The sequence below is a fragment of the Polaromonas sp. P1_G1 genome, assembly GCF_056405595.1.
Window position 1 is genome coordinate 1 of record NZ_JBFUBU010000009.1, and the last position, 115,343, is coordinate 115,343.

Genomic DNA, 115,343 nt, shown 5'->3' on the forward strand with positions numbered 1-115,343 from the left:
CATCCCAACCTTCCCCCAGCGGGAGAAGGAGCGAGAGCACCAGGCCCCACCAGCCTCATGACCCCAGCCACAAACGCATGACAGGCCAACACGATTCCGAAAGCAAATCCAACTATTTGCAAGAAATCGTCACAACAATGCCCGCGAAAAGACAAAGTGAACTCGATGTTTTTGCAGGCCTTGCCTAAGCTCGGATTCAAGGCGTGTACCACTTAGAGATTACTAATTGATGCACGCCCAGGGGCTTATTAATGTTAAAGGCGTCTCTTGCTTCGAAAAAAATACAACTTAAGTAAAAAGTTGAAGCAAAGACAGGTACAGACAGCACGGTGGGTTTAGGGCACCAGGTTTGTATCGCGAGACGCCAGTCGATGAAGCAGCGAGAACCGGCATGAACGCTTTGGCATCTCTCTCCCCGCGGGGCGGCTCCCGCCCCGCAAGCCCGGCAAAGGCCGCGCGGCTTCTTGCCGACGGCAGCGCTTTCGGCGCAGCCACGCACCCAGCCCACCAAGGGCCGACACCCCAAACCACAAGGAAACCCGCCATGACGCAGGACCGCACTCCCATGCCCGCCGACAAAAGTTCACCGGGCCCTGGCCTGGCCGGCCGGCTGGCCAAGGCTTGCTGCCGGCGACACAGCGCGGCATGGCTTCAATCGCCGGATGCGCGCAAGGCGCGTCGTGAATTCAGGCCTTCGGTCCCGAAGGCATCGATCAACCCATCGGCCTGAGCGCCCAAACACCCTCAACCAAGGAGCCCAGCATGAGCGAAATCAAAAACTTCACCAGCGGCAAAACCAAGCTTGAAACCCAGCTCTACGCGAAGCTTATTGCGGACGCGGTGAATCCGTACTCGATGTACAACAATTCGGATCGCTTGGGGAATGTGCCGTACCGGTATTTCACGCTCGGGGGGACCGCAAAAGCTCTCCGTTGGGAACTACCTCCTATCGTTCCTGTAGGCAGCGGGCAGCCGCAAGCGCAATTAGCCGAAGAGGTAGTGCGTGACGAGGCACTGCGTGCACACGAGATCAAAACGCGTGAGTTCAAATATGAGGTCAAGCACAACGTCATAACCCAATACTTGTGGACGTATTTCTCGGCTGCCGGCGTGGGGCAGGCCATCAATAACAACCCCAATCTCTATTCGTCGGATACTGAAAAGCAGCAACTGGGCTCGCTCGTTCTCGCGCGCTCGATCATCATCATGGCCACGGAGACAGTACTCTCGTTCGCGAATGCCGTCCGATATTCGCACATGCTGATGATGCCCAAGCTGGCCCCCACTCCTCCGGCGGGGGCAGCAGCAGCGGCCGATCCCGCTGCCGGGTCAGCGGCGCCAGCGAATCCTCCGGCGGGGGCAGCAGCAGCGGCCGATCCCCCTGCCGGGTCAGCAGCGCCAGCGAATCCTCCGGCGGGGGCAGCAGAAGCGGCCGATCCCGCTGCCGGGGGGGGAGGCGCGAATCCTCCTGAAGCAGCGAATGCCTCCGGGGGGGCACAGAGCCCAAGGATGTGGCTCATGCAGCGCTTAGGTAACGCAAGTCCGCGCTGGTTCAGGCGCAACCCATCACCGTCCTCGTCCTCGTCCTCAGACTTTGATCCAAATAGACCCAATTTGGGGATGTCTGGAAAAATGCCTCAAGTGATGCTTGACCAAGTTGACTCAGGCATAGAGATGTCTCCTCGTGCTGGTCAGTCAGTCCCTGCGAATCCTCGCGGGCCGAATCCAATGATTTATCCAACAGGGCAAACACAGTCAAAGCATGTACCGCAGACGTACATCCTTCCTGTTGAGCCCTGGCTTGATTCTGTCGACAGCTCTTCTCGCTCAGCTGCTGTTTCGACCTTGCCTGTGGCGAAACGGCCTGCAGTGCCGCGACTTAATCTGGCTCCTCTTAATCAAAGTCCTGCAGCCTCCAGCGGTCCCGACGCCGCCAGTCCATCTTTTTCTCAACGATCACTCCCTCCGGTGTCCGCCGAAACAGGGCCAATGCCTCCTGGTAGTCCCAAGTCTCCTGGGGGTTCCGGACCTGCGGCTCCGGTGGGTCCTCAGGATCCTCTGCAGTCCGTGAGTCCTGTAAGCCCGGCAGGAGCAGACGCAGACGCAGGAGCAGGAGCAGGAGCAGGAGCAGGAGCAGGAGCAGGAGCAGGGGGAGCCGACGCAGGGGCAAGTCCCCCAGCAGCGGTAGCCGCCGCAGGGACGGGGGGAGGAGTAGCGGCAGAGAACGTAGATGACTACGCCAAGTGGCAAGCCTGGGAAACCAAGATCAAGATGTACCGAAGCTACATTGGCGGAGCCACGTCTGCGGTGTTTACCTTGAACGCGGTGATCGGGCTTGGCGTCGCCTCCAGGCAACTGGAACGGGCCCGCTATGCCGACTACAAGGGAAATGAGAACGCCGAAAGAATCGCGAAGTCGGCGGCAAGCATTTCGGTGATTTCCAATTCTCTCAACATATTGGTCAACGGCGCGAAAAGCATTAACTCCTTTGGCAATGCCGTGCCGCAGACCTGGCTTGACAAGCATGGCTTTAGCGCGGACGGCCGGACGAAGTGGGGAAAATTCTGGGGCAAGACCGGCACCGGTCTGGGCGTGGTGCAGGCAACGGCAAGTATTGCCGCACTGGCGCCCTATTTGTTCAGTGATTCGTTGACGGGCGCAGACAAAACCGCAGTTGGTTTCGAAATGGGCCAGCAAGCGGTAGGCGGCGGGCTGATGATTGCCTCCACCATCCTGATGCAGCGTTATGCGGTCCAAAGTCTGACCAGAACGGCGACCGGCAGTTTGACGTTGGCCAGCAAGCTGAAGTTGGCCTCCGGCCCGGCGGCGGCTATCGCTGCGGCTGTGACGCTGTCGTTCAGCTCGATCGAACTCGCCAACATTGCCAAAGAGTACAAGTTTGTCCATGAGCTCGATAAGCTGGGGATTGCGGGCGGCACCGCCAATGCACAACTCGCGGGGCTGTATCGCAGAAAGGCCGACATGGAGCTCGGCATCGCATTGGGCACGGCGGCGGCCACGATCGTCGCCGCGATTGTTGTCGTCGCATCGTCGGTGGCGGCGGGTCCGGCTAGCATCGCTTTGGGAACGGATTTGATTGCCGGCACCTTCACCCTCGTCATGAGGAGCATCCAGCAAAAACTGATTGAAAACATCGCCGATGACTATGCCGCGGGCATCAGGGCCGACCTTGATTTTTACGGAAAAGACCTGCTGGCGCAGTTCAAGCGCCTGTTCGATCCGATCGCCAACCCGGACAACAAGGAGTACCTGCAGAACTTGCAGGACGCCGCCAACGTTGGCAGCATCATCGCCTTCGCCTCGCCCCAGCAGACGGCACAGGCGCTGGAGCTGGCCGGAATTACCCGAACGCAAGACATGATGCAAACCACGGCGACGTTCTTCCGACGCTTCCAGGATGGTGAGGCCAAGGGCGATGTGATAAAGATTGATTTCAAAGGCGGTTACACGGCGGAGCTGGGCGGTGACGCGGGCACCACACAACTTGCCGCGTTTATGGGGCCCCTCTTTATACCCGGAACGGAAGTTCTCACTGAAGGAACACGGCCTGGGGAAGAAACTCAATGGGACGGCGCTGGAAAGGAGATACAAGTACCCATAGCCCGTCTCCATGTGAATTACCTGGACCAGGGTTTCACCATCAAGGACGGCGCGGCGTCAACCACGTTTGACGTGCGAAACACGATTGGAGTTTTTAACGGCAAGAAACAACCGGGGGTCAGCGGCACCGGTAACGAGGACATGTCGGTTGCCGGCGCAAAACTCACGATCAGGGGCGGCGGGGGGGATGACGTGGTGATTGCCGGAGCCTCTCCACTGGACTTCGACGGAGGGGATGGAAGCGATATGGTCATTTACGACGGTATGGATATCCGCACGACGATCAAGGTGGAGGCCGGCCCTACGGGGACGTTGAAGGTAACAAAACGCCTGGTAGGCACCCTCAACGTGGAAACAGTGGGCAAGCATGCTTCCCTCTACGGTAACCGTGAAATTGAAGTGGAGTACCGCAGCTTCAGTCAACAGAAGGTCGATGGAGAGCTTTCCGACAGGCTCGAGGGTGTGGAAAGGATTCGCGCCGGAGATGGTAACGACACCATTGAGGGCAACGACCTCGACAACCTGTTTGAGGGCGGATCGGGTAACGACACGCTGCGGGGTCAAGAGGGCAATGACGTCCTGGACGGCGGCTCGGGCAATGACATTCTGTATGGAGAGAATGGCAACGACAGGCTGTACGGCGGGGCCGGCACCGACGTGCTGGATGGCGGGGCGGACGTCGACACCGCGGACTATAGCGCCGGCATCGACGGCCTGGCCGAAGGCATCAACGCCAGCCTGGCCGGCCGCACGGTGGCCAAGAAGATCGGCGTGAACGGCACCGTCACGATGTTCAACGACACGCTGGTGGGCATAGAGAATCTGGTGGGCACGGCTATGGCCGACACGCTCACGGGTGACGGCAGCGCCAACGTCTTGTTTGGCGAGGCCGGCAACGATACCTTAAGCGGTGGGGCGGGCTCGGATACCTACAGTTTCGGCGCCGGCGGCGGCGCGGACGTGGTGCAGGAAAACGATGCCACGGCCGGTAATGCGGACGTGCTGCAATTTACCGGCGGGCAGTACGACCAGCTGTGGTTGCGCAAAGTCTCCAACGACCTGGAAGTCAGCGTCATAGGCAGCGGCGACAAGGTCACGGTGAGCAACTGGTACCTGGGCAATGCCTACCACGTCGAGCAGATCAAGTCCGGTGAGGGCAAGACCTTGCTGGATACGGATGTGGACAAACTGGTGCAGGCCATGTCAAGCTTCGCGCCGCCGCCCATGGGCCAGACGACGTTGACGAGCCAGCAGCAATCGGCGCTCGCGCCTGCGCTGGCGGCCAACTGGCATTGAGGGTGGTTGGGCCGCGGCGCAAGCGTCGTGATGGACGCAGCAAGCGGAGGCCGGGCTGAAGCGCCCAGCCTCCGCTTGCCGGGCGCCGCGGTCCTCTTTTTCCTTTATTTCTTCATCTCATCCTTGCCCATGGCATCTTTCGCCATGGCATCTTTTTTCATGCCGTCCTTGGCCATGTGATCCTTCTTCATCTTGTCTTTTTTGGCCATGGCCATCTTGTCGTCGTGTTTCATGCCGTCCTTTGCCATCGCGTCCTTGGCCATGGTGTCCTTGCCCATCGCGTCTTTCTTCATGCCGTCCTTGGCCATGGCGTCCTTGCTGCTCATGGCATCTTTTCCCATGGCGTCTTTTTTCATGGCGTCCTGCGCCAGGGCGCTGCCGCCGGCGGCGAGCAGGCAGGCGCTGAGGAGGGCGGCGGTCAAAGTCTTGGTGTTGATGTTCATGATGGTGTTGTCCTTGGTGATTAAAAGAATGTTGGAAAGTGCTTGAAGAAAAAACGGCAAGGCGGGTAGGGGTGCATGCCTTGCCGGCGTTGCGGGGTGTCTGAGCGAGCGTGCTCAGCTACCTCCGAACCAGTTGTAGCCCTGGTCTTCCCAGTAGCCGCCAGGGTAGGTGTTGGTGACAAAAATCGCCTGGATGTGTTTGGGGTTTTTGTAGCCGAGCTTGGTGGGCATGCGCAGCTTCATGGGGAAACCGTATTTGGGCGGCAGCACCTGGCCGTCGTAGGTCAGCGCCAGCAGGGTCTGCGGGTGCAGGGCGGTGGCCATGTCTATGCTGGTGAAGTAGTCGTCGGCGCATTTGAAGCCGACGTACTTCGCGCTTGTGTCGGCGCCGACCTTGCGTAAAAAGTGGAAGAAGGGAACGCCACCCCATTTGCCGATGGCGCTCCAGCCTTCGACGCAGATGTGGCGCGTGACCTGGTCGGCCTGGGGCATGGCGCGCAGTTCGGGCAGCGACCATTTGCGCCTGTCGGCGACCAGGCCGGCGACTTCAAGGCGGTAACTTTCTTCCTCGACTTCGCGCACTTCGTCTTCACCGTAGTAGGCGTTGAAGGGAAAGGGCCGGGTGATCATGGAATCCGGGTAAGTGGGTGCCAGGCGGTTCGGGTCGAAAAGCAAGCCTTGCACGTCGTCATTGAGGTGCGAGATGCGGGTGAGCGCGGTGTTGACGGATTCGCTGTCGTCCAGCATGCAACCGCTCAGCATGGCCAGGCCACCGAGGGTGAGCGAGCCGCGCAGGAAGTTGCGGCGGGCTGTTGAGAGCTTGTTGGCCGTGGCGATGCGGTCCACGGCTTCCTGGAGGACGGCGTCGCCGTCCAGGTGGTGAAGGCGCCTGGGGTGTTGGATGTTCATGTTTGTTCCTTGTGGCTTGCGGGTATTGGTCAGCGGCCGCGCAGCATATAGACCAGGGTCTTGGGCACCAGGGCCACCATGACCAGATGCACGGCAATAAAACCGGCCAGTGCGGCCATGGCGAAAAAGTGGACGAGGCGAGCGCCTTCATAACCACCCATGAGTTCACGCAGGATGGGGAACTGCACCGACTTCCACAGCACCAGGCCGGACACGACGATGAGCACGCTGTCGAGCATCACAAAAAGGTAGGCCAGGCGTTGCACCATGTTGTAGTGGCGCGGGTCAGCGTGGGCCAGCTTGCCTTTGAGGGCCGCCAGCAGGTCGGCTGCGATGCCTTTGATGGAGAGTGGAAAGAATTTGTGGAACAGCCGCCGCGTGAAGAGGTTGAAGGCGAGGTAAAGGATGCCGTTGAAGAACAGCAACCACATGGCGGCGAAATGCCACTGCAGCGCGCCGCCCAGCCAGCCGCCCAGTGTGAGGTCTTTGGGAATCGTGAAGCCCAGGAAGGCGGTGGCGTTGTAGATGCGCCAGCCGCTCATCATCAGCACCACCACGGCCAGTGCGTTGAGCCAGTGCATGGCGCGCAGCCAGCCGGGGTGTATGGCTTGTTGTTTGCCTGTGTTCATTCAATGCTCCTCAGGGTTGCCCGTCAGCGGGATTTCCGGCGCGGTCTTGCCGCGTGTTGGGGTTTGGTCGGGCGGTGAGCGCGTTTCTTACAGTCGTCCCGGAATTTATTTATTTGTCGGCGGGATGGGCAAGGCGGGACTGCTTCAACGTTCGCGTTGCACGGGGAAATCCGCGGATTGGTTCTGGCGGACCCGGACCATGGTTTTGAAAGGGTCGCGAAGGGTCGGGCTCCAGGGCAGGGGAATGTTGTCGGGGGAGACTTCGACCAGGTGTTCTCCGGCGGCGACCGAGGGGAATTCGTAGCGGCCCTGGGCGTCTGTTTGCGTCACATAGCGCCGGTCAAGCATGACGGTGATGTTGGGCACACCGCCTTCGGAAGCTTCACGCCGGCCGTTGGCGTCGGTGTCAAAAAACACGGTGCCCGTCAGGCTGCCGGCCCCGGTCCCGGGCAGGCCGCCCAGCGGCGCGGTTGCCATGCCGGCATGGTCCTGGTAGCGCAGCAGCAGCTGGAGGCTGCGATTGGCCTGGGTGTTGACCGGCGGCTGCAGCGTCGCCGCGGTCAGGGCCGAGACGACCAGGGCCTGCGGGGTTTCGCGGCCGCGCGACTCGGTGTAGCGCAAGGCCAGCGACCAGCCGGCGGAGGCCTGCCAGTTCAGGCCGATGTTGGCGTTGAGCGACTCGCCGCCATTGCCGCGTGTGCCGCGCAGGGATGCGTCCAACGACCATTGGGGCCAGGGCGACACGGTGCCGAGCACACCCCAGACCAGGCTACTGGTGGAATTGGCGCTTCCCCGCATGCGCTCCAGGGCCAGTGAGGTGCTGAGAAGGGCCGTCCACAGCACGGGCCAGCTGTGGTCGACGCCCAGGCGCAGGGTGCGCGCGCCGGAGGCCTTGGCGAGGTCTGCCCGCCATTGCGTCTGGCCCCGGTCGCCGGCGCGGTTCCACGACAGCTGGACGGCCTGGCCCGGGCTGGTGATGGTGCGAAAACTCAAAGCGGCCCCGAGGGTGTTGCTGATGTCCAGCAGGTAGCGGCCGTTCAGGTTGACGAATGCGCTGCCTCCGGACGCGACGCTGCCCGTCTGGCCGCCGCTGACGGTGTCGCTCAATTCGGCGGCAAAACCCGCCTGCCACTGGCGGGTGGCGGTGTCGCCTTGCCAGTAGAGGCCCTGCAGGTTGCCGGCCAGGCCTGTGGTGCCCCAACGCAGGTTGGGCTCGAAGCGGAAAATACCGGCGGCCTGGCGCCAGCGTTCGGTGCGCCAGGCGGCGTCCAGCCAGAGGCCCATTGCGCCACCGCTCTGTGTGGCCATGCTTTGCACCACGTTGGCTTGCAGGCGCAAGCCGCCCACACGTTCGTTGGCTGCGCCATAGCCGGCGGCCAGGCCGGCCCCCCAGGGGGACGGGCCTTCCCAGGATGCGGCGGCGAACCAGGCGCTTGTGTTTTGCGTGATGCCGGTGTCGGCGCTGTCCGGAATGTCCTTGCCGGTGATCAGCTGGAATGCCACGTCGCTGCGTTCACCTGCTTTGACTGCCTTGCCGGCGGGCAGGCGAAATTGCGCGCCGGCCGACGTGATGTTGCTTGCCGAACTTTCAAACCCGGTGCTGTTGAAGCCGGTGAAGAGGCCGGTGCGGCCGGTTGCCGCGTTGAGGGCGATGGAATCGGGGAGGTACCACTGGCCGCCCACGCCGTGGATGGGCGTTGCCGGTAGGGACACCCGGCCGGTGCCGCGCGCCAGCCGGGTGCCGGTGGTGTTGATGTTGCCGGCGTTGTGGTTGGCAAACCATCCACCGTCGAGAGGCAATGCGCGCTGGTCTATGCGCCAATCGCTGTCGCCGCCCTGTGCCCGGCCACTCGATGCGCCTGAGCCTTGCCGGGACAGGCTGGCATGGACGGACAGGGCGCCGTGGTTGGGGGTCTCCATGAAGCCGCCGAGATCCAGTGCGCGGGTCGCGGTGTTTCCATTGCCTGTTTGCTTGAAGACGGCGTAGTCCGCGTGCCAGCTTCGCGGCCAGCCGGTTTCGTTGTACTCGCTGGCTTTGAGTTGGAGGCCGCCGTCCAGTCCCGGCTGGCCGTCCATGACGCGGTCAAGGTAAGAGCCTGCAGCCTGCGTATTTGCCGTCTGGCCCAGCGCCGCGGCGCTTGTGAAGAGCATGCCCAGGCCCGCGAGGCCGCGGCGGCACCATGGCGTGAAAAGAAGCAGGAGGGCGGCGAGCGAATGCGCCTGCCCTTTCATGGCGCGAAAAGCTGTTCGATGTTTTGTGTCTTGCCCTTGCCCCATTCGAGCTTTCCGCGCACCGTCACGGGAAAGCGGATTGCCGCGGCGCTGTCCGGGTCGCCGGGGCGCGTCGCGTTGAGCGTAACGCCGCGTGTTTCGCCGGGCAGTATCGGGGTATTGGCGGGTGAAAATTCAAGTGCGGTGTTGGACGCGTCCGTACCGCTCAGGAAGCCACCGACGCGGCCATGGGCCGTGCCGTTGTTGCGTATCTGCAGGATGGGTGTGGGCTGGCCATTCACGGCCTGGACTCCGGCCCCGGCGAGGCTCAATTCCGGTGCGGCGCCGCCGACGGCTACATAGACCACGATGCCCAGGCGGGCTGAAAAGGGAATGGGCGGGCCGGACTCCATGCGGGTGAGCTGCTCCTGGCCTTCGAGCATGATGGCGAAACGGCACTCTCCGCTTGGAGCGTCTGGGGGAACCGTGACTTCGAAACGGAAACGGTAGGGCCGTCCGCCCGCCATGATGAGCTCGCGCCGCTCGATGGCGACCCAGGGCCGGCAACTGCCGGGTTGTAGTTCGTCGAAGAAGGTGGCCGCGTTGTCCGCGCCCAGGCGCCAGTCGGCCGTCTTGATGCCGAAGCTGGCCGATGCCGGCGACGCATTGGTGATTTCGATGACTTGCCGGCTTCGCTCGCCGGGTTTGAGTTCGAGTTCAAAGCGCGGGGGAGATACCGCGAGCGCGAACTCGCCGGCCGCGGCGTTGGGTGCGATCAATGTCATCGCAAGGAAAAAAAGGCCCATCGCGCAGCGCCGGGCGGGCGCCAGCCGGGGATTGGTCATGGGGTATCCACCTCAAAATAAAACTGCAGGGTCTGCGGGGACACCAATGCCCTGCCGTCGGTCCTGAGCGTCAGCTCGAGGGTCTCCTCGAGTGACGCCACGCCGGCTCCTTCAAAAACCAGCGTGCGCGCGCCCGAGCGGACGGTTCCCGGCAGCAGGCGGCCTTGGGTACGCCATGTGGCATGGACGGGCTCGCCTGCCGCCGGTGCCAGCCCCATATAAAGTTTGACGGGCTGGTTCAGCCAGCGCGACAGGTTCAGGCGCAGGGCCACACGCACGCCGGCCTCGACCGAGTTGTCGGCCCCGCGGCCTGGAACCAGTTGCCGCCAGCGCATGGGGACAACGCCCTGGCTGACGACGGTGCCGCTGTCGTCCACGCGCGTTGTGCCGGCTGGCGCGCATTCCTGGGTGAGCAAGCCTGCCACCAGCAGGTATATCGCGAGGATGATTCGCGCCAGGCGCGACGGCTTGCTCGTCACGGCGCCGTCAGGGTGTAGCTGACCCTGCCCGTGAAGCTGCCTGAGCCCACGAACTGGGCATTGGCGTAGCTGAACTGCAGGCAGCTTTCAAACCAGGTGTTGCGTGCGATGCTCAACAGGGTTTGTGATGCGCCTCCAACAAATGTGCCGTTGGAAATGGTCGGCGCCGCGTCGGATGTGCCGGCCGAAACCCATGAAACCGTGCTGAAAGGAATAGTGCTGCCGCTGGTGCTGGTCAGGGAGGCCGGCGCCGTCGCGCTGAGGGTGGCATTGCTTGCCGAACCCGGCGCGCGGTAGAAGCCGCCGACATAGACCTGCGCGGGTATCGTGCAAAATGCGCGGCCATCGTAGCGACTTGTCGCCACGGTGCTATCGCTGGTCATGGCGAGTGAGCCGGCTCCCAGGCTGGCGGCCGGAACGGTGACGCTGACAAGGTTGATGGTTGCATTGTTGCCGGGGGTGCCTCCGGCATTGAAATTGCCCCCGGTCATGGTGCCGGAACCCACTTGCAGGAACAGTGAGCGCGTGCCCGGCGTGATGCTGACGGAGAAAGCCTGGACGCCGCCGCACAGCAAGGCGCTGCCGATGGCGATGGCGATGGCGATGACCCCGCTGCGCACGCCCGGTTTAGCGCAGCGAAAAGACGATGCGAAGACAAGCAGGGCACGCATGGGCGTCGCTTTACGCAGTGAGGAAGGGGTCAGGGAATCAAGGGAATGGCCTCGCGGGTGAGGCCATTTTTTAGAGGAAGAGGGTGAAAGATCAGAGCTGGGTGGCGGTGTAGGTCACGCGGCCGTTTTTGGCGATCGTGCCGCCATAGGTGCCGGCAGCGGGGATGTTTGCATTGAGATAGCTGTAGGTCCATTTGCCTTCGAGGCGGACCAGGCGATTGGTGGCCGTCAGGGTGGCGGCCGTGCCCGTGCCGCCGGAAGCGCCGGTGTTGAAGGCGGGGTGGGTGATAGAGGCGTTGGTGAAGCCGGATGTGGTGGCCGCCAGGGCCGCGCCCGCGACACTGATCTGGCTCCAGGGAATGGTTTCGCCGGCGGTGCCGGTCGTGAGCGGGCCGGTGGTGGTCGAGTTCAGGCTGATGTTGCCGCCGTTGCCGTAAACGCGCACTGTCACGGCGCCCAAGGTCAGGTCGCCGCCTGTGCCGGCAATAACGCTGGCATCGCCCACATTGGCGGCCGGCACAGTGAAGGTGGTGGAGTCTATGGTGCCGTCGGTGGCCGTATTGCCGGAGCTRGTGCCGACACGCAGGAACAGCACCTGCGGGATGACGATCGTCACGTCCACGCGCGCAGCGGCGGTGGAGCCGACGATTGCCGGGGCGGTATAGGTGGATTCAGCGTGAGCGGGTGCGGCCAGCAAGCCGGCGAGGCTCATAAGGCTGGCAAGAAGTATTTTTTTCATCATGATTTCCCCGTTCAAGAAGTTAGAGTTGAGTGGCTGTGTAGGTGACGCGGCCGTTTTTGGCGATCGTGCCGCCATAGGAGCCGGCAGCGGGAATGTTTGCATTGAGGTAGCTGTAAGTCCACTTGCCCTCGACGCGGACCAGGCGGTTGGTGGCCGTCAAGGTGGCGGCCGTGCCGGTGCCGCCGGAAGCGCCGGTGTTGAAGGCCGGGTGGGTGATAGCGGCATTGGTGAAGCCGGACGTGGTGGCGGCCAGGGCCGCGCCCGCGACGCTGATCTGGCTCCAGGCAATGGTTTCGCCGGCGGTGCCGGTCGTCAGGGGGCCGGTGGTGGTGGAGTTCAGGCTGATGTTGCCGCCGTTGCCGTAAACGCGCACCGTCACGGCGCCCAAGGTCAGGTCGCCGCCGACACCGGCAATGACGCTGGCATCGCCCACATTGGCGGCGGGCACCGTGAAGGTGGTGGCGTCAACAGTGGCCGTCGTCGAGGTGTTGCCGGCGCTGGTGCCGACCCGCAAAAACAGGACTTGTGGAATGACAATGGTGAAGTCCAGGCGTGCCGTCGCCGTCGAGCCGGTCGTGGCGGGGGACGTGAAGGTGGACTCGGCGTTGGCTGGCATGGCCAGCAAGCCGGCGAGGCTCATGGCGCTGAGTGCAATGATTTTTTTCACAAAACTCCTCAGTTGAAATTGAAAGCCTGCAAACAATTTGTGAGGGCTGATGTGAGGTTAGTGAAATTTGTTGCGAAGTTGTAAGCAATAGTCCACCCAAAGACAATCTTTGCTTTTTTTTGATGCCGAATTAAGGAGTGCGCAAGTGTTGAGGCCGGATGCCTAGAATCGGCAGCAACTTCCGGCAACGCCAAAACCACTCCATCCCAGATGCACCGCTACAAGCACAAACGCCTCTTCGCCGTGCTGGCCTTTCTGGGCCTGCTACTGGCGGTGTTCCAGCTTTCGGGCCTGCGCGACAACTTCAGCCTGGCGTTTCTGCACCAGAAGTTCCTGGACAACGAGGCCAGCGGGCTGCTGATTTTTATCGCGCTGTTCGCGCTGGGCAACCTGATCCAGATCCCGGGCTGGATATTCCTGGCGGCCGCGGTGCTGGCGCTGGGCGAAATGTGGGGCGGCGTGGCGACCTACCTCGCGGCGGTGGTTTCATGCGCCTTTACCTTCTGGCTGATACGCCTGCTGGGCGGCGATGCCTTGCGGCAGATCAAGGGAAGCTGGGCGCAGCGGGTGCTCGCGCAGTTGGATGCGCGGCCGGTGGCCAGCATCGTGGTGCTGCGCATGCTGCTGCAGACCGTGCCGGCGTTGAACTACGCGCTGGCGATGTCGGGTGTGAAGTTTCGCGACTATCTATTAGGGACCCTGCTGGGCCTGCCGCTGCCGATCGCGCTGTACTGCGTGTTTTTTGATTACCTGGCGCGGATGCTCAAGGTGCCGGGGTATTGAGCACGCGCTCGTAAACCGCCAGGTCTTGCGCCGAAAAGCAGCAGAACACTACTTCCGTCACGGAAGAGGGCTGCTGCAAGGCTTTGCGCACGCTGTCTACTGCGACCTGAGCCGCCAGTTCAATGGGATAGCCGTAGATGCCGGTGCTGATGCTCGGGAAGGCCAGAGACGTGATGCCTTTGGCGGCTGCGATTTCCATTGAGCACCGGTAGCAGGACGCCAGCAGTTCGGGCTCACCGTTATTGCCGCCGCGCCAGACCGGGCCCACGGTGTGGATGATGAATCTGGCGGGAAGCTTGTAGCCCTTGGTCGCCTTGGCTTCACCCGTTTTGCAACCGCCCAGCAACCGGCATTCATGGACCAGCTCGGGGCCGGCGGCGCGGTGGATTGCGCCGTCGACACCGCCACCGCCCAGCAGCGATGAATTGGCGGCGTTGACGATGGCATCAACCTGCAATTTGGTGATGTCGGCCTGGACGGCCCTGAGGGTGGCGGCCATGGTGAAGTCTCCAAGGGAAGAAGAGGCCCGCAGCGCATGCGGGCCCCGGCTCACAAGACCTTGCTCAGGAAGCGCCGGGTGCGCTCTTCCTTGGGGTTGTCGAAGATCTCCGAGGGCGAGCCTTCTTCGATCACCAGGCCTTCATCGATGAACATCACGCGATCGGCCACCTGGCGGGCAAAACCCATCTCGTGGGTTACGACCACCATGGTCATGCCTTCCTCGGCCAGCGCCTGCATGACGGCCAGCACCTCGCCGACCATTTCGGGGTCGAGCGCGGAGGTGGGTTCGTCGAACAGCATGATGCGCGGCTGCATGGCCAGCGCGCGGGCAATCGCCACGCGCTGCTGTTGCCCGCCGGAGAGCTGGTTGGGGTAGGCATCAATCTTGTCGAGCAGGCCGACCTTGACCAGCAGTTCGCTGGCGCGGTTGCGTGCTTCGAGCGCCGTGAGCTTGCGCACCTTGGTGGGCGCCAGCGTGATGTTTTCCAGCACGGTCTTGTGCGGGAACAGGTTGAAGCGCTGGAACACCATGCCGATTTCGGAGCGCAGGGCGTCGACGTCGGTCTTGGGTTCGTGCACCGACACGCCGTGCACCAGCACCTCGCCGCCGCTGGCATCTTCCAGGCCGTTGAGGCAGCGCAAAAACGTGCTTTTGCCGGAGCCGGAAGGGCCGATGACGCAGACGACTTCGGTGGCCTTGATGGCGCAGTCGATGCCGCGCAGCACCGGGGTGTGACCAAACTGCTTGGTCAGCCGGTTAACGCGAATCACCTCGTCCATAACGAGCCTCCAGTTTCTTGACAAGGTAAGCCAGGCCCAGCGTCAGCACCCAGTACATGACGGAGATGGTGAGGTAAGGCTCCCAGTAGCGTGAATAGGCGCCGGCGACGGTGCGCGCGGCGTAGGCGAGTTCGGCCAGGCCGATCGCCGAGATCAGCGACGAATCCTTGAGCAGCGAAATCGCGTTGTTGCCCAGCGGCGGCAGCATGCGGCGGAAGGCCTGCGGCAGCACGACGTGGTACATGGTGCGCGGGAAGGACATGCCCAGCGAGCGGGACGCCTCGACCTGACCCTTGTCGATGGACTGGATGCCGGCGCGGAAGATCTCGGAGATGTAGGCGCCGGCATTGAGCGTGAGGGCCACGATGCCGGACAGGAAGGCCCCGTAGTTCTGCTTGATGTTGCGCGCGGTTTCACCCGAGATGACCAGGCCGTCGGCCGGGTTGATGAACAGCGGCAGCACGGCGAAGTGGATCAGCAGGATCTGCACGAACAGCGGCRTGCCGCGGAAAAAGCTCACGTAGACGGTGGACGGCCAGCGCAGAGCGTATTTGCAGATCTCGCGCGCGGGCGAGTGGCGGGACTCCGCCACGCGCGCCATGCCGATGGCCAGGCCCAGCAGGGTGCCTTGCACGATGCAGATCAGCGTGACCGTGATGGTCATCTGCAGGCCGCGCCAGAACAGCACGCTGTACTCGGCGATGATGTCGGCCCTGAACCAGCCGAACCAGAGGACTTGCTCCATAGCGGGAAAGTCTCAGCGGTTTATTGCGCAGGCAACGCGGGTGCGTCGGCCTGGAACCACTTCTTGTAGATGGCGGCATAGCTGCCGTCGGCCTTGACGGCGGCGAGGCCGGCGTTGAGCTTGTCCAGCAGCGCCTTGTTGCCCTGCTTCACGACGATGCCGAAGTATTCCTTGGGGAAGCTGGCGTCGGACACGGTCTTGAGCTGCTTGTGTTCCTGGGTGCGGAAGGCGATCACGCCGTTGTCGCCGATGGCGGCGTCCAGGCCGTTGTTGGCGAGCTCGGAGATCACCACGGGGGTGCTTTCAAAGCGGCGGATGTCGGGGTTGGTCTTGCCGAATTCGCGCGAAGCCATGTCGTCGCCGGTGCTGCCGGTGACCACGCCGATCTTCTTGCCGGCCAGGTCTTTCAGGCCCTTGGCCGTGCTGTTGCTGTGCACGGCGATCAGCTGGCGCGCCTCGAAGTAGGGGGTGGTGAAGTCGTAGGACTGCTTGCGCTTGTCGTTGATGGTGACGCCGGAGATGACCAGGTCCACGTCGCCGTTGTTGAGGGCCGCGAAGATGCCGGTCCAGGGCGTGTTGACGATCTTGATCTGCAGGCCGGCCTTCTGGGCGATGGCCTTGATCATGTCGACGTCGTAGCCGACGATTTCCTTGGTCGGGCTTTCATAGGCAAAAGGGCGGTAGGTGGCGCTGGAGCCGACGACCAGCTCCTTGTTCTGGGCGTGGGCGGCGCCGAAGGCGAGGGTCAGCAGGCCGGCGGTGGCGGCGATCTTGTGCAGGAGGTTCATGGTGGTTGTCCGGAAAGGAGAGGGTAAAAATGCTTGCCGGCCCCGCACGGGGGGCGAAAAAGCGAAAGTAGCCAATGGTAACGCCTGCAAAAGCCGTGCCCGCCGGCCGGCGGGCAGGGTTTTCGCGCAGAGGGGATGGGCGACGGGGAAAACGGGGCCAAAGAAGCCCAAAGGACCAAAGGAGGGCCCCCTAAAAGGGCCTCGGGGCGGTCAAGCCCTGAGTTTTTGGTTGAAAAACGCCACGGTGCGTTCCCAGGCCAGTTTGGCGGCGGTGGCGTCGTAGCGCGGCGTGGTGTCGTTGTTGAAGCCGTGCTGGGTGCCGGGGTACTGGTAGGCGGTGTAATTGGCGCCGGCCCCCTTCAGGGCGGCCTCGTAGGCGGGCCAGGAGGCGTTGATGCGCTCGTCGACCGCCGCGAAATGGATCAGCAGCGGGGTTTTGACTTTGGCGGCGTCTTCCACCGGGGGCTGGTTGCCGTAGAAGGGCACGGCCGCATTGAGTTCGGGCAGCCGGGTGGTCAGGGTGTGTGTCATGCCGCCGCCGTAGCAGAAGCCGACCACGCCGAGTTTGCCGCTGCAGTCGTCGCGGGCCTTGAGCCAGGTGACGGCGGCCACGAAGTCCTCGGTGCACTTGCGCTGGTCGAGTTTGGCGAACAATTCGCGCGCCTTGTCCTCGTCGCCGGGGTAGCCGCCCAGGGGCGTGAGGGCGTCCGGCGCGAAGGCGAGGAAGTTGTCCAGCGCCAGCCGGCGCGTGATGTCTTCTATATGAGGGTTGAGGCCCCGGTTCTCGTGGATGACCAGCACGCCGGGCAGCTTGCCGGTGGCATTGGCCGGTTTCGCGAGGTAGCCCTTGACGGTGCCGGTGCCGGCGGACGACGGGTAGCTGACCATCTCGGTCTTCAGGCGCTTGTCGTCCTTGGGGATTTGCTGCCCCGCGGCGAAGTTCGGGCTCAAGGCCGCCAGCAGGGCGGTGGCCGTCATGCCGGCGGTGGCGAATTTCTGGGCGCGTTCCAGGAAGCCGCGCCGGTCCAGGGTGCCGTGCACATAGGCGTCAAACAGAATCAGCAGTTCCTGGTCAAAGTCCTGGGCAGTCTTGAGTGGCATGGCGGCTCCTGCAAAAAGTCCAGCATAACGATTCAGGCGCCGCCTTGCAAAGAGTGCCTTGCCCGCCACACGACGGCGGGGCGGCCGATGCTGGCCTGCTATGAAACAAGTAGCTGCTGGCGCCCATGCCGGCTGGGCTGGGAGCCTTGTTATGCCTGCGGCGGGCGGAAAACCGGCAAAAACCTGTTTTAATAATGCCTTGGCCGCCGGCCGCTCAAATTGACACGGCGGGCTTTCTGTGACTCACTGGCTCACCGGGCCTGCCGGACGCACCGCCTCCGGCAGCGGCGCCCCACAACGAGGAGAACCGCATCTTGAACCTGATTTCATGGCTGATGGCATTGCTGGGCGTGGCCGTGGGCGCGCTGGCCGGGATCCTGTTGTACGCCCGCGCCTTGCGAAAAAAGGCCAGCGAAAATCTGCGCGTTCCCAAAAAATGGCCGCTGACCGCGCGCGGCGTCGTGACCAACGATGAATATGAAGTCTGGAAATGGATGCGCAGCACCTTCCACGACCACGTGGTGATGCTCAAGCTGCCGGTGCTGCGCTTCACCATTCCTGTCGAAAAAGACAAGGACAAGGAAAAAAACAAGGAAAAGAACGAGCGCCTGCTCGAACTGCTCAACGGCGTCTATACGACCTTCACCGTCTGCACGCTGGACGGCAAGGTGGTGGGCTGTGTCGACCTGCGCGGCAAGCGCGACGTGAGCCGGGCCAGCCGCGAGCTCAAGGAAAACCTGCTGTCCGATTGCGGCATCGCCTACACCACGGTGAAGGCCAGCCGCCCGCCCAGCGTCAGCGCCATGCGCGCGGCTTTCCTGGGTGAAATCCCCGAAGAGCTGATCCAGGAAGACCAGGAAACGCGCGGCGGCGACAGCAGCTTCCATGCCGACCTGGAGTCCTTCACGCGGGAGCGCATGAAGGCCGCCAAGGACGCCGCGCTCAAGGAGCTCAACAAGGAAACCAAGCAGGAGGCCGCCCAGGCCGCCGCCAACCGCAACATCGGCTTCAACCCCGACGGCACTGGCGGCCTTCGCATCGACAAGGGAGACCGTTTTGCCATGCAGTGGGAGGACTCCTTCATCGAACCCGCGGATGCGCGGCCCGCCAAGCTCGAATAAGGGCCGGCCTATGAGCGCGGGCCCCCAGCAGGTGTTTGCCCCGGCACACCTCCAGCCTTTCAGTCTTGTCCCCCTCGCCATGAAAAAGCCATCGTGAGCAGGCTGGGCCACACCCGCGACAAGATCTACAAGACCGTGGCGCGGCAGCTTCACGGCGTGGTGCCGTGCTGGGTTTGCGGCGAACACGTCACGCCCGAGGCGGCGACCCTGGAGCACATCCAGCCGCTCAGCGAGGGCGGCAACAGCCACGCGGAAAACCTCGCCATCAGCCATGAAGTCTGCAACGGCCAGCGGCATGCCGCGGGCACGGTGCCGGCCTCGGCCGCCGCACCCGGGCGCGTGCTTAGGCGCGCGGCGGCGGACCCCGGCGTTCCCGCATGAGGCCGGGCTGGTTGCGGGGAGTGTGGCTGCTGCCGGCCGTGTTGCTGGCCGGCCTGGCCTTTTCGGCCCCCGCGCAGAAGCCGGGCCCAGCCAGGGCGCAGCCGCCCGCCGCCGCTGTGGCGGAGGYCGATGCGGGCCCCGGGCTCGCCATCAGCAACGAAGGCCGCTACGCGCTGTCGCGTTCTTTTACCTACCTGGAGGACACCGGCGGCGAACTGGCGCTGGCCGATATCCTGAAACCCGAGGCCCAGGCGCGTTTCCAGCCGGTGCCGCAAACCGGCCCGGCCACCAATTTCGGGCTGACCCGTTCGGCCATCTGGCTGCGTGTGACCTTGCGCGCCGCCCGCGACGCGCCCGCCGACTGGATGCTGGAGCTGGCCTATCCACCGCTGGACCGGCTGGAGCTGTACGCGCCGGACGGCAAGGGCGGCTTCAGCCGCCAGGTGGGCGGCGACCTGTCTCCTTTTGCCGAGCGGGCCGTGGTGCACCGCAACCACGTGATGCCGGTACGCCTCAAGCCCGGTGCCGCCAGCACCTTGTACCTGCGGGTCAGTTCGGGCGGCACGGTGTCGGCGCCGGTGAACCTGTGGCAGCCCGCCGCGCTGTGGCGGCACGACCAGGCCGAGTACGCCACCATCAGCCTGTATTTCGGGCTGCTGATCGGCTTGCTGCTGTACAACCTGCTGCTGTTTTTCTCGGTGCGCGACCGGGCCTATGTGATTTATGTGGCCTTCGTGGCCTGCATGGCCCTCGCGCAGGCGGCCCTGACCGGCTTCGGCGCGCAGTTTCTCTGGCCGGGCCTGCTCTGGTGGAACAGCGTCTCGCCGCCTGCCGGCATGGCCTCGACCGCAGTCTTCGGGCTGCTGTTCGCGCGCAGCTTTTTGTCCAGCGCGCTCAGGATGCCGCGCCTGGACCGGCTCATGCTGGCGCTGGTGGCGGGCTGGCTGCTGACCTTGCTGGCGGCGCTCACCCTGCCTTATGTGGTGTCGTCCCTGATGGTGACGGTGCTGGCGGTCTTCAGCGTCGTCACGCTGGTGGTGGTGGGCGTGCTGAGCGTGCGCTCAGGCCACCCGGGCGCGAAATACTTCCTGGCGGCCTGGGCGCTGCTGCTGGTGGGTGTGGTGACGCTGGCGCTGCACAACACCGGCATGCTGCCATCGCATGCGCTGACGGCCAATTCGCTGCTCATAGGTTCGGCGCTGGAGATGGTGGTGCTGTCCTTCGCGCTGGCCGACCGCATCAACGTCACGCGACGCGAAAAGGAGCAGGCGCAGGCGCGCACCCTGGCCGAGCACGCCATGGTGGAGGCGCTGAGTGTTTCCCAGGAGAATTTCCGCACGCAGCTCAAGGAGCGCGAGATGATCCTGGAAAACTCCATCGTCGGGATCGCCTTCCTGACGCCGGACGGGCGCTTTCGTTGGGCCAACCAGGCCATGCTGGAAGTCTTCGGCGCCGGCAGCCATGAGTTGACCTCGATGGAGCCCTTTTACCTTTCGCGCGAGGAATACATCCGGGTGGGCGGCGAGGTGGCGGCCTGCGTCGGCCGAGGCGAGAACTACGAGGCCGAGATCCAGGTGAAACAGTTCGACGGCACGCTGATCTGGGTGTCGCTGTCGGGCAAGGCGGTCAGCGAGCGCGACCTGAGCCAGGGCACGGTCTGGGTCATCATCAACATCACGCGCCGCAAGGAACTGGAAGCACAGCTGGTGCGCACCTCGTCGGAGCGCGGCGCCATCCTCAACAGCGCGCTGGTGGGCATCGTGCTGTCGGTGAACCGCCGCCACGAGTGGGTCAACGAGAAGTTCGCGCAGATGATGGGCAGCCGGCGCGAAGACCTCATGGGCCAGCCCTCGAGCTACATCCACCCCGACCTGGCGACCTGGGAACAGTTCGGCAAGGAGGCGCGCGAAACCCTGATCGCCACCGGCAGCTACATCAGCGAACGCCAGCTCAAGCGCCGCGACGGGCAGCTCTTCTGGGTGCAGATGGCCGGCAGCTGCGTGCAGCCGAAAGACCCCGATTCAGGTGTGATCTGGGCCTTTCTCGACATCACCGAGCGCAAGAAGTCGGAAGAGGACACGCGCGAGGCGCTGGAGCAGCAGCGCGCGCTCAACGAGCTTCGCACCCGTTTCGTGGCCATGACCAGCCATGAGTTCCGCACGCCGCTTTCGGGCATTCTTTCGGCCGAGGAGTTGCTGCGGCACTACGGCAACCGGTTGCCCGAATCCGAGAAGCTCGAGATCCTCGACAGCATCGCCGCGGGCGTGAAACGCATGACGCGCATGCTGGACCGCGTGCTGCTGCTGGGCAAGGCCGATGCGCAGATGCTGGAGTTCGAACCGCATCCGCTGGACTTGCAGGCGCTGTGCCACCAATTGGTCGAGGAAGCGCGCACGCAGCAACCCGACAGCCTGTGCGAGCTGCGCCTGGACTACGAGGCCGGGACAGGGCAGGGCCTTTACGACGAGAAGCTGTTGCGCCACATCTTCAGCAACCTGCTGTCCAACGCGGTCAAGTACTCGCCGCTGGGCGGCCTGGTGCTGTTCCGCGTGCGCACCGAAGAGGACACGGTCATCCTGGAAGTCGCGGACGAAGGCATAGGCATTCCGGAGGACGAGCTGCCGCACCTTTTCGAGTCATTCCACCGTGCCAGCAACGTGGGCACCATCCAGGGAACGGGCCTGGGCCTGGCGATCGTGCGCAACGCGGTCGACATCCATGGCGGCAGCATAGACGTGCGCAGCAGCGCGGGCTCGGGGACCACGTTTACCGTGCGCCTGCCGGTGCGGCATTGACCGGGCCAGCATGACCTCGCCGCTCATGATCCAGAGGCGCAGGCTGCTGCAGTCGCTGGCGCTGGCGGGCGCCGGCTGCTACCTGCCGGGCAGGGCGGCCGCGCAAGCGCGGCTCTCCGGCAATCCCTTCACGCTGGGCGTCGCCAGCGGTTCACCCACCCATGGCTCGGTCGTGCTCTGGACCCGGCTGGCCCTGGAAGGTGAAGATGCCCTGCGGCTGCTGTCCGCGCCAGTGGCCGTGCGCTGGGAACTCGCGCATGACGAAGCTTTCACCCGCATCGTGCAGGCCGGCCAGGCGCAGGCCGTGGCGGAACTGGCGCATTCGGTGCATGTGGAGGTACAGGGACTGGAGCCCGACCGCTGGTATTTCTACCGTTTCGCCGTGGGCGGCGCCCTCAGCGCCACCGGCCGCACGCGCACCTTTCCCGCGCCCGATGCGGTGGTGGCGCGGCTGCGGCTGGCCTATGCGTCCTGCCAGCGCTGGGAGCACGGCTATTACAGCGCCTACCGGCACATGCGGGATGAGAACCTCGACCTGGTGATGTTCCTGGGCGACTACATCTATGAATACCCCAACGCCGGCCAGGCCGTGCGCGTGCCCAGCGGCGGCTGGGTGCTGACGCTGGACGACTATCGCCGGCGCTATGCGCTGCACAAAAGCGATGCCGACCTGCAGGCCATGCACGCGGCCTGCCCCTGGCTGGTGACCTGGGACGACCACGAGGTGCAGAACGACTACGCGGGCGCATCGCCCGGCAACAGCGGGCCGCCGGTGGCCGATTTTGCGGCCCGGCGCGCCGCGGCCTACCAGGCCTTTTACGAGCACATGCCGGTGCGCGCCTCGGTGCTCACGCGCGCGGTGGCCGGGCTGGCCGGCGGCGCCGAGATGCGCATTTACCAGCGCTTGCCCTACGGCCGGCTGGCTTCGCTCTACATGCTGGACGCACGGCAGTACAAGGACGCGCAGGTTTGCACGCGTGACGGGCGGGCCGGCTCCAGCACGCTGAACCCGGCCGGCTGCGCCGCGTGGAACGACCCGGCGCGCAGCATGTTGGGCGCGCAGCAGGAAGGCTGGCTCGATGCCGAATGGGGCGCCGCCGCCGGCAAGGCGGCAGGCTGGAACCTTGTGGGCCAGCAGTCGCTTTTCGGCCGGCGCGATTTCCGCCCCGGTCCCGGCCAGGTGCTCTGGAACGACGGCTGGGACGGTTATACGGCGGCGCGGACGCGCTTCACGGACTCGCTGCGCAAACATGCCCTGGCCAACCCGGTGCTGCTGGGCGGCGATGTGCACGAGAACTGGGTGGGCCATCTCAAGGCCGACTATGAGGACACGGCCAGCGCGGCCGTGGGCACCGAATTTTGCGGCACCAGCATCACCTCGCGCTCGTCCAGCGGCGCCAAAACCCCCGACACCCTGGCCGAGAACCCGCACTTCGTGTTCGCCGATTCGGAACGCAGGGGCTATGGCGTGGTGGAGTTGACGCCGGGCATGCTGACGACCACGCTGCGCGCGGTGGACGATGTGACACGCGCCGACAGCGGGGTGCAGACGCTGGCGCGCTTCGTGGTGCAGGCCGGGCGGCCGGTGGTCGAAAAAGCCTGAGTCCGGCGGCAGTCGGCAGTCGTGCCGCCTAGGCCTTGTAGTCCGCCGAAAGGCCTTTGTCCAGGAAGGCCTTGTTGGCCTCGCGCACCTTCGCGGCCTCGTCGTCATAAAGGAAAGGCAGGAAGGCATAACGCCGTCCCCGCGTCACTGTCGACACGGCATGCAGCAAGGAGCAGGAGAACACCACCGCGCCACCCACGGGGGGTTTGTAAGACCGGGGGCCGTATTCCGGGAAGCAGACCTCGCCGCCCTCGAAATCATGGTTGAGGTTGATGGACACGGCGAAGCGCCTGTGGGCCGTGCCGCGGGTGGTGTTGTCGCGGTGGGCGCGGAAATGCGCTTCCTGGTCGGCCCTGTAGCAGCCGATGATGTAACGCTCCATCCGCGTGGCCTTGAACTGGTGCACTTTGGCGATTTCGGGAACCACCCGGCGGTGGATCCAGGCTTGCGCCGCTTGCATGGTGGCGGGATCGGTGATGTCGTAGTCTTCGCGTCGCTTGTGTTCGTGGTCGTGGGCCAGGACGGTTTTTCCGTTCTCCTCGCGCATAAAACCCGACTCCCGGCCTCCATGGATTTCGTAAAGTGCGATGAGCTCGCGGCAAAACTCCGGTGGGAAAACGTTGGGCAGCACGAGAATGGGCGCCTGCGATTCGATGCCCGCGAAGCGCGAGGGCGGCGCTAGCCCGGCGAGGTATGACAAAAGCGCGGTGATATCGCCGATATCACCGAGAGGCAACACCCTCAGCACTCTGAGCGTTGGGTCCAGGACAAAACACAGGCGACGCAGTCCGGCGCGTTTTTGTTCCAGGTCCTCGTCTACCGGGACCGCCCCATAAAGCTCACTGACCTGCGCGTCAAAGTCCCAGAGAAAGCGGTAGCCGGGGTAGCGGTCGGCGACGCGCTGCTCGCTTTCGTCATCGGGGTCCAGGCTGACGCCGAAAAAAGAGCAGTGCACGTCATTGAAGATATCCGGCCGCTTCAAGGCCATGTCGACAGCGGCCCGGGCCAGGGGATGCGCGGCACTCCCTAAAAAGCACAGCACGAGATAACGGCCGGCCGCGGCATGAATCGCATAGCGTGGGTTCGCAAAAGACCTTTGCACGAACCAGGGCGCCGGATCGCCCGCGAGAAGATTGGAGTACCTGGCCATTTGCTGACTTGAACTTCAGAGCGGGCCGGTTTCCAGCATGCCGTTGATGACGCTTAGATCGGCCTCGTCTAGCGTGGCGTTCGCGGCTTTGAGGCGCAGTCCCTGGAGCAGGGTTTCAGCCCGCGCCTTGTACCAGTCGCGCTGGGCCGCGTACAGCTGCTGCTCGGCGTTGAGCACGTCCATGTTGATGCGCGTGCCGACGAGGTAGCCGATCTTGTTGGCGTCCAGTGAGCTTTTGCTGGACGTGATGGCCGAAGCCAGCGCCTGGACCTGCGCCGTGCCGTTGACGACGCCGGCGAAGGCCTGGCGCGCCTGGGTTGCCGCCTGCCGGCGCGCCGCTTCCAGGTCTTCCCCGGCCTTGCCCTTGAGCGCCACGGCTTCGCGAACGCGCGCCTGTACGCCTCCGCCGGCGTAGAGGGGAATGGTCAGGCTCATGCCGACCTGGCCGGAGCGTGAACGCACCGAAATATCGGCCGGAGAGGTGATGCTGCCTGAGGTGTAGTTGTTGCCGTAAGAGGCGGTCAAGTCCAGGGTCGGCGAATGCGCCGCCTGGCTTTTGGCGATCTCGCGGTCGGCGACTTCCAGTGTGGCCTGGGCGATGCGCACCTGGATGGATTGTTCGCGGGCGCTGTCCAGCCAGGGCTGGACGCCTTCGGGCTGGATCCGCGGCAGAGGGCTGTCGGCGCGCAAAGCCGCCAGGCGGGCATGGGAAATCCCCAGGATGCGTGTCAGCTCGGCCAGCTTGTTCTGCAACTCGTTGCCCGCCACCACTGCCTGGGCGCGCGACAGGTCCAGCCGCGACTGGGCCTCGTATACATCGGTCACCGTGCCGGTCCCGCCTTCGAAGGTGCGCCGGGCCAGGCTGCGTTGCTGCTCCATGGCGCCTGTCTGCAGGTGGGCCACCTGCTCGGCTTCCTGGGCCACCAGCACGTCAAGGTAGGCCTGCGCGGTGCGCAGGATCAGGTCCTGCTCGGCCAGACGGAACTGCGCCTCGGCCAGCAACTCCTGCTGTCCCACCTGGTCCAGGACCGCCCGGCTGGTCGCGCGCCACAGGGGCTGGGTCAGTTGCAGGTTCCAGCTGCGGTTGTGCACGTCGCGCGACACCGGTGCCAGTTCGTTGAAAGAGGCCTGCCCGGACTGGCGGCTGGCGGCGCCGACCAGGTTGACCGCAGGCAGCAGGGCAGCTCGCGCCTGAGGCAGCCGTTCGCGTGCCGCCTGCAGCGCGTAGACGGCGCCCCGGTAAACGGGATCGCGCGCTTGGGCCTGGCGGTATACCTCCAGCAGGTCGGCGGCCGGCGCGTTGAAGGCTGCGAACAACAGCGGCAGGCCGGCCAGCCACAAGCTGCCGTGCACTGCATGTGGCGGCCTCTGCTTGTTCGATGTTTTACGTTTGAAGTGCGCCGGATGCACCGGCCCAGGTTCGGGGTGATGCACCTCGACCTCCCTGCAGTAGTGTTCAAATTTGAACCATACGGGAGGCCATGGGCGCTTCTCGGACCAATTGTCCGCAGCCGGACTTTCATTGCGGGAAATACCGGGACGATCAATGGACTCGTCGCTCAGCGCCTGTCGCTATTTCTCGTTGATATCTTCCGCGTGCGGACAATTGGCCTGCGTTCGCGTGATGAAGTCGTCTATGGTCTGGCGCGCCACCACTGCTGTTAACCGGACCAACATCATGGGGCATTCCATCCATCGACAACAAGGAACTCCTCATGAAACCGTATGCAAAATTCCTGGCCGCATGTGTGATCACGCTGGCGGCATCCACTGCTGTGGCCGTCGGCAGCGCTGGCGTAGAACACACCATTCAGGTCTTTCTCAACAAGCTTGCGGCTGCCGACGGTAAACCATTGGAGCAACTGGCACCCGTTGAAGCACGCGCAGTTCTCTCCGGCCTGCAGGGCAGCTCGGCATCGGCCTTGCCTGATGCCGCTATCAGCAACAAGACAATCCGCTTCGAGGACCGCGAGATCAAGCTCACCGTCGTGCGGCCCGCGGGCGCCAGCGGCACGCTGCCGGCATTCATGTTTTTTCATGGTGGCGGTTGGGTTTTGGGGGATTTCCCGACACACGCGCGCCTGGTGCGTGATCTGGTCGCCAGCTCCGGCGCGGTCGCCGTGTTCGTGAACTACACCCCTTCGCCCGAAGCCCGCTACCCCGTGGCGATCAATGAAGCGTATGCCGCCACCCAATGGGTCGCCGAGCACGGCGCGGAGATAGGTGTCGACGGCAAGCGCCTGGCGGTCGCGGGCAACAGCGTAGGCGGCAACATGACGGCCGTGGTTGCGCTGATGGCCAAGAACAAAGGCGGTCCTGCCCTGCGTGTGCAGGTTCTGTTGTGGCCCGTGACCGATGCCAATTTTGAGAGCGGCTCGTACGAGGAGTTTGCCGAAGGGCATTTTTTGACGAGGAACATGATGAGGTGGTTCTGGGATAACTACACTCCGGACGCAAAGCAACGCCAGGAAATCTATGCCTCGCCCTTGCAGGCCACACTCGAACAACTCAAAGGCCTTCCCCCGGCGCTGGTGCAGACGGCAGGCAATGATGTCTTACGGGATGAGGGTGAATCCTATGCCCGCAAGCTCAATGCCGCCGGTGTCGATGTCGTTGCCACCCGCTACAGCAACTTGATCCACGACTACGGTTTGCTGAACCCGATCAGCCAGGTGCCCGCAACCCGTGCTGCTTTGCTGCAAGCGGGTGAAGAACTCAAAAAACGTCTGAAATAAGACGTCCGCTAGACCCAGGATGCGGCCAAGTTGATTTCGGCTGCTTCGAGTGCCCGACGCTTGGTGATAACCTTGGTTCGAACGAAACTTCGATGAACAAATCACCTATGCCAAACATCGCAACCCTTCTTAAAAATGAAATCGCCCGCGTAGCCCGCAAGGAAGTGCGTGCGGAAACCCAAAGCCTGAAAAAGACGATCAACATTCACCGCGGAGAAATAGCCGCGCTCAAGCGCAATGTCCGCGCTTTGGAGCAGAAGGTGCGGCAATTGGGAAAATCTCGCTCCGGGAATTTGCAGGCAGCCGCTGCGCGAGACGAATCCGCGAGTACTTCAAGGTTCAGCCCCAAGAGCCTGGCCAGCCAGCGGCGCCGGCTTGGCCTGACGGCCCACGATTGCGGCCTTCTGGTGGGCGCGTCGGGCCTATCGGTCTATAGATGGGAGTCTGGCAAGGCCAAGCCTCGTGCCGCGAACCTGCGCAGGATTGCTGATCTCCGGGCTATGAAGAAGAAGGACGTGGCCGATCTGTTGGCGGCAATGGTTTGAATTTCGTCGATCGCTCGGTTTGGCCCGAGACTTTGGTGCCGTCAAAAATAAACGTCAAGGTGTCAAGGTAGTATTTTTTGTTGCTTCCAGCACATGATCGGCTAACCACAGTGTGAGGTGGCCATTTGAGGCCGTTAATTTAGCGTTCGGACTTTCGCCAGGTTGCGCAATGAATCGCTTTGCCGTGCATTTTGAGTGTCGTGTCTGGACCATCACTCTCACACGGCTGACGTCTACAGGCGAAGGAAACAGAATCTGCATCGTCTTGGTATTGAGTCGACTGGAGAGTCTCTTCTGTGAGAGTGCATCGTCGGGAGAATCATAGACGTCAAGCATTAACGGGATCAATGTTCCCCAGCACTCGTCAAGTTCAATGGAAACGCCTGACTTGGAAGGCGTATTTTGAAAAGGTATTACATAGGGGTCAAGTATCAGGTTTACTACGGAAAGAAAGTACCGCTGCGTGGGCAATGGATTTTGATTGGGATATCTCTTCTGCATCTGTTCTGCGAAATAAGCCCTTGTGATGATCAGTTGGTCCTTTTCGAGGGTCACATGAAGGTCAAGCCGGGGCCGCATGGGCCGAATCCCTTCCGGTTGTATCCCGTACCACTCATAAAAACCTCCGCAGTAGGCGGTGATGGGCGTGCCGGGAGTTACGCCATTCCTGTGGTCGCTTTCCGTATGGAGCATGGCCGCGGATATATGCTCCGCAAGGTCTTCGGTTGCCGATATTGGGTAAGCAAGGGGCCATTGATAGCCAGCGCCAAGCGCATGATCTGTCTGGTTGATGATTTCCATGAGCAGCGTCCACCCGCTGCCAGCGACATAGCAAGTTCCGAAATTCTTTGTTTCTATGCGAACGGATTTTCCATGAACAAAAGCAGTACGCTTTTGCGAGGCACCAACGAGAACGCCAAGCAGTGAAAACTGCCCGGCGTCATGAGGTAATTGGCGTAAAACATCTTTCACCATAGCGCTATCGAYGCGTGCGGAACTATCGTCTTTCATCGCCCGCCTCGCTGATTCGGACAATTCCCCCCAGAACCGAAATGCCGCAGGACAACTGCCGGAGAAGCTGAGAATGCCCGACCCATTTGGTAGAAAGAAAGTTTTCCGCCCAAGCCACGCGATATGTCGGGTCCCATTTAAAGAAGGCCATTCAGATGGCGTTTCCCCTAGGGCCGGCAACCAAACAGATTTTGACGCTGCAGAATCTTTTCCATTTGCAGAAAGAAGGGTATCTGCCACCAAGTGCGGATCGGCTTCGATATTGAGAAGGGCAATGGCGGTCATAGGCTGGATTTTTGATCTGCCTGGAATGTATGCGAATTCGGCACACGCATAGGATCAAATATTCGCGCACGGCACATGTTTATCTGATTCATCTATCGCGCATCACTATGCGAATGGCATGGATAGCCAAAGGCCTTCACGCTCTGAACAGAGTGCTATGACCACTGCTGCCTGCCTTCGATTGAGGGACGGCAGCGGCCGATCAGTTCCCAGGCTGCGCCCTCAGAGCCAAGGATGTATCCCCGCAATCCTCCGCTCCAGCCACACCGCTTCAACCAGGAGCGCGCTCAGTCTTGATTGAATACTAGGATCGAACGCCGGCAGAGGCTTGAGCCCCAGCCATTGCGACACGATGGCTAGTTTTCGATCAATGGCCTGCGCCTTGGCGCCCTCCCTCTCGATCTCGGCCGCCCGCAAACCGGCCTCAGGCCGCCAGTTCCTCTTCTTCCTCGAGGTTGTCGCTCAGGAAGCCGCCGCTCTGGTGGGCCCAGAGGCGCGCATACAGGCCGCCGTTGGCCAGCAGCGTGCGGTGGTCGCCTTCTTCGACGATGCGGCCCTGGTCCAGCACGATGAGGCGATCCATGGCGGCGATGGTCGAGAGGCGGTGGGCTATCGCGATCACCGTCTTGCCCTGCATCAGCGTATTCAGGCTGCTTTGGATGGCGACTTCGACTTCAGAGTCGAGTGCGCTGGTGGCTTCGTCGAGCAGCAGGATGGGCGCATCCTTGAGCATCACACGCGCGATCGCGATGCGCTGGCGCTGCCCGCCGGAAAGCTTCACGCCGCGCTCGCCCACGTGGGCGTCATAGCCGTGGCGGTTATGCGGGTCGGTGAGGTCGGCGATGAAGCCGTCGGCTTCGGCGCGCCGCGCGGCCATGCGCATGTCCTCGTCGCTGGCGCCGGGACGGCTGTAGGTGATGTTGTCGCGCACCGAGCGGTGCAGCAGCGAGGTGTCCTGCGTCACCATGCCGATGTGGCCGCGCAGGCTGTCCTGGGTCACGGTGGCGATGTCCTGGCCGTCGATCAGGATGCGGCCGCCGTCGAGGTCGTAAAACCGCAGCAACAGGTTGACCAGCGTTGATTTGCCGGCGCCGGAGCGGCCGATCAGGCCGATCTTTTCGCCCGGCCTGACGGTCAGCGTCAGCTGGTCGATCACCGGCTTGTGCTTGCCGTAGCTGAAGTTCACGGCTTCAAAGCGCACTTCGCCGCGCGGCACGTCCAGCGCGGCCGCACCGGGGGCGTCCACGATGGTGTGAGGCCGCGACAGCGTATTGATGCCGTCCTGCACGGTGCCCACGCTTTCGAAGAGGCTGGTGGTCTCCCACATGATCCAGTGCGACATGCCCTGCAGGCGCAGCGCCATGGCGGTGGCCGCGGCCACCGCGCCGGCGCCGACCTGGCCCAGGTGCCAGAGCCACAGCGAGGTGCCGGCCATGCCGAGAATCAGGCCCATGCTGAGCGCGTGGTTGACGATCTCGAAGGCGCTGACGAGGCGCATCTGGCTGTAGCCGGTCTTCATGAACTCGCTCATGGCGTCGCGGGGGGGGCGGGGGGGGGCCGCGGCACGAAGTAATAAAGGCTCGCGATGTAGAGCGCCAGCCAGACCAGGAAGGGCGCCACCAGTTTCATGTCGAAGGCCGCAGCCAGCACCGTCATGGTGGCGATATAGACCCCCATGGCGACCAGCACGTCGGCCAGCACGAAGAGCGTGTCGCGCACCGCCAGCGCGGTCTGCATGACCTTGGTGGTCAGCCGGCCGGCAAACTCGTCCTGGTAGAAGGACATGCTTTGCCCCAGCATCAGGCGGTGAAAGTTCCAGCGCAGCCGCATCGGGAAGTTGATGGCCAGCGTCTGGTGCTTCACGGTGGTCTGCAGCGCCACCGCCGCGATGCTGCCCACTACGATGAAGGCGAGCCAACCCAGCGCGGTGCCGTGCTCGGTCCACAGCTTGGCGGGTGCTGTCGCGCCCAGCCAGTCGACGATGCGGCCCAGCATGGCGAACAGCAGCGCCTCAAAAATCGCCAGCACCGCCGAGAGCAGCGCCAGCTGCAGGATGTAGCCGCGCGCGCCTTCGGTGCAGGCCCACAGAAAGGCCATGAAGCCCTTGGGCGGCAGGGCAGGGTCGGCCTCGGGGTAGGCGGGAAGCTGGCTTTCGAATCGCTTGAAAAAAACCATGGATGTCGGTGTCTTTTGGTTCAGGTGTCTGCTTATAAGGCCTTATGGCTGCGGGATCGTTGACTTATTGGGGAAGGATTGATGCGCCGGCCGAGGTGTGGCCGTGTGGGCGCCTCAGCTGAAAAGCTCCAGCAGGCGGTCCAGGCCGCCTTCATTGATGGCCACCATGGCCTGCTCGCGCACGCGCGGCTTGGCATGGTAGGCCACCGAGAGGCCGGCCACGCCCATCATGGGCAGGTCGTTGGCGCCGTCACCCATGGCAATCGCCTGCAGCGGGTTGATGCCCAGCTTGCCGCAGGTCTCGAGCAGCATTTTTCGCTTTTCATCTCCATCGCAGATGTCGCCCCAGGGCTGGTCCACCATGCGGCCGGTGAGGAAGCCGTCCTCGACCTCCAGCACGTTGGAGCGCGTGTAGTCGATGCCGAGCTCGTCGCGGACACGGTCGGTGAAGAAAGTGAAGCCGCCGCTGACCAGCAGCACCTTCATGCCGGCCTCCTTGCAGGCATGCACCAGTTCGGCCGCGCCGGGGTTGAGTTTGAGGCGCTCATGGTAGACCTGGTCCATGCTGGCCACGCTGACGCCCTTGAGCAGGGCCACGCGCTGGCGCAGGCTTTCCTTGTAGTCGGCGATCTCGCCGCGCATGGCTGCCTCGGTGATGGCCGCCACCTCGGCTTTGCGGCCGGCGGCGTCGGCGATTTCATCGACGCATTCGATGTTGATGAGGGTTGAGTCCATGTCGAAGGCGATCAGCTTGAAGTCGCCGAGCTTCAAATCGGGCGTGGAGACGTTGACGACGAGGCCGGGGGAGATTTCTGCGGGGGTCATGCGGGAGTGGCTTCCGTGGTGGGCGTGGTGGGCGTAGTGGGTGTTCCGAGTGAACGCAGGACGTCGCGCACCATCTGGGCGCGGTCCTTGGGGTTGTCGAGCTCGCGCTCTATGCGCAGCTTGTCGTTGCCGGCCAGCCGGATATGCCGGTTCTTCTGGATCAGCTGCATGATGGCCATGGAGTCGATGGGCGGGTCCTTCTTGAAGGTGATGCTGATGGCGCCGGGGGCGGCATCGACCTTGACCACGCCGTAAGGCCTGGCGATCACGCGCAGGCGGTGCACGTCGATCAGCGTCTGCGCCTGCGGCGGCAGCTTGCCGAAGCGGTCGACGATTTCCTCGAGCAGCGCGTCGATCTGGTCGGTGTTCTTGGCGGTGGCCAGCTTTTTGTAGAAGGACAGGCGCAGGTGCACGTCGCCGCAGTAGTCGTTGGGCAGCAGGGCCGGGGCGTGCAGGTTGATCTCGGTGGTCACGCTGAGCGGCGAAAGCAGGTCCGGCTCGCGCCCGGCCTTGAGGGAGGCCACGGCTTCGCCGAGCATTTCGTTGTAGAGCTGGAAGCCGACCTCCAGCATGTTGCCGCTCTGGTTTTCGCCCAGCACTTCGCCGGTGCCGCGGATTTCCAGGTCGTGCATGGCCAGGTAAAAACCCGAGCCAAGTTCTTCCATCTGCTGGATGGCCTCGAGCCGCTGGCCGGCCTGCTTGGTCAGGCCCTCGATGTCGGGCACCATCAAGTAGGCATAGGCTTGGTGGTGGCTACGGCCCACGCGGCCGCGCAGCTGGTGCAACTGCGCCAGGCCGAACTTGTCGGCACGGCTCATCACGATGGTGTTGGCGGTCGGCACGTCGATACCGGTCTCGATGATGGTGGAACACAGCAGCAGGTTGTAGCGCTGGGCGATGAAGTCTTTCATCACGCGCTCCAGCTCGCGTTCGGGCATCTGGCCGTGGGCCACGGCGATGCGCGCCTCGGGCAGTATCTCTTCAAGTTTCTCGCGCCGGTTCTGGATGGTTTCGACTTCGTTGTGCAGGAAGTAGACCTGGCCGCCACGCTTCAGTTCGCGCAGCACGGCCTCGCGGATCACGCCGTTGTTCTCGCTGCGCACAAAGGTCTTGATGGCCAGGCGGCGCTGCGGCGCGGTGGCGATCACGCTGAGGTCGCGCAGGCCTTCGAGCGCCATGCCCAGCGTGCGCGGAATCGGCGTGGCCGTCAGCGTCAGCACGTCGACCTCGGCGCGCATGGCCTTCATGGCCTCTTTGTGGCGCACACCGAAGCGGTGCTCCTCGTCGATGATGAGCAGGCCCAGGCGCTCGAATTTCACGTCCTGGCTCAGCAGCTTGTGGGTGCCGACCACGATGTCGACGGTGCCGTCGGCCAGGCCCTTGATGGCGGCGCTGATTTCCTTGCCGGAGCGGAAACGGCTCATCTCGGCGATCTTGACCGGCCACTTGGCGAAGCGGTCCACCAGCGTCTGGTAGTGCTGCTCGGCCAGCAGGGTGGTGGGCGCCAGCAACGCCACCTGCTTGCCGCCGGTGACGGCGATGAAGGCGGCGCGTAGCGCGACCTCGGTTTTGCCGAAGCCCACGTCGCCGCAAACCAGCCTGTCCATGGGCCGCGGGCTGATCATGTCCTGGATCACGGCGTGGATGGCGGCGCGCTGGTCSGCGGTCTCYTCAAAGCCRAAGTCGTTGGCGAAGGTTTCGTAGTCTCCGGGCGWGTAGCGGAAGGCRTGGCCTTCGCGCGCRGCGCGGCGGGCRTAGATGTTGAGCAGYTCGGCGGCCGAGTCGCGGATCTGCTCGGCGGCCTTGCGTTTGGCTTTTTCCCACTGGCCRCTGCCCAGCYTGTGCAGCGGGGCTTCCTCGGCGCTGACGCCGGTGTAGCGGCTGATSAGGTGCAACTGGCTGACGGGCACGTAGAGCGTGGCCTTGTCGGCATATTCGAGGTGCAGGAACTCCTGCAGCAGCGGTGTGCCGTCGGCATTCACGCCCTGGCCCAGGTCCATGTTGATCAGGCCGCGGTAGCGGCCTATGCCGTGGGCGCTGTGCACCACCGGGTCGCCSACRTTGAGYTCSGAGAGGTCYTTGATCAGCGCTTCSACATCGCTKACCTGCTCCTGCTTCTTGTTGCGGCGGCGCACCGTGACGCCGGCGGCAAAAAGTTCGGTCTCGGTAATGAAGTCAATGCCTTCCTCGAGCCAGCTGAAACCGGTGTTCAGCGCCGCGGTGGCGATGCCGAGTTTTTCGTCGCTGGCCTGGAAGTCTTCGAGGGAATCGAACGCGGGCGGGCTGACGCTGCTGGCGCGYARGAARTCCAGCAGGCTTTCGCGCCGGCCMTCGCTYTCGGCCAGCACCAGCACGCGGTGTGCCGTGTTGCGCACATGGCCCTTGAATTTCGCCAGCGGGTCTTCGGCGCCGCGCACCACGGCCATTTCGCCGAGTTTCTGGAACTGGGCGTTGTCGGCCACGTCTTCCACCGTGGCGCGTATCGCCAGCTGGGCGTAATCATTGGCGCGCGCGTAGAACTGCTCGGTACCCAGGAACAGCGATTCGGGTGGCAGCGCCGGCCGGTCGGGCGCGTCGCGCACCAGCCGGTAGCGGTCTTTGGTGTCTTGCCAGAAGCGCTGGAAGGCCGGCTCCAGGTCGCCGTGCAACACCACCGTGGCATCGTTGCCGAGGTAGTCGAACACCGTGGCGGTTTCTTCGAAGAAGAGGGGCAGGTAGTACTCGATGCCGGCGGTGGCCACGCCGTTGCCCATGTCCTTGTAGATGCGGCTCTTGGTCGGGTCGCCGTCCAGCAGTTCGCGCCAGCGGCTGCGGAATTTGGCGCGCGCATCGTCGTCCATGGGGAATTCGCGGCCGGGCAGCAGGCGCACTTCGGGCACGGGATAAAGGCTGCGCTGGCTGTCGGGGTCGAAGGTGCGGATGCTGTCGATCTCGTTGTCGAACAGGTCGACGCGGTAGGGCACGGCCGAACCCATGGGGAACAAATCGATCAGCCCGCCGCGCACCGCGTATTCGCCGGGGCTGACGACCTGGGTGACGTGGCTGTAGCCGGCCAGCGTGAGCTGGGCCCTCAGGCGCGTTTCATCGAGCTTTTGCTTGACCTTGAAGTGGAAGGTGTAGCCGGCCAGGAAGCTGGGCGGCGCCAGCCGGTACAGCGCCGTGGTGGCGGGCACGATGACCACGTCGGCGCCGGTTTCCTTGTCGCGCTGCTGGATGCGCCACAGCGTGGCCAGGCGCTCGCTGATCAGGTCCTGGTGCGGCGAGAAGGTGTCGTAGGGCAGGGTTTCCCAGTCGGGGAACAGCGCGCAGCGCAGCTCCGGCGCGAAAAATGCGATCTCGTCCATCAGGCGCTGGGCCGTGGTGGCGTCCGAGGTGATGATGGCGGTGAGCTTGCCTGCGGCTTTTTCGCGGGTGCCCAGGCGTGCCAGCAGCAGGGCATCGGCGGAACCGGCGGGCTGGGGCAGGGTGTAGCGTTTGCCGGAGACGAGTGGAGGTAGGTGCATTGAGCGGCTAGCGAGTGTTCAACAGGTCAATCGGAAAATCATTCGGCAAAAGGCAGGCACCCCAAACCATCCGGAGTGGGGTGCCTGCGTGTGTTCAATCCCTTGATTTTAGAATCTATGATGAAGTTATGACGACAAGCCGCGCCAATATCCATTCCGAGTCCCGTTTTTTTGCCCTGATCCCCTGTGCCGGGCAGGGAAGCCGTGCCGGCACGGTCCAGGCCAAGCAGTACCAGGTGATCGCCGGACTGCCCATGGTGCGGCACACCGTAGAGGCTTTTCGGGCGCTCTCAGGCACTTTTGCCGCGCTCTGGGTGGTGATCTCGCCGTCCGACCAGGAATTTCTCAGCGTGTTCCCCGATTACAAGCAGCAAAACGAGCATTTGCTGCCAGGCGGCGGCGCGACGCGGGCGGCGACGGTGCTCAACGGCCTCAAGGCCATGGTGGCGCAGCCCGGCGGTGCCACGCTGGACGACTGGGTGCTGGTGCATGACGCCGCGCGCTGCCTGGTGATGCCCGAACAGATCGAAGCCCTGATTGCCGCCTGCCGCGACGATGCCGTGGGCGGCCTGCTGGCGCAAAAGCTGCCGGACACGCTCAAAAGCGAGCGCGGCGGCCGCGTGGCGAGCACCATAGACCGCAGCGAAAAATGGCTGGCGCAGACGCCGCAGATGTTCCGCATCGGCATGCTGATCGACGCACTGGAGAAAACCGGCGACCGCGTCACCGACGAATCCAGCGCAATGGAGGCGGTGGGCCTGGCGCCCCGGCTGGTGAGCAGCAGCGCGGAGAACTTCAAGGTTACCTACCCGGAAGATTTCGCGCTGGCGGAAGCGATTTTCGGGCGGCGCGGCAAGTAGGCGCCGAATCCCACCACAACTCCGACAAAGGTATCCATGAGCAGCGTCAACTTTCGAATCGGCGAGGGCTGGGACACGCATGCGCTGGTGCCCGGGCGCAAACTGATCATCGGCGGAGTGGATATTCCCCACACCGTAGGCCTGCTCGGGCATTCGGACGCCGACGTGCTGCTGCATGCGATCACCGACGCCTTGCTGGGCGCCGCAGCCCTGGGCGACATCGGGTCGCACTTTCCCGATACCGATGCACGCTTCAAGGGCGCCGATTCGTCGGTGCTGCTGGCGGAAGTGGGGCGCCTGCTGAAAGAGCGCGGCCACAGCATCGCCAACATCGACAGCACCGTGATTGCCCAGGCGCCCAAGCTGGCCCCCTATATCGCTGCAATGCGGGCGAACATCGCCAAAACCCTGGGGCTGGACGTGGGGCAAGTCAACGTCAAGGCCAAGACCGCCGAGAAATTGGGACCGGTCGGCCAAGGGCTGAGCATGGAAGCCCGCGCCGTGGTGCTGCTGTACTAGAAGCCTAGCTCCGGCGCAGCTTGATGTGCGCGGCCAGCCCGCCCGAGCCGGTATTGGCCAGGCCGAACACGCCGCCCATGCGGTGAATGGTTTTTTCGACAATCGCCAGGCCCAGGCCCGCACCCGTGGCCGCTGTGCGCGCCGCATCGCCGCGGAAGAACGGCCGCGTAAGCTTGGACAGGGTTTCGGGCGCCACGCCCATGCCGTGGTCGCGCACCTTGATCAGCACCCACTGGTCGCGGCTCTTGGCCGCGATGTCCACCAACGCGATGCCGGTTTCAGGCGTCTTGCCGTAGCGCCTGGCGTTTTCCAGCAGGTTGGAGATCACGCGGGACAGCTCGACCTCGTCGGCCAGGACCGCCATGTCGTCGGGAATGGCGACTGTCACGCGCATGTCTTCGTAGTCGGCCACGGCATACACCGCGGCATCGACGACGGCATTGAGCGAAACGCGCTCCAGCCGCGGCGGCTCGGGCCGGGCGTAGTCGAGGAACTTATCGATGATGGCGTCGAGCTGGGTGATGTCGGCCGCCATGTGTTCGCGGGCGTCGGCGTCGGTGACGCTCATCTCGGTTTCCAGGCGCAGGCGCGCCAGCGGCGTGCGCAAATCGTGCGAAATGCCGGCCAGCATGATGACCCGGTCCTGTTCGATCTTGGAGAGCTGCTCGGCCATGCGGTTAAAGCCGATGTTGACCTCGCGGATCTCGCTGGTGGCGACTTTCTCGTCGAGCAGGCTGGCGTCGAAGTCGCCGTCGCGCATGCGGCTGGCCGCGAAGGACAGCTGCTTGAGCGGCCGGTTGATCAGCCTGGCGATAAAGGCCGCCCCCGCCAGCGACAGCACCGCCGCCGTGATCAGCCAGATGACCCAGGTGCTGTTGCGGGACGGACCTATCTTGGAGGGGTCGGTGAGCAGCCAGTAGGAGTCCCCGTCGATGGCAAAACCCACCCACAGGCCCTTCTGGCCGTTGACGCTGCTGGCCACCACGGTGCCGTTGCCCAGCCGCGCCTTGAGTTCCTCGGCAGTGCGCTCGCCCAGCTCGTCGCTCTCGAACAACTCGAACTTGTCCTTGGGCTCGCGCGGCGTGATGCGCACGCGTTCCTCGTCGGCCAGGGTCTTGATCAGCGAGACGCGGGCGATGGCGTCGGAATAGCGCAGGGCGGCCCGGCTCAAGTTGACCAGCGAGGCCAGCTGCTGCGCGCTCTGGATGGCGCGCGGCTCGGATTCGAGTGCCCTGAAAGTCTGCAGCCAGGCCACGATGGAGCCGAACAGCAGCAGGGACAGGAAAAAAAACGTCCGCCAGAACAGGCTGAAGCCGCGCCGCGGGCGCATCTCCAGCGGTGCCGGGGCGGTTTCAAGGGGGACCGGGTTGGTGGCGTCCATAAAAAGTGGGTACGTGCCGCGAATGCAGGCGATCAATCGATGGACGTTAGCACGATGAGTCAGCGCGGCGGCATGCAAGCTGTTGCCGCCTGTTGCGGGCGCGCGTCACGTGGGCCAGTGGAAGCATTTGTTTTTACCAGCATGAGCCGCAGGGCCGGCTTTGCCGGACTGCAGGCGGGCGGCCCCCTCGGGGGGCAGCGCATTACACGAAGCCGAAGGCGCAGTGAAAAGCGTGGGGGCTAGTTAGTGCCATCCGGCACAAACACGTAGCCAATGCCCCAGACCGTCTGGATGTAGCGGGGCACCGCCGCATCCACTTCGATCAGCTTGCGCAGGCGGGAAACCTGCACGTCCAGGCTGCGGTCGAAGGGCTCGAACTCGCGGCCGCGGGCCAGTTGCGCCAGCTTTTCGCGGGACAGGGGCTGGCGCGGGTGGCGGACCAGGGTTTTCAGCATGGCGAACTCGCCGGTGGTCAGCGGCAGTTCTTCGCCGTTCTTGTGCAGGGTACGCAGGCCCATGTCGAAGGAGAAGGGGCCGAAGGTGATGACCTCCTGGTCGCTGGACGGGGCGCCGGGCACTTCAGCTGTCGGCCGGCGGCGCAGCACTGCGTGGATGCGCGCCAGAAGCTCGCGGGGGTTGAAGGGCTTGGCGAGGTAGTCGTCGGCGCCGACTTCCAGGCCGACGATGCGGTCCACGTCCTCGCCTTTGGCGGTCAGCATGATGATGGGGGTGCGGTCGTTGGCGGCGCGCAGCCGGCGGCAGATGGACAGTCCGTCTTCGCCGGGCATCATCAGGTCCAGGACGATCAGGTCGACGGCATCACGCAGCATGATGCGGTTCAGGGCCTTGCTGTCTTCGGCCAGGATGACTTCAAAACCCTCCTGGGCCAGGTAGCGGCGCAGCAGGTCGCGGATGCGGGCATCGTCGTCAAGAATCAGGATTTTGTCGGCACGGGCGTTGGGTTGGGCTTGGGTCATAGTCGTCTGGTAATTTGTAACAGAGCCATTTTGAAGGCTGAAAACACGCGATGTCTCGTTTTTCAGTCACTTTGACACACTGTTACATAAGTTGCGGCTGCATGCACGCACGGGATTTGATTGTGGAAATCCTCCTACACCTGCGGGGAAAAGAGCATGTGAAAATCGCGGCCCACGCGTTGTGCGAAACGCCGGCGCCCCTTCAAAACGGTCACTTGCCAAGCCGGAAAAATCCGGGGGACTGAGCGGCTGCTGGCAAGCACGTGGCAGGCATGACTTGCCAAATCCCCAAATTCCTGGCCTTTATTTCTGGCCTCCTCAACCCCTTTTTGTTTTCTTTTTCGTTTCATGTCTTTCCGGGCTGCACAACTGTGGCCAAAAGCAAGATCAACCACCTGAAAGGTAAATTCCAATGCGAACTTCCAAATCGATCGCCGTCTGTATCCTGTTGGCGGGCGCTGCCATGGCCTCCGGCGTGATGGCCCAGACGATGCACCCTGAAACCCTGCAGAACGTGGCCCAGCTCTCGGCCACGGGCTCCGTGGAAGTGCAGCAGGACCTGCTGTCGATTTCCCTGAGCACCACGCGCGACGGCACCGATGCCGGCGTCGTGCAGACCCAGCTCAAGCAGGCGCTGGACACAGCGCTGGCACAGGCCAAGCAGGCGGCCGCGCCAGGCCAGATGGATGTGCGCACCGGCAACTTCAGCCTCTACCCGCGCTACGGCAAGGACGGCAAGATCAACGGCTGGCAGGGCTCCACCGAACTGGTACTGGAAGGCAGGGACTTTCCGCGCATCACCGGCACGGCGGGCAAGATCCAGACCCTCACGATGAGCAACGTGAGTTTTGCCTTGAGCCGCGAGCAGCGCGCCAGGGTGGAGGGCGAGGCCCAGGCGCAGGCCATTGAGCGCTTCAAGGCCAAGGCCGGCGAAGTGGCGCGCAGTTTCGGCTTTTCGAGCTACAGCCTGCGCGAAGTTTCCATCAACGCCAACGACCAGAATCCGCCGCCGCGTCCCCGCATGATGGCGATGTCGGCCAAAGCCGAAATGGCCGATGCCAGCGTTCCGGTGGAAGCCGGCAAAAGCACGGTGCTGGTCAACGTGTCGGGCTCAGTGCAGATGAAATGATGAAGCGGGGCGGTGCAGGCCGCCCCGGGATCGCTCAGGCCGCCGAGGCGCAGGCCTTCTGCTTCTGGCGGTGCTTGCGCGCGACGACCTTGGCGCGCAGATGGTCGTATGCCCAGTTGAAGCAGAAGGTATAGGGCAAGAAGAACAGCACGATGGCGATGTCCAGCACAAAGGCTTCCCAGAGGCCGATGTCCAGCCACCAGGCGGCCAGCGGAACCACCGCGATGATCAGGCCGATTTCAAACAGCACGGCGTGCACGGCGCGGGCGCCCAGCGTGCGCTGAAAGCCCATGCGTTGCTGCGCCTGGTCAAAGAGGGCGTTGAACACCATGTTCCAGCTCATGGCCATGAGCGAGACCATCAAGGTCAGCAGGCCCATGTGCGCCAGCGAATAGCCAAGCAGCCAGGCGCCCAGCGGCGCACAAATGGCGATGGCCAGGATTTCGAACCCCAGGGCGTGGAAAAAACGTTCCTTGACTGATTTCTGCGGACTCACGGTGCACTTCACTTTCTGCTTGATGTCGGGCCCCCAAGCTCGATGTTGGGCGGCAATGACTGTATTTTCATCGCTATTTTGGATGGTTTAAAATCAATAATCATCTATTAAATAGATGGAAAGCCGCGCCATGCGCCATTCTCCTGAAGCACTGACCGCCTTTGCCGAAGCCGCCACCTTGGGCTCGTTTTCGGCTGCAGCCCGCAAGCTGGGCAAAAGCCAGTCGACCGTGAGCACCGCGATCGCCAACCTGGAGATCGACCTGGGCATCACCCTGTTTGACCGCGGCACCCGCAAGCCGGCGCTGACGGAGCATGGCCGGGTGATGCTGGGCAAAGTGCAGGAAATCCTGGCCGCCAGCGACCGGCTGGACCGCGCCGCCAGCCAGCTCGGCGGCGGCATGGAGCCCAAGCTCAGCGTGGTCTGGTCCGACACCTACCAGTCCGACCGATTTGAGGAAATGCTGCTGGCTTTTGAGCAGCGCTTTCCCGACCTTGAATTCGAATGCCTGATTGCCGAGCATGGCGACCTGGTCTCGCTGGTGCAGACCGGGCGGGCGCACATCGGCGTGGTGGCCGCGCAAAATGCTTACCCACCGGACATCGGCTCGGCCACGATTGCCGAGCAGTCTGAAATCACCTTGTTCGTCGCCACCGCCCATCCGCTCGCCAGCCTCAAGGACCTGACGCCCGACCTGCTGGCCGACTACCGTGAGCTGCGGTTGGATACTTATATGGAGCAGGGCGCCCAGGGCCTGCCTCAGTCGCGCCGCGCCTGGTCGGCGCCGAGCTACCTCATGCTGATGGAAATGGCGGTGCTGGGTTTTGGCTGGGCGGCGATTCCGCGCTGGATGGTCACGCGCTTTGCCACCGGCAAGCTGGCGGAACTCGACGCGCGCGGCTGGCCGCGGCGGGTGCCGGTTGATGCCGTATGGTCGCGCCAGCGCCCTCTGGGACGCGCCGGCACCTGGCTGTTGCAGGAAATGCTGGCACCTGCGGGGCCCGCGAACCCAGGCGGGAGCCTGCCGGAGATGTGAAAAAGCCCGCGGCCTGTGACGGCGTGCGGGCTGGTGGCGGGCGCGGCGGGCACGCCCGGAGGCCTATCAGAAGCGGTAGCGCAGGCCCAGGCTGGTGGTGCTGACGCGCTCCTTGCCGGTGCCGACGAACTTCAAGTCATGCTCGTCCCATGCCAGCACGGCCGACAGGGCCGGGGTGAAGGCCCATTCGGCACCTATGCCGTAAGAGATACCCCAGTTGCTCTCGCTGCCGGAGGCGAGGCCGGAAGCCGGCAAGGCGGACACGCGGGTGTGCCCGTAGGTCGTGCCGAGCTTGCCCAGCAGGTTGAAGGAGTTGCTCAGGGGCAGGCGGCCGACCAGGCTCAGGTTGATGCCTTGCGCCTCCGTCTGTCCGCCGCCGCGGTTGGCCTTGCCGAAATCGGTATAGCCGAGCTCCAGGCCGAAGTTGTTATTGAAATAACTACCACCGTAGAGGTTGTACGAGGTGTCCTTGTTGTCCGAAGGGAAGGCGCCTGCGCCACTGGGCAGCGAGAAGTCCGATTGGCCGACGTTGAGGCCGAAATAGCGCGAGCCCGGTGCATAAAACGAATAGTTGCTGCTCGACATGCCGGAGCTGGACGTGGAGCTTTGCGCTTGTGCGCCAGTGGCTGCTGCCAACGCGGCGACGGCCAATACGGTGGCTGAAAAGGTTCGGGTCAATGATGGCATGTTGCTTCCTTCAAGAGATGAATGGACGGCGTCACGCTTGTGGCGAAACAGCCGCGTGTTGTTGCTTTCCGTCGTGAAATTTAAGGGCCGTGCGGGCCCATTTTTGTGGGTGCAACAGTTAAATCCCTGTAGGACAAACGGAAGTTTGCGCGCGGCGCGCGGCGGGGGCACATGGCCTTGCGGGAGCGCTTGCGCTGATTTTTGCGGTGCTAAAGTCAAGGCCATGCAGCTCATTACCCACCTGCCCGGAAGCACCCCGCTGGTCCTGGATTCTCCCCACAGCGGAACGGTGTATCCGGCGGATTTCAGGCACGCTTGCGCGCTTGCCGTGCTTCGTAGCGCCGAAGACACCCACGTTGAAAAGCTCTACGACTTTGCCCCCGGCCTGGGCGTGCACTGGATTGAGGCGCACTTCCCGCGCAGCTACCTCGATGCCAACCGCAACACCACCGAAATGGACGTGAGCTTGCTGGACGGCCCCTGGCCCGGGCCGGTGGAGACCGACCCCAAAATATTGTCCAAGGTAAGGCTGGGCAAAGGCCTGATCTGGCGCACCACCGATGAAGGGGTACCGCTGTACGACCGCAAGCTGGGCGTGGCGGAAATCCAGGCGCGCATTGAACAGTGCTGGAAGCCTTACCACGCGGCTGTTGCGCGGGCGATTGACACGGCCCACAGGCAACACGGCTACAGCATCCACATCAATTGCCATTCCATGCCCGCGGTGGCGTCCAGCAGCGCCACGGATTTTCCGGGTGAGGCGCACGCCGACTTCGTGGTGGGCGACCGCGAAGGCACGACCGCCGGCAAGGCCTTGTCCAGGCTGGTGTGCGAGCACCTGAAGGCTCGCGGCTACAGCGTGGCCTACAACCATCCCTACAAAGGCGTGGAGCTGGTCCGGCGCTACAGCCGGCCGGCCGAACACCGGCACAGCATCCAGCTGGAGATCAACCGCAAGCTCTACATGGACGAAAGCACCTTCGCGCTGGCGCCGGGCGCCGAACCGCTCAAGGCCAGCTTGCGCTCGCTGGTCGAGTTGCTGCTCAAGACCGACCCGCGCAAGCTCTGAAACCCGCCGGCGGTTGCCGGCATTTCTTGAACAAGCTCATTCGCCATGCTCACCTTTTTCAGCGACAGCCACCACGCCCATGCTCCGCAGTACGAATTTTTCCGTGGTGAGCGTGTGCCCTGTTTTGAAACGCCGGCGCGTGCCGAGTACGTCAAAGCCCGGCTGAGCGAGCGCGGCCACGTCCTGCGCACGCCGCATGCCGACAGCCGCGGGGTGCTGGCCAAGGTGCACACCGCCCGCTACCTGGCATTTCTGGAGCATGCCTGGCGCGATTGGGTGGTGCTGGAGGACGGCAACGATGGCCGCCAGCCTTTTCCCTCGGTATGGCCGGTACGCACCTTGCGCAGCGACGTGGAGCCCGTCAATTTCACCGCGCGGCTGGGCTTGTATTCGATGGACAACGGCTCGCCGCTGTCGGCCGGCACCTGGCAGGCCGCCAAGGCCGGTGCGGACGCCGCCGCCAGCGCCGCCGCCTTGCTGGGCAGCAACAGTGAGCGCGCCGTCTTTTGCTGCAGCCGCCCGCCCGGCCACCATGCCGGGCCCGATTTCATGGGCGGCTATTGTTTCCTGAACAACGCCGCTGTGGCGGCCCAGGCCTTGCGCGACGGCGGTGCGGCGCGCGTGGCGGTGCTCGATGTCGATTACCACCACGGCAATGGCACGCAAAGCATTTTTTACCACCGTGCCGACGTGCTCTTCGTGAGTGTGCACGGCGACCCCATGACCGAGTACCCGTTCTATCTGGGCCATACCGACGAGACCGGTGCGGGCGAGGGCGCAGGCTTCAACCTGAACCTGCCGCTGCCGGCGGGCTGCACGGTGACGCGCTGGTTCGATGCGCTGGAAGCAGCCTGCCTGCGCATCAACACCTTCAGCGCCGACGCGCTGGTGGTGTCGCTGGGGCTGGACACCTTTGCCGAAGACCCGATTTCCAAGTTCGCGCTACAGCCCGGCGACTTTATCCGCCTTGGCGAGCGCCTGGGCAAGCTGGGCCTGCCCACGGTGTTCGTGCTGGAGGGCGGCTATGCGGCCGCCGCGCTGGGCACCAATGCCGTCAACGTCATTGAAGGTTTTGAAGGCCGCTGATGGACAAAGTCGACTGTGTGGTGATAGGCGCGGGCGTGGTGGGCCTGGCCGTGGCACGCGCGCTGGCGCTGCGGGGCAGGGAGGTGATGGTGCTGGAGGCCGCCGATGCGATAGGCACGGGCACCAGTTCGCGCAACAGCGAGGTGATCCACGCCGGCATCTATTACCCGCAAGGCTCGCTCAAGGCGAAGCTGTGCGTTGAAGGCAAGGGCTTGTTGTACGCCTACTGCGCCGAGCGCGGCATAGGCCACAGGCGCAGCGGCAAGCTGATCGTGGCGACCAATGAGGCCCAGGTCGCGCAGCTGCGGGGCATACGCGACAAGGCAGCTGCCAACGGCGTGAACGACCTGGTACTGTTGACGCGCGAGCAAGCCCTTGCGCTGGAGCCGCAACTCGAATGTGTGGCCGCACTACATTCGCCCAGCACCGGCATTGTCGACAGCCATGGCCTGATGCTGGCGCTGCAGGGTGACCTGGAGAACGCGGGTGGGCTGGTCGCACTGAGTTCGCCGCTGGCCCGGGCTGAGTGCCAGCCGGAGGCGATTTACCTGGTAGCGGAGGACGGCACTGAACTCGAAGCCACCACCGTCGTCAACGCCGCGGGCTTGCAGGCACAGCACCTGGCCGCGAACTTTGCCGGCCTGCCCGCGCAGCATGTGCCGCCCAGCCATTACGCCAAGGGCAACTACTTCACGCTACCGGGGCGCTCGCCTTTCAGCCGCTTGATCTACCCGGTGCCCGAGGCCGCGGGCCTGGGCGTGCACCTCACCGTGGACATGGGCGGCCAGGCCAAGTTCGGCCCCGACGTGCAATGGGTGGATTCGCCCGAAGACCTGGTGGTGGACCCGGCGCGCGGCGACGCTTTTTATGCCGAGGTGCGCAAGTACTGGCCCGCGCTGGCCGACGGCGCGCTGACGCCGGGCTACGCCGGCATACGCCCCAAGATCCAGGCGCCGCACGAAGCGGCCAAAGACTTCATGATCCAGGGACCGCGCGATCACGGCGTGGCGGGCCTGGTCAATCTTTTCGGCATTGAATCGCCGGGGCTCACGAGCTCGCTGGCGATAGGCGATTACGTGAGCCGGATGCTGTAAGGGGAAGCGAAGGCGCTTACTGCGCCGCCCAGCCGCCGTCCATGTTCCAGGCCACGCCGCGCACATTGTTGCCGGCCGGCGAGCAGAAAAACACCGCCAGCGCGCCCAGTTCTTCGGGCGTGGTGAATTGCATGGAGGGCTCCTTTTCACCCAGCAACTGCCTGGTGGCGGCCTCGTTGCTGATGTTGCCGGCGGCGGCCTTGGCGTCCACCTGTTTTTGCACCAGGGGAGTGAGCACCCAGCCGGGGCAGATGGCATTGCAGGTCACGCCCGTGGTGGCGTTCTCGAGTGCGGTGACCTTGGTCAGGCCGACGATGCCGTGCTTGGCGGCGACATAAGCGGATTTTTCGGCGGAACCGACCAGGCCGTGGACCGACGCCACGTTGATGATGCGGCCCCAGCCCCTGCCGCCGTTGGCCGCCAGCATGGCGGGCAGGGCCAAGCGGGTGGCATGGAAGGCGCTGCTGAGGTTGATGGCGATCACGGCATCCCATCGTTCGACCGGGAAGTTCTCGACGCGGGCCACGTGCTGGATGCCGGCGTTGTTGACCAGGATGTCGACCTGGCCGAACTGCGCGGCGGCGTAACGCATCATGTCCTCGATGTCGGCGACCTTGCTCATGTCGGCGCCGTGGTAGGCCACGCGCGCGCCCAGCGCTTCCACTTCGGCCTTGGGGCCGTCCACGTCGCCGAAGCCGTTGATGACGATGTTGGCGCCTTGCGCCGCCAGCGCCTTGGCGATGCCCAGGCCTATCCCGCTGGTCGAGCCGGTGACGAGGGCTGTTTTACCTTTGAGCATATTGTTTCTCCGGATGATTTACGATGGTTGAACTGGGAGACCGGGCCTCGCGTTGTGCACGCCGCGCCTGGTTGATTTCTCAAGCAATTATCAAGCCTTTGAATTGAACTGCCGCGCCATGACCCAACCTACGCTGAACTACGTAAATTGCCCCGACGCCTCGGGCGGCCACCGCATGGCGTACTGGCAATGGGGCAGGCCGGACAGCGAGCACCTGGTGGTGTGCGTGCATGGCCTGTCGCGCCAGGGGCGCGATTTCGATACGCTGGCGCGGGCCTTGTCCGAGCAGGCGCGGGACGGCATACGCGTGGTCTGCCCCGACGTGGTGGGCCGCGGGGAAAGCGACTGGCTCAAGGAGCCTATGGGCTATCAGTTGCGCACTTATGCGGGCGACATGCTGGCGATGCTGGGCCAGTTGCACGCCCAGGCGCCAGTTACCTCGTTGGACTGGGTGGGCACCAGCATGGGCGGGCTGATCGGCGTGGCGGTGTGTGGAACGCCTGACTTGCCCCTGCCGGCGCCGGTGCGTCGCCTGGTACTTAATGACGTGGGGCCGGCCATCGAGTGGCAGGCGATCGTGCGGATCGGCACCTATCTGGGCCAGGCCGGCCACTTCGGATCGGTGCAGGAGGCGGCCGATGCGATGTGGGCGATTTCCCAAAGCTTCGGCCCGCACACGCCCGAGCAGTGGCTGGCGCTGTCGCGTCCCATGCTCAGGCGCGTCTCGGACGCCGCCGATGCCAAGTGGCGCCTGCATTACGACCCGGCCATCGCTGTGCCTTTCAAGCTGGAAACCGAGGAATCCGCACGCCAGGGTGAAACCATGCTCTGGCAGCTCTACGACAATATCAAGGCTGAAACCCTGGTGATACGGGGCCAGCAGTCCGACCTGCTCAGCATCCAGACAGCCCAGGCCATGACGCAGCGCGGGCCGCGCGCCCGCCTGGTGGAATTTGCGGGAGTGGGGCACGCGCCCACTCTGGTTGCCGCCGACCAGGTCGCCGCCGTGACGGGATTTCTGCTGGGCTGAGGCCCGCCAACTTATTTGACTGAAGTTACATGAAAAGCAATGTGGTCGGGCCCGGTGGCCCGACAGCCTCCCAGGGGGCGAATGCCTCCATCGTGACCGCCACGGCCGACAGCCTTCCGGATCAGCCGCATGCGCTGGCCCGGGCCCGCGCGTTCGCCGAACCCCTGATCGCCACTGAAACGCACGACACGGGCGAGAACATCCTGGTGCACGCCGATGCGGTCGCCTCCATCCTGAAAACCATAGGCGGCTCGGAAGCCATGCAGGCGGCCACCTACCTGGTCTATGCGTGCCAGCACCTGACCAAGCCGCAGGAAGTGATCACCAAGGCCTTCGGCGCCAACTATGCCGCGCTGGCGATGGAGACCACCAAGCTGGTGCAGGTGCAGCGCCAGGCGCGCAGCGCCAATGCGAAGGCGCAGTTGCTGGACGACCCGGCCGCGCAGACCGAGAACGTGCGCAAGATGCTGCTGGCGTTCTCACGCGATTTGCGTGTGGTGATGCTGCGGCTGGCATCGCGCCTGCAGACCCTGCGCCACTATGCCGCGACGCGGCAGGCCGCGCCGCTGTCTTTGGCCCATGAATCGCTGCACGTCTTCGCACCGCTGGCCAACCGACTGGGCATCTGGCAGATCAAATGGGAAATGGAAGACCTGGCCTTCCGCTTCCTGGAGCCCGAAACCTACAAGCAGACGGCGCGCCTGCTCGATGAAAAGCGTGTGGAGCGCGAGGGCTTCATGGAAGCCCTGCGCGCGCAGCTGGAGCGCGAACTGAACCAGAACGGCATCGCCGCGCTGGTGCAGGGCCGGCCCAAGCATATCTACAGCATCGTCAAGAAAATGCGCGGCAAGTCGCTGGACTTCGAGCAGGTCTTCGACATCCGCGCGTTGCGCGTGATCGCGGCCGACGTGAAGGGCTGCTACGCGGCACTTGGCTTCGTGCACTCACGCTTCACGCCGGTGGACGGCGAGTTYGACGACTACATYGCCMRGCCCAAGMCSAACGGCTACCAGTCGCTGCACACCGTGGTGCGCGACGACGCGGGCAGGGCGGTGGAAATCCAGGTGCGCACCCAAGCCATGCACGACCACGCCGAGCACGGTGTGGCCGCGCACTGGGCCTACAAGGAGGCCGGCACCAAGGGTTATGGCGGGGTCTCGGCCAGCAGCGAATACGACGCCAAGATCGCCGTGCTGCGGCAGTTGCTGGCCTGGGAACGCGATCTCTCGGGCCCCGCTGCCCAGCGCGCGCGGGATGACAAACAAGGCCTGTTTGAAGACCGCATTTAYGTGCTGACGCCYGACGCMGCCATTGTGGAGTTGCCGCAAGGCGCGACCACCGTGGACTTTGCCTACAGCGTGCACACCAGCCTGGGCCACCGCTGCCGCGGCGCGCGCATCGACGGCGTCATGGTGCCGCTGAACACGCCGCTGCAAAACGGCCAGACCGTGGAGGTCATCACCGTCAAGGAAGGCGGGCCTTCGCGCGACTGGCTCAACCCGGAGCTGGGCTTTCTGTCCAGCCACCGCGCGAAATCCAAGGTGCGCGCGTGGTTCAACGCGCTGGCGATGGAGCAGACGGTGGCCCGCGGCCGCGAGGCCGTCGAAAAACTGCTGCAACGCGAAGGCAAGACGGCGATGAAGCTGGACGACCTGGCGGCGCAGCTCGGCTTCAAGGCGGCGGAGGATTTGTTTGAGGTGGTCGGCAAGGATGAGTTGTCCCTGCGTACGATAGAGAACATGCTCAGGCCGCCCGAGCCGGTGTTGAGCCAGGACGATTACGTGCTGGCAAAAAAGGCGCGTGCGCCCAACGCGAATGCAAAGAAAGCAGGGGGTGGCGTGCTGGTTGTCGGCATGGGATCCCTGCTGACGCAACTGGCCAAGTGCTGCAAGCCCGCGCCGCCTGATGAGATCCTTGGCTTCGTTACCAAGGGCAAGGGCGTCAGCATCCATCGCAGCGACTGCAGCAACTTTCGCAACATGGCGGCCGGCAGCCCGGACCGTGTGATCGAAGTGCAATGGAATTCGCCCAAGACGCCCGACGGCGCGGTCTACCCGGTGGATGTCGCCGTCGAGGCCGCCGACCGGCAGGGCCTGCTGCGCGATATTTCCGAGGTGTTCGCCAAGGAAAAAATGAACGTGATCGGCGTGCAGACGCAGTCGGTGAAAGACAACCGCGGCGGCACCGCCTGGATGACCTTCACCGTCGAAGTCGCGCAATCAGGCCGCCTCAATCAGGTGCTGGGCATCGTGGCCGAAGTGCCGGGCGTGCGCTCCGCGCGCAGGCGTTGAGTGCACCTCTCACGGCAAGCAGCGAGCGAGTGTAGGAGGGCTGTATCCCACACCAGCAGGGGCCGCGGAACCGGCTTTGCCGGGCCGCAGGCGCAGCGGCCCCTCGGGGGCAGGGAGCTACACGCAGTGAGCGACCGTGGGGCTAAAAATAAATGCTATACTGCTAGCTTCGAACAGTCCTTAGGCGCGTAGCTCAGCTGGTTAGAGCACCACCTTGACATGGTGGGGGTCGTTGGTTCGAGTCCAATCGCGCCTACCAATTCCCTCAGAATGGTTCCTGTCCAGGCTTTCGCATCCACGGTGATGCGGGGCCCATCACACAGGGTAAACCAAGGGGATTGAGTACATCAGAATTCCTAGAATGTATGGAACTCCGGCATCTCAATGCCGGCCGTCATTCAGAGGAGAAATCAGTGCCAAAAAGCAAATCCACCAGCCCGGCATCCGGCCTTCCGCCTTCACAGGGCGAAGCGGCTGCCGACGGCAATTCCGGCGCCAAAAGCGGCCGGTCTGCCGGCAAGGCTGCGGCGTCCCGCGTGATCAAGAAGTACCCGAACCGCCGACTCTACGACACCGAAACGTCGACCTACATCACGCTCACCGAGGTTCGCCAACTGGTGATGGACAGTGCTGATTTTGTGGTGCGCGATGCCAAGACCAACGAAGACCTGACGCRCAGCATCCTGTTGCAGATCATTCTTGAAGAAGAGAGCGGCGGCGAGCCCATGTTCACCGAAGCGGTGCTGGCCAACATCATCCGTTTTTACGGCAACGCGATGCAGGGCTTCATGGGCGCCTACCTGGAGAAAAACGTCCAGAGCTTCATGGATCTGCAGGTCAAGATGGCCGAGCAGTCCAAAGGGCTGAGCCCTGAAATGTGGGCGCAGTTCATGAACGCCCAGTCGCCCATGATGCAAGGCATGATGGGCACCTATGTGGAGCAATCCAAGAACGTTTTCACGCAGATGCAGGAGCAAATGCAAAAACAAAGTGAGCAGATGCTGCAGGCCTTCGGCCTTAAAAAGTAGGGAATCGCCATAAACCCAATTTCCGGGCGCATGGCGGCGTTGCGCGGCGCTCGGAATCCTCATGCACCGCAAGTGCATTCCGGTTCCTGCGCTCCGTGCGCCTTGCCCTGCATCCCGGCAATTGAATTTCTGGCGATCCCCATCAATCTTGCCGCCCTGAGACAATAGACCCCATGAGCGAAGTTATTTCCCCATCCGCACCAGTCAACAGCAAGGCCGCGCCGCGCGTCGGTTTTGTCAGCCTGGGCTGCCCCAAAGCCCTGACTGACTCCGAATTGATCCTCACGCAATTGAGCGCCGAGGGTTACCAGACCTCCAAGACCTTTGAAGGCGCGGACCTGGTGATCGTCAACACCTGCGGTTTCATCGACGATGCGGTCAAGGAAAGCCTGGACACCATCGGCGAGGCCCTGGCCGAAAACGGCCGGGTCATCGTCACCGGCTGCCTGGGCGCCAAGGCGGGCGACGACGGCGGCAACCTGGTGCGCCAGATGCACCCCAGCGTGCTGGCTGTGACCGGTCCGCATGCCACGCAGGAAGTCATGGACGCAGTCCACCTGAACCTGCCCAAGCCGCACGATCCCTTTGTGGACCTGGTGCCCAACGCCTTCGGTATTGCCGGCATCAAGCTCACGCCCCGGCACTACGCTTACCTGAAGATCAGCGAAGGTTGCAACCACCGCTGCACCTTCTGCATAATCCCCTCAATGCGCGGCGACCTGGTGTCGCGGCCGATCGGCGACGTGCTCAATGAGGCGCGTGCACTGTTTGAGGGCGGCGTGAAGGAGTTGCTGGTGATCAGCCAGGACACCTCGGCCTACGGCGTGGACGTGAAATACCGCACCGGATTCTGGGACGGTAAACCCGTCAAGACGCGCATGCTGGAGCTGGTGCAGGCGTTGGGCGAAATCGCAGAGCCCTACGGTGCCTGGGTGCGCCTTCATTACGTGTACCCGTATCCCAGTGTGGATGAGGTGCTGCCGCTGATGGCTACCGGCAAGGTATTGCCCTACCTGGACGTTCCGCTGCAGCACAGCCATCCGGATGTGCTCAAGCGCATGAAGCGGCCGGCCAGCGGCGAAAAAAACCTCGAGCGCATTGGGCGCTGGCGCGAAATCTGCCCAGAGATCGTGATCCGAAGCACCTTTATCGCCGGTTTCCCCGGTGAAACCGAAGCGGAATTCGAGCACCTGCTGGACTTCATGCGCGAGGCCAAAATCGACCGCGCAGGTTGCTTTGCCTACAGCGCCGTGGAAGGCGCGACGGCCAACGACATTCCCGGCATGCTGCCGATGGAATTGCGTGAAGAGCGGCGCGCCCGTTTCATGGCGGTTGCCGAGGCGGTGTCCAGCCAGAAGCTTCAGCAACGCATTGGCGCGACCATGCAGGTGCTGGTGGATTCGGCCCCGGCGCTGGGCCGAAAGGGCGGCACGGGGCGTTCTTATGCCGATGCGCCCGAGATCGACGGCGTGGTCAAGCTGTTGCCGCCCGAGAAAATCAGCAAGACGCTGAAAGTCGGCGAATTCACCCGGGCCCGCATCGTCGGGACCCAGGGCCACGACCTGATTGCCGTACCTGTTTGATTAAGCCCGCGGACGAAAAGCCGGACCTGAAGATGGGGTCCGGCCACAAAAAAAGCCACTGGGTCACAGTGGCTTTAATCTTGCTTTCTTCCAGAGCTCGTTTCAGAGTCTGGCAAAGCTGTTTGGTGTATCTGGTGCCCGGGAGAGAACTCGAATCTCCACATCTTGCGATACACGGACCTGAACCGTGCGCGTCTACCAATTCCGCCACCCGGGCACAGCTAGCAGTGTACCATTACTTGAATGCTTTCTGAGGCCTCGGCCCGCAAATTTTCCTGAAATATTTCGGCTGCATACTCAAAGCCAGCAGCCTCCAACAAATAGAGACTTTTTATCAAAACAACTCACTCTCATGCGGGCGGATCGTCCGCCCATTCCTCCGGCCTGCTCGCTGAATTCGAGGGCACCGTTTCCGGCCACCGCGACGGCCATGGTTTCGTATTGCGCGACGACGGCGAGGCGGATATTTACCTGCCGCCCAACGAAATGCGCGCGGTGCTGCACAAGGACCGCGTCAAGGCGCGCATCGTGCGGCATGACCGCAAAAACCGGCCTGAAGGCCGCGTGACCGAGATCATCGAGCGCTCCTCCAACCCCATCATCGGCCGCCTGTTGCAGGAAAGCGGCGTCTGGCTGGTCGCGCCCGAAGACAAGCGCTACGGCCAGGACGTGCTGATCCCCAAGGGCGCCACCGGCACGGCCAAAGTCGGCCAGGTGGTGGTGGTGCAACTCACCGAGCCACCGGCGCTGTTCGGCCAGCCTGTGGGCCGCGTCAAGGAAGTGCTGGGCGAGATCGACGACCCCGGCATGGAAATCGAAATCGCGGTGCGCAAATACGGCGTGCCGCATGAATTCAGCGACGAGGCGCTGGCCCTGGCCCGTTCCCTGCCGGACGCCGTGCGGCCGGCCGACAAAAAACACCGCATCGACCTGACCGACGTTCCGTTGGTCACCATCGACGGCGAAGACGCCCGCGACTTTGACGATGCCGTGTACTGCGAGCCGGCCAAGGTCGGCCGCGGCAAGGGCTGGCGCCTGCTGGTGGCGATTGCCGACGTGAGCCACTATGTGGAAACCGGCAGCGCCATCGACATCGACGCCTATGACCGCGCCACCAGCGTGTATTTCCCGCGCCGGGTGATTCCCATGCTGCCGGAGAAGCTCTCCAACGGCCTGTGCTCGCTCAACCCCAACGTCGAGCGCCTGTGCATGGTCTGCGACATGCTGGTCAACGCCAAGGGCGAGGTCCATGCCTACCAGTTCTATCCGGCGGTGATGTTCAGCCAGGCGCGCTTCACCTACACCGAGGTTGCAGCCATCCTGGCCAACACGCGCGGCCCCGAAGCCGCGCAGCGCAAGACACTGGTGCCTCACCTGCTCGACCTGCACGACGTCTACCAGGCCTTGCTCAAGGAGCGTGGCGTGCGCGGAGCCGTGGATTTCGAAACCACCGAAACGCAGATCGTCTGCGACGAAGCGGGACGTATCGAAAAAATCGTGCCCCGCACGCGCAACGTGGCCCACCGCCTGATCGAGGAGGCCATGCTGGCCGCCAACGTCTGCTCGGCCGACTTCATTTCCCAGAGCAAGCATGTGGGCCTGTACCGTGTGCACGAAGGCCCGACGCCCGAGAAGAAGGAGATGCTGCGCAACTACCTGAAGGTGGCTGGCGTCGGCATGACGATCAGCGATGACCCGGAACCCGGCGAATTCCAGAAGATCGCGTTGGCCACCAAGGACAGGCCGGACGCGCAGCAAATCCATTCGATGCTGCTGCGCTCCATGCAGCAGGCCATCTACACGCCCATGAACAGCGGCCACTTCGGCCTGGCTTACGAGGCCTACACGCACTTCACCAGCCCGATCCGGCGCTATCCCGATCTGCTGGTGCACCGCGTCATCAAAGCGGTGCTGAACAAGGCCAAATACCAGTTGCCGACCCTGCCCACCCCGGGTGAGGCCGAGGCCAAGCTGTCCAAACGGCTGGCCTCGCGCGTCAAGGAGCCGACGCAGAAGCCGAAAAAAGCCAGTGCCGATGAACTCGCCTGGCAAGCGGCCGGCTTGCATTGCAGCGCCAACGAACGCCGTGCCGACGAAGCCAGCCGCGACGTCGAGGCCTGGCTCAAGTGCAAATACATGCGCGAGCACCTCGGCGAGGAGTTCGGCGGTGTCGTCACGGCCGCCACGGGCTTCGGCATCTTCGTCACGCTGGACGCGATGTACGTCGAAGGCCTGGTGCACATTACCGAACTGGGCGGCGAATACTTCCGCTTYGACGARGCCCGCCAGGAACTGCGCGGSGAGCGCACCGGCATCCGCTACGCCATCGGCACGCGGGTGAGGGTGCAGGTCAGCCGGGTGGACCTGGACGGCCGCAAGATTGACTTCCGCCTGGTGAACGAGGGCCAGGACCTGGTCGGCCGTGCCATGAAGGACAAGACCGGCGGCCATGCGACGGAGCTGCCGGCCCAGGAACGCGGCGCAGCGCGCCATGCCGGCGAACCCCGGACCGGCAAGGCCGGCAAGAAGCCGGCGGGCAAGCACGCGGAAACCCGCTCCAGTAGCCGCAGCAGCGGTTCAGGCCGAAGCACCGGCGGCGCCGGCAGCGAACGCACGCCCAAGTCGCCCATCCAGGCGCTGAAGGCGGCCGTCAAGAAAGCCGCCGGCAGCGCCGGGCGCAAACAGGGCAAGAAGCCGCGCCGCTAGGAGTCCGGAAATAGCCATGGATTGTTTTTCCCATCCTCTTTCGTACAGGGCAGGCCGCGCATGCTGATCCGTATCCTGTCGTTTCTTCTTGAAACCATTTTTTTTCTGCTGATTGCGGCGGCGCTGCTGCGGGCCTGGATGAACTGGGTCCGGGTCAACATGAGCGCCCAGCCGGGCAGTTTTGTGATGGCGCTGACCGACTGGCTGGTCAAGCCGCTGCGCCGCGCACTGCCCAGGTCGCTGGCGCAGTCGCGGGTGGACTGGGCCAGTGTGATTGCCGCCGCCGTGCTGGCGCTGGCCTATGCCTTGCTGTGGGCCCTGCTGTTTGGCATGCTGCCGGGTTCGCTTGAGCTGGCACCCCTGGTCTTGCTGACGCTGCTGTCTTTCGCGCTCAAGATGCTGGTCCGTGTGGCGCTGCAAACCCTGTTCATCCTGGTGCTGGGATTTGCCATCCTCTCGTGGATACAGCCCGGCTCGCCTGCCTATGCCTTGCTGGGCCGGCTGACCGAACCCGTGCTGGCGCCGCTGCGCCGCGTGATCCCTGTCGTGGGCGGGGTCGACATCTCGGCGCTGGTGCTGATCGTGCTGCTGCAGATTGCCTTGATGGTCATCGTCTAGCAGCCGGCCAGCGCTGACGCCGTCAGCGCCTGGCCGCCGGCCTCCGCCGGCCATTCATCGGCCATGCGGCCGTGGGCAAACACGGCGCTGCATGCCGCTTCAAAACCTCCCAATCCCCCGGCTATGCGGGCCCCCAGCATGCCTGCCAGCACGTCGCCCGTGCCGGCAGTGGCCAGCAGGGCATTGCCGCTGCCGTTAATGGCGCTGGCCTTGCCCGGCGCGGCGATCACGGTCCCCGAGCCTTTGAGCACCACGACGCACTGAAAACGCCCGGCCAGTTGGCGGGCGGACGCCAGCCGATTGGCTTGCACTTCTTTGGCGCTGCTTCCTGCCAGCCGGGCGGCTTCGAGCGGGTGGGGCGTGAGCACCGTCACATAGCCACGGTGGTGGCGGGCCGTGAGCTGGGTTTGCAGCTGCGTATCCGCCGCGATCGCGTTGAGTGCGTCCGCGTCCAGCACCAGCCGGGGCGCCGCCGACAGCACCTTGGGCAGCACTGCGCGCACGGCGTCACCACCCCCGCAGCCGCACACCACCACCTGCCGCGCCAGGTCCAGCGCCTCGGGGGCGTGGAACATCAATTCGGGTTGCTGGGGATCCGTGCTGAGCGACGGCTTGCCGAGCAGGGCCACATACACCCGTCCCGCGCCCACGTGCAGCGCGGCCCGCGCGGCCAACAGCGCGGCGCCCGCCATGTGGCTGTGGGCGGTGGATTCGCCGCCCAGCACCGCCACGTTGCCAAAGCTGCCCTTGTGGCTGGAGTGCGGGCTGGTATGCCTTGGGGCTTGCGAGGCCCGGTCGGCGCCCAGCAGCCAGGCCTCGGGTGCCAGCGCGCCGGTGGGCGCCGTGCCAAGGCCGTCAAACCATACCTGACCCGCGCGGTCGCGGCCATTCGCGGTGAACAGCCCCGGCTTCAGGGTCAAAAGGCTCAAGGTAAATATCTCTGGTGCCGCGGCAAGCTCAAGGTTGAAAGCCCCGGTGTCGGCATCCAGGCCGGTCGGCACGTCCACTGCGAGCCGCGGTGCGGCGCTGGCCTGCATGCGCGCCAGCCATTCCAGCATCAGGGCAGTGCCGGGCCGGGCCGGGTCCAGCGTGCCGCCGATGCCCAGCAGGGCGTCTATGCAGAAATCGAAGCCTTCAGGCGGCTCCGAGGCCATGGGCACGCCGGCAGCCAGCGCGCGTTCGCGCGAGGCCTGCGCGTCGCTCGGCTGGCCGGTTTTGCCGGGCGGCGGACCCGTCCAGGTCAAGGTCACGTTTTTGCCCCAGCGGTGCAGGTGCATGGCGGCCTCGAAACCGTCGCCGCCGTTGTTGCCGGGCCCGCAGGCAATCCAGATGCGGCGCGCGTGCGGCGCCAGGGCCAGCGCCAGGCGGGCGACCGAAAGGCCGGCCCGTTGCATCAGCGTGTGCGGCGGCAGGCCTGCGGCGGCGAGCCGTTCAAGTTCGCGGGTGGCCGCCACGCTGTGAAGCGGCTCGCTGAGGGCGCTGGAAATTCTTCGCATGGCCCGATTGTGCGGCCCCGGGCGCCGTGCAGGAACGGGACCCGCCGGGTTTCAGGCAAGGCGAGCGACGTCCAGCCCTTCCATGTCGATGTCCGTGCTTTTCCCTGCCATCAGATCGGCCAGCGCCCGCGCGCTGCCGCAACTGAGCGCCCAGCCGCTGGATCCGTGGCCCAGGTTGAGCCAGAGCCCGGGGATGCCGCTGTCGCCGATGATGGGCGGCCCGTCAGGCAACATGGGCCTGGCGCCTTTCCATTCCTGCACGCTGGCGCCGATGTTGGAGAGCTGGGCCGCACCCGGGAACCAGTCATGTAAAACCTTGTAAAGGGTTTGCAGGGAGCCGGCCCGTTTGTTGTCCAGCGAGCCGCCGATTTCGGCGCTGCCGGCCACGCGCACGCGATTGCCCAGGCGTGAAATCGCCACCTTGTAGCGTTCGTCCATCAGCGCGCTGCGTGGCGCGTTCAGGGGCTCGCGAATCGGTGCGCTGATGGAGTAGCCGTAAACCGCCGCCATGGGGATTTTCAGGCCCAGCGGCCTCAAGAGCTGCGCCGAGGCCAGGCCGGCGCACATGACCACCCGGTCGAAGCCGCGCGGTGTGCTTTCACCAGCGATGAGCAGGCTGGCGGGTTGCGCCTGCTCCAGCCCGGCCACCGTGGTGTTGAACTCAAAGTTCACGCCCAGGCGTTGGGCTTCGTTCTTCAGCAGCAGCGCAAACTGCCGGCAGTTGGCCACCTCGTCGTTCGGCAGATGCACCGCGCCCAGGAAGGGTGTGTCCGTGTTCAGCGCCGGCTCGATCTTGAGAACCTCCTCGGGGCCGATTTCCTTGAAGGCCACGCCTGCTTCGCGCAGCACCGCCAGGCCGGGCTGCACCAATTTGCTATCCTTTTCGGAGCGGAGCAAGACCATGTAGCCGGGGCTGCCGTCATATTCGAGTTGCAGCTCGGCGGTCAGGTGGTGCAGTCGTTCCCGGCTGTAAAAGGCCAGGCGCTGCATGCGTGCACGATTGGCCAGGTAGGTATCGAGCTTGCAGGCGCGAAACCATTTCCACATCCAGGCCAGTTCACCGGCCGACAGCGGCAGGGCGAGCTTGACGGGCGCGTGCCGGCTGAACAGGTGGCTGAGGACCTTGCGCGGCATGCCGGGCGCGGCCCAGGGCGTGACGTAGCCGGGCGCGACCAGGCCGGCGTTGGCGAAGCTGGTCTCCTCGGCCGCCGCGCCGCGGCGTTCGAACACGGTGACGTCATGGCCGTCCAGGGCCAGTTCGTAGGCGGTGGTGATGCCGATGATGCCGGCACCAATGACGGCGATCCTCATACGAGGGCGCCGCGGCGGCGTGGGGTGGGGGCGGAGCGCTCGGGGTAGGGAAACGTGTTCTGCATTGTTTTTATGAAGTGAAGCAGGCCGCTGGCCCGAACTGGATGGGTCCGCGGCGATTATTGCTGCAGCGACAGGGCCAGGGCGGCTTCCACCTGCATGGCCAGGTCCAGTACATCGTCATCATGCAGCGCCGCATGCCACAGCATCAGGCCCACGGGCAACTGGCCGGGCGTGTGGCAGGGCAGGGAAATGGCACAGCCGTCGAGCATGTTAACCACGGACGTGTTGCGCAGCAAAAGACCGTTGATCCTGAAAAACTCGGTGTCGTCGTTGAGCAGGCCGGCAATCGGCGGCGCGACGAGAGGCACGGTGGGCGACAGCACGGCATCAAAGCCGTCCAGGCGGGTTTCCATGCGGGTGATCCAGGCCTTGCGGGCTGCCACCAGGTCGATGTAGTCGGCCGCGCTCATGCTGGCGCCACGCAGGATGCGCTGCGCGACACGCGGATCGTAGCTGGCCTGGTGTTCGGCGATCAGGCTGCGGTGCCAGGCGTAACTTTCCGCCGCAGACAGGCCGCCGGTGGCGTTGATGGCCCCCAGTTCGGAGATTTCCTCCAGCATGATCTCCTCGATATGGGCGCCGGCCCGGCGCAAGACCTGCAGGCTGCGCTCAAACGCCTGGGCCACCGTGCGGCTCAACGCATCCTGCATCTGCGTCCGGGCCACGGCCAGGCGGCGGGCGGACAGCGGTTTGCCGGCCAGCCTCACCTGGCGTGCCGCCAGCACCTCGTGCACTGTGACTGCATCGCGCACCGAGCGCGTCAGGGCGCTCACGGTGTCCAGGCTGGTGGACAGCGGCAGGGCGCCGGCGGTTGATACCAGGCGGGCCGTGCTCTTGAAACCGACGATGCCGCACAAGGCCGCGGGAATTCGGATCGAGCCGCCTGTGTCCGAGCCCAGCCCAACCAGGGCCGCGCCCGTGGCCACCGACACCGCCGCGCCTGACGACGAGCCGCCCGGGATGCGAGGCGTGACCGGATCGGCCGGGTTGGCGGGCGTTCCGTAGTGCGGGTTGATGCCCACGCCCGAAAAAGCAAATTCGACCATGTTGGTGCGGCCCACCAGTGCCGCACCGGCGGCCCGCAGGCGCGCCACCGCGGGGCAGTCGGCCTGGGCCGGAGCGGACTGCGCCAGCACTTTGGACCCGGCGGCGGTGACCTGGCCCGCCACGTCGAACAGGTCCTTGATGGACACCGGAATTCCCGCAAGGGCAGGCCAGGCATCGCCGGACGGGGCGGTTTTCGGCGTTTCGGGCGGATTTGCCAGCGAGCCAGGCATGAAAACATGCCGGCAAGCCTCGCTTTGTGCAGCCTGGGCGGCCTGCGCCAGGATGTCCGCGGCTTGCACATGGCCCGCCTGGAGTGCCTGGCGGACGGCATGGAGGTCGCCTGGGAAGGGAGTCTGGCTCATGGGGATGGGGAAGGTGCGGGAAAGGAGTGCGGGAGGATGTTATACTCGACAGGCTTTGCGAATGACGATTCTGTTGTTTGCAATGCAAATCGCAAATCAGCCACACCAAGGTGTTGTCCCGGGAATCTCAAAAAGAGAGCCTCGGGGCGATAAGCGCTGATTTTAGACACAACCTTTTGGAGTATTTTTATGTCGACCACTATGCGCGAAATGCTGGAAGCAGGCGTTCATTTCGGACACCAAACCCGTTTCTGGGACCCCAAGATGGCTCCGTACATCTTTGGCCATCGCAACCGCATTCACATCATCAACCTGGAAAAATCGCTGCCGATGTACCAGGAGGCGATGAAGTTCGCCAAGCAGCTGTCCGCCAACCGCGGCACCATCCTGATGGTGGGCACCAAGCGCCAGGCCCGCGAAATCGTCGCGACCGAAGCCAAGCGCGCCGGCGTTCCTTACGTTGACCAGCGCTGGCTGGGCGGCATGCTGACCAACTTCAAGACGGTCAAGACCTCGATCAAGCGCCTGAAAGAGATGAAGGCCCAGCAAGAAGCCGGCCTCGACTCCATCAGCAAAAAAGAACAGCTGACCTTCAAGCGTGAAATCGAAAAGCTGGAAAAAGACATCGGCGGCATTCAGGACATGAACGCACTGCCGGACGCCATTTTCGTGATCGACGTGGGCTTCCACAAAATCGCGATCCTGGAAGCCAAGAAGCTCGGCATTCCCCTGATCGGTGTGGTGGACTCCAACCACTCGCCTATCGGCATCGATTACGTGATCCCCGGCAACGATGACTCCTCCAAGGCTGTGGCGCTGTACGCCCGCGGTATCGCCGACGCGATCCTCGAAGGCCGTGCCAACGCCGTGAACGACGTCGTCAAGGCCGTGTCGGCTGAGAGCTCGGACGAGTTCGTGGAAGTGGACAACGCAGCCGCCTGATAGTTTTCGGCTCTGCGCCAGACGCGAAAAAGGGGCTCGCGTAGCCCCTTTTTCACAACTTAAGCATCAAGAAGGGGCGGGCCCTGTCGGCCCGTCCCTGTGAACACGACAAAACGGAGAATCAAAATGGCAATTACTGCAAGCATGGTCGCTGAACTGCGCGCCAAAACCGACGCCCCGATGATGGAGTGCAAGAAGGCACTGACCGAGGCGGAAGGCAACTTCGAAAAAGCGGAAGAAATCCTGCGCGTCAAGCTCGGCAGCAAGGCCGGCAAGGCCGCCTCCCGCGTCACCGCCGAAGGTGTTGTGGCCGCGCACCGCGAAGGCGATGTGGGCGCGCTGGTTGAAATCAATTGCGAAACCGACTTCGTGACCAAGAACGACAGCTTCCTGGCTTTCACCAAAGCCGTGGTCGAAGGCATCGTCAAGAACAACCCGTCCGACGTGGAAGCCGTGGGCGCGATGCCTTTGTCGCTGGATGGTTTCGGCCCTACGGTCGAAGACGTGCGCAAGGGCCTGATCGGCAAGATCGGCGAAAACATGAGCGTGCGCCGCTTCAAGCGTTTCAGCGGCAGCAAGCTGGCCTCTTACCTGCACGGCACGCGCATTGGCGTGGTGGTGGAGTTTGAAGGCGACGAGGCCGCCGCCAAGGACGTCGCCATGCATGTGGCCGCGATGAAGCCCGTGTCGCTGTCCAGCGCCGAAGTTCCCGCTGAACTGGTCGCCAAAGAGCGCTCGGTGGCCGCCGCCAAGGCCGCTGAAGATGCCGCCAAGGCCCAGGCCGAAGGCAAGCCCGTGCAATCCGCCGAAATTGTTGCAAAGCGTATCGAAGGCGGCGTGCAAAAGTACCTGAAGGAAGTCAGCCTGTACAACCAGACTTTCGTCAAGAACGACAAGCAGACCGTCGAGCAGATGCTCAAGGAGAAGGCGACCACGATCAAGTCCTTCACGCTGTACGTGGTGGGCGAGGGCATCGAGAAGAAGGTTGACGATTTCGCCGCCGAAGTCGCGGCCCAGGTCGCGGCCGCCAAGGGCGCTTAAGCACTCAGCCTAGCCGGAAGGCCGCTAAACTCCAATTCACTTTAACCATAGAAAGCTCCTCACATGCCAGCCTACAAGCGAATCTTGTTAAAACTGTCAGGTGAGGCCCTGATGGGCGACGACGCTTTCGGTATCAACCGTGCCACCATCGTGCGCATGGTTGAGGAAATCGCCGAAGTCACCCGTATGGGTGTCGAGGTGGCGGTGGTGATAGGCGGCGGCAACATCTTTCGCGGCGTGGCCGGCGGCTCGGTCGGCATGGACCGAGCCACCGCCGACTACATGGGCATGCTGGCCACCGTGATGAACGCCCTGGCTTTGGGTGACACCATGGACAAGGCCGGCCTGATCGCCCGCGTGATGTCGGCCATCGGCATCGAGCGTGTGGTCGAGCCCTATGTACGCCCCAAGGCCCTGCAGTATCTCGAAGAGGGCAAGGTCGTCATCTTCGCGGCCGGCACCGGCAATCCGTTTTTCACCACCGACACGGCGGCCGCGCTGCGCGGCGCCGAAATCGGCGCCGAGATCGTGCTCAAGGCCACCAAGGTCGACGGTGTGTACACTGCGGACCCCAAGAAAGACCCGAAGGCCACGCGCTACACCAATATCACCTTTGATGAGGCCATGGGCAAAAACCTCGAGGTCATGGATGCCACCGCCTTTGCGTTGTGCCGCGACCAGAAGCTGCCCATCAAGGTGTTCAGCATTTTCAAGCACGGCGCGCTCAAGCGGGTGGTGCAGGGCGAAGACGAGGGAACGCTGGTTCACGTCTGACCCTTCTTTGGCTTGCTTTTTTTCGCTATAAAAATCCGGAGATTCGACCATGAGCATTGTTGAAGTCAAGCAGCTGGCAGAGCAAAAAATGCTGCAGTCCATCGACTCGTTCAAGAACGGCCTCACCAAGATCCGCACCGGCCGCGCCAACCCCGGTCTGCTCGACACCGTGCACGTGGATTACTACGGCTCCATGGTGCCCATCAGTCAGGTGGCCAACGTGTCCTTGCTCGATGCGCGCACCATCAGCGTCTCGCCCTGGGAAAAAGGCATGGGCGCCAAGATCGAAAAAGCCATCCGCGATTCCGACCTGGGCCTCAACCCGGCGGCGCAGGGCGATTTGATCCGCGTCCCCATGCCGGCGATGACCGAAGAGCGCCGCAAGGAGCTCACCAAGGTTGTACGCGGCGAAGGTGAACACGCCAAGGTCGCCATCCGCAACCTGCGCCGCGATGCCAACGACGGCATCAAGAAGCTGGTCAAGGACAAACTGGCTTCCGAGGATGACGAGCGCCGCGCGCAGGAAGACATCCAGAAGTTCACCGACCGTTTCATTGCCGAAGTCGACAAACTGGTCGCCGGCAAGGAACAAGACATCATGGCGGTTTGACGCTTCAGCGTCCGGCCTGAATCGTCCATGGCCACCAGCACTAACCCGGTCCCGCGCCACATTGCCATCGTCATGGACGGCAATGGCCGCTGGGCGACCAAACGGTTTCTGCCCCGCATCGCGGGCCACAAGCAGGGCGTCGATTCGCTGAGCCGCTGTGTGCGCGCCTGCCTGGAGCGCGGCATCGGCGTGCTCACGGTATTTGCGTTCTCCTCGGAAAACTGGAATCGCCCGTCCGAAGAGGTGTCCGGCCTGATGGAGCTGCTGGCCCTGTCGCTGGCCAAGGAAGTGCCCAGCCTGAACGAGAACGGCGTGCAATTGCACTTCGTGGGTGACCGACAGCGCCTGTCCGACAAGGTGCAGGCCGGGCTGGCCAAGGCTGAGCGCGACACCTCGGCCAACAGCCGGCTGGTCTTCAATGTGTGTTTCAACTACGGCGGGCGCTGGGATATCGCCCAGGCCGCGCAAAAGCTGGCCAGCCGCGGCGAGGCCATTACCGAGCTGTCGCTGGACCGGGCCATGGCGATGGCGCATGTGCCCGACCCGGATCTGCTGATCCGCACCGGTGGTGAACTGCGCATCAGCAACTTCCTGCTGTGGCAGGCCGCCTATTCGGAGCTGCATTTTTCCGACAAGCTGTGGCCCGAATTCGACGAGGCCGCGCTGGACGAAGCGATTGCCGTTTTTCGCACCCGCGAACGGCGTTTTGGCCAGACCTCCGCGCAGGTCAGCGGCCAGGTCAACAACGACAATGCAAAGGCGGCTTGATGCTTAAACAGCGTGTGATCACGGCGATTGTCCTGCTGGCGATTTTGCTGCCCGCACTTTTTTACAAAACGCCCCAGCCATTTTGCGCCGTGGCGCTGCTGCTGATCGCGGCGGGGGCCTGGGAGTGGGGCCGCCTCAACGGCTATGGGCAGGGCGTTTCCATGGGCCTGGGCTTTGCGTGCGTGGCGGCCTGCGCGCTGTCCTGGTACGGCGGCCTGCTGGAAAAACCTTTGCCCATGCTGTGGGCCGCTGCCGGCGCTGTGTGGGTACTGGCCGGCGGCTGGCTGCTGCGCAATGGCGTTGCCGGCTGGCCGCGCATTCCGAAGGCGCTGCGCCTGGTCGCGGGCCTGGTCGCACTGTGGCTGGCCTGGCTGGCTGTGGCCCAGGCGCGCGTCGCTGGTATCAATTTCCTGTTGTCCGTGCTGCTGCTGGTTTGGGTGGCGGATATCTTTGCCTACTTCGCGGGCCGCACCTTTGGCGGCCGCTTCAGCAAGGGCAAGCTGGCGCCTTCGATCAGCCCGGGCAAGAGCTGGGAGGGCGTCTGGGGCGGCATGGCCGGTGTGGTCGCGCTGTCGCTCGCCTGGGTCTATGCGGGCGCCGCCGCCGGCGGCACAGGTTTCTGGGGGGAGGCAACGCTTTACAGCCGGCTGGTGGCGAACCACGGCCTGCTGGTCATGCTTCTGGCCGTCATTTTCCTGGCGGCCATGAGTGTGGTGGGCGACCTGGTCGAGTCCCTGATCAAACGCAGCGCGGGCGTCAAGGACTCCAGCGGCCTGTTGCCCGGCCATGGCGGGGTGCTGGACCGTGTCGATGCGCTGCTGCCCACGCTGCCCCTGGCGATGATGCTGGTCTCCCTTTAAGCCCTGTATGCCCTTCAGCAAGCAGCGCATCACCGTTCTGGGCTCCACGGGGTCCATAGGCGTCAACACGCTGGACGTGATTGCGCGCCATCCCGACCGTTTTGAAGTGTTCGCGCTTAGCGCGGCGACCCAGACCGACCTGATGCTGGCGCAATGCGTCCAGTTCAAGCCGCAGTACGCCGTGATGGCGAGCGAGCCGCACGCCCGCGCACTGGCCGACAAGGTCAAGGCCCACCAGCTCCCCGTGCAGGTGCTATGGGCGCCCGATGCGCTCGAAATGATCGCTTCGCATGAGTCGGTGGACACCGTCATGGCGGCCATTGTGGGCGCGGCCGGCCTTGCGCCCTGCATGGCGGCGGCCCGCGCGGGCAAGCGCCTGCTGCTGGCCAACAAGGAAGCGTTGGTGGTGGGCGGCGAGGTCTTCATGCAGGCGGTGCGCGCCGGCGGTGCCAAGCTGCTGCCCATAGACAGCGAACACTCGGCCATCTTCCAGTCCCTGCCCGAGGATGCCGCGACCTGGGGCGACCGGGTTGAAAAAATCATCCTGACCGCCTCCGGCGGGCCTTTCCGCACCCGCGATGCCGCCAGCCTGCGCCACGTCACGCCCGATGAGGCCTGCGCCCATCCGAACTGGGTGATGGGCCGCAAGATATCGGTCGACTCGGCCACCATGATGAACAAGGCCCTGGAGGTCATCGAGGCCAAATACCTGTTCGGCCTGACGCCGGAACAGATCGAGGTGGTGATCCACCCCCAGAGCATCATCCATTCCATGGTGCAGTACCGCGACACCTCGGTGGTGGCGCAGCTCGGAACTCCCGACATGCGCGTTCCCATCGCCTACGGCCTGGCTTGGCCGGACCGGGTGGTGTCCGGAGCCAAGGCCCTGGATTTCAGGTCGCTGGCCACCATGACTTTYGAAGTCCCGGACGATGAACGCTTTCCCGGCTTGCCGCTGGCCTGGGAGGTGCTCAACGGGCCCGTCGGCAGCACCGCCGTGCTCAATGCCGCCAACGAGGTGGCAGTTGCCGCCTTTCTTGAAAAACGCATCCGTTTTGACCATATCCACCATGTAAATCACGCAACTTTGGAGGCGCTGGCGCCCTCAGAGGTGAGTGATGTTGAAGGCCTGCTCGGTCTGGATGGGCAGGCTCGCCGCCTTGCCCTTCAAATTGCCGGACAACTGGAGCTTTGACATGTTGACCCTGATTTCTTTCATCGTGACGCTGGGCATCCTGATTGCCGTGCACGAGTACGGCCACTACCGCGTGGCTGTCGCCTGTGGCGTGCGGGTGATGCGCTTTGGCATAGCCACGCTGCCGATTGCCGAGCCCGAGCCCGGCTACACGCCTACGCGCATGGCCCGCTTCTTTCACGCCATCAGCAAGCCGGTCTGGCGCTGGAAGCCGAAGAACCAGCACCCCGGTCAGGACACTGAATTCGCGATCGGCCTGTTCCCCATCGGCGGCTATGTCGAGATGTTCGGGCAAGACCCCAAGACAAAGCTGAGTCCGGCGGATGAAGCCTGGGCCTTTCGTCACAAGCCGCTGCGCTCGCGCTTCGCGATCGTCGCCGCCGGCCCGATTGCCAACCTGCTGCTGGCCGTGTTGCTCTACGCCATCCTCAACTGGAGCGGCCTGCAGGAGCCCAAAGCCGTCCTGGCCACCCCCGTGGCCGGCTCGCTCGCGGAAAAAGCCGGCCTGCGCGGCCAGGAATTGGTGGTGCAGGCCGCCTTTGACGGTGATGAACTCCAGGACGTCCGCTCCTTTGAAGATCTGCGCTGGCGCCTGACCCAGGGCGCCCTGGACGGCCATGACCTCACGCTGGTACTGGGCGGTGAGGGCGCAAGCGCGGGCCGGACAGTGCTGTTGCCGCTCAGCACGCTGGGAGCTCCCGAGGCCGACGCCCAGTTGTTCCGCAGGATCGGCATCCTGGGGCCGTGGACCCGTCCGGAGATTGGCGACGTCATGGCCGGCGGCGCTGCCGAAAAATCCGGCCTGCGTGCCGGCGACGTGGTGCTACGCGTCGGCGGCACCGCCGTCATGGACGGGCCGCATTTGCGCGAACTCATACGCACCTCGGCCGCCGCGCCGCAAAGCTGGCAGCTCATGCGCGCCGGCCAGTCCCTGTCACTGCAGGTCACCCCTGAGCTAAAACCCGTCAACGGAACCATGGTGCCCCGGATTGACGCCTATGTGGGCGCGCCCGCGGAGCTCGTAACGGTTCGCTACGGCTTTGTCGATGGTTTGTGGCAGGGCGCCGTCCGCACCTGGCAGGTGTCCACGCTCACGTTGCGCCTGATGGGAAAAATACTGACGGGCCAGGCTTCCCTCAAAAATCTCAGCGGGCCGCTCACGATTGCCGACTATGCGGGCAAATCGGCCAGCCTGGGATTGAGCTATTACCTGACCTTCCTGGCCCTGGTCAGCGTGAGCCTGGGCGTCCTGAATTTACTCCCGCTGCCGGTTCTGGATGGGGGGCACCTGATGTATTATCTTTGGGAGGGGATCACTGGCCGAGGCGTGTCTGACGCCTGGATGGACCGGTTGCAGCGCGGTGGCGTTGTGATCCTGCTGGGCATGATGTGCGTTGCCCTGTTTAACGATGTCACCCGGCTCTTGGGCTAATTCCATACATTTCATGCAAAAACAAGTAAATCGCTTCAAAGTTCGCGCAGTCTGCGCCATCGCCGCCGGTCTTTTTGCAGCCAGCACCGCCTGGGCGGTGGACCCTTTCACGGTGCGTGACATTCGGGTTGAAGGTTTGCAGCGCGTGGAGCCCGGGACCATTTTCGCGTCGCTTCCCTTTCGTGTCGGCGAGACCTACAACGACGACAAGGGTTCGACCGCCATCCGCGCACTGTTCGGCCTGGGGCTGTTCAAGGACGTGAGGCTGGAGGTCAACGGTGACGTGCTGGTGGTGATCGTTGAAGAGCGCCCCACCGTGGCCGACGTGGATTTCGTCGGCACCAAGGAATTCGACAAGGACGTGCTGAAGAAGGCTCTTCGTGAAGCCGGCATCGCCGACGGCCAGCCTTTTGACAAAGCGCTTGCCGACAAGGCCGAGCAGGAACTCAAGCGTCAATACATTAACAAAAGCCTGTACGGCGTCGAGGTCATCACCACCGTCACGCCGATTGAACGCAACCGCGTCAACCTAACGTTCAGCGTCGTCGAGGGCGACGTGGCCAAGATCAAGGAAATCCACGTCACGGGCAACAAGGCGTTCAGCGAATCCACGCTGCTGGGCCTTTTCGACCTGGACACCGGGGGCTGGCTCAGCTGGTACACCAAGTCCGACCGCTACTCGCGCACCAAGCTCAACGCCGACATCGAGACGCTGCGTTCCTACTACCTGTCGCGCGGCTACCTGGAGTTCAAAGTCGAATCGACCCAGGTCGCGATTTCCCCGGACAAGCAAAGCATCGCCATCACCGTCAATGTGAGCGAAGGCGAGCGCTTTGTGGTGTCGGGCGTCAAGCTGGAAGGCAACTACCTCAACAAGGAAGAAGAGTTCAAGACCCTGGTGAAGATTGAACCCGGCGAGCCCTACAACGCCGACCAGGTGGCGGAAACCACCAAGGCCTTCACCGACTACTTCGGCACTTTCGGATTCGCGTTTGCGCGCGTCGAGGCAGTGCCCGAGATCGACCGCAGCAACAACCGCGTGGCCTTTGTGATCCAGGCGGATCCGTCTCGCCGCGCTTATGTGCGGCGCGTGAACGTGGCCGGCAACAACCGCACGCGCGACGAAGTCGTGCGCCGCGAGTTCCGCCAGTTCGAGTCGTCCTGGTACGACGGCGACAAGATCCGCCTTTCGCGCGACCGCGTGGACCGCCTGGGATACTTCAACGAAGTGAACGTCGACACCCAAGAGGTGCCCGGCACCAGCGACCAGGTCGATGTGACCATGACCGTGGTGGAAAAGCCCACCGGCAACCTCCAGCTCGGCGCGGGTTACTCCAGCGCGGACAGCGTGTCCCTGCTGTTCGGCATCAAGCAGGAAAACGTGTTCGGTTCGGGCAACTACCTGGGGGTTGAAGTCAACACCAGCAAGTCCAACCGCCAGCTGGTGCTGAGCACCATCGATCCTTATTTCACGGCCGACGGCATTTCTCGCACCATCGACGTGTACGACCGCACCTCAAAACCGCTTTCCGGCCAGGGCGGTGATTACAGCCTGAAAACCCGCGGCGCCAGCATCCGCTTCGGCGTGCCGTTCACCGAGAACGACACCGTCTATTTCGGCAGCGGCTACGAGCAATTGACCATTGTTCCCGGCACCAACCTGCCGGCCAGCTATCAGACCTACGCCAATCAGTTTGGTTACAAAAGCAATTCGATCCCCTTGACGGTGGGATGGTCGCGCGACAGCCGGGACAGCTCCCTGGTTCCGACCACCGGCCGCTACCAGCGTGTCTACGGCGACTGGGGTGTCGCGGGCGACATCAAGTTCGTGCGCGCCAATTACCAGATCCAGCAGTACATTCCGCTGAACAAGCAGTTCACCGTCGCGCTGAACGGCGAATTTGGCTGGGGCAAGGGCCTGAACGGCCAGCCGTATCCGCTGTTCAAGAACTACTACTCGGGCGGCCTCGGGTCGGTGCGCGGCTTCGAGCAAGGCTCGCTGGGCCCGCGCGATGCCTCAGACCTGGCCATTGGCGGACCGAAAAAACTGACCCTGAATGCCGAAGTGATCGCGCCGTTTCCGGGTGCGGGCAATGACAGAACCTTGCGTTTGTACGGTTTTGTCGATGCCGGCAACGTGTTCGGGGAACAGGAACAATATAAGCTGAATGACCTGCGTATCTCCACCGGTATCGGCATCAGCTGGATTTCCCCATTGGGGCCTTTGCGCATCGCCATTGCGACACCGCTGCGTAAAAAGCCAGGCGATAGAATAGAGCGGTTGCAATTCCAAATCGGTACATCTTTCTAATGAAGCATCTTTCAAACAAATTTTTCCTCGGCCTTGTTGTCGCGTTGGCGGGTTTTTCCGCAAGCGCACAGGAGTTCAAGGTCGGTGTCGTCAATCTGGACCGGATTTTCCGCGAAGCCAATTCCGCCAAAGCCGCCCAGACCAAGCTCGAGCAGGAATTCAGCAAGCGTGAGAAAGAGCTGAACGACCTCGCAACGCAGCTCAAGACGCTGTCCGACAAGTTCGAGCGCGAGGCGCCCACCTTGGCCGAAAGCCAGCGCAACACGCGGCAAAAGCAGCTGGTGGACCAGGACCGGGATTTCCAGCGCAAGCGCCGCGAATTCCAGGAAGACCTGAACACCCGCAAGAACGAAGAACTGCAGCAAGTGATTGAGCGCGCCAACAAGGTCGTGAAAACCCTGGCTGAAACCGAAAAATATGACCTGATCCTTCAGGAGTCGGTGTACGTCAACCCGAAACACGACATCACCGACAAAGTGATCAAGGCGCTGAACGCCGCCCGTTGATCGCGGGGGTGTTCACCACGATCACCATCGCCAAAACGGCAGGCGCAGTGTGACACTCCGTCTTGCCGATATTGTCCAGTTCCTCGCCGGCGTCAATGCCGAATTGATCGGCGATCCCGGCCTGCAGATTGAGCGGCTCTCCACCCTGGAGGCCGCCGGCCCCAAGGACCTGAGCTTTCTCAGCCATCCCAAATACCTCGCCAAGCTTGCGCAGTCGGCCGCGGCCTGTGTCATCGTGGCGCCCGCCGCGCGGCAGGCCGCCATCAGCCGGGGTGCCTGCATCGTGGTCGACGACCCCTACCACGCCTTCGCGCTGGTGACCCAGCTCTGGAAGCAGCAGCATTCCCCGCCGTCCGCGCCGCAGATTCACCCCAGCGCCTTTATCGATCCCACGGCCACGCTGGCGCGCGGCGTGTCGGTGGGGGCTTTCGCCTGCATAGGGGAGGGCGCCGTCATCGGTGCGGGTGCTCGCATTGCCGAACACTGCGTCGTCGGGCGGCATGCCCAGCTCGGGGCGGATACCCGCCTGTCGGCACGCGTCACCGTGGCGGACGGCTGCCGCATAGGCGCGCGCTGCATCGTGCATCCGGGCGCGGTGATAGGTGCCGACGGCTTCGGGTTTGCGCTGCACCAGGGGCAGTGGATCAAGATCGAGCAACTGGGCGGTGTGCTGATCGGCGACGACGTGGAGATAGGCGCCAATACCTGCATAGACCGCGGCGCCTTGCAGGACACGGTGCTCGAAGACGGTGTSAARCTSGACAACCTGRTCCAGATYGGCCACAACGTGCGKGTGGGCAAGCACACCGCCATGGCCGGTTGCGCCGGCGTCGCGGGCAGCGCCACCATAGGCGCCCACTGCACTGTGGGCGGCGGCGCCATCGTGCTGGGCCACCTGAGCCTGGCCGACCACGTGCATGTCTCCGCGGCATCCGTCGTGACACGGTCCATCCTCAAGCCCGGAAATTACACCGGGCTCTTCCCCATCGACGACAATGCCGTCTGGGAAAAAAATGCCGCCACGCTCAAACAGCTCCACACGCTGCGCGAGCGCCTGCGGCTGGCTGAAAAAGCCATTCTGAACTCAGGACACATTGAAGAAAAATCATGATGGATATCCACCAAATTCTCAAGCAGCTTCCGCATCGCTATCCCATCCTGCTGGTGGACCGCGTACTCGAAATCGAAAAAGGCAAAAGCATCAAGGCGCTCAAGAACGTCACGATCAACGAGCCTTTCTTCATGGGGCACTTCCCTCACCACCCGGTCATGCCCGGCGTGCTGATGCTTGAAGCCATGGCGCAGGCCGCCGCCTTGCTGGCCTTTGAAACATTGGGCGTGACGCCCGACGACAAGACGGTTTATTACTTCGCCGGCATAGACGGCGCGCGCTTCAAGCGGCCGGTCGAGCCCGGCGACCAGCTGATCATGGATGTCACGCTGGACCGCATGAAGGCCGGCATTTTCAAATTCAAGGGCGTGACCCGTGTCGGCGACACCATTGCCTGCGAGGCCGAACTGATGTGCACCATGCGCACCATAGCGTGACCCGGGCCGCAACCATCCAGGCGAGCGCGACATGACAGCATCCCCTAACGCGCCGGGCGTCCATGCCACGGCCCTTGTGGACCCGCAAGCCCAACTCCACGAATCGGTGAGCGTCGGGCCCTACACCGTCGTCGGCCCCCACGTGAAAGTCGGCGCGGGCACGACCATAGGCGCGCACTGCGTGATCGAAGGCCACACCACCATAGGCCGCGACAACCGGATCTTCCAGTTCAATTCGCTGGGTGCCATCCCGCAGGACAAAAAGTACGCGGGTGAGCCTTGCGAGCTGGTCATCGGCGACCGCAACACCATTCGCGAGTTCTGCACCTTCAACATCGGCTCGCCCGGCGACACGGGCGTGACGCGCGTGGGCGACGACAACTGGCTCATGGCCTATGTGCACCTGGCGCATGACTGCGTCGTGGGCAACAACACGATTTTTGCCAACAACACCCAGCTGGGCGGGCATGTGCACGTGGGCGACTGGGTGATCCTGGGCGGTTTTACCGTCGCGCACCAGTTCGTGAAAATCGGCGCCCACAGCTTTACCGCCATGTGCTCGCTGCTGTTCGCCGATTTGCCGCCTTTTGTCATGGCACAGGGCCAGCCGGCCGAGGCGCGGTCCATGAACTTCGAAGGGCTGCGGCGTCGGGGTTTTTCACCCGATCGTATTTCCGCCATCAAGGCCATGCACAAGGCGCTGTACCGCGACGACCTCACGCTCGACCAGGCCCGCGCGCGCATTGCCGAACTGACCGCGAAACACCCGGAATCGGCGCCCGACGTGGAGATGATGCTCTCCTTCCTGGCGCAAACCTCGCCGCAACGCGGCATCGTCCGGTAAGGCCATGTCTCTCGAGACCAGCCCTCTGCCAGCCCGTGGAGAGGCTGGCGGCCTCGCCGCAACACTGCCGGCCGGCCGCGCACCCAAGGTGGCCATGGTCGCGGGGGAAACCTCCGGCGACCTGCTGGCGGGTTTGCTGCTCGACGGCCTCAAGGCCCGCTGGCCGGCCTTGACCTCCAGCGGCATAGGCGGCCCGCAGATGGTCAAACGCGGTTTTGAGCCCTGGTGGCCCAGCGAGAAGCTCGCCGTGCGCGGCTACGTTGAGGTGCTGCGCCACTACCGCGAGATCGTCGGCATCCGCGAACAACTCAAACAACGCCTGCTGGCGCAGCGCCCCGATGTTTTCGTCGGCGTGGATGCGCCCGACTTCAACCTGGACCTCGAGGCCGCCTTGAAAGGGCAGGGCATCAAGACCGTGCACTTTGTCAGTCCGTCGATCTGGGCCTGGCGCGCCGACCGCGTTGAAAAAATACGGCGCAGCGTGGACCACGTGCTGTGCATTTTTCCGTTCGAGCCGGCCTTGCTGGCCGCCCACGGCATTGCCGCGACCTATGTCGGGCATCCGCTGGCCAGTGTCATTCCGCTGCAGCCCGACCGCGCCGCCGCACGGCGCGCGCTGGGGCTGCGGGACGACAGCACCGTGGTCGCTATCCTGCCGGGCAGCCGGAAGTCGGAAATCCAGTACCTGGCGCAGCGGTTTTTCGCTGCTGCGGCCCTGATCCGTAGGTCGCAGCCCGCAATCCAGTTCGTCGTGCCCGCCATCCCGGCCCTGAAAGCCACGATCGAACACATCGCCGACGAAACTGGCATGCGGGCCCATCTGCAAATCCTTGAGGGCCAGTCGCACGCCGCCCTGGCCGCGTGTGATGTCACCCTGATCGCCAGCGGTACCGCCACCCTGGAAGCCGCGCTGTACAAGCGGCCCATGGTGATCGCCTACAACATGAACTGGCTGTCCTGGCAGATCATGCGGCGCAAAAAGCTGCAGCCCTGGGTGGGCCTGCCCAACATCCTGTGCCGCGACTTTGTCGTGCCCGAGCTGCTGCAGGACCAGGCCACGCCCGAGGCGCTGGCCGGGGCGGTCCTGCAATGGGTGGAGGCAAAATCCTCGGCACCTGACAAAATAGCGGCTGTGGAACAACGATTCGCCGCGCTGCATACCGAACTGCGGCGGGATACTTCAACATTAGCGACCGATGCGATCCAGCAAATTCTTGAAAGCTGAGCAAACCGCGCTGTCCTGGGACATTCCCGGGCTGGTGGCCGGCGTTGACGAGGCAGGGCGCGGCCCCTTGATGGGCCCGGTGGTGGCCGCCGCCGTCATCCTTGACGAATTGAACCCGATCCAAGGACTGGCCGACTCCAAGAAGCTCACGGCCCTGCGCCGCGAAAAGCTCTACGACGAAATCCGTGCCAAGGCCCTGTGCTGCTCGATTGCGCAGGCCAGTGTCGAAGAGATTGACAGCCTCAACATCCTGCAGGCCACCATGCTGGCCATGAAGCGCGCGGTGGAGGGCCTGCGTCTCAAGCCCAACAAGGTGCTGGTCGACGGCAACCGCCTGCCCACGCTGGTGATCCTTTCGGAAGCCATTGTGGGCGGCGACGCACTGGTGCCCGCCATCTCGGCGGCCTCCATCCTGGCCAAGGTGCACCGCGACCGATGGTGCGCCGAGTTCCACCTGGAATATCCCCAATACGGCTTTGCCGACCACAAAGGCTACGGCACGGCCGAGCACCTGGCCGCGCTGCGCGAGCACGGCGCCTGCCCGCAGCACCGCAGGTCCTTCGCGCCGGTGGCCGAGGTCCTTCGGTGAGCCAGGGTTCTTCTTCCTCTTCCGGGCCTGCCGCCGAAGTCACCCACGTCACCTCGCGCGACAACCCGCTGATCAAGGATTTGCGCAGGCTGTCCCAGGACAGCACGGCCTACCGCAAGCAGGGCCGCGTCTGGCTGGAAGGCGATCACCTGTGCCGCGCGGCGCTGGCGCGGGGGCTCAAACCTGCCCTGGCTGTTTTTTCGGAATCCTATTGGCCGGTCGCCCCCGCGGAATGGACGCGTGCTGCGCCCAAAAGCATCGTCATCCCCGACGCCTTGCTGCCCGAGATCAGCGGCCTGGAGTCGCCCGCGCGCATGGGCTTTGTGCTCGATTTGCCGGCCGCCACCGGCCTGCAGCCTGCTGCGGCCTCGGTGATCCTGGACAGGGTGCAGGACGCCGGCAACGTCGGCTCCATCCTGCGCAGCGCCGCGGCCTTTGGTTTCGGCCAGGTCATCGCCCTCAAAGGCACGGCGGCGCTCTGGTCGCCCAAGGTCTTGCGCGCCGGCATGGGCGCCCACTTTGCCCTGCAACTGGTGGAAGGCCTGGAGTCCGAGGCGCTGGCCGCGTTGACGGTTCCCATCGTCGTCACCAGCTCGCACCACGGCGACTTTTTGCACCAGCAAAAGCTGCCCATGCCCTGCGCCTGGGCCATGGGTCACGAAGGGCAGGGCGTAGGCGACGACCTGATGGCCAGGGCAGCCCTCAAAGTCCGCATAGACCAGCCCGGCGGCGAGGAGTCGCTCAACGTCGCCGCCGCCGCCGCGATTTGCCTCTATGCCAGCTCGTTGGTGAAGAGCTCTTAATTCCAGCCGGGGCCGCGGAACTGGCTTTGCCAGGCCGCAGGCGCAGCGGCCCCCTCGGGGGGCAAGGAGCTACACGCAGTGAGCGACTGTGGGGGCCTTCATCAGCATGAGCCGCGGAACCGGCTTTGCCGGGCCGCAGGCGGGCGGCCCCCTCGGGGGGCAGGGAGCTACACGCAGTGAGCGACCGTGGGGGCCAGTGTTCAGGCTATAATCAAGGGCTTTTCAAAACACAGCTTCGCCCGAGCGCATACAAAGCCACCACCCTCACAAAAGCAGCCTGCAAGAGTCTTGACCGAGACGTTTCTTGTGCACGCTTGGGCGAACCGTAACCAACCCGGAGAACCCAGTGCTTTTGTCTCTACAGGGAAACACCCCTCACGCCATCCTGGCGCTCGCAGACGGCACGGTCTTTATCGGCAATTCGATTGGGGCCGCGGGCTCCACGGTCGGCGAAGTGGTGTTCAACACCGCGATGACCGGCTACCAGGAAATCCTCACGGATCCCAGCTACTGCCAGCAGATCGTCACCCTCACGTACCCGCATATCGGCAACTACGGCATCAATGCCGAAGACGTCGAAGCTGAAAAAGTCCATGCCGCCGGCCTGATCATCAAGGACCTGCCGCTGCTGGCCTCGAACTTCCGCATGACCATGACCTTGTCCGAGTACCTGGTCAAGGAAAACACCGTCGCCATCGCCGGCATAGACACCCGCCAGCTGACCCGCCACCTGCGCACCAAGGGCGCGCAAAACGGCTGCATCCTGGCCTTGCCCGCGGGCGAGGCGGTGAGCCAGCCGGCGATCGAGAAAGCCGTCGCGGCGGCGCGCGGCGCCCCCAGCATGGCCGGCCTGGACCTGGCCAAAGTCGTCTCGGTCAAGCAGACCTACGAATGGACGCAGACCGAGTGGAAGCTCGGCGCGGGCTACGGCGTGCAGATCACGCCGAAATTTCATGTCGTGGCCTTCGACTTCGGCGTGAAGAAAAACATCCTGCGCATGATGGCCGAGCGCGGCGCGCGCATCACAGTGGTGCCGGCGCAAACGCCCGCGGCCGACGTGCTCAAGCTCAAACCCGACGGCATCTTCCTGGCCAACGGCCCTGGCGACCCGGAGCCTTGCGACTACGCAATCACCGCGGTGCGCGAACTGATCGAAACCGGCATCCCGACCTTCGGCATCTGCCTGGGCCACCAGATCATGGCGCTGGCCAGCGGCGCGAAGACCTTCAAGATGAAGTTCGGCCACCACGGCGCAAACCACCCGGTCAAAGACCTGGACAACGGCCGCGTCAGCATCACCAGCCAGAACCATGGTTTCGCGGTCGATGAGAAAAGCCTGCCCGCCAACCTCAGGCCCACGCACATCAGCCTGTTCGACGGCACGCTGCAAGGCCTGGCCCGCACCGACAAGCCGGCCTTCTGCTTCCAGGGCCACCCGGAAGCCTCGCCCGGCCCGCACGATATTTCATACTTGTTTGACCGTTTCACCGCGCTGATGGAACAGGCTGGGGAGAAGAAAAATGCCTAAGCGCACAGACATCAAGAGCGTCCTCATCATCGGCGCCGGCCCCATCATCATCGGYCAGGCCTGCGAGTTCGACTACTCCGGCGTGCAGGCCTGCAAGGCCTTGCGTGAAGAAGGCTACAAGGTCATCCTGATCAACAGCAACCCTGCCACGATCATGACCGACCCGGCCACCGCCGACGTCACTTACATCGAGCCCATCACCTGGCAGACGGTCGAAAAAATCATCGCCAAGGAGCGCCCCGACGCCATCCTGCCGACCATGGGCGGCCAGACCGCGCTCAACTGCGCGCTGGACCTCTGGCACAACGGCGTGCTCGACAAATACAAGGTTGAGTTGATTGGCGCCAAGCCCGAGGCCATCGACAAGGCCGAAGACCGCCTGAAGTTCAAGGACGCGATGACCAAGATCGGGCTGGGCTCGGCCCGTTCCGGCATCGCGCACAGCATGGATGAGGCCTGGGCCGTCCAGAAGACCGTCGGCTTCCCCACCGTGATCCGCCCCAGCTTCACACTGGGAGGCACCGGCGGCGGCATCGCCTACAACTCCGAAGAGTTTGAAGTCATCTGCAAGCGCGGCCTCGAAGCCTCGCCCACCAACGAGCTGCTGATCGAGGAATCGCTGCTCGGCTGGAAAGAGTACGAGATGGAAGTCGTGCGCGACACAGCCGACAACTGCATCATCGTCTGCTCCATCGAAAACCTGGATCCCATGGGCGTGCACACCGGCGACTCCATCACCGTGGCGCCGGCCCAGACGCTGACCGACAAGGAATACCAGATCCTGCGCAACGCCTCCCTGGCCGTGCTGCGCGAGATCGGCGTGGACACCGGCGGCTCCAACGTGCAGTTCTCCATCAATCCGGTCGATGGCCGCATGGTCGTGATCGAGATGAACCCGCGCGTGTCGCGTTCCTCGGCGCTGGCTTCCAAGGCCACGGGCTTCCCGATCGCCAAGGTCGCCGCCAAGTTGGCCGTGGGCTACACGCTCGATGAGTTGCGCAACGAAATCACGGGCGGCGCCACCCCCGCGWSKTTCGAGCCCAGCATCGACTACGTSGTCACCAAGATCCCRCGTTTTGCRTTCGAAAAATTCCCGGCCGCCGACTSSCGCCTGACCACGCAGATGAAATCCGTGGGCGAGGTCATGGCCATGGGCCGGACCTTCCAGGAGTCTTTCCAGAAAGCCCTGCGCGGCCTGGAAGTCGGCGTGGACGGCATGAACGAAAAGACCCAGGACCGCGAAGTGCTCGAGAAAGAACTCGGCGCGCCCGGCCCTGACCGCATCTGGTACGTAGGCGATGCCTTCGCCCAGGGCATGAGCGTCGACGAAGTTTTCGCGCTGACCAAGATCGATCCCTGGTTCCTCGTGCAGATCGAGCAGATCGTCAAGATCGAGCTTGAACTCGAAACCACCTCGCTCGACAAGATCGACGCCGTCACGCTGCGCGCGCTCAAGCAAAAAGGCTTCTCCGACCGCCGCCTGGCCAAGCAGCTCAAGACCACCGACACGGCGATCCGCGAGAAGCGCCGCGCGCTGGGCGTGCGCCCGGTCTACAAGCGCGTGGACACCTGCGCCGCCGAGTTCGCGACCAACACCGCCTACATGTATTCGACCTACGAGGCCGAAGGCAGCGAATGCGAAGCCGCGCCCACCGACAAGAAAAAAATCATGGTGCTGGGCGGCGGGCCCAACCGCATCGGACAGGGCATCGAGTTTGACTACTGCTGCGTGCACGCGGCGCTGGCCATGCGCGAAGACGGCTACGAGACCATCATGGTCAACTGCAACCCCGAGACCGTCTCCACCGACTACGACACCAGCGACCGCCTGTATTTCGAGCCGCTGACGCTCGAAGACGTGCTCGAGATCGTCGACAAGGAAAAGCCGCTGGGCGTGATCGTCCAGTACGGCGGCCAGACACCTTTGAAGCTGGCACTGGACCTGGAAGCCAACGGCGTGCCCATCATCGGCACCTCGCCCGACATGATCGACGCGGCGGAAGACCGTGAGCGCTTCCAGAAGCTGCTGCACGAACTCAAGCTGCGCCAGCCGCCCAACGCCACGGCTCGCACCGAGCCCGAAGCACTCGAAAAAGCCGCCGGGCTGGGCTACCCCCTGGTCGTGCGCCCCAGCTATGTGCTGGGCGGCCGCGCCATGGAAATCGTGCACGAACAGCGCGACCTCGAACGCTACATGCGCGAAGCCGTCAAGGTCAGCCATGACTCGCCGGTGCTATTGGACCGCTTCCTGAACGACGCCATCGAATGCGACGTCGACTGCCTGCGCGACCCTGAAGGCCGCACTTTCATCGGCGGCGTGATGGAGCACATCGAACAGGCCGGCGTGCACAGCGGCGACTCGGCCTGCTCGCTGCCGCCGTATTCGCTGAGCGCCGAAACCGTCACCGAGATCAAGCGCCAGACCGCGGCCATGGCCGAGGCGCTCACTGTGGTGGGCCTCATGAACGTGCAGTTCGCGATCCAGAACATTGACGGCAAGGACGTGATCTACGTGCTGGAAGTCAACCCGCGTGCCTCGCGCACCGTGCCCTTCGTCAGCAAGGCCACCGGCATCCAGCTGGCCAAGGTGGCGGCGCGCTGCATGGTCGGCCAGTCGCTGGCTTCGCAAGGCATCAAGGACGAAGTCACGCCGCCTTACTTCAGCGTCAAGGAAGCGGTGTTCCCCTTTGTCAAGTTCCCCGGCGTGGACACGATTCTCGGCCCCGAGATGAAGTCGACCGGCGAAGTCATGGGCGTGGGCAAGACCTTCGGCGAAGCCTTCGTGAAGTCCCAACTGGGCGCGGGCACCAAGCTGCCAACCTCCGGCAAGGTTTTCCTGACCGTCAAGAACAACGACAAGCCGCGCGCCGTGGAAGTGGCGCGCGCGCTGGCCGCGCAGAAGTTCGAGCTGGTCGCGACCAAGGGAACGGCGGCGGCCATCCAGGCGGCGGGCATTGCCTGCACCGTGGTCAACAAGGTCACCGAAGGCCGGCCGCACGTGGTGGACATGATCAAGAACAACGAAATCGCCTTGGTCATCAACACCGTSGARGAGCGSCGCAACGCGATYRCCGATTCGCGCCAGATCCGCACCTCGGCSCTGCTGGCCCGCGTGACGACCTACACCACCATYGCCGGYGCYGAAGCSGCSGTGGAGGGCATGAAATACCTGGACAACCTCCCGGTGTATTCCGTGCAGGAGCTGCACGCGCAGCTGGCCTGACGGCCTGGGTAGCCCGGGTTTTTCCCGGGCTTTTCCAGGGCTATTCCCAGCTTGAGCCAGGCTCGATTTGCATTAAACTTGTTTCGTTGAAATTTTGGATTCAAGCGCCGCCGCCAGGTGACTGGTGGCGGTTTCGCTTTTGCAGGAGCAAAAAACATGGCCACCATTCCCATCACCAAGCGCGGCGCGGAAAGCCTCAAGGCCGAGCTGCACCAGCTCAAGACCGTTGACCGCCCCTGGGTCATCAATTCGATTTCTGAAGCGCGCGCCCAGGGCGATCTGAGCGAAAACGCCGAATACGACGCCGCCAAGGACCGCCAGGGTTTCATCGAAGGCCGCATCCAGGAAATCGAGGGCAAACTTTCCGCCGCGCAGATCATCGACCCGTCCGAACTGGACGCCGGCGGCAAGGTGGTGTTCGGCTCGACCATCGAACTGGAAGACGAAGACACTGGCGACAAGGTGACCTACCAGATCGTCGGCGAAGACGAGGCCGACATCAAGCAGGGCCGGGTCAACATCAGCTCGCCGATCGCGCGCGCCCTGATCGGCAAGGACGAGGGCGATACCGCCGAAGTCCAGGCGCCGGGCGGCATCAAGCGCTATGAAATCATCGCGGTGATGTACATCTAAATTGAATTTGATGAAGCAGCGCTTCAATGTGATGGTGGCCGCCCTCTGGTGGGGCAGCCTGACCGGTTTGGGATTTGTCGTCGTCCCCATGCTGTTCGCCAACCTGGGCGCGCCCGCTGTGGCCGGTGCCATGGCGGCCAAGCTTTTCACCGCACAGACCTGGCTCAGCGCGGGCTGCGCCATGCTGCTGCTGGTGGTGCTCAATAAAAAGGACGACGCAATCCTCGCGCGGCAAGCGCAGGCCGCGATGAAATTCGTGGTGGCGGGCTTGCTGCTGGCCTTGCTGGTGGAGTTTGGCATTGCGCCGCGCATCGTCAGCGCGCGTGCCGAAGGCGGCAACCTCAAGCTCTGGCACGGGCTGGGCACGGCCTTGTATGTCGTGCAATGGCTGTGCGCCGGCTTGGCGCTGTGGCGCCTGGTGCCCACAGCACAAGCTGATCAGCCGCCCGCGGCGGGCTGAAAAACGCTTCAGCAGCGTTCCGCGGCTTCGAGCGTATTGACCAGCAGCATGGTGATGGTCATGGGGCCGACACCGCCGGGCACCGGCGTGATGTAGCCCGCGACTTCCTTCACGCCCTCAAAATCCACGTCGCCGCAGAGCTTGCCTTCGTCGTTGCGGTTCATGCCCACGTCGATCACGACCGCGCCCGGCTTGACCATGTCGGCCGTCAGCACATTGCGTTTGCCGACGGCGGCCACGATCACGTCGGCCTGCAGCGTCATGGCCTTGAGGTCTTTGGTCGCGCTGTGGCAAATCGTGACGGTGGCATTTTTTTGCAGCAGCATCAGTGCCATGGGCTTGCCSACGATGTTGCWGCGGCCWATCACCACCGCRTGCTTGCCCTTGAGGTCGTAGTGGATGCTTTCCAGCATCTTCATGCAGCCGTARGGCGTGCAGGGCCAGAAGCCCGGCTGGCCSACCATGAGCGCGCCGGCGCTGGCGACGTGAAAACCGTCCACGTCCTTGGCCGGCGAGATGGCCTCGATGACCTTCTGTGCGTCGATGTGGGCCGGCAGCGGCAGCTGCACCAGGATGCCGTGGATGGACGGGTCATTATTGAGCGCGTCCACGCGCGCCAGCAGGTCGGCTTCGCTGAGGGTGTCGGGGTATTTTTCGAGCACAGAATGCAGGCCGTTGTCTTCGCAGGCTTTGACCTTGTTGCGCACATAGACCTGGCTGGCCGGGTTTTCGCCCACCAGCACCACGGCCAGGCCGGGCGTGACGCCGCGTGCGCGCAGGGCGGCGGCCCGCCGGGCGACGTCAGCGCGCAATTGTTTGGAGAGGGCGTTTCCGTCAATCAGCTGGGCGGTCATTTGAATCGGCTTCTCAAAGTAAAAACGCCCGTTGGTCCAATCAATACGGGCGTTAAAGCTATCAAGGGATAGCGAAAGAGGGAATCAGGCCTTGGGCGCGTTGGACCCCAGGGCGATTTTGAGCAGGTCGGCCACGGTGTTGGCGTTGAGCTTTTCCATGATGTTGGCGCGGTGCGCCTCCACCGTCTTGATGCTGATGCCCAGGTCGTCGGCGATCTGCTTGTTGAGGCGTCCCGCCACGATGCGCTCGAGCACCTGGGCTTCGCGCGAGGTGAGCTTGGCCAGCAGGGCGTCGCGGCTGGCGGACTGCTGGAATTCGCTGAAGGCCTCCTTGGCCTGCTCCAGCATGCGCTCGACCAGGTTGACCAGGGCTTCTTCCTGGAAAGGCTTCTGGATGAAGTCCATCGCGCCTTTTTTCATGGTGTTGACCGCCATGGGCACGTCGCCGTGGCCGGTGATGAACACGATGGGCAGCGGCGACTTGCGCTCGACCAGGCGGTCTTGCAGCTCCAGGCCCGTCATGCCGCCCATGCGGATGTCGACGATCAGGCAGGCCACTTCGCGCGGGTCGTAGCGGGAGAGGAAAGTTTCGGCGGAGTCGTAGCAGCGGACGCGGTAGTCCTTGCCTTCGAGCAGCCACTGCAGCGAGTCGCGCACGCCCTCGTCATCATCAACGACGTAGACGGTACCTTTTTTGGGAATCAAGCTCATGCCAAACTTTCTTTCGTGAACTTCTCAAGAGACGGTTCTTGAAGGGTTTTCAGTGAACGCCTGCGTTCCTGGCTGCCGTGTTGTCGCCGGCTGGCGCCGTCGGCAAGAGCAGGGGTGTCACAGGGATCCAGAAGGTAAACCGGCACCCCACCACTTCGTCCCCATTGTAGAGGTTCTCGGCCTCCATTCTTCCCTGGTGGGACTCGACAATGCTGCGGCACAGCTTCAGGCCTATGCCCATGCCTTCGGCCTTGGTGGAGTAGAAGGCTTCATAGAGCCGGCCCATGACCTCGGGCGACAGGCCGCGCCCGGTGTCGAGCACCGAAAACTCCACCACGGCCTGGTCTTCAATCTGCTTGGGCACCACCCGCAGCTCGACGCTGCGGCGCGCCGTCGGCAGGTGTGCCTGCTCTATGGATTCGGCCGCGTTTTTCATCAGGTTGATCAGCACCTGCTCGATCAGGATGGGGTCCACCATGATTTCGGGCAGGCGGGCCGCGATGTAGTGGCTCAGGCGCACGTGGTGGCGGCGCAGTTCGATGTCGGCCAGCTCCATGGCGTTGCTGACCATGGTGGCCACGTCGGCCGCCGTGCGGTTGGGCTCGCTGCGTTTGACGAAGGAGCGTATGCGCTGGATGATCTGCCCGGCGCGGTGCGCCTGCTTGGCGGTCTTGTCCAGCGCGATCAGCAGGTCTTCGTTGCTGATCTGCTTGCCCTTGATGCGCGACACCATGCCGTTGCAGTAGTTGTTGATGGCCGTGAGCGGCTGGTTCAGTTCGTGCGCCACGCTGGAGGCCATCTCGCCCATGGTGATCAGGCGGCTGGCGGTCTGGGCCCGTTCGTTTTGCTGGGCGGCCTGTTCCTCGGCATGGCGCCGCGGCGTGATGTCGGTGGCGATCACCATCTGCGCCAGGCGGCCGTCCACCCAGGTCAGGTAACGTGAACGCACTTCCAGCCATTTGCTGAGCTCGGGCACAAAGATTTCGGCGTTTTCCGTTTGCGCCGCCGTCAGCGTATCGGTCGGAAAGCCGGCCAGGCCGTCGACCGCGTCCAATGTGTCGTCGGTGGGCACGGCACTGGGCACCCCGGCCTGCGCAATCAGGTTCAGGTGGCCCGACACCTCGCCGCCGAACCAGGAGCGGTACAGCTTGTTGGCGAACAGCAGTTCCTCGCTGCCCAGCGGCGCCACGGAGACGGCCGCGTCCAGCCCCTCCAGTACCGTGGTGAAGCGCTCATAGGAGGCGGTCAGTTCCTCGCGGATGCGCTTGGGCTCGGTGATGTCCGTCATTGAGGTCATCCAGCCGGTCTGCTGTCCGCGCGGGTCTATCAGCGGCGACACATACATGCGGGCGTCGAAAATCTGGCCGTTCTTGCGCTTGACGCGAACCTCGAAGCCGCCCGGCGGCGTGCGGCCGTGCAGCTCGTCGTCCAGCCGCTGCATCAGGGTGTCGATCTCGCCTTCCGGCCAGTGCGGAAACGGCGGCGTGCGGCCCACCAGGTCGCCCTCGGTCAGGCCCGTCATCTGGCAGAAAGCCGGGTTGACGTAGGTGATGCGGCCCTGCAGGTCCAGCGCGCGCATGCCGGTCAGCATGGAGTTTTCCATGGCGCGGCGGAAGTTGGTCTCTGAGATCAACGCCTGCTGGGCCTGCACGCGGCGGCGCGTGTGGCGCCAGGTGCCCAGCAGCATCCACACCGTGAGCGCGCTCAGGGCGCTGACCAGCCAGAAGAAGCCGCTGCCCACCACACCCAGCGAGGTGCGGTAGCCCTCGGCGCGTATCAGCAGGCCGTTGCCCACCGGTGAGACCGGTATCTCGTATTCGGCCGCGCCGTCTGACCAGGGCAGCAGCCGGGCCGCGGGATTGCGCGGTGGCGGCAGGTTACCCGCCAGCACCTGGTTCTTGTCGTCGATCAGGGTCACCGCATATTTGGCCGTGACTTCGGTCGGCACGCCAAAACGCAGCAGGCCGTCGATGGAGTACTCGCCCATGATGACGCCGGCGAATTTTCCCTGGTCGTCCAGCGGCACTTGCAGCTGCAGGGTGGGCGCGTTGTAGCCGCTGGCTTCCTTGGCTGCCAGCGGTCGTGAATACACCGGCTGGCGCAGGTCCCTGGCGAGGTCATAAGTGCCGTCGGTCTCGCCTACCTTGAGCTGTTCGCCCGCGCCGCGCAGCTGGCTGGCGTTGGCACTGGGCGATACGTAGGCGACCTTGATGCGCCGTTTGCTGTCCACCCAGGTCACCGCCATCAGCTCGGGGTACTGGTTGACCAGCGATTCGGCCTGGGTGATGAACTCCTCGGTGTCGATTTCCTTGTTCGAGACGTCGCGGCCTATGCGCATGAGCTGCTCCTGCCGCTCCAGCAGGCGCAGGCGCAGGCGCTGCTGGGCATATTCCACGTCTCGCTTGACGGCTTGCTGCTCACGGTCGATTTCCTCGATGCGCAGGTAGCCGAAAGCGGCGATCACGGCCGCCAGGAAAAGCACGACGGCCAGCAGCGGGCCCAGCGTGATGAAACGGTCCTGGCGCGACGGCGACTGCCGGCGCCACCAGTGGCGCCACAGGGCCAGGGGAGCGGGATTGGCCGCGATGTCGGCGGGGGCGGGGGCTTGCTGGGTCATAAGAGGAAGGGTGCAGTTTAAGGGAGATGCCCTCGGCGTAGCTGGGTTGACCCTGATCGTTTAAGGTGAAGCGAATCACCCTCAATGCGACGTATGCTTACTTTTAAATTTCTTAATGTGAAATGAGTAAGCACTATTTGAAATTGTGCGAATATTGTGGGAAACTAGAGACTTGAATCTAATTTGCGTTTACAACACGCTTAGACCCAAGTTGGAACAGGCTCTGTGTACGGCTCAACAAGAGGCCGTATCGCAGGTTAACAAAGCTCTACCAGGCTACTCAGGAGACAAAAAATGGCTGCCAATCCCACCCAAGCCGGCGACAACTTGCGCGCCGCCGCCAACGACGCGCTGGACAAAGACAGCCAGGAAACCCGCGAATGGATGGACGCCCTGTCCGCCGTGATCGAAAGCGAAGGTCCGGAGCGCGCCCATTTCCTGCTCGAGCAACTGCTGGAGCATGCCCGCCAGAAGAGCATAGACATGCCTTTCTCGGCCAACACCGGCTACGTCAACACCATTGAGACCGACCAGGAAGAGCGTTCGCCCGGCAACCTCGAGATCGAGGAACGCCTGCGCGCCTACATGCGCTGGAACGCCATGGCCATGGTGGTCAAGGCCAACCGCCTGCATCCCGCCGACGGCGGCGACCTGGGCGGCCACATCGGCTCCTTCGCCTCGCTGGCCAGCCTGTTCGGCGCCGGCTTCAACCACTTCTGGCACGCCGAGAGCGCTGAACCGGGTAAAGAGCACGGCGGCGACTGCCTCTACATTCAGGGCCACGTGTCGCCCGGCGTCTATGCCCGCGCCTACCTCGAAGGCCGCCTGACCGAAGAGCAATTGCTCAACTTCCGCCAGGAAGTCGACGGCAAGGGCCTGTCCAGCTACCCGCATCCCAAGCTGATGCCCGAGTTCTGGCAATTCCCCACCGTCTCCATGGGCCTGGGCCCGCTGATGGCGATCTACCAGGCGCGTTTCCTCAAGTACCTGCATGCCCGCGGCATCGCCAACACCGAAAACCGCAAGGTCTGGGCCTTCCTCGGCGACGGCGAGATGGACGAAGTCGAATCCATGGGCGCCATCGGCCTGGCCGCGCGCGAAAAGCTCGACAACCTGGTCTTCGTCATCAACTGCAACCTGCAACGCCTGGACGGCCCGGTGCGCGGCAACGGCAAGATCATCCAGGAACTCGAAGGCGAGTTCCGCGGCGCCGGCTGGAACGTCATCAAGCTGCTCTGGGGCAGCAACTGGGACCCATTGCTGGCCCGCGACAAGGATGGCGCGCTCAAGAAGGTCATGATGGACACGCTGGACGGCGACTACCAGGCCATGAAGGCCAATGACGGTGCCTACGTGCGCAAGCATTTCTTCGGCCAGGACCCGCGCACGCTCGAGATGGTCGCCAAGATGAGCGACGAGGACATCTTCAACCTGCGCCGCGGCGGCCACGATTCGCAAAAGGTCTATGCGGCCTTCCACAAGGCCGTCAACCACAAGGGCCAGCCCACCGTCCTGCTGATCAAGACCGTCAAGGGCTTCGGCATGGGCAAGATCGGCGAAGGCAAGAACAACGTCCACCAGACCAAAAAACTGGCCGACGAAGACATCAAGGCCTTCCGCGACCGCTTCAACATCCCGATTCCCGACAGCCAGCTGGCCGACATCCCCTTCTACAAGCCGGCCGAAGACACGCCCGAGATGCGCTACCTGCACGAGCGCCGCAAGGCCCTCGGCGGCTACCTGCCGCACCGCCGCGTCAAGGCCGACGAGCAGTTCACCGTGCCCGCGCTGGAGACCTTCAAGTCGGTGATCGAGCCCACGGCCGAAGGCCGCGAAATCTCGACCACCCAGGCCTATGTGCGCTTCCTCACGCAGCTGCTGCGCGACCAGGCCCTGGGCCCGCGCGTGGTGCCCATCCTGGTCGACGAAGCCCGCACCTTCGGCATGGAAGGCCTGTTCCGCCAGATCGGCATCTACAACCCTGACGGCCAGAAATACACGCCGGTCGACAAAGACCAGGTGATGTACTACAAGGAAGACAAACAGGGCCAGATCCTGCAGGAAGGCATCAACGAAGCCGGCGGCATGAGCAGCTGGATCGCGGCCGCCACTTCGTACAGCACCAACAACCGCATCATGGTGCCGTTCTACGTGTACTACTCGATGTTCGGCTTCCAGCGCATCGGCGACCTGGCCTGGGCGGCCGGCGACATGCAGGCGCGCGGCTTCCTGCTGGGCGGCACCTCGGGCCGCACCACGCTCAACGGCGAAGGCCTGCAGCACGAAGACGGCCACAGCCATATCCTGGCCGGCACCATCCCCAACTGCATCAGCTAYGACCCGACCTTCGCGCACGAAGTSGGCGTCATCCTSCACCACGGCYTSAAGCGCATGGTSGAGAARCAGGACAACGTCTACTWCTACCTCACGCTGCTCAATGAGAACTACGCCATGCCCGGCCTCAAGCCCGGCACCGAAGAGCAGATCATCAAAGGCATGTACCTGTGCAAGGAAGGCGCCAAGCTCACGCCGCGCGTGCAGCTGCTGGGTTCCGGCACCATCCTGCGCGAGTCCATCGCCGCGCAGGAGCTGCTCGAAAAAGAATGGGGCGTCGCCGCCAACGTCTGGAGCTGCCCGAGCTTCAACGAACTGGCCCGCGACGGCCAGACCGCCGAACGCTGGAGCCTGCTGCACCCGGCCGAAAAAGCCAAGGTGCCGTTTGTGGCCGAGCAGCTTGAAAAGCACACCGGCCCCGTCATCGCCTCGACCGACTACATGAAGGCCTACGCCGAGCAGATCCGCTCCTTCATCCCCAAGGGCCGCACCTTCAAGGTGCTGGGCACCGACGGTTTCGGCCGCAGCGACTTCCGCAGCAAGCTGCGCGAGCACTTCGAGATCAACCGCCACTACATCGTCGTGGCGGCCCTGAAGGCGCTCAGCGAAGAGGGCACGGTGCCCGTCGCCAAGGTGAGCGAAGCCATCAAGAAGTACGGCATCAATGTCGACAAAATCAATCCGCTTTACGCTTGAGTTAAAACCCTGACGTAGACGCCTGAACGCCTGAAGCAAACGGAGACAAGATATGGCAGTGGTAGACATTCAAGTTCCTGATATCGGGGATTTCGACGAAGTGACGGTGATCGAATTGCTGGTCAAGCCCGGCGACACCGTCAAGGCAGAGCAGTCGCTGATCACCGTGGAGTCCGACAAGGCCTCCATGGAAATCCCTTCGAGCCACGCCGGCGTGGTCAAGGAACTGCGGGTCAAGCTCGACGACAAGGTCAAGCAGGGCTCGGTCGTGCTGACGCTGGAAGTCGCGGGGGCCGAAGCCGCTGCACCAGCACCAGCAGCGGCGGCAAAACCCGCCGCTGCGCCTGCGGCTCCGGCGGCCAGCGCCCCGGCACCCGCACCTGCCGCCGCACCTTCCGCCTCCGGCCCGGTCGAAGTCCGCGTGCCCGACATCGGCGACTTTAAGGACGTGTCCGTCATTGAGATCCTGGTCAAGCCCGGCGACACCATCAAGGCCGAGCAGTCGCTGATCACCGTCGAATCCGACAAGGCCTCGATGGAAATCCCGTCGTCCGCCGCCGGCGTGCTCAAAGAGCTCAAGGTCAAGATGGGCGACGTCGTCAACATCGGCGACCTGCTGGCCGTGCTGGAAGGCTCTGTTGCCGCCAGCGCAGCACCCGCCGCCGCACCTGCAGCCGCTTCGGCGCCCGCCACGGCGTCCGCGCCTGCGCCTGCCGCCGTATCCGCCGCCAGCCAGCCCGCCCACGATCCCACCACGGCCCCGCAGGGCAGCCTGCCGCACGCATCCCCCTCGGTGCGCAAGTTCGCGCGCGAACTCGGCGTGCCGCTGGCCGAAGTCAAGGGCTCAGGCCCCAAGGGCCGCATCACGCAGGACGACGTGCAGGCCTTCACCAAGTCGGTGATGGACGGCAGCGTCCGCACCCAGGCGCAGGCCGCCAAGGCGCCTGCGTCTTCGGGCGGCGGGGCGGGGCTGGACCTGTTGCCATGGCCCAAGGTCGACTTCACCAAGTTCGGCCCGGTCGAGCGCAAGGACATGTCGCGCATCAAGAAGATCAGCGGCGCCAACCTGCACCGCAACTGGGTGATGATCCCGCACGTCTGCAACCACGACGATGCCGACATCACCGAACTCGAAGCCTTCCGCGTGCTCATGAATAAGGAAAACGAGAAAGCCGGCATCAAGATCACCATGCTGGCCTTCCTGATCAAGGCCTCGGTCGCCGCGCTCAAGAAATTTCCCGAATTCAACGCCTCGCTCGACGGCGACCAGCTGGTGCTCAAGCAGTACTACAACGTCGCCTTCGCCGCCGACACCCCCAACGGCCTGGTCGTCCCGGTCATCAAGAATGCCGACCAGAAGGGCATCGTGCAGATCTCGCAGGAGATGGGCGAGCTCGCCAAGAAGGCACGCGACGGCAAGCTGAGCCCGGCCGACATGTCCGGCGCCTGCTTCACGATCTCGTCGCTGGGCGGCATTGGCGGGCGCTACTTCACGCCCATCATCAACGCGCCTGAAGTCGCCATCCTGGGCGTCTGCAAGAGCTCGACCGAGCCGGTCTGGGACGGCAAGGCCTTYSWSCCGCGCCTGATGCTGCCSYTGTCGCTGASCTGGGACCACCGCGTGATCGACGGCGCMGCCGCYGCRCGCTTCAACGYSTACCTGGGCCAGATCCTGGSYGACTTCCGCCGCGTCCTGCTGTAAACAGGGGCGGAAGCATGACAACACTTGTAGTCGTCAAAAAGGCGGGGCAGGTCGCCATCGCCGCCGACACGCTGGTCACCTTCGGCGACACCAGCCTGGGCCAGCGTTTCGAGGCCAACAGCAAGATCTTCAAGGTCGACACGCCCGCCGGCCTGAGCTACGTCGGCATGGCCGGCACGGTGGCGCATTTTCCGGTGCTGCGCAAGGCCATGGCGGCCCTGCCCAAAGACCAGCTCAAGCTGGGTTCTCGTGACGAGGTGTTCGACACCTTCGTCAAGCTGCACCCGCTGCTCAAGGAGACGTTCTTCCTGCAGACCAAGGAAGACGACAACGACCCCTATGAATCCAGCCAGTTCACCGTCGTCATTGCCAACGCCAGCGGCATCTACGGCCTCTACAGCTACCGCGAAGTCTTCGAGTTCAAGGAATTCTGGGGCATAGGCTCGGGCCGCAGCTTTGCGCTGGGCGCCATGCACGCCGCCTGGGACAAGGCCAAGACCGCACGCGAAGTCGCCATGGCCGGCCTCAACGCGGGCTGCGAGTTCGACAAGAACTCGGCAGGCCCCGTCGACATATTCACCCTTAAATTGAAAGCCTCCAAATGAGCGCATCCAGCCTGCTAGACATCAAGGTGCCGGACATTGGCGATTTTGACGAAGTGTCCGTGATTGAAGTGCTGGTCAAGCCCGGCGACACCATCAAGGCCGAGCAAAGCCTGATCACCGTGGAAAGCGACAAGGCGTCCATGGAAATCCCGTCCTCCGCCGCCGGCGTGGTCAAGGAAGTCAAGGTCAAGCTCGGCGACAAGGTCAAGCAAGGTTCCGTGGTGCTGACGCTCGAAGCTTCCGGCGCCGCTGCGGCTGCTGCTGCGCCCGCGCCGGAGAAAAAGCAGGCTGCGGCTCCCGCACCGGCTGCCAGCGCGCCCGCCGCGCCCGCTCCAGCGGCCGCCAGCTTCAGCGGCTCCGCCGACCTCGACTGCGACGTGCTGGTGCTGGGCGCCGGCCCCGGCGGTTATTCGGCCGCCTTCCGCGCCGCCGACCTGGGTCTGAAGGTCGTGCTGGTCGAGCGCTATGCCACGCTGGGTGGCGTCTGCCTCAACGTGGGTTGCATTCCCTCCAAGGCGCTGCTGCACGTGGCCGCCGTGATGGATGAGGTCAAGCATTTCGACAGCCTGGGCGTGAGTTTCGGCGAGCCCAAGCTCGACATCAACAAACTGCGCACGCACAAGGAAAAAGTCGTCGGCAAGCTCACCGGCGGGCTGACCGCGATGGCCAAGATGCGCAAGGTCACCGTTGTGCGCGGCCTGGGCCAGTTTGTCGGCGCCCATCACCTGGAGGTTGAGGAGACCACCGGTAACGCGCAGGAAAAGTCGGGCAAGAAACAAACCATCGCGTTCAAGAACTGCATCATTGCCGCCGGTTCGCAAGCGGTACGCCTGCCTTTCATGCCGGATGATCCTCGCGTGGTCGATTCCACCGGCGCGTTAGACCTCAAGGAAGTCCCCAAGCGCATGCTGATCCTGGGCGGCGGCATCATAGGCCTGGAAATGGGCACCGTGTACTCCACCCTGGGCGCGCGCCTCGACGTGGTCGAGATGATGGACGGCCTGATGCAGGGCGCCGACCGCGACCTCGTCAAGGTCTGGCAGAAGATGAACGCACCGCGTTTCGACAACATCATGCTCAAGACCAAAACCGTGGGCGCCAAGGCGACCAAGGCCGGGATTGAAGTCAGCTTCGAAGGCGATGGCGCACCGGCGCCGCAGACCTACGACCTGGTGCTGCAGGCCGTGGGCCGCACGCCCAACGGCAAGAAGATCGCCGCCGACAAGGCCGGCATCAGTGTGAGTGATCGCGGCTTCATCCCCGTCGACATCCAGATGCGCACCAACGTGCCCCACATCTTCGCCATCGGCGACATCGTCGGCCAGCCCATGCTCGCGCACAAGGCCGTGCACGAAGCGCACGTGGCGGCTGAAGTCATCGCCGGCGAACTGCAGGGCAACAAGGAACTTGCCAGCGCCGCCTTCAACGCACGCGTGATCCCCAGTGTGGCCTATACCGACCCTGAAATCGCCTGGGTCGGCCTCACCGAGGACCAGGCCAAGGCGCAGGGCATCAAGGTCAAGAAGGGACTCTTCCCCTGGACGGCTTCCGGACGCGCCATCGCCAACGGCCGCGACGAAGGTTTCACCAAGCTGTTGTTTGACGACAGCCCTGAAGCCCACGGCCACGGCAAGATCCTGGGCGGCGGCATCGTCGGCACGCACGCCGGCGACATGATCGGCGAGATCGCGCTTGCCATCGAGATGGGCGCCGACGCCGTCGACATCGGCAAGACGATCCACCCGCACCCCACACTGGGCGAAAGCATGGGCATGGCGGCGGAAGTGGCGCACGGCAGCTGCACCGACTTGCCGCCGGCGCGCAAGTAAGCCGGCGGTCTCAAGTTACTCTGGCACGCACGCGGGCGCCTCTTGCAGGGGCCGCTCACGCGGCCATCTGTACGGCGTGCCGGAAAATATCGCCCGGCGTGGCCATCCAGACCTGGCCCCGGTCACGTGCGGCGGCAACATGCTGAAGCGCACGCCGCAAGTGGCGCAGGCGGTAAGGCTGGCCGACGATGTAAGGGTGCAGTGCAATGCCCATCACCAGCGGTGCTGAACTGCTGGCCTGCGATTGCTCCAGCATCTCGTCAAGCTGGTCGATGATCATCTGCGCAAAGTCTTTCCCGTCCATCTGCCGTGCAATGATCATCGGGATGTCATTGAGTTCTTGCGGGTAGGGCACGGCCCATAAAGCCTGCCCGCTGCGAGTGCGCATCGGCAGCGGCTGGTCGTCGTGACACCAGTTCAGGGTGTAGCCGTAGCCGCTTTCGGCGAGCAGGTCAGGCGTTTGCAGGCTTTCCGAAATCCACGGTGAAAGCCACCCGGCCGGTGCTTGGCCGCTTTCCAGTTGCATGCGCGTGCGGCACTGCACCAGCAGGCTACCTTCGTTCGCTTCAGTCATTGCCGCCTGGCGTTCAGCGTTGCTGTGGCCATGGCCGACCAGTTCGTCGCCGCGCGCCACGCAGGCGGCCACCAGCTCCGGGCAGTGGTCATACAGTGCGGTGTTGATCAGGGCCGCCGCAGGCAGGCCCAAGCTGTCAAACAGCTCGAGGCAGCGCCAGCTGCCAACGCGGTTTCCGTACTCGCGCCAGCTGTAGTTCAGGACATCCGGTTGCGGGCTGGCCGGGCCGATGGTGGCGCCCATACCCTCGCCGAAGGCAAAGTGCTCGATGTTGAAACCCAGGTAAACAGCCAGACCGGCGCCGTTGGGCCAGCGATAAGGTTTGCGCCGATTGATCGCCTGGTAATCAAAGCGATTGTGCGTTGGCAGAGCGCCGCTGTAGTTTGCCGCCATCAGCTGATCAAAGCACGGCCAGGCCGGCGCGCACCAGCAACCACTCGGCGCTGTCGTTCCACACATCCATGTGTGTGATCAGCCCGCTTTTGACGACATAGCGGTCCACATAGCGGTTGCCTTCAAAAGACGTCCCGTCAGGCCATTCTCCGTACAGGGTTCCCAGGCTGTAGACCACTGCTTCATCGGGCGCGGCGCCGTTGGAGCCGGCGGCAACCGTTTCGGTGCGCTCAATCCTTTTTTTCACCCATTTGTAGCGCGATGCATTGAATTTGGTGCACTCGGTGGGGGCGCTCATGGCCCGGCCGCCGGTGAAAAGAATCTTCATGCCGGGTGCCGTGAACCGGCTGGCGGCCACCGGGTCAGGAAGCATGATGAGCCGAAGGAACTCATTGACCACTTCGGCAGCGCTTGCCGTGTCGCTGGAAAAGGCCTTGGTGCTGTTCAATCAGGGGGCTCCTGCGGCTGTCGTTGCCGGAAAAATCATGTGGCTGCATTGGCAACCATCAACAGGGTTGAAAGCGGGAAACGGCTGAGGACGTCTGGCGATCTGCAACTTGTGTGCCAATTCGACTTTTCATGCATACGCGCTTTGTGGATGGGTTTTCACTGCGCCCTGGCGCCGGGAACCAGAAGGCGCTTCCCTCTCCCAGCCTGCGGTGGCGCGACGGCATAAGCCTCGCGGGGGAGAGGCGCCGCAAACGCCCACGCGTTTACCTAGTCAGCGTCGGCGCGAGGCCGCCGCATGCCGTGGCAAGCCGGCACTGACCCCAACAGCGCGGGTCTGGTGGTAAGGTAGAAAAGTGCAGCAGCCCCTTGATGGGCCTGGTCAATAAGCGATGTAATTGATAGCGCCCGCAGAGTAGCGCTCAAGTCAGGGCCGCACGCCAGGCGACTCCATCGCCATGCCCTTGGCGCGAGCATTCAGGTACAGCTCCAGCTCCACCAGTTCCTGCGCGCCATAGGCAAAGGGCTGGGCGCGCACGCCGCTCATGCAGCCGCGCAGGCGGCGCTGCAGCGAGCCCAGTGCCTGCCATTCAAGCCGGTACACCGGGTAGCCCGTGGGGTGGGCCTCGGGGATTACGCTGCCGGCCAGGCGCCCGCCGGCCAGGCCGTCGTGGCATTGCGCGCAGGACAGGTTCAGCTGGCCTATGCGCTGCGCGAACAGCTGCTGCCCGCGCTGGCGGAAGGGCTCCAGCCTGGCGTCGTTGGGCGGCGCCAGCGGCAAGCCGCGCGACTGCAACGCGACATAGCTTTCCAGGCTCAGCAGTTCGGGGCTTTCGGCGCGCAGCGGTGCGGCCTGCTGGTGCTGCTGGCGGCACTGGTTGATGCGCTGGCTCAGGGTGATGGGGCGGCCCAGCGGGGTGTCAAACGCCGGATAACGCGCCGCCACGCCGCGCATGCTGCTCTGGGCCGCTGCATGGCAGCTGATGCAGGCCTTGCCGCTAGCGCCCGCCGGCTGTTTCCACAGCGCCTCGCCGTCCTGGACCCACAGCATGCCGGGATTGAGCGCGTCGTCTTTTTGCATGGCTTGTGTGGAGGCACCCATGTCCTTAAAGCCTGAGCGGCGTGTGTCCTTGCCCGGCGCGGTCTGCGCGCCTGCGTGGCTCACCAGCAGGCCTACCAGGAGGCCTGGTAACAGGCCTTGCAAGATATGCCTCATGAGACGGTCAGGCTGATGCTTTCCGTCTGCGTGAACCCGTTGTCGCCTTCCCAGTTGAGCACCAGCGTGCCGCTGTCGGTCGCCACGGTGTGGAAGGCGATGTAGGGGTTGGCCGAGACGGCTGAAAACAGCTCAGCGCTGAAGACCAGCTCGCCGTTGTAGCGGCAACTGAAGGCCTGGATGATGTTGCGCGGCAAGACCTTGCCATCCTCGCCGGCGCGAAAGCCGGTTTCCATGGGGTGGCCTATGGTGGCGCGTATCTCGATGATCTCRCCGCGCCTGGCGCTGGTGGGCGCATTGATCAGGGTGCGGGCCATCAGGGTTCACCTTCAATACAGGCGGCGAGCGTGACGATCACATTCACCGTGTGCGACCAGTAGCTGCCGTCGCTCATCTGCGCCACCGCCACCAGTTGCTGCGAAGTTGCCAGCCGTATGCGCGTGGTCACGGAGGCCTTGCCGGCGCGCGGCCCCAGCGTGAAGCGGGCGACGTCGCGCTGCGGATTTTTCTCGTTGAAGAGGGCAATGCTTTTTACGTGCTCGGCGGCCGTCATGGGGCTGTCTGTCGTGACGGTGATGGGCACCACATTGCCGTTGTCCACCAGCTCGGCCACGTCGAGCTTGACCTTGCCCGCGCGGACGGGCTCATTTTTTGTATAGGCCGCCACGGCCACCGCCAGGTCGCCCGCGGCGGCGGAGGCCGGCCGCAGCACCACGCTAGCAAGCACACCGGCGGCGCTTGCCAGGACATGGCGCCGGCGGGGCAGGGCGGGTTTGTGTGGGGGCAGCGTCATCTTTTCCTCTTAGTTGCGTAACGTACGCAAGTAGGCCACCACGTCCTCGATCTGCTGGGCATCCAGGATGGGCTTGCCTTGCCAGGCCGCACCCACGCGCACCAGGCCCTCGCTGCGGTAATAGGCGGGCATGAGGCTGGCCGGGTTCAGGCGCTGCGCGTCGGCGATGCGCAGGCGCAGCTGGCCTTCGTTCCAGCGCGCGCCCGCGCCGGCCAGATCGGGCGCCAGGTTGCCCTGGAAGCGCTCTTCGGGAATCGGCCCGGTATGGCACAGCAGGCACAGGCCCAGCTGGCGGTTGGCGACGATGGCGCGGCCGCGCGCCGGGTCGCCGGGCGTGGCCGTCAGCGCCTGCGGGATGGCGTCACCGACGACCTGCAGCGGCGGCACCGTCGCCACCGCTTGTTGCGCGAAGCTGGTCCAGGGCGCCATCATCATCATCCCGCCGGCGACGGCCCCTTGCCAGTTCATGCCTTCTTGAGGTCGTGGTTCTTCAGCGGCAGGTCGCGTATGCGTTTGCCCGTCGCGGCGAACACGGCATTCAGGACGGCGGGCGCAGCGACCGCGATCGTCGGTTCACCGACGCCGCCCCAGAAGCCGCCCGAGGCCACGATGAGGGTCTCTACCGCCGGCATGTGCTGCATCTGCACGACGGGGTAGGTGCTGAAGTTGTCCTGCTCCATGCGCCCGTCTTTCTGTGTGCATTCGCCGAACAGGGCGGCCGACAGACCATAGGCGAAAGAGCCTTCGACTTGCGCCTCGATCTGCTGCGGGTTGACGGCATAGCCCGGGTCGGTGGCCGCCACGATGCGGTGCACCTTGAGCACACCGTCCGGGCTCACCGACACCTCGGCGCAGGCCGCCACATAGCTGCCGAAGCCCATGGTCTGGGCCAGGCCGCGGAAGACCTTCTGGCCGCCCACGTCGGGCGGCGGCACGTTCCACTTGACGCGCTCGGCCACGGCGTTGAGGACGGCCAGGTGCTTGGGATGGCTGCCCATGAGTTTGCGCCGCAGGGCCAGTGGGTCCTGCTTGGTGGCAAACGCGATCTCGTCGATGAAGGACTCGAGGTAGATGGTGTTCTGGTTCAGGTTCACACCGCGCCAGAAGCCGGGCGGCACGCTGGGGTTGCGCATCGCATGGTCTATCAGCAGGTTGGGGAAGCTGTAGCCTATGGAGGCTTCAGGCCCCGGCGCATTCAGGCCCTGGAACTGCACCGGGTCCAGCCCGTTGCGGATGTTTTGCGGAAACACGCCGGCCAGGATGGACTGGCCCGAGATGCGCATGTGCAGGGCCGTGACATTGCCCTGCGCGTCCAGCCCGGCCTGCAGCTTGCACTGCGTGACCGGGTGGTAGCGGCCGTGCAGCATGTCTTCCTCGCGCGACCACAGCAGCTTGACCGGCACGCCCGGCATCTGTTTGGCGATGTCGACGGCCTGGCGCACCCAGTCGTGCACCGCGCCGCGCCGCCCGAAGCCGCCGCCCAGGTGGATCTTGTAGACCTCGCATTTGCCGACCGGCAGTCCCGCCGCTTCGGAGGCGGCGGCCAGCGCCGCCTCGCCGTTCTGGGTGGGCGTCCAGACCTCGCAGCGCTCGGGCGTCCAGCGCGCCGTCGCGTTCATGGGCTCCATGGTCGCGTGGTTCTGGTGCGGGTAGGAGTACACCGCCTCGATGCGCCTGGCGGCCGACGCCAGCGCGGCCTTGGCGTCGCCGTTCTGGTTGCCGACGACGGCGTCGTTCGCGTCCAGCCCGGCCTTGAGCATCTGCGCCACACTGGCGCTGGAGTTGGCGGCATTGGGGCCGTTGTCCCATTCGATGGGCAGCGCGTCCAGCGCGGTCTTGGCGCGCCACCAGGTGTCGGCGACGACGGCCACCGCGCTGTCCCCGACGGCCAGCACCTTCTTCACGCCCGGGCGCTTTTCGATGGCGGCGGCGTTGAAGCTCTTGACCTTGCCGCCGAACACCGGGCAGTCCTTGATGGCCGCATTGAGCATGCCGGGCAGCTTGAGGTCGGCGCCGTAGACCTGCTTGCCCGTGACCTTGTCCGTGGTGTCCAGGCGCGCCAGGCGCTTGCCCACGAGCTTCCAGTCTTTCGGATCCTTGAGCTTGGGCTCGGCGGGCGGCGCCACCTTGGCCGCCGCAAGCGCCACCTTTCCGTAGGTGGTCTTTCGGCCCGATGGCGTATGGGTGATCACGCTGCTGGCCGCCGTGCATTCAGCCACAGGTACCTTCCATTCGTCAGCCGCTGCCTGCACCAGCATCATGCGGGCGGTGGCGCCGCCCTTGCGCACGTAGTCGTGCGACTCGCGGATGCCGCGGCTGCCGCCGGTGGAGAAATTGCCCCAGGCGCGGTTGCGCGCGAGGTTCTGCCCCGGTGTCGGGTATTCGGTGGTGACTTTCGCCCAGTTGCATTCCAGCTCTTCGGCCACGAGCTGTGCCAGGCCGGTCAGGCTGCCCTGGCCCATTTCAGAGCGGGCGATGCGGATGATGACCGTGTCGTCGGGGCGCACCACGACCCAGGCGTTGATCTCCGGCGAGTCGGCGCCTTGCGCCGCGGCCGTGCCGGCGAACGGAATGTGGAACCCGACGACAAGACCAGCCGATGCGCCCGAGGCCAGGAAGCGGCGGCGCGACAGGCGGGGCGATGCGGAAGCGGATGAGGAGGGCAGGGTGGTGGCGCTCATGTTGTGCTCCCGTCGGTGTGCTGGATGGCGAGTGCCGCGCTTTTGGTGCTGCCGCCCGCGGCAACGACCTTGATGGCGGCACGGATGCGGTTGTAGGTGCCGCAGCGGCAGATGTTGGTCATCGCCTCGTTGATGTCGGCATCCGTCGGGTTCGGCTTGGCCTTGAGCAGCGCCGCGGCCGTCATCACCATGCCGCACTGGCAGTAGCCGCACTGCGGAACGTCCAGCGCCACCCAGGCCTTCTGCACCGGGTGCGAGCCGTCGGGCGACAGGCCTTCGATGGTCACGATTTTTTCGGTGGCGCTCACCGTGGAGACGGGCCGCACGCAGCTTCGTGTAGGCACGCCGTCGATGTGCACGGTGCAGGCACCGCAGGCTGCGATACCGCAGCCGTATTTTGTGCCGGTGAGCCCGAGCTGCTCGCGGAGGACCCACAGCAGCGGTGTGTCGTCCTCCACTTCAAACTCACGCACGGTACCGTTGACGTTCAGCTTTGCCATGGATGCGCTCCTCAATATTTGAAGGAAGGATGGGCCGACTAAGACTGGGCGATAGTAGCGCCGGTGCATGTCGAATGCACCTGGGACTTCTATACCTGAGTAATGTGCTGACCTGGCGCGAACCATAAAGTTCGACCGGGTAAACCCTTGTGATGGCCGACCTTTTGCCTCAGCGAATTTCCGCCAGTGGCAAGCCGATGAAGTCGGCATAGCGCTGGGCCGCGAGCCGCAGCGCGCTGGCGCTGCCGCGCGGCAGCGGCGCGAAGGGTGTGGTGCTGATATTGAGCGCGCCTTTTTTCGCCTCTGCTTGCCACGTGCCGGCGACACGGCCATCGAGCAGCAACGCCGGGCGGAACAGGCCGTTGCTTGTCATGAGCTTGCCGGCATGCGCGGGGTCGATGATGGCCTTGCGGTCCGTGTAGCCCAGCACGTATTCGTCAAAGCCCGCCAGCAAGTGCAGCGCCGGCTTCCCGGCCGGCTGCGCAGGTCCTGACGCGCGCTTGGACCACCACACGGTGCTGCCCTCAAACAGTGCATGCGTGAGACCGGGCGCGGCCATCTCCAGCGCCGCCCTGGCTTCTCCGGCCGCCAGCCCCGACCAGCCTGTGAAGTCGGCCGGCGTGGCGGGGCCGTGGCTGGCGAAGTAGCGCTGCGCCAGTTTCCGGAGGCCGTCCTCGCGAGGCAGTTCAGGCTCCGGCGGCAGCCATTCATCGAGCAGCGTGTAGCGTGCCTGCCTGCCCTGCGGATCGCCCAGGCAGATCAGCCCGGTCTGTGCCGCGCGGTAGAGGATGCGTCCGCCGCGATGACCTTCGGTGTCGATGCGGCGCCGCGCGAGTGCGGCAAAAAGTTCTACGCGCGTGAGTTGCCGGTCGCCCTCCAGGCACTCGCGCAGGGCTGGAAGGATTTTGCGGAAGGCGGCTTCATCGAGATTCACTTCGCGGTAGGCCGCCGCGGTGCGGGTCAGCAAGGCCGGCGCGGCCAGGGCCAGCATCCAGCGCAGGTCGGCCGCCGCCGCCAGGTGCAGTGTGCCGCGCAAGACCCAGCTGCGCACCACCTTGCGCTGTGCCAGCGCTTGCTCGACGGCCGCGTCGCTGATGGCCGCCCCAGCCGCGAAGCGTGAACCGACGGCCCAGCGCGCATGGGCGTATTCCTGTGCCTGCACGGCGCCCAGCCATTGCACGGCTTGCGCTACCCGCTTGAAAGGGGCTGGCTTCGCAGACAGGGCCGGCGCCAGACGGTGGCTGGCCAGCCGCAGCGCGATCAGTTCCTGCCGGGAGATCTCCGCCATGTTCAGGCGATGCTTTCCATCATCGCCAGCATGCGACCCTGCSATGCCGCCGGCGAAAAACGTTCGCGCAGCAGTGCCTGCGAGGCGCGCACCATGGCCTCGCGCCGCGGCACGTCGGCCAGCAGCTCCGCGCAGGCCCGCGGCAGGTCTTGCAGTTCAGCCATGGCCATGTGCACGCCGGGCTTGATGCCGAAATCCTCCCAGCCTTCAAAGCTGTCGGACACCACGGCCGTGCCGGCCGCCCAGGCCTCGAAGGTGCGGAACTGGTCGAAGTAGCGCAGTTCGGAATCGGCGTGCACATTGAGGTTGATGCGTGCGCCGGCGCGGCAGGCATCGCGCGCCGCGCCCCAGAGGCCGCTCCAGATGAACTCGGCCTGCACCGGGAGGCTTGTGCCGCTCGCGAGGAACAGGCGCTCGGCCTCGCGTCGCCGCGGTGTGTCGCCGCCCAGCATGACGACGTCCCGGCTTCTTGACGTTTCGGGGAGCGGCTCACGCACGTGCTTGTCCGCCACCAGGTAGGGCAGGTGGAAGGTTGTGAGCGCCGGGAAATGCTGCGCGAGGTAGCGCGCGATGGAGGCGTCCATGGCCATCACGGCATGCAGGCCGGGCGCGATGGCGTCGAACAGCCCGGCCTTGTAACTGTGCACCGTGGCCGATGCGTCTCGCGTCAGCGGGTCGAACATCCAGAGCACATGCTTGCCGTGCCGCGGCAGGCCTTGCCTGGCAAAGCGCGGAAGGGCGTAGATGCCGGCGATCAGCAGGTTGATGTCGCTGGGGCCGGCGTCGGGCAGCGGCGCCTCGGTGCTGTTGCCCATGTCGATGAACTCGGCCTCGTGCCCGGCCTGCAGCAGCACGTCCATCCACAGGCGCGCGGCGCGGCCGAACAGGGTGTCGATGTCGGTATAGATGTGGACTCTCAATGCGCTTCCCGTTTTTTTCTTTTGCCTTCGCCGCTTATAGCGCAAATTCGCGGCGCGGCGGGAGCACGGAAAGCGCCGGCCGCTCACCAGGGGTTGTAGCTGCCTATGCTCCAGAGGTGGCCCTCAGGGTCGCGGCAGCTGAAGCCGCGGCCGCCGTAGTCCTCATCCTTGATGGCGATCACGATGGCGGCGCCCGCCGCCTTGGCGCGCGCATACACGGTGTCTGCATCGTGCACGCAGACGTAGGCGCTTTGTGTCTCGACGCCACCGAGTTCGTCGGGCTGGCGTATCAGCTTGCCCCACTCGGTGGGCACCTTGCCCACCGAGCCCAGCATGACCATGCCGCCGTCCAGCGTGAGCTGGGCATGCGCGATGGAGCCGTCGGGGTTGGGATAGGCCGCCTGTTTTTCAAAACCGAAAGCGCTGCACAGCCAGTCGATGGCGGCGGCCGCGTCGCGGTAGCGCAGGCAGGGAATGATGAGTGAGTTGGACATGGCGGGCTCCCCTCAAGGCAACGCCGATTTTCTACCTGCGGGTCAACAAGCATGCAAGCAAGGGTGAATGCCGTCCAGGCAATTGGGCGCGAGCCCTGGCCCAAAACTTTACACAACTGCCGGCATTTTTTTAGAAGTTTCCGGCCGTGATGTCATGGCCCTGGTGCCTACAAAAATAAGTCGTAAGGTAGTAGATATAGGTAATTGGAGGCAGAAAATGCGAGACAAAAGTAAGTGAATGTAAGCCACAAGAATTAATGCCCAAAAAAATGGGGGAAAACTATTACACGAAGTTCGCCGGAATTAATCACTTTTCCTGGCTTGTATCAAGTTTGACAATTGGTTACTGTGAATTAATTCACGGAATTGGGATGCGGTAGATGCCGTCTGTGATGTTGCAGCGGCGCATAAATCTTGATCTTTAGGCAGGATGAACAATGAAGCGTACTGATGGCGTTGGCTTGCACGACGTTCTTTCCCATGTCTTTGCGCTGTGTCTGGTCATTCCGGCCGTCGCCTCGGCACAACAAGCCCCTTCGACCATAGACCCGGGCCGGCTTCGCGAACGCTTTGATTTCCAGCCTGAGCCCGCACCCGCGGCACCGCCCACGCAAGTCAGGAGCGAGTCCGCCGAGCCCTTGCCGGATTCACTCAAATCCATGCGCGTCACGCTCAAGGAAATCCGCATCGAGAGCGCCACAGCGCTGCCGGGCAATGTGCTGCAGGCGCGGGCCGACAGCTACACCGGGCGTGAGATCACGGGCGGAGACATCCTCGAGCTCGCGTCTTCGCTGACCGCGATGTACCGCAACGCGGGCTACATTCTTTCGCTGGTGGTGGTGCCGCCGCAATCGCTCGCGGACGGCACGCTGACTTTGCGTGTCGTCGAGGGTTACATAGACCGCGTGAACATCCAGGCCGGTCCCGGCGTCAGCGCCTTTATGCAGGAAGAGCTGAGGCGCATCGGCGAAAAAATCCAGGCCTCCAGGCCCATAGAGGGCCGCGTGCTGGAGCGCTACCTGCTGATCGCCAATGACTTCCCCGGCATCGAACTGCGCAGCGTGCTCGCACCTTCGCAGGCGCCGGGCGCGGCCGACCTCACGCTGGTCGCCAGCATGAAGCGCGTGGAGGGCTTTGCCTCCATCGACAACTACGGCTCCAAATACCTCGGGCCCGGCCAGCTGACGCTGAGTGTGGCGGGCAACCAGTTGCTGGGCGTGAACGACCAGTGGCGCTTTGTCGGCGTGGGCAGCGGCAACTCCAAGATGGCGTATGCGCAGCTGTCCTATAGCCAGGTCGTCACGACCGAGGGCCTCCGGCTTTCGGCCGCCGTGTCCCAGGCACGCACGCAGCCCGGCGACATCCTCACGCCTTTCGAGGTGCGCGGCAATGCGGACACTGTGTCGCTGGGCGCCGCTTACCCCTTGCTGCGAACCCGCAATGAAAGCCTGATAGCGCGCGCGGCGTATGACCACTCCGATGTCCAGACCGAAATACTGGGCACCCGCGTGATCGAGGACCGCATACGCGCGCTGCGCCTGGGCCTGAGCTGGCGCCTGCTGGACCGCCTGGATGGGCAGAACGCGCTGGAGGTCGATTTCAGCCAGGGGCTGGGCGGCACCCAGGAGTCCGACCTGCTCAAGAGCCGGGTCGGCGCCAAGGGCGTGTTCAACAAGCTCACGTTCGATTACGAGCGCTCGCAGTTTGTGGGCCCGAATTTTTCGTTCACCGTGGGCGCGGGCGGGCAGTGGGCCAATACGCCGCTGCTGTCGTCCGAGCAGTACGCCTTGGGCGGGCGGCGCTTCGGCCGGGCTTATGAGCCGGCGGAGCTGGTGGGCGAACGCGCGCTGGCCTTTCGCATCGAGCCGCGCTTTGTCGGCGCCGCCACCGGCATGCCGGGGCTCAGGTCCTGGCAGCTGTTCGGCTTCTACGACATCGGCAAGGTCTGGAAGGTCGGCAGTGTCACGCCCGGTACGCCCGACAGCCAGAGCCTGGCTTCCGCCGGCCTGGGGCTGCGCCTTTTTCTTGAAAAAAATGTGGTGGCCGCCATCGAGGCGGCCTGGCCGTTGACCAAGTCCATCGCGAGCTACCAGACCGGCGGCAAGAACCCGCGGCTGATGGGTTCGTTGCTGGCGCGGTTTTGATGTGTGCTCGCTGAATCGGTCCCGATTGTTCTCTGCCGTCTTTGTTCTCAAGAGGTGATTTCATGCAAGTCAAGTCCCATCCGCAAGGCCTGCGCCCTCCGTCCCGCCGCCGGCCGTCTTTTGCGCTGAAAACCCTTCCCGCCGCGGCGGCGCTGCTGTTCGCGCCGCCGGGCTGGACCGTCGACATCGCGGGCGTGGCGGGCTTGCCGCAAAACGGCACGGTGTTTCGCGGCGACGCTTCGGGCTCGGTGTCCGGCAACCAGATGACCATCACCCAGACCACCAGTCGGGCCGTGTTGAACTGGGGGACCTTCAACATCGATCTCGGCAAGACGGTGGAGTTCAGGCAGCTTGATGCCTCGTGGGCCATCCTGAACCGCATCACCGGCGACACCAACGCTTCGCAAATCCTGGGCGGCCTGTCGGCCACCGGCACGGTGATGCTGATGAATCCCAACGGCATCATGTTCGGGCCAACCGCCGTGGTGAACGTGGGTTCGCTGATCGCGACCACGGGCAACATTGACGTGAGCAACTTCATGAGCACCGGCGGTGCTCAGATCACGGGCGCCACCGGCAGCATTGAGAACCAGGGCGGTATCACCGTGCAGGGCGCGGGGCTGGTGGCGCTGGTCGCGCCTTCGGTCACCAACCACGGCAGCATCAGCGCCACCAGCGGCACCATCGCGCTGGCCGGCGCCACGGCCGCCACGGTCTCGCTCAACGGCGGCCTGTATGAGTTCGCCATCGCCGGCGGGGCGACCGGCATCAACGTGTCCAACACGGCCAGCGCCAGCCTGGACGGCGCGACTTTGCGGCTGGGCGTGGGCGACGCGGCCAACCTGCTGTCGGGCGTGATCAACCTCGAGGGCGTGCAGCAGGCCAGCAATGCGATTGTCGTGAACGGCAATGCGGTGGTGCTCAAGTCGGCGCTGCAGGCGTCCAGCGTCAGCGGCAATTCCAACCGGGTTGACGTCTACCAGGGCGCACGCATCCAGGATGCGGTGAACATCGCCAAGACCGGCACGCTCGGCGCGGGCGCAGCCGTGGACGTGCATGCCGGCAGCTATGCCGAGCAGGTGGCACTCAACAAGGCCAATCTCACGCTGACCGGCCTGCCGGGCGCGAAGATCGTGGTGCCCGACACCCCGAACCAGCTGAACGGCATAGGCATTACCGCCAACAACGTGACGGTCACGGGCCTGGAGATCGCCGGGCCTGTGGACCGGCCTTACACCACTTACCCCTGGGCAGGTATCACCCGCGGTATCGCGGTGGCCAACGGGGTCACCGGCTTCACCATCGCCAACAACAACATCCATGACGTGCGCAACGGCATCCTGATCGACGGGCGCAACACCGGCAGCGTCACCGGCAACCGCATTGAAAACACCAAGAGCGCCATCTCGGTGCAGTACACCGACGGCAGCGGCATCACGATGGCCGGCAATAGCCAGGGCGCTGTGGGCAACGAGTGGGGCCTGAACCTGCATCTGAACGGCTACGTGGACGGCTCGACCATCCGCAGTAACCCGATCACCGCGAGCCCGACCCTGGCCTGGCAGCAGGCACTGCTCGCCCTGAGCGCCGCCAACGGCGGCTGGTCGGTGCAGGACCAGGGCTATACCTCATCCAATCGCACACACGTGAACGTGGCCACCACGGGTTCCGGCGGCGCGCAGGGCAGCGCGCTCACGCCGCTGGGCAGCGTCCAGGGTGGTGTGGACGCCGTGGTCACGGGCGGCACGGTCAACGTCGCGGCCGGCACCTACACCGGGGGCGTCAGCATCACCAAAGCGCTGACGCTGGATGGCGCAGGCGCGGGGCAGACGGTGCTGCAGGCCGCCTCGGCGGGCGTCGGTGACGGGGTGACCGTCAACAACGCCTCCAACGTCACGGTCTCCGATCTGTCGATCGCCAACTACGGCAACGGCCTGCGCATAGACGGAACTTCCAGCAACGTGACGGTCAATCGAGTCGCCTTCAACAACAACACCTCCGGTATGCGCAACGGCACGACGACCCGGGCCGATAACTTCCGCATGCTGAACAGCAGCATCACCGGCGGACAGATCGGCGTGCAGACCTACAACAACTACCAGATGGTGGGTGGCCACCCGGTCGCTACGGGCTCTTTCAGCAACGCTCTGTTCGAGAACGTCACGGTGGACGGGCCGAGCTTCAAGGGCTTTTACCTTGAAACCGCGAACGACCTGACGCTCAGGAACGTCACTGTCAGCAACGCCGGCAATTACGGTGCACCGCCTTCATCGTCGCTGCACCAGCGCTACGGCGCGGGCATAGATATCAACCTCAAGTACGACGCTTTCAATTCGATCAATTTCGACAATGTAGTGGTCAAAAACTCGGGCGCGAGTTCGGGCGACGCGACGGCCGCGGCGGTGGTGATCAAGACCCGCGGTATCCCCGGTGACAGCAGCTATACCGCCGCGCCGGCCACCCTGCAAAGCGTGAATATCTCGGGCGGCAGCATCGAAGACTCCAGCCATGCCGGCATACGCTTTGAAACGCTGAGCCGTGGCAACAACAACAACAACAACAACGGAAACGGAAACGGAAACGGAAACGGAAACGGAAACGGCAACAACGGAAACGGAAACGGAAATGGCGGACAAACCAGCGTCACCATCACCGGGACGCAGTTCAAGAACAACGGGCAAGACATCGTGGTCGACAACACCTCGGTCGACGCCCGCGGCGCCGTCTTTGTGGGCGCGGCCGACGGCTTCGCCATTGAAGACCGCGTGACCCACGCGCTGGACACCACCGGGCGCGGCCTGGTGACCTGGACGGACGGCAATGTCTACGTCACGCAGGCCAGCGGAAGCATCCAGCGCGGCGTGAATGCCGTGGTCGCCGGCGGCACGGTCAACGTGGGCGGCGGCACCTTTCTGCAGCCTTCCACGCTGGTGGTCGACCGCGGCGTGACCTTGGCCGGTTCAGGCCAGGGCGTGACCGTGATCGACGCGCATAACGTCAGCGGCTACGGCATCAACGTGACGGCCGACAACGTGTCGCTCAGGGACTTCACGCTCTACGGCCCCAGCGCCAACGTGGCCTCGGCCTATGGCATCAAGGTGGCGCCCGTGGGCGGGGCATCGGCCCGGCTGCACAACTTCTCCATCCGCAACGTCACCAGCCGCGGCGCGGGCCGGGCCGAACTGGACCTGAACGGCGTGGATGGCGCCGTTATCGACCATGTGACGGCCAACGGCGCGCCCGTGGGCAACGACGCGGGCAGCACGCAGGGGGCAGGCATCCAGCTGACCGACAGCGCCAATGTGACCGTCAGCAATTCCACCACGCGCAACAACGCCTGGGGCGGCCTGGCGCTTTACCAGGCCAACCGCTTCTACAACCAGCAGATGAACAACATCACGGTGGCGGGCAACAACACGTTTACCGAGCGCAACCCGGTCTACCTGCAGGACGAGTCGGCCAGCCGCAACTTCGGTGCGCTCAGCATCGCCGGCTTCGACTTCGCGGTGCGCAACGCCAGCGCGGCGGGCGACAACAACCAGTACACCTGGCTGCAGGCTTCGCAGCAAAACGCCTACGACTACGCCGTCAACCTGGGCAGCTCGGCCTCCAGCTATGTGCAGGGCTGGAACGGCGCGCAGGCCACACAGGATTTCCACGTCGGCATCGGCAGCCTGCTGGGCGGCGGCACCCAGGCCCTGTCCATAGGCACGGCGATGGGCAACGCGGGCAACGGCGCCAACATCCGCGTGGGTGCCGGAGCCTACGGCGAGAACGTGGTGGTGAACAACCCCTACAACTTCTACTTCAGCGACAGCACTGTGCACAGCCTGGCGCTCAATGCCGGCGCGGGCGGCTCCGGCATCGCCGGCACGGTGACGGCCGACGGCGCGGGCGGCATCGTGTTCAATGCACCGGTCAGCCTGCTGGGCGATACGACGCTGGCTACCCTGGGCGCCGACATCACCCTCAACGGCGACATCCAGAACGCCGGCGCCACAGCCCGCGCGCTGAGCCTGGTCGCCGGTTCGGGCGCCAGCCGCGGCAACGTGCACATGCTGTCGGGCGGCACCGAGGCCAATGCGCTGGGCCAGTTCGAGGTGGTCTCCAACGCCTTCAGCCTGGACAGCACACTGTGGGTCAAGGGATACGGCATCGACGCACTGGGCAATGTCGCACTGAGCAACCACACCCTGCGCGGCCAAGACGCAGGCGCCACCAACACCTTGAACGCCGGCGGCGACGTGAGCGGCTCCACCATCAGCCAGGGCGCCGTTCAGGTCACCAGCGGCGGCGATGTCTCAGCCAACGTCACCGCCAGCGAGGTGGCGGTGGCCGCCGTCGGCGACGTGAGCGGCACCACCACCAGCCAGGGCAATGTGMMRGTCAGCAGCAGCACCGGCGACATCAGCGGCAACATCAGCGGCAACAATGTGGTCGTGCAGGCGCWGGGYGACRTSAGCGGYACCACCACCAGCCAGGGCAATGTGACGGTCAGTAGCAGCACCGGCAACGTCAGCGGCAATATCAGCGGCAACAACGTGGTCGTGCAGGCGCCGCAGGGCGACGTGAACGTGGTGGTGGTGGCCACGGGCTCCGCCTCACTGGCCGGCGACTCRGTGGTCGCCAACGTCGTGGCGCCCGTGGTGACGGTGGCCGCCGTGGGCGAGGCCCAGCTCTCCGGCTCGTCCTCGCAGGTCACGATGAATGCGGGCAGCGGCAGCGTCAGCGGCAATTTCGGGCAGGTCACCAATTCGGGCGGCGGCCTGGTCAACGTCAACGGCAAACCCCAGGGCAACCAGCAGCTGTCGTCCAACACCGAGAACAACCGCGTGATCCCTTCCGGCAGCAATCTGGTGGAAGGCACCCCGGCCGAGCAGCCTGCGCTTCAGCTGGCCCAGGCTGCCAGCCTGGTGGCGGACACCGAGGTGCGCACGGTCCGGAGTTCACCGTCCGGCGCCGGCGAGGCCATCGACAACGGCCAAGCCGTGGAACTCGACATGTCGCCGAAAAACGAGCGCGAGAAGGAGTAAGAGAAAGAAAAAAAAGGCGAAGCGCCGTTCACAAAGCCCAGCGAAGCGGTCCTGGCTAGGCGCACCGCCGCAGACAGGGCTCCAGCCCGGCAAGGCGGTGCAACAACGCCAGGAGGGTTTTGTGAGCGGCGCTCAGCGCCGGTATTGTTCCTGCTGCATCACCTGCTGCGCCTGCAGGCTGGCTGCGAGCTGCGGTGCGGTGGTTTGCACGGCCTGGATTTCGGGGGTTGCGGCCGTCGCAGGCTGGGACACCGACAGTGCCGCCGTGCGCTGGGTTTCCGGCGCGGTGTTGCCTTGCGGGGTGACGCGGCGGGCGCCGTCAAAGCGACGCTGCCAGTAGCTCACGCCCATGCTTTCGACGCGCACTTCGGCGCCGGGCTTGGGGGAGTGGATGAATTTGCCGTCGCCGACGTAAATACCGACATGGCTGAAGGCGCGCCGCATGGTGTTGAAAAACACCAGGTCGCCGGGCTGCAGGTCGTTCTTGTCGATGCGCTGGGTGGCCGCGGCCTGTTGTTCGGCGCGGCGCGGCAGCAGCAGGCCAACGCTTTGTTCGTAAATGGCGCGCACAAAGCCGCTGCAGTCAAAGCCGGTTTCCACCGTGTTGCCGCCGCGCTTGTAGGGAACCCCCAGGAAACCCATGGCGTTGACCACCAGCTCGGAAGCCTTGTTGCTGACGTTCTGGCGAACGTGGTCAATCTTGGTGAGCAAGCCCTTGTCGGCCAGCAACTTGTCCATGTCGTCGCCAGAGCTGCCCGGTGCCGCGTGCACGCCCGCCGCCAGCAGGGCGGCAGAGGCAATGATGAGGGCAGGGGCAATTTTTCGCATGGCGCCTAGGATACTTGACAGATCTGTCCTACGTCAACCTCAAGTGGCTTCTGGATAAGCTTTACAAACCCTTGATTTGTAACGAGTTTATCTACGGGAAAACCCCTTTTTACGATTCAGGTGCTATGTTTGCATATGAAAAAGGCGCATTGGCGGACCGCCTTTCGCGGGTCTGGTGCCCAGACTTGTGGCTGCCGGCTCCCGCACAAATTTAAGGAATGAAATATGCCCTTTCCCAAAGCTGTATCTGCAAAGTTCGCTCTTGTTTTGATAGCGACTTTCCTGGCCAGCCTGCCCGCCCAGGCGCAAGGTGTGCGCCCTGAAACCGTGGCGGCCGGCCTGCAAAACCCCTGGGGCCTGGCTTTTTTGCCGGGCGGCCGTTTCCTGGTGACCGAGCGCCCGGGCCGGCTGCGGGTCATCGCCGCTGACGGCAAGCTGGGGCTGCCGGTGGCCGGACTGCCCGAGATCGCCGCCGGCGGGCAGGGCGGGCTGCTCGACGTGGTCACCGACAGCGACTTTGCCCGCAACCGCACGGTCTTTTTCTGCTTTTCCGAACCCGGGCCCGCAGGCCGCGGCAACAGCACCGCACTGGCGCGGGCGACCCTGAGCGCAGACGACAGCCGGCTCGAGAACCTCAAGATCATTTTCAGCCAGAAGCCCAAGGTGGCCAGCAGCTCGCACTTCGGCTGCCGCATCGTCGAAAGCCGGGCTGCCGGGGGCGCCGCGGACGGCAAGCTTTTCCTGACGCTGGGCGAGCGCTTTTCGCGCAAGGAAGACGCCCAGGCGCTGGGCAACCACCACGGCAAGATCGTGCGCATCAACAAGGACGGCACCGTCCCCCAGGACAATCCTTTCGTGGGCAAGGCCGGGGCCCTGCCGGAAATCTGGAGCTACGGCCACCGCAATGCCCAGGGCGCCACGCTGGCGCCCGACGGCAGCTTCTGGATGCACGAACACGGCCCGCAGGGCGGCGACGAAATCAATCTTCCTAAGGCCGGCGCCAACTACGGCTGGCCCGTCATCACCTACGGCGAGAACTACGGCGGCGGCAAAATTGGCGAAGGCCTGACCGAAAAAGCCGGCATGCAGCAGCCCCTGCATTACTGGGTGCCTTCGATCGCGCCTTCCGGCATGGCCTTCCTGACGAGCGAGCGTTACGGCAAGGCCTGGCAGGGCAACCTGTTTGTCGGTTCACTCAAGTTCGGCTACCTGGACCGCATCGAACTCTCGGCGCCTTTCGCCGGCAAGGTGGTGCGCGAAAACAAGCTGCTCACCGAACTCGGCGAGCGCATACGCGACGTGCGCCAGGGCCCGGACGGGCTGCTCTATGTGCTGACCGACAACAGCAACGGCAAGTTGATTCGCCTGCTGCCGGGGAATTAAATCCGCCTAGTTGGGCATGACAGCGGCAATCAGGTCCAGCTCGACCGCCGCGTTCTTGGGCAACTGCGCCACGCCCACCGAGGTGCGCGTATGCGTGCCGGCCGTGCCCAGCACCGTATACAGCAGTTCCGACGCGGCATCGGCCACTTCGCTTTGCTGGGTGAAGTCGGCCGTGGACTGGGTGTAGACCGTGACGCGCAGGATTTGCCCGATGCGGTCCAGGCTGCCCAGGCTTTGCCGCAGCAGCACCAGTGCGCGCATGGCGCAGACCCTGGCCGCCAGCTGGGCCTGGGCCAGCGATACGTCCGCCCCGGCGCGGCCGGTGACCACGACCGTGCTGCCCACACGCGGCACCTGGCCGCTGACGTAGACGGTGTCGCCGTGCCTCAGGGTGGACACATAGTTGCCGCCTATCTTGATCTCGCCTTCAAAGCTGTAGCCGAGGGCGGCTTCCTGGGCGGCAAAACGGCTGTCGCGTGAATCTTCCATGGCGGGGCTTTCTTGGGGTGTTTATATATAGAGGGGAAGGCAGAAGTCCAGGGGAATCAGCTGGGGCTTTTGAGCCGGAGCAGGCTTAAGCCCAGCAGGCCGAAGGCGCCGCCGCAGATGCGGTTGAACACCCGGGCCCGGCGTGGCGTGCCGAACCAGCGGTGCGTGTGGCGCGCCAGCAGCACGTAAGCCATGTGCGAGACCAGTACGCAGGCGGCGAACGCGCTGGTCAGCGCCAGGAACTGCGGCAGCACCGGGGCTTCGGGATGGATGAACTGGGGAAACAGTGCGGTGAAAAACAGGATGCTTTTCGGGTTGGTCAGCGCCACCAGCAGGCCCTGGCGGAACAGCGCGGCATTGCTTTTGCCCGGCAGCGATTGTTCCGGCAAGGGCGCGTCGAACATCGAAGTCTTGCTGGTCCACTGGCGCCAGCCGAGGTAGACCAGGTAAACCGCGCCCACGGTTTTCAGGACCGCGAACAGCCAGGCCGAGGTGTGCAGCAAAGTGCCCAGGCCGGCCATGGCCGCGGCCGACACCGAAAACACGCCCAGCACATTGCCGGAAGAGCTCCACAGCGTCTTGCGCGGCCCCCAGGCCACGGCGTTGGATACCGCCAGCAAAATGCCCGGCCCGGGGCTGAGCGCGGTCACAAGTGAAATGGTGATGAACAGTAGCCAAGCGGAGGTGGTCATGGGCGTGGGTGAAAAGAGGGATGGAATGAAGGTCGAATTTACCGTGCCGGCTTTAAACCGGTTTGGCGCTGCGGTATCGGCCGCGCGCGGCCAGTGTGATTCCTGAAAGGCGGCTGAGCCATTTTTTKCTCGCCGCTGCCAGCGCCTCCCGCAACGGAACGCGGGCCGGCTGGCTCACGATGCAGGCCGCGCCGCCGTGCTGGGCGGTCACCGTGATCCAGCCGTCCTGGTTGACGGTGTGTGCTTGTCCCGCCTCCAGCACCGCGTCATGGCAAACGACCTGTTCGCCCAGCCAGCGCGGCGCGCCCGTCACTAGCAGCGTACCCGAGGTGCTGATCAGCGCGCTGCCGGCCTTGCTGTGGAAGAACAGGGATTCACCTGCGTCAAGTTCAAGGCGGCGGGAAGCAAAGCAGTGTTCCATGGCGGCTCCATTGCAAGGTTGGTGAACTGGGGAGGGCATGGCTGCAAGATTAAGGAAAGCGCCGAATTCCCGACAGATGCACACAAGGCCTTTCTGTATCGGTACAGAAGGTCTTTTTTCTATCTGTTATGGTCTGATTTCGCCCCATCTGTGGCTGTGTCGCCGCAGCCCCTTCACGGATCATTCAAGCCATGGACGTGTTACCCCTGACGCAACAACCTCTTTACCTGCGGCTTTCCAGCCACTATCGGCAGGCCATCCAGTCCGGCGTGCTGATGCCCGGCGAACGCATGCCTTCGGTCAGGGCGCTGACGCGGCTGCACCAGGTCAGCCTCTCCACCGCGGTGGAGGCCTGCCACACGCTGGAAGACGAAGGCCTGCTGGAGGCGCGGCCGCGGTCCGGCTACTTTGTGCTCAAGCGGCGGCGCACCGACCTGCAGCCGCCCAGCGAGCCCGAGTTCGGCCGCAAGCTGGACCCGGCCCAGTACGTCGGCATCCATGACCGCGTCTCCGACTTTGTCGCCAAATGCGACTTCTACCCGCTGGTCGCCAACCTGGCGGGTACTTACGGCTCGCCCGAGATGTACCCCGCCGAGGCGCTCAAGAACGCCGCCACGCGGACCTTGCGCAAGCATCCCTTCCTGCTGGTAAGCGCGCCCGATTTCCTGCACGATTCACCGCTCAATGCGGTGCTGGCCAAACGCGCGCTGGAGGCCGGCATGCAACTGTCGCCCGAGGACATCCTGGTGACCCACGGCTGCATAGAGGCGCTCAACATTGCCTTGCGCGCGGTGGCGCAGCCCGGCGACACCGTCGCGGTGGAATCCCCCACCTACCACGGCCTGCTGCAGATCCTCGAAAGCCTGGGCCTGCGCGCGCTGGAGATTCCCACCAGCCCGCAGCAAGGCATTTCCGTCGAGGCGCTGGACCTGGCCCTGAGCACCCACGACAGGATTCGCGCCGTGGTGGTCATGCCTAACTTCCACAACCCGCTGGGCAGCGTCATGCCCGACACCGAAAAAGAAAAACTGGTGCGATTGTGCGAGCGCCAGCAGATCGCGCTGATTGAAGACGACACCTATGGCGCGCTGGGCCCCGACGATGTCCCGCTCAAGGCCGCCAAGGCCTGGGACCACGATGGCTCGGTGATTTACTGCGCCTCGCTGCGCAAGACACTGGCGCCCGGCCTGCGCCTGGGCTGGGTCGCCGGCGGCCGCTGGCAGGCGCGCATCCAGATGATCAAGTACGCGCAAAGCCGCGCCAATGAAACCCTGGCCCAGTACACCGTGGCCGAGTTCATGGCCTCCAGCGCCTATGACCGCCACATGGCCAGGCTGCGCCGCATGCTCAACGCGCAGCGCGAGCAGATGGCCGAAGCCATCGCGGCCCATTTCCCGCCTGGCACCCGCTTGTCGGTGCCCAGGGGCAGCATGATGCTGTGGGTGGAACTGCCGGCCGGTACCTCGGCGCAAGCCGTCTTCGACACGGCCATACGCCAGGGCATACGCGTCGCGCCGGGCTCCATGTTTTCCAACTCGAACCGCTTCGACAATTTTCTGCGCATCAGCTGTGGCGCGCCGTTTTCCAGCCAGGCCGATGAGGCGCTGCGCACGCTGGYAGCCATCGTCTCGGCCCAGGTGGTGAAAGCTTGAGAGGCTAGTGCGCCGCCGCGTGGCTGCGCTTCACAAAGAACAGGCCCGCGCCCACCGCCATCAGCATGCCGCCGAAGATGCGGTTCTGCAGCTTGATGGCGCGCGCATTCTTGAAAAAGGTTTGCAAACGGCTGGCCGCGAAGGCATAGCCGTGCATCACCACGGTGTCTACCGCCACCGTGGTCACGGCCATCACCAGCAACTGCGGCCAGAGCGGCCGGCTGGGGCTGATGAATTGCGGCAGCACCGCCACCATGAACAGAATGCCCTTGGGGTTGGTCACATTGGTCAGCAGCCCGGTGAAAAAGCGCCGCCTGGCCGAGAGGCCGTTGCCATCGGCAACGCCGGCCTCGCCATCCGGCGCAATGCCGTTTGATGAACGCCACTGCGCCCAGCCGATGTAGATCAGGTAGGCCGCGCCCAGGATTTTGACGACGCTGAAAGCCAGCTCGGAGGCCACCAGCAGCGAACCCACGCCCGCACCCGCCACCAGCAAGATGACGACCAGCCCGATCTGCAAACCGGCAATCGTCGCGCGCGTGCGCCGCATGCCAAAACTCAGGCCATGGCTCATGGCCAGTACCGCGCCCGAACCCGGGGACAAGGCAATCAGGATGGAGGCAAGGAAGTAGGCGGTCCAGGTGTCGAGGGCCATGGTGTATTTGCGATCAGGGGGATCTGAAGAAGGGGTGAGGGGAGGGCAAAACGCCTGCCATCCTACATGGAACCGGCAAGGCCCGCGGGTAT

Annotated in this window: 96 protein-coding genes, 2 tRNA genes and 1 pseudogene; 50 read left to right on the top strand and 49 right to left on the bottom strand. The window is 64.3% G+C overall.

All coding sequences use genetic code 11. The features are described 5' to 3' along the window. Window positions 1-2,325 precede the first annotated feature (2,325 nt). Window positions 2,326-4,917 (top strand): calcium-binding protein, encoded by a 2,592-nt coding sequence (locus AC1D1Y_RS05755; protein ID WP_477681598.1) that lies wholly within the window; start codon window positions 2,326-2,328, stop codon window positions 4,915-4,917. Between the two features lie 104 nt (window positions 4,918-5,021). Here AC1D1Y_RS05755 and AC1D1Y_RS05760 read toward each other — a convergent pair whose 3' ends face one another. From AC1D1Y_RS05760 to AC1D1Y_RS05800, 9 genes are all read right to left on the bottom strand, one after another. Beyond that, window positions 5,022-5,360, bottom strand: a complete 339-nt coding sequence (locus AC1D1Y_RS05760) for a pentapeptide MXKDX repeat protein (RefSeq protein WP_477681511.1) — start codon at window positions 5,358-5,360, stop codon at window positions 5,022-5,024. A 114-nt stretch (window positions 5,361-5,474) separates the two neighbouring features. Further along, window positions 5,475-6,269 (bottom strand): molybdopterin-dependent oxidoreductase, encoded by a 795-nt coding sequence (locus AC1D1Y_RS05765; RefSeq protein ID WP_477681512.1) that lies wholly within the window; start codon window positions 6,267-6,269, stop codon window positions 5,475-5,477. A 29-nt stretch (window positions 6,270-6,298) separates the two neighbouring features. Next, window positions 6,299-6,898: a cytochrome b/b6 domain-containing protein gene (locus AC1D1Y_RS05770; RefSeq protein WP_477681513.1), complete on the bottom strand. Its 600-nt coding sequence runs from the start codon at window positions 6,896-6,898 to the stop codon at window positions 6,299-6,301. A 144-nt stretch (window positions 6,899-7,042) separates the two neighbouring features. Then, entirely contained in the window at window positions 7,043-9,130 is a 2,088-nt protein-coding gene (locus AC1D1Y_RS05775; RefSeq protein ID WP_477681514.1) for an SdrD B-like domain-containing protein, read from the bottom strand. Then, a complete protein-coding gene (locus AC1D1Y_RS05780; RefSeq protein WP_477681515.1) occupies window positions 9,127-9,954 on the bottom strand; it encodes a COG1470 family protein in 828 nt (275 codons plus the stop codon). Before AC1D1Y_RS05780 ends, AC1D1Y_RS05775 begins: the two co-directional genes overlap by 4 nt. Continuing rightward, window positions 9,951-10,433, bottom strand: a complete 483-nt coding sequence (locus AC1D1Y_RS05785) for a hypothetical protein (RefSeq protein ID WP_477681516.1) — start codon at window positions 10,431-10,433, stop codon at window positions 9,951-9,953. Before AC1D1Y_RS05785 ends, AC1D1Y_RS05780 begins: the two co-directional genes overlap by 4 nt. Beyond that, the gene (locus AC1D1Y_RS05790) at window positions 10,430-11,104 is read right to left on the bottom strand and encodes a hypothetical protein (RefSeq protein ID WP_477681517.1); all 675 of its coding nucleotides are present in this window, start codon (window positions 11,102-11,104) and stop codon (window positions 10,430-10,432) included. Before AC1D1Y_RS05790 ends, AC1D1Y_RS05785 begins: the two co-directional genes overlap by 4 nt. Before the next feature lie 91 nt (window positions 11,105-11,195). Further along, entirely contained in the window at window positions 11,196-11,843 is a 648-nt protein-coding gene (locus AC1D1Y_RS05795; RefSeq protein ID WP_477681518.1) for a hypothetical protein, read from the bottom strand. A gap of 22 nt (window positions 11,844-11,865) precedes the next feature. Further along, the gene (locus AC1D1Y_RS05800) at window positions 11,866-12,513 is read right to left on the bottom strand and encodes a hypothetical protein (protein WP_477681519.1); all 648 of its coding nucleotides are present in this window, start codon (window positions 12,511-12,513) and stop codon (window positions 11,866-11,868) included. Window positions 12,514-12,723: 210 nt separating this feature from the next. On the opposite strand from AC1D1Y_RS05800, the gene AC1D1Y_RS05805 reads away from it, so the two are divergent. Next, entirely contained in the window at window positions 12,724-13,296 is a 573-nt protein-coding gene (locus AC1D1Y_RS05805; RefSeq protein WP_477681520.1) for a VTT domain-containing protein, read from the top strand. Here the strand turns inward: AC1D1Y_RS05805 and AC1D1Y_RS05810 are convergent. The 5 genes from AC1D1Y_RS05810 to AC1D1Y_RS05830 form a co-directional block, all read right to left on the bottom strand. Beyond that, a complete protein-coding gene (locus AC1D1Y_RS05810) occupies window positions 13,277-13,795 on the bottom strand; it encodes an O-acetyl-ADP-ribose deacetylase (RefSeq protein WP_477681521.1) in 519 nt (172 codons plus the stop codon). The genes AC1D1Y_RS05805 and AC1D1Y_RS05810 overlap by 20 nt on opposite strands. 50 nt (window positions 13,796-13,845) lie before the next feature. Next, the gene (locus tag AC1D1Y_RS05815; protein ID WP_477681522.1) at window positions 13,846-14,577 is read right to left on the bottom strand and encodes an amino acid ABC transporter ATP-binding protein; all 732 of its coding nucleotides are present in this window, start codon (window positions 14,575-14,577) and stop codon (window positions 13,846-13,848) included. After that, window positions 14,555-15,322: an amino acid ABC transporter permease gene (locus tag AC1D1Y_RS05820; protein ID WP_477681523.1), complete on the bottom strand. Its 768-nt coding sequence runs from the start codon at window positions 15,320-15,322 to the stop codon at window positions 14,555-14,557. The genes AC1D1Y_RS05815 and AC1D1Y_RS05820 overlap by 23 nt, the downstream gene beginning before the upstream one ends. 20 nt (window positions 15,323-15,342) lie before the next feature. Beyond that, on the bottom strand, window positions 15,343-16,110 hold the full coding sequence (locus AC1D1Y_RS05825) for a basic amino acid ABC transporter substrate-binding protein (protein WP_436154207.1): 768 nt from the start codon (window positions 16,108-16,110) through the stop codon (window positions 15,343-15,345). A gap of 210 nt (window positions 16,111-16,320) precedes the next feature. Continuing rightward, on the bottom strand, window positions 16,321-17,211 hold the full coding sequence (locus AC1D1Y_RS05830) for a dienelactone hydrolase family protein (protein ID WP_477681524.1): 891 nt from the start codon (window positions 17,209-17,211) through the stop codon (window positions 16,321-16,323). 314 nt (window positions 17,212-17,525) lie between these two features. Here AC1D1Y_RS05830 and AC1D1Y_RS05835 point away from each other — a divergent pair, with 314 nt between their 5' ends. The 4 genes from AC1D1Y_RS05835 to AC1D1Y_RS05850 all read left to right on the top strand — a co-directional run bounded on the left by AC1D1Y_RS05835 (window position 17,526) and on the right by AC1D1Y_RS05850 (window position 23,111). Next, window positions 17,526-18,332 carry a DUF2726 domain-containing protein gene (locus tag AC1D1Y_RS05835; RefSeq protein ID WP_477681525.1) on the top strand — a complete coding sequence of 269 codons (807 nt, stop codon included), beginning with the start codon at window positions 17,526-17,528 and terminating at the stop codon, window positions 18,330-18,332. A 93-nt stretch (window positions 18,333-18,425) separates the two neighbouring features. Then, window positions 18,426-18,713: an HNH endonuclease gene (locus AC1D1Y_RS05840; RefSeq protein ID WP_477652216.1), complete on the top strand. Its 288-nt coding sequence runs from the start codon at window positions 18,426-18,428 to the stop codon at window positions 18,711-18,713. Beyond that, on the top strand, window positions 18,710-21,508 hold the full coding sequence (locus AC1D1Y_RS05845; protein WP_477681526.1) for a 7TM diverse intracellular signaling domain-containing protein: 2,799 nt from the start codon (window positions 18,710-18,712) through the stop codon (window positions 21,506-21,508). Before AC1D1Y_RS05840 ends, AC1D1Y_RS05845 begins: the two co-directional genes overlap by 4 nt. 10 nt (window positions 21,509-21,518) lie before the next feature. Continuing rightward, the gene (locus AC1D1Y_RS05850) at window positions 21,519-23,111 is read left to right on the top strand and encodes an alkaline phosphatase D family protein (protein ID WP_477681527.1); all 1,593 of its coding nucleotides are present in this window, start codon (window positions 21,519-21,521) and stop codon (window positions 23,109-23,111) included. Window positions 23,112-23,139: 28 nt separating this feature from the next. On the opposite strand, the gene AC1D1Y_RS05855 is transcribed toward AC1D1Y_RS05850, so the two are convergent. Further along, window positions 23,140-24,261, bottom strand: coding sequence for a 2OG-Fe(II) oxygenase (locus AC1D1Y_RS05855; RefSeq protein ID WP_477681528.1), 1,122 nt, complete (start codon window positions 24,259-24,261; stop codon window positions 23,140-23,142). A gap of 15 nt (window positions 24,262-24,276) precedes the next feature. Further along, entirely contained in the window at window positions 24,277-25,614 is a 1,338-nt protein-coding gene (locus tag AC1D1Y_RS05860; RefSeq protein ID WP_477681529.1) for a TolC family outer membrane protein, read from the bottom strand. Window positions 25,615-25,976: 362 nt separating this feature from the next. On the opposite strand from AC1D1Y_RS05860, the gene AC1D1Y_RS05865 reads away from it, so the two are divergent. Together AC1D1Y_RS05865 and AC1D1Y_RS05870 are read left to right on the top strand one after the other, a co-directional pair. Then, window positions 25,977-26,996 (top strand): alpha/beta hydrolase, encoded by a 1,020-nt coding sequence (locus tag AC1D1Y_RS05865; protein WP_477681530.1) that lies wholly within the window; start codon window positions 25,977-25,979, stop codon window positions 26,994-26,996. A gap of 92 nt (window positions 26,997-27,088) precedes the next feature. Beyond that, complete coding sequence (locus tag AC1D1Y_RS05870; RefSeq protein WP_477681531.1) at window positions 27,089-27,541, top strand: helix-turn-helix domain-containing protein; 453 nt, start codon at window positions 27,089-27,091, stop codon at window positions 27,539-27,541. A 54-nt stretch (window positions 27,542-27,595) separates the two neighbouring features. Here AC1D1Y_RS05870 and AC1D1Y_RS05875 read toward each other — a convergent pair whose 3' ends face one another. From AC1D1Y_RS05875 to mfd, 4 genes and pseudogenes are all read right to left on the bottom strand, one after another. After that, a complete protein-coding gene (locus AC1D1Y_RS05875; protein WP_477681532.1) occupies window positions 27,596-28,837 on the bottom strand; it encodes a hypothetical protein in 1,242 nt (413 codons plus the stop codon). Window positions 28,838-29,261: 424 nt separating this feature from the next. Then, window positions 29,262-31,012, bottom strand: a pseudogene (locus AC1D1Y_RS05880) (ABC transporter ATP-binding protein). Window positions 31,013-31,126: 114 nt separating this feature from the next. Beyond that, a complete protein-coding gene (gene serB / locus AC1D1Y_RS05885; RefSeq protein ID WP_477681533.1) occupies window positions 31,127-31,837 on the bottom strand; it encodes a phosphoserine phosphatase SerB in 711 nt (236 codons plus the stop codon). After that, window positions 31,834-35,340, bottom strand: coding sequence for a transcription-repair coupling factor (mfd, locus tag AC1D1Y_RS05890; protein ID WP_477681534.1), 3,507 nt, complete (start codon window positions 35,338-35,340; stop codon window positions 31,834-31,836). Before mfd ends, serB begins: the two co-directional genes overlap by 4 nt. 128 nt (window positions 35,341-35,468) lie before the next feature. On the opposite strand from mfd, the gene ispD reads away from it, so the two are divergent. Continuing rightward, window positions 35,469-36,200, top strand: a complete 732-nt coding sequence (gene ispD / locus AC1D1Y_RS05895; protein WP_477681535.1) for a 2-C-methyl-D-erythritol 4-phosphate cytidylyltransferase — start codon at window positions 35,469-35,471, stop codon at window positions 36,198-36,200. Between the two features lie 36 nt (window positions 36,201-36,236). Then, window positions 36,237-36,719 (top strand): 2-C-methyl-D-erythritol 2,4-cyclodiphosphate synthase, encoded by a 483-nt coding sequence (gene ispF, locus AC1D1Y_RS05900; protein ID WP_477681536.1) that lies wholly within the window; start codon window positions 36,237-36,239, stop codon window positions 36,717-36,719. A gap of 4 nt (window positions 36,720-36,723) precedes the next feature. Here the strand turns inward: ispF and AC1D1Y_RS05905 are convergent, their stop codons facing one another. The 3 genes from AC1D1Y_RS05905 to AC1D1Y_RS05915 form a co-directional block, all read right to left on the bottom strand. Further along, a complete protein-coding gene (locus AC1D1Y_RS05905) occupies window positions 36,724-38,100 on the bottom strand; it encodes a sensor histidine kinase (protein WP_477652206.1) in 1,377 nt (458 codons plus the stop codon). Between the two features lie 239 nt (window positions 38,101-38,339). Beyond that, on the bottom strand, window positions 38,340-39,077 hold the full coding sequence (gene ompR, locus AC1D1Y_RS05910; RefSeq protein ID WP_007866319.1) for an osmolarity response regulator transcription factor OmpR: 738 nt from the start codon (window positions 39,075-39,077) through the stop codon (window positions 38,340-38,342). Between the two features lie 134 nt (window positions 39,078-39,211). Beyond that, complete coding sequence (locus tag AC1D1Y_RS05915; RefSeq protein WP_477681537.1) at window positions 39,212-39,490, bottom strand: hypothetical protein; 279 nt, start codon at window positions 39,488-39,490, stop codon at window positions 39,212-39,214. Between AC1D1Y_RS05915 and AC1D1Y_RS05920 the strand changes: the two genes are divergently transcribed. Next, window positions 39,490-40,206, top strand: a complete 717-nt coding sequence (locus AC1D1Y_RS05920; protein WP_477681538.1) for an SIMPL domain-containing protein — start codon at window positions 39,490-39,492, stop codon at window positions 40,204-40,206. The two genes, AC1D1Y_RS05915 and AC1D1Y_RS05920, sit on opposite strands and share 1 nt — an antisense overlap. A gap of 34 nt (window positions 40,207-40,240) precedes the next feature. Here the strand turns inward: AC1D1Y_RS05920 and AC1D1Y_RS05925 are convergent, their stop codons facing one another. Further along, on the bottom strand, window positions 40,241-40,702 hold the full coding sequence (locus AC1D1Y_RS05925) for a multidrug/biocide efflux PACE transporter (protein WP_477681539.1): 462 nt from the start codon (window positions 40,700-40,702) through the stop codon (window positions 40,241-40,243). 130 nt (window positions 40,703-40,832) lie between these two features. Here AC1D1Y_RS05925 and AC1D1Y_RS05930 point away from each other — a divergent pair, with 130 nt between their 5' ends. Then, window positions 40,833-41,738 carry a LysR family transcriptional regulator gene (locus AC1D1Y_RS05930; protein WP_477681540.1) on the top strand — a complete coding sequence of 302 codons (906 nt, stop codon included), beginning with the start codon at window positions 40,833-40,835 and terminating at the stop codon, window positions 41,736-41,738. A gap of 66 nt (window positions 41,739-41,804) precedes the next feature. On the opposite strand, the gene AC1D1Y_RS05935 is transcribed toward AC1D1Y_RS05930, so the two are convergent. Then, complete coding sequence (locus AC1D1Y_RS05935; RefSeq protein WP_477681541.1) at window positions 41,805-42,425, bottom strand: outer membrane beta-barrel protein; 621 nt, start codon at window positions 42,423-42,425, stop codon at window positions 41,805-41,807. Window positions 42,426-42,648: 223 nt separating this feature from the next. Here AC1D1Y_RS05935 and AC1D1Y_RS05940 point away from each other — a divergent pair, with 223 nt between their 5' ends. Genes AC1D1Y_RS05940 through AC1D1Y_RS05950 form a run of 3 tightly spaced genes read left to right on the top strand, consistent with a single transcriptional unit; the run spans window position 42,649 to window position 45,674 of the window. Then, on the top strand, window positions 42,649-43,494 hold the full coding sequence (locus AC1D1Y_RS05940) for an N-formylglutamate amidohydrolase (RefSeq protein WP_477681542.1): 846 nt from the start codon (window positions 42,649-42,651) through the stop codon (window positions 43,492-43,494). A 45-nt stretch (window positions 43,495-43,539) separates the two neighbouring features. Then, window positions 43,540-44,580 (top strand): histone deacetylase family protein, encoded by a 1,041-nt coding sequence (locus tag AC1D1Y_RS05945; protein ID WP_477681543.1) that lies wholly within the window; start codon window positions 43,540-43,542, stop codon window positions 44,578-44,580. Next, on the top strand, window positions 44,580-45,674 hold the full coding sequence (locus AC1D1Y_RS05950; RefSeq protein WP_477681544.1) for an NAD(P)/FAD-dependent oxidoreductase: 1,095 nt from the start codon (window positions 44,580-44,582) through the stop codon (window positions 45,672-45,674). Before AC1D1Y_RS05945 ends, AC1D1Y_RS05950 begins: the two co-directional genes overlap by 1 nt. A 16-nt stretch (window positions 45,675-45,690) precedes the next feature. On the opposite strand, the gene AC1D1Y_RS05955 is transcribed toward AC1D1Y_RS05950, so the two are convergent. Continuing rightward, window positions 45,691-46,473 (bottom strand): 3-hydroxybutyrate dehydrogenase, encoded by a 783-nt coding sequence (locus AC1D1Y_RS05955; protein WP_477675578.1) that lies wholly within the window; start codon window positions 46,471-46,473, stop codon window positions 45,691-45,693. Window positions 46,474-46,591: 118 nt separating this feature from the next. Here AC1D1Y_RS05955 and AC1D1Y_RS05960 point away from each other — a divergent pair, with 118 nt between their 5' ends. The 5 genes from AC1D1Y_RS05960 (at window position 46,592) to rimO (ending at window position 52,405) form a co-directional block, all read left to right on the top strand. After that, complete coding sequence (locus AC1D1Y_RS05960; RefSeq protein ID WP_477681545.1) at window positions 46,592-47,503, top strand: alpha/beta fold hydrolase; 912 nt, start codon at window positions 46,592-46,594, stop codon at window positions 47,501-47,503. A 29-nt stretch (window positions 47,504-47,532) separates the two neighbouring features. After that, window positions 47,533-49,794 (top strand): RelA/SpoT family protein, encoded by a 2,262-nt coding sequence (locus AC1D1Y_RS05965; protein ID WP_477681546.1) that lies wholly within the window; start codon window positions 47,533-47,535, stop codon window positions 49,792-49,794. Between the two features lie 182 nt (window positions 49,795-49,976). After that, a tRNA-Val gene (locus AC1D1Y_RS05970) sits at window positions 49,977-50,053 on the top strand. 154 nt (window positions 50,054-50,207) lie between these two features. Next, entirely contained in the window at window positions 50,208-50,822 is a 615-nt protein-coding gene (phaR, locus tag AC1D1Y_RS05975; protein WP_477681547.1) for a polyhydroxyalkanoate synthesis repressor PhaR, read from the top strand. 173 nt (window positions 50,823-50,995) lie between these two features. Continuing rightward, window positions 50,996-52,405: a 30S ribosomal protein S12 methylthiotransferase RimO gene (gene rimO / locus AC1D1Y_RS05980; RefSeq protein ID WP_477681548.1), complete on the top strand. Its 1,410-nt coding sequence runs from the start codon at window positions 50,996-50,998 to the stop codon at window positions 52,403-52,405. A 132-nt stretch (window positions 52,406-52,537) separates the two neighbouring features. Here the strand turns inward: rimO and AC1D1Y_RS05985 are convergent. Beyond that, window positions 52,538-52,622 (bottom strand) — tRNA-Leu (locus tag AC1D1Y_RS05985). 167 nt (window positions 52,623-52,789) lie between these two features. Here AC1D1Y_RS05985 and rnr point away from each other — a divergent pair. Together rnr and AC1D1Y_RS05995 are read left to right on the top strand one after the other, a co-directional pair. Next, the gene (gene rnr, locus AC1D1Y_RS05990; protein ID WP_477681599.1) at window positions 52,790-55,111 is read left to right on the top strand and encodes a ribonuclease R; all 2,322 of its coding nucleotides are present in this window, start codon (window positions 52,790-52,792) and stop codon (window positions 55,109-55,111) included. Window positions 55,112-55,171: 60 nt separating this feature from the next. Next, complete coding sequence (locus tag AC1D1Y_RS05995) at window positions 55,172-55,729, top strand: YggT family protein (protein WP_477681549.1); 558 nt, start codon at window positions 55,172-55,174, stop codon at window positions 55,727-55,729. On the opposite strand, the gene AC1D1Y_RS06000 is transcribed toward AC1D1Y_RS05995, so the two are convergent. The 3 genes from AC1D1Y_RS06000 to AC1D1Y_RS06010 form a co-directional block, all read right to left on the bottom strand. Beyond that, window positions 55,726-57,225, bottom strand: coding sequence for an NAD(P)H-hydrate dehydratase (locus AC1D1Y_RS06000; RefSeq protein ID WP_477681550.1), 1,500 nt, complete (start codon window positions 57,223-57,225; stop codon window positions 55,726-55,728). The two genes, AC1D1Y_RS05995 and AC1D1Y_RS06000, sit on opposite strands and share 4 nt — an antisense overlap. A 51-nt stretch (window positions 57,226-57,276) precedes the next feature. Next, a complete protein-coding gene (locus AC1D1Y_RS06005) occupies window positions 57,277-58,536 on the bottom strand; it encodes a D-amino acid dehydrogenase (RefSeq protein ID WP_477652191.1) in 1,260 nt (419 codons plus the stop codon). Window positions 58,537-58,655: 119 nt separating this feature from the next. Next, window positions 58,656-60,008 carry an amidase gene (locus tag AC1D1Y_RS06010; protein WP_477681551.1) on the bottom strand — a complete coding sequence of 451 codons (1,353 nt, stop codon included), beginning with the start codon at window positions 60,006-60,008 and terminating at the stop codon, window positions 58,656-58,658. Between the two features lie 189 nt (window positions 60,009-60,197). Between AC1D1Y_RS06010 and rpsB the strand changes: the two genes are divergently transcribed. The 20 genes from rpsB to AC1D1Y_RS06110 all read left to right on the top strand — a co-directional run bounded on the left by rpsB (window position 60,198) and on the right by AC1D1Y_RS06110 (window position 81,300). Beyond that, window positions 60,198-60,950, top strand: coding sequence for a 30S ribosomal protein S2 (gene rpsB / locus AC1D1Y_RS06015; protein ID WP_007866397.1), 753 nt, complete (start codon window positions 60,198-60,200; stop codon window positions 60,948-60,950). A 126-nt stretch (window positions 60,951-61,076) separates the two neighbouring features. Next, window positions 61,077-61,991: a translation elongation factor Ts gene (gene tsf, locus AC1D1Y_RS06020; RefSeq protein WP_477681552.1), complete on the top strand. Its 915-nt coding sequence runs from the start codon at window positions 61,077-61,079 to the stop codon at window positions 61,989-61,991. A gap of 63 nt (window positions 61,992-62,054) precedes the next feature. Further along, window positions 62,055-62,765: a UMP kinase gene (gene pyrH, locus AC1D1Y_RS06025; RefSeq protein ID WP_036838012.1), complete on the top strand. Its 711-nt coding sequence runs from the start codon at window positions 62,055-62,057 to the stop codon at window positions 62,763-62,765. A gap of 49 nt (window positions 62,766-62,814) precedes the next feature. Next, a complete protein-coding gene (frr, locus tag AC1D1Y_RS06030; RefSeq protein ID WP_436154238.1) occupies window positions 62,815-63,375 on the top strand; it encodes a ribosome recycling factor in 561 nt (186 codons plus the stop codon). A 27-nt stretch (window positions 63,376-63,402) separates the two neighbouring features. Next, the gene (gene uppS / locus AC1D1Y_RS06035) at window positions 63,403-64,143 is read left to right on the top strand and encodes a polyprenyl diphosphate synthase (protein WP_477681553.1); all 741 of its coding nucleotides are present in this window, start codon (window positions 63,403-63,405) and stop codon (window positions 64,141-64,143) included. Beyond that, on the top strand, window positions 64,143-65,003 hold the full coding sequence (locus AC1D1Y_RS06040; RefSeq protein ID WP_477681554.1) for a phosphatidate cytidylyltransferase: 861 nt from the start codon (window positions 64,143-64,145) through the stop codon (window positions 65,001-65,003). Before uppS ends, AC1D1Y_RS06040 begins: the two co-directional genes overlap by 1 nt. Before the next feature lie 7 nt (window positions 65,004-65,010). Then, a complete protein-coding gene (gene ispC, locus AC1D1Y_RS06045) occupies window positions 65,011-66,198 on the top strand; it encodes a 1-deoxy-D-xylulose-5-phosphate reductoisomerase (RefSeq protein WP_477681555.1) in 1,188 nt (395 codons plus the stop codon). Between the two features lies 1 nt (window position 66,199). Further along, the gene (rseP, locus tag AC1D1Y_RS06050; protein ID WP_477681556.1) at window positions 66,200-67,630 is read left to right on the top strand and encodes an RIP metalloprotease RseP; all 1,431 of its coding nucleotides are present in this window, start codon (window positions 66,200-66,202) and stop codon (window positions 67,628-67,630) included. A 13-nt stretch (window positions 67,631-67,643) separates the two neighbouring features. Then, window positions 67,644-69,941 carry an outer membrane protein assembly factor BamA gene (gene bamA / locus AC1D1Y_RS06055; RefSeq protein ID WP_477681557.1) on the top strand — a complete coding sequence of 766 codons (2,298 nt, stop codon included), beginning with the start codon at window positions 67,644-67,646 and terminating at the stop codon, window positions 69,939-69,941. Beyond that, entirely contained in the window at window positions 69,941-70,447 is a 507-nt protein-coding gene (locus AC1D1Y_RS06060; protein WP_477681558.1) for an OmpH/Skp family outer membrane protein, read from the top strand. The genes bamA and AC1D1Y_RS06060 overlap by 1 nt, the downstream gene beginning before the upstream one ends. 49 nt (window positions 70,448-70,496) lie before the next feature. Further along, window positions 70,497-71,558, top strand: coding sequence for a UDP-3-O-(3-hydroxymyristoyl)glucosamine N-acyltransferase (lpxD, locus tag AC1D1Y_RS06065; RefSeq protein ID WP_477681559.1), 1,062 nt, complete (start codon window positions 70,497-70,499; stop codon window positions 71,556-71,558). Next, window positions 71,555-71,995 (top strand): 3-hydroxyacyl-ACP dehydratase FabZ, encoded by a 441-nt coding sequence (gene fabZ / locus AC1D1Y_RS06070; RefSeq protein ID WP_122956731.1) that lies wholly within the window; start codon window positions 71,555-71,557, stop codon window positions 71,993-71,995. Before lpxD ends, fabZ begins: the two co-directional genes overlap by 4 nt. 31 nt (window positions 71,996-72,026) lie before the next feature. Further along, entirely contained in the window at window positions 72,027-72,839 is an 813-nt protein-coding gene (lpxA, locus tag AC1D1Y_RS06075; RefSeq protein WP_477681560.1) for an acyl-ACP--UDP-N-acetylglucosamine O-acyltransferase, read from the top strand. Window positions 72,840-72,933: 94 nt separating this feature from the next. Further along, on the top strand, window positions 72,934-74,064 hold the full coding sequence (gene lpxB / locus AC1D1Y_RS06080) for a lipid-A-disaccharide synthase (RefSeq protein ID WP_477681600.1): 1,131 nt from the start codon (window positions 72,934-72,936) through the stop codon (window positions 74,062-74,064). Then, window positions 74,036-74,653 (top strand): ribonuclease HII, encoded by a 618-nt coding sequence (gene rnhB, locus AC1D1Y_RS06085; RefSeq protein WP_436154247.1) that lies wholly within the window; start codon window positions 74,036-74,038, stop codon window positions 74,651-74,653. The genes lpxB and rnhB overlap by 29 nt, the downstream gene beginning before the upstream one ends. Beyond that, the gene (locus tag AC1D1Y_RS06090; RefSeq protein ID WP_477677505.1) at window positions 74,650-75,456 is read left to right on the top strand and encodes a TrmH family RNA methyltransferase; all 807 of its coding nucleotides are present in this window, start codon (window positions 74,650-74,652) and stop codon (window positions 75,454-75,456) included. The genes rnhB and AC1D1Y_RS06090 overlap by 4 nt, the downstream gene beginning before the upstream one ends. A 346-nt stretch (window positions 75,457-75,802) precedes the next feature. Then, window positions 75,803-76,984 (top strand): glutamine-hydrolyzing carbamoyl-phosphate synthase small subunit, encoded by a 1,182-nt coding sequence (gene carA, locus AC1D1Y_RS06095; protein ID WP_436154249.1) that lies wholly within the window; start codon window positions 75,803-75,805, stop codon window positions 76,982-76,984. After that, window positions 76,977-80,207 (top strand): carbamoyl-phosphate synthase large subunit, encoded by a 3,231-nt coding sequence (gene carB / locus AC1D1Y_RS06100; RefSeq protein WP_477681561.1) that lies wholly within the window; start codon window positions 76,977-76,979, stop codon window positions 80,205-80,207. The genes carA and carB overlap by 8 nt, the downstream gene beginning before the upstream one ends. Before the next feature lie 156 nt (window positions 80,208-80,363). Continuing rightward, window positions 80,364-80,840: a transcription elongation factor GreA gene (gene greA / locus AC1D1Y_RS06105; protein WP_477652175.1), complete on the top strand. Its 477-nt coding sequence runs from the start codon at window positions 80,364-80,366 to the stop codon at window positions 80,838-80,840. A gap of 10 nt (window positions 80,841-80,850) precedes the next feature. Continuing rightward, complete coding sequence (locus tag AC1D1Y_RS06110) at window positions 80,851-81,300, top strand: DUF4149 domain-containing protein (RefSeq protein WP_477681562.1); 450 nt, start codon at window positions 80,851-80,853, stop codon at window positions 81,298-81,300. 8 nt (window positions 81,301-81,308) lie between these two features. Here the strand turns inward: AC1D1Y_RS06110 and folD are convergent, their stop codons facing one another. From folD to AC1D1Y_RS06125, 3 genes are all read right to left on the bottom strand, one after another. After that, window positions 81,309-82,154 carry a bifunctional methylenetetrahydrofolate dehydrogenase/methenyltetrahydrofolate cyclohydrolase FolD gene (folD, locus tag AC1D1Y_RS06115; protein WP_477681563.1) on the bottom strand — a complete coding sequence of 282 codons (846 nt, stop codon included), beginning with the start codon at window positions 82,152-82,154 and terminating at the stop codon, window positions 81,309-81,311. 84 nt (window positions 82,155-82,238) lie between these two features. Next, complete coding sequence (locus AC1D1Y_RS06120; protein WP_411877690.1) at window positions 82,239-82,865, bottom strand: response regulator transcription factor; 627 nt, start codon at window positions 82,863-82,865, stop codon at window positions 82,239-82,241. 49 nt (window positions 82,866-82,914) lie between these two features. Beyond that, the gene (locus AC1D1Y_RS06125) at window positions 82,915-85,482 is read right to left on the bottom strand and encodes a PAS domain-containing sensor histidine kinase (RefSeq protein ID WP_477652172.1); all 2,568 of its coding nucleotides are present in this window, start codon (window positions 85,480-85,482) and stop codon (window positions 82,915-82,917) included. A gap of 294 nt (window positions 85,483-85,776) precedes the next feature. Between AC1D1Y_RS06125 and aceE the strand changes: the two genes are divergently transcribed. The 4 genes from aceE to lpdA are packed head-to-tail and all read left to right on the top strand — an operon-like array spanning window position 85,777 to window position 92,648. Beyond that, on the top strand, window positions 85,777-88,512 hold the full coding sequence (gene aceE, locus AC1D1Y_RS06130; RefSeq protein WP_477681564.1) for a pyruvate dehydrogenase (acetyl-transferring), homodimeric type: 2,736 nt from the start codon (window positions 85,777-85,779) through the stop codon (window positions 88,510-88,512). A 52-nt stretch (window positions 88,513-88,564) separates the two neighbouring features. After that, the gene (aceF, locus tag AC1D1Y_RS06135) at window positions 88,565-90,214 is read left to right on the top strand and encodes a dihydrolipoyllysine-residue acetyltransferase (protein WP_477681565.1); all 1,650 of its coding nucleotides are present in this window, start codon (window positions 88,565-88,567) and stop codon (window positions 90,212-90,214) included. Window positions 90,215-90,228: 14 nt separating this feature from the next. Beyond that, window positions 90,229-90,819, top strand: a complete 591-nt coding sequence (locus AC1D1Y_RS06140) for an MFS transporter (RefSeq protein WP_477652169.1) — start codon at window positions 90,229-90,231, stop codon at window positions 90,817-90,819. Then, the gene (lpdA, locus tag AC1D1Y_RS06145; protein WP_477681566.1) at window positions 90,816-92,648 is read left to right on the top strand and encodes a dihydrolipoyl dehydrogenase; all 1,833 of its coding nucleotides are present in this window, start codon (window positions 90,816-90,818) and stop codon (window positions 92,646-92,648) included. Before AC1D1Y_RS06140 ends, lpdA begins: the two co-directional genes overlap by 4 nt. Window positions 92,649-92,703: 55 nt before the next feature. Here the strand turns inward: lpdA and AC1D1Y_RS06150 are convergent, their stop codons facing one another. The 11 genes from AC1D1Y_RS06150 to AC1D1Y_RS06200 all read right to left on the bottom strand — a co-directional run bounded on the left by AC1D1Y_RS06150 (window position 92,704) and on the right by AC1D1Y_RS06200 (window position 101,954). Beyond that, a complete protein-coding gene (locus AC1D1Y_RS06150) occupies window positions 92,704-93,615 on the bottom strand; it encodes a polysaccharide deacetylase family protein (protein ID WP_477681567.1) in 912 nt (303 codons plus the stop codon). Between the two features lie 7 nt (window positions 93,616-93,622). Further along, window positions 93,623-93,988: a nuclear transport factor 2 family protein gene (locus tag AC1D1Y_RS06155; RefSeq protein ID WP_477676903.1), complete on the bottom strand. Its 366-nt coding sequence runs from the start codon at window positions 93,986-93,988 to the stop codon at window positions 93,623-93,625. Between the two features lie 501 nt (window positions 93,989-94,489). Next, entirely contained in the window at window positions 94,490-95,278 is a 789-nt protein-coding gene (gene soxA, locus AC1D1Y_RS06160) for a sulfur oxidation c-type cytochrome SoxA (protein WP_477681568.1), read from the bottom strand. Beyond that, complete coding sequence (soxZ, locus tag AC1D1Y_RS06165; RefSeq protein ID WP_477681569.1) at window positions 95,275-95,595, bottom strand: thiosulfate oxidation carrier complex protein SoxZ; 321 nt, start codon at window positions 95,593-95,595, stop codon at window positions 95,275-95,277. Before soxZ ends, soxA begins: the two co-directional genes overlap by 4 nt. Continuing rightward, complete coding sequence (locus AC1D1Y_RS06170) at window positions 95,595-96,071, bottom strand: SoxY-related AACIE arm protein (protein ID WP_477681570.1); 477 nt, start codon at window positions 96,069-96,071, stop codon at window positions 95,595-95,597. Before AC1D1Y_RS06170 ends, soxZ begins: the two co-directional genes overlap by 1 nt. 9 nt (window positions 96,072-96,080) lie before the next feature. After that, a complete protein-coding gene (gene soxX, locus AC1D1Y_RS06175; protein ID WP_477681571.1) occupies window positions 96,081-96,539 on the bottom strand; it encodes a sulfur oxidation c-type cytochrome SoxX in 459 nt (152 codons plus the stop codon). Then, the gene (locus AC1D1Y_RS06180; protein ID WP_477681572.1) at window positions 96,536-98,752 is read right to left on the bottom strand and encodes a xanthine dehydrogenase family protein molybdopterin-binding subunit; all 2,217 of its coding nucleotides are present in this window, start codon (window positions 98,750-98,752) and stop codon (window positions 96,536-96,538) included. The genes soxX and AC1D1Y_RS06180 overlap by 4 nt, the downstream gene beginning before the upstream one ends. Beyond that, window positions 98,749-99,252 (bottom strand): (2Fe-2S)-binding protein, encoded by a 504-nt coding sequence (locus AC1D1Y_RS06185; protein WP_477676900.1) that lies wholly within the window; start codon window positions 99,250-99,252, stop codon window positions 98,749-98,751. The genes AC1D1Y_RS06180 and AC1D1Y_RS06185 overlap by 4 nt, the downstream gene beginning before the upstream one ends. Before the next feature lie 169 nt (window positions 99,253-99,421). Next, the gene (locus AC1D1Y_RS06190) at window positions 99,422-100,540 is read right to left on the bottom strand and encodes a winged helix DNA-binding domain-containing protein (protein ID WP_477681573.1); all 1,119 of its coding nucleotides are present in this window, start codon (window positions 100,538-100,540) and stop codon (window positions 99,422-99,424) included. 2 nt (window positions 100,541-100,542) lie between these two features. Continuing rightward, window positions 100,543-101,460 (bottom strand): glycosyltransferase family protein, encoded by a 918-nt coding sequence (locus AC1D1Y_RS06195; protein ID WP_477681574.1) that lies wholly within the window; start codon window positions 101,458-101,460, stop codon window positions 100,543-100,545. Window positions 101,461-101,543: 83 nt separating this feature from the next. Further along, window positions 101,544-101,954 carry a VOC family protein gene (locus tag AC1D1Y_RS06200; protein ID WP_477681575.1) on the bottom strand — a complete coding sequence of 137 codons (411 nt, stop codon included), beginning with the start codon at window positions 101,952-101,954 and terminating at the stop codon, window positions 101,544-101,546. A 437-nt stretch (window positions 101,955-102,391) separates the two neighbouring features. Here AC1D1Y_RS06200 and AC1D1Y_RS06205 point away from each other — a divergent pair, with 437 nt between their 5' ends. Further along, window positions 102,392-104,098 carry a ShlB/FhaC/HecB family hemolysin secretion/activation protein gene (locus AC1D1Y_RS06205; RefSeq protein ID WP_477681576.1) on the top strand — a complete coding sequence of 569 codons (1,707 nt, stop codon included), beginning with the start codon at window positions 102,392-102,394 and terminating at the stop codon, window positions 104,096-104,098. A gap of 62 nt (window positions 104,099-104,160) precedes the next feature. Further along, complete coding sequence (locus AC1D1Y_RS06210; RefSeq protein WP_477681577.1) at window positions 104,161-109,131, top strand: beta strand repeat-containing protein; 4,971 nt, start codon at window positions 104,161-104,163, stop codon at window positions 109,129-109,131. Window positions 109,132-109,263: 132 nt separating this feature from the next. On the opposite strand, the gene AC1D1Y_RS06215 is transcribed toward AC1D1Y_RS06210, so the two are convergent. Further along, entirely contained in the window at window positions 109,264-109,959 is a 696-nt protein-coding gene (locus AC1D1Y_RS06215) for a C40 family peptidase (RefSeq protein WP_477681578.1), read from the bottom strand. Window positions 109,960-110,184: 225 nt separating this feature from the next. Between AC1D1Y_RS06215 and AC1D1Y_RS06220 the strand changes: the two genes are divergently transcribed. Further along, the gene (locus tag AC1D1Y_RS06220) at window positions 110,185-111,342 is read left to right on the top strand and encodes a PQQ-dependent sugar dehydrogenase (RefSeq protein WP_477681579.1); all 1,158 of its coding nucleotides are present in this window, start codon (window positions 110,185-110,187) and stop codon (window positions 111,340-111,342) included. A gap of 6 nt (window positions 111,343-111,348) precedes the next feature. Here the strand turns inward: AC1D1Y_RS06220 and AC1D1Y_RS06225 are convergent, their stop codons facing one another. Genes AC1D1Y_RS06225 through AC1D1Y_RS06235 form a run of 3 tightly spaced genes read right to left on the bottom strand, consistent with a single transcriptional unit; the run spans window position 111,349 to window position 112,944 of the window. Beyond that, window positions 111,349-111,831, bottom strand: coding sequence for a RidA family protein (locus AC1D1Y_RS06225; RefSeq protein WP_477681580.1), 483 nt, complete (start codon window positions 111,829-111,831; stop codon window positions 111,349-111,351). A gap of 56 nt (window positions 111,832-111,887) precedes the next feature. Further along, window positions 111,888-112,523 carry a LysE family translocator gene (locus AC1D1Y_RS06230; protein ID WP_477652153.1) on the bottom strand — a complete coding sequence of 212 codons (636 nt, stop codon included), beginning with the start codon at window positions 112,521-112,523 and terminating at the stop codon, window positions 111,888-111,890. Between the two features lie 52 nt (window positions 112,524-112,575). Continuing rightward, complete coding sequence (locus AC1D1Y_RS06235; protein WP_477681581.1) at window positions 112,576-112,944, bottom strand: hypothetical protein; 369 nt, start codon at window positions 112,942-112,944, stop codon at window positions 112,576-112,578. Window positions 112,945-113,135: 191 nt separating this feature from the next. On the opposite strand from AC1D1Y_RS06235, the gene AC1D1Y_RS06240 reads away from it, so the two are divergent. Continuing rightward, a complete protein-coding gene (locus AC1D1Y_RS06240; protein WP_477681582.1) occupies window positions 113,136-114,596 on the top strand; it encodes an aminotransferase-like domain-containing protein in 1,461 nt (486 codons plus the stop codon). 4 nt (window positions 114,597-114,600) lie between these two features. On the opposite strand, the gene AC1D1Y_RS06245 is transcribed toward AC1D1Y_RS06240, so the two are convergent. Next, window positions 114,601-115,251: a LysE family transporter gene (locus tag AC1D1Y_RS06245; protein ID WP_477681583.1), complete on the bottom strand. Its 651-nt coding sequence runs from the start codon at window positions 115,249-115,251 to the stop codon at window positions 114,601-114,603. Between the last annotated feature and the right edge of the window lie 92 nt (window positions 115,252-115,343).

Coding starts and splice junctions, on each gene's coding strand:
- AC1D1Y_RS05760 (WP_477681511.1), bottom strand. CDS start 5,360: ATGAACATCAACACCAAGACTTTGACCGCCGCCCTCCTCAGCGCCTGC.
- AC1D1Y_RS05765 (WP_477681512.1), bottom strand. CDS start 6,269: ATGAACATCCAACACCCCAGGCGCCTTCACCACCTGGACGGCGACGCC.
- AC1D1Y_RS05770 (WP_477681513.1), bottom strand. CDS start 6,898: ATGAACACAGGCAAACAACAAGCCATACACCCCGGCTGGCTGCGCGCC.
- AC1D1Y_RS05775 (WP_477681514.1), bottom strand. CDS start 9,130: ATGAAAGGGCAGGCGCATTCGCTCGCCGCCCTCCTGCTTCTTTTCACG.
- AC1D1Y_RS05780 (WP_477681515.1), bottom strand. CDS start 9,954: ATGACCAATCCCCGGCTGGCGCCCGCCCGGCGCTGCGCGATGGGCCTT.
- AC1D1Y_RS05790 (WP_477681517.1), bottom strand. CDS start 11,104: ATGCGTGCCCTGCTTGTCTTCGCATCGTCTTTTCGCTGCGCTAAACCG.
- AC1D1Y_RS05805 (WP_477681520.1), top strand. CDS start 12,724: ATGCACCGCTACAAGCACAAACGCCTCTTCGCCGTGCTGGCCTTTCTG.
- AC1D1Y_RS05810 (WP_477681521.1), bottom strand. CDS start 13,795: ATGGCCGCCACCCTCAGGGCCGTCCAGGCCGACATCACCAAATTGCAG.
- AC1D1Y_RS05815 (WP_477681522.1), bottom strand. CDS start 14,577: ATGGACGAGGTGATTCGCGTTAACCGGCTGACCAAGCAGTTTGGTCAC.
- AC1D1Y_RS05825 (WP_436154207.1), bottom strand. CDS start 16,110: ATGAACCTCCTGCACAAGATCGCCGCCACCGCCGGCCTGCTGACCCTC.
- AC1D1Y_RS05830 (WP_477681524.1), bottom strand. CDS start 17,211: ATGCCACTCAAGACTGCCCAGGACTTTGACCAGGAACTGCTGATTCTG.
- AC1D1Y_RS05850 (WP_477681527.1), top strand. CDS start 21,519: ATGACCTCGCCGCTCATGATCCAGAGGCGCAGGCTGCTGCAGTCGCTG.
- AC1D1Y_RS05855 (WP_477681528.1), bottom strand. CDS start 24,261: ATGGCCAGGTACTCCAATCTTCTCGCGGGCGATCCGGCGCCCTGGTTC.
- AC1D1Y_RS05865 (WP_477681530.1), top strand. CDS start 25,977: ATGAAACCGTATGCAAAATTCCTGGCCGCATGTGTGATCACGCTGGCG.
- AC1D1Y_RS05870 (WP_477681531.1), top strand. CDS start 27,089: ATGAACAAATCACCTATGCCAAACATCGCAACCCTTCTTAAAAATGAA.
- serB (WP_477681533.1), bottom strand. CDS start 31,837: ATGACCCCCGCAGAAATCTCCCCCGGCCTCGTCGTCAACGTCTCCACG.
- ispD (WP_477681535.1), top strand. CDS start 35,469: ATGACGACAAGCCGCGCCAATATCCATTCCGAGTCCCGTTTTTTTGCC.
- ispF (WP_477681536.1), top strand. CDS start 36,237: ATGAGCAGCGTCAACTTTCGAATCGGCGAGGGCTGGGACACGCATGCG.
- AC1D1Y_RS05905 (WP_477652206.1), bottom strand. CDS start 38,100: ATGGACGCCACCAACCCGGTCCCCCTTGAAACCGCCCCGGCACCGCTG.
- ompR (WP_007866319.1), bottom strand. CDS start 39,077: ATGACCCAAGCCCAACCCAACGCCCGTGCCGACAAAATCCTGATTCTT.
- AC1D1Y_RS05920 (WP_477681538.1), top strand. CDS start 39,490: ATGCGAACTTCCAAATCGATCGCCGTCTGTATCCTGTTGGCGGGCGCT.
- AC1D1Y_RS05930 (WP_477681540.1), top strand. CDS start 40,833: ATGCGCCATTCTCCTGAAGCACTGACCGCCTTTGCCGAAGCCGCCACC.
- AC1D1Y_RS05935 (WP_477681541.1), bottom strand. CDS start 42,425: ATGCCATCATTGACCCGAACCTTTTCAGCCACCGTATTGGCCGTCGCC.
- AC1D1Y_RS05940 (WP_477681542.1), top strand. CDS start 42,649: ATGCAGCTCATTACCCACCTGCCCGGAAGCACCCCGCTGGTCCTGGAT.
- AC1D1Y_RS05945 (WP_477681543.1), top strand. CDS start 43,540: ATGCTCACCTTTTTCAGCGACAGCCACCACGCCCATGCTCCGCAGTAC.
- AC1D1Y_RS05950 (WP_477681544.1), top strand. CDS start 44,580: ATGGACAAAGTCGACTGTGTGGTGATAGGCGCGGGCGTGGTGGGCCTG.
- AC1D1Y_RS05955 (WP_477675578.1), bottom strand. CDS start 46,473: ATGCTCAAAGGTAAAACAGCCCTCGTCACCGGCTCGACCAGCGGGATA.
- AC1D1Y_RS05960 (WP_477681545.1), top strand. CDS start 46,592: ATGACCCAACCTACGCTGAACTACGTAAATTGCCCCGACGCCTCGGGC.
- rimO (WP_477681548.1), top strand. CDS start 50,996: ATGAGCGAAGTTATTTCCCCATCCGCACCAGTCAACAGCAAGGCCGCG.
- AC1D1Y_RS05995 (WP_477681549.1), top strand. CDS start 55,172: ATGCTGATCCGTATCCTGTCGTTTCTTCTTGAAACCATTTTTTTTCTG.
- AC1D1Y_RS06000 (WP_477681550.1), bottom strand. CDS start 57,225: ATGCGAAGAATTTCCAGCGCCCTCAGCGAGCCGCTTCACAGCGTGGCG.
- AC1D1Y_RS06005 (WP_477652191.1), bottom strand. CDS start 58,536: ATGAGGATCGCCGTCATTGGTGCCGGCATCATCGGCATCACCACCGCC.
- AC1D1Y_RS06010 (WP_477681551.1), bottom strand. CDS start 60,008: ATGAGCCAGACTCCCTTCCCAGGCGACCTCCATGCCGTCCGCCAGGCA.
- rpsB (WP_007866397.1), top strand. CDS start 60,198: ATGTCGACCACTATGCGCGAAATGCTGGAAGCAGGCGTTCATTTCGGA.
- tsf (WP_477681552.1), top strand. CDS start 61,077: ATGGCAATTACTGCAAGCATGGTCGCTGAACTGCGCGCCAAAACCGAC.
- pyrH (WP_036838012.1), top strand. CDS start 62,055: ATGCCAGCCTACAAGCGAATCTTGTTAAAACTGTCAGGTGAGGCCCTG.
- frr (WP_436154238.1), top strand. CDS start 62,815: ATGAGCATTGTTGAAGTCAAGCAGCTGGCAGAGCAAAAAATGCTGCAG.
- uppS (WP_477681553.1), top strand. CDS start 63,403: ATGGCCACCAGCACTAACCCGGTCCCGCGCCACATTGCCATCGTCATG.
- AC1D1Y_RS06040 (WP_477681554.1), top strand. CDS start 64,143: ATGCTTAAACAGCGTGTGATCACGGCGATTGTCCTGCTGGCGATTTTG.
- rseP (WP_477681556.1), top strand. CDS start 66,200: ATGTTGACCCTGATTTCTTTCATCGTGACGCTGGGCATCCTGATTGCC.
- bamA (WP_477681557.1), top strand. CDS start 67,644: ATGCAAAAACAAGTAAATCGCTTCAAAGTTCGCGCAGTCTGCGCCATC.
- AC1D1Y_RS06060 (WP_477681558.1), top strand. CDS start 69,941: ATGAAGCATCTTTCAAACAAATTTTTCCTCGGCCTTGTTGTCGCGTTG.
- fabZ (WP_122956731.1), top strand. CDS start 71,555: ATGATGGATATCCACCAAATTCTCAAGCAGCTTCCGCATCGCTATCCC.
- lpxA (WP_477681560.1), top strand. CDS start 72,027: ATGACAGCATCCCCTAACGCGCCGGGCGTCCATGCCACGGCCCTTGTG.
- lpxB (WP_477681600.1), top strand. CDS start 72,934: ATGGTCGCGGGGGAAACCTCCGGCGACCTGCTGGCGGGTTTGCTGCTC.
- rnhB (WP_436154247.1), top strand. CDS start 74,036: ATGCGATCCAGCAAATTCTTGAAAGCTGAGCAAACCGCGCTGTCCTGG.
- greA (WP_477652175.1), top strand. CDS start 80,364: ATGGCCACCATTCCCATCACCAAGCGCGGCGCGGAAAGCCTCAAGGCC.
- AC1D1Y_RS06110 (WP_477681562.1), top strand. CDS start 80,851: ATGAAGCAGCGCTTCAATGTGATGGTGGCCGCCCTCTGGTGGGGCAGC.
- AC1D1Y_RS06120 (WP_411877690.1), bottom strand. CDS start 82,865: ATGAGCTTGATTCCCAAAAAAGGTACCGTCTACGTCGTTGATGATGAC.
- AC1D1Y_RS06125 (WP_477652172.1), bottom strand. CDS start 85,482: ATGACCCAGCAAGCCCCCGCCCCCGCCGACATCGCGGCCAATCCCGCT.
- AC1D1Y_RS06140 (WP_477652169.1), top strand. CDS start 90,229: ATGACAACACTTGTAGTCGTCAAAAAGGCGGGGCAGGTCGCCATCGCC.
- lpdA (WP_477681566.1), top strand. CDS start 90,816: ATGAGCGCATCCAGCCTGCTAGACATCAAGGTGCCGGACATTGGCGAT.
- AC1D1Y_RS06150 (WP_477681567.1), bottom strand. CDS start 93,615: ATGGCGGCAAACTACAGCGGCGCTCTGCCAACGCACAATCGCTTTGAT.
- AC1D1Y_RS06155 (WP_477676903.1), bottom strand. CDS start 93,988: ATGCTTCCTGACCCGGTGGCCGCCAGCCGGTTCACGGCACCCGGCATG.
- soxA (WP_477681568.1), bottom strand. CDS start 95,278: ATGAGGCATATCTTGCAAGGCCTGTTACCAGGCCTCCTGGTAGGCCTG.
- AC1D1Y_RS06170 (WP_477681570.1), bottom strand. CDS start 96,071: ATGACGCTGCCCCCACACAAACCCGCCCTGCCCCGCCGGCGCCATGTC.
- soxX (WP_477681571.1), bottom strand. CDS start 96,539: ATGAACTGGCAAGGGGCCGTCGCCGGCGGGATGATGATGATGGCGCCC.
- AC1D1Y_RS06180 (WP_477681572.1), bottom strand. CDS start 98,752: ATGAGCGCCACCACCCTGCCCTCCTCATCCGCTTCCGCATCGCCCCGC.
- AC1D1Y_RS06185 (WP_477676900.1), bottom strand. CDS start 99,252: ATGGCAAAGCTGAACGTCAACGGTACCGTGCGTGAGTTTGAAGTGGAG.
- AC1D1Y_RS06190 (WP_477681573.1), bottom strand. CDS start 100,540: ATGGCGGAGATCTCCCGGCAGGAACTGATCGCGCTGCGGCTGGCCAGC.
- AC1D1Y_RS06200 (WP_477681575.1), bottom strand. CDS start 101,954: ATGTCCAACTCACTCATCATTCCCTGCCTGCGCTACCGCGACGCGGCC.
- AC1D1Y_RS06205 (WP_477681576.1), top strand. CDS start 102,392: ATGAAGCGTACTGATGGCGTTGGCTTGCACGACGTTCTTTCCCATGTC.
- AC1D1Y_RS06215 (WP_477681578.1), bottom strand. CDS start 109,959: ATGCGAAAAATTGCCCCTGCCCTCATCATTGCCTCTGCCGCCCTGCTG.
- AC1D1Y_RS06220 (WP_477681579.1), top strand. CDS start 110,185: ATGCCCTTTCCCAAAGCTGTATCTGCAAAGTTCGCTCTTGTTTTGATA.
- AC1D1Y_RS06225 (WP_477681580.1), bottom strand. CDS start 111,831: ATGGAAGATTCACGCGACAGCCGTTTTGCCGCCCAGGAAGCCGCCCTC.
- AC1D1Y_RS06230 (WP_477652153.1), bottom strand. CDS start 112,523: ATGACCACCTCCGCTTGGCTACTGTTCATCACCATTTCACTTGTGACC.
- AC1D1Y_RS06245 (WP_477681583.1), bottom strand. CDS start 115,251: ATGGCCCTCGACACCTGGACCGCCTACTTCCTTGCCTCCATCCTGATT.